At 63.4% G+C, this 100,761-nt stretch carries 85 protein-coding genes and 2 tRNA genes; 53 read left to right on the top strand and 34 right to left on the bottom strand.

Annotation, left to right across the window (positions count from 1 at the left end):
• Positions 1-142 precede the first annotated feature (142 nt).
• The 4 genes from AC2VNO_RS10305 to AC2VNO_RS10290 are packed head-to-tail and all read left to right on the top strand — an operon-like array spanning position 143 to position 6,363.
• On the top strand, positions 143-1,384 hold the full coding sequence (locus AC2VNO_RS10305) for a TolC family protein (protein ID WP_486934042.1): 1,242 nt from the start codon (positions 143-145) through the stop codon (positions 1,382-1,384).
• On the top strand, positions 1,381-2,838 hold the full coding sequence (locus tag AC2VNO_RS10300) for an efflux RND transporter periplasmic adaptor subunit (protein WP_486934041.1): 1,458 nt from the start codon (positions 1,381-1,383) through the stop codon (positions 2,836-2,838). Before AC2VNO_RS10305 ends, AC2VNO_RS10300 begins: the two co-directional genes overlap by 4 nt.
• Positions 2,839-2,849: 11 nt before the next feature.
• A complete protein-coding gene (locus tag AC2VNO_RS10295) occupies positions 2,850-5,996 on the top strand; it encodes an efflux RND transporter permease subunit (protein WP_486934040.1) in 3,147 nt (1,048 codons plus the stop codon).
• Position 5,997: 1 nt separating this feature from the next.
• On the top strand, positions 5,998-6,363 hold the full coding sequence (locus AC2VNO_RS10290; RefSeq protein WP_086511137.1) for a copper-binding protein: 366 nt from the start codon (positions 5,998-6,000) through the stop codon (positions 6,361-6,363).
• A 58-nt stretch (positions 6,364-6,421) separates the two neighbouring features.
• On the opposite strand, the gene AC2VNO_RS10285 is transcribed toward AC2VNO_RS10290, so the two are convergent.
• Genes AC2VNO_RS10285 through AC2VNO_RS10270 form a run of 4 tightly spaced genes read right to left on the bottom strand, consistent with a single transcriptional unit; the run spans position 6,422 to position 9,966 of the window.
• Positions 6,422-7,054, bottom strand: a complete 633-nt coding sequence (locus AC2VNO_RS10285) for a response regulator transcription factor (protein WP_086511136.1) — start codon at positions 7,052-7,054, stop codon at positions 6,422-6,424.
• Positions 7,051-8,631 carry a PAS domain-containing sensor histidine kinase gene (locus tag AC2VNO_RS10280; RefSeq protein WP_234277633.1) on the bottom strand — a complete coding sequence of 527 codons (1,581 nt, stop codon included), beginning with the start codon at positions 8,629-8,631 and terminating at the stop codon, positions 7,051-7,053. The genes AC2VNO_RS10285 and AC2VNO_RS10280 overlap by 4 nt, the downstream gene beginning before the upstream one ends.
• Positions 8,631-9,290 carry a 2OG-Fe(II) oxygenase gene (locus tag AC2VNO_RS10275; protein ID WP_486934039.1) on the bottom strand — a complete coding sequence of 220 codons (660 nt, stop codon included), beginning with the start codon at positions 9,288-9,290 and terminating at the stop codon, positions 8,631-8,633. Before AC2VNO_RS10275 ends, AC2VNO_RS10280 begins: the two co-directional genes overlap by 1 nt.
• Before the next feature lie 31 nt (positions 9,291-9,321).
• Positions 9,322-9,966: a CoA pyrophosphatase gene (locus tag AC2VNO_RS10270; RefSeq protein WP_486934038.1), complete on the bottom strand. Its 645-nt coding sequence runs from the start codon at positions 9,964-9,966 to the stop codon at positions 9,322-9,324.
• A gap of 70 nt (positions 9,967-10,036) precedes the next feature.
• On the opposite strand from AC2VNO_RS10270, the gene AC2VNO_RS10265 reads away from it, so the two are divergent.
• The 11 genes from AC2VNO_RS10265 (at position 10,037) to xylB (ending at position 21,289) form a co-directional block, all read left to right on the top strand.
• Entirely contained in the window at positions 10,037-10,594 is a 558-nt protein-coding gene (locus tag AC2VNO_RS10265) for an NUDIX hydrolase (protein WP_228575711.1), read from the top strand.
• A gap of 56 nt (positions 10,595-10,650) precedes the next feature.
• Positions 10,651-11,610 carry a sugar-binding transcriptional regulator gene (locus AC2VNO_RS10260; protein WP_486934037.1) on the top strand — a complete coding sequence of 320 codons (960 nt, stop codon included), beginning with the start codon at positions 10,651-10,653 and terminating at the stop codon, positions 11,608-11,610.
• A 174-nt stretch (positions 11,611-11,784) separates the two neighbouring features.
• Complete coding sequence (locus AC2VNO_RS10255; protein ID WP_486934036.1) at positions 11,785-13,089, top strand: ABC transporter substrate-binding protein; 1,305 nt, start codon at positions 11,785-11,787, stop codon at positions 13,087-13,089.
• Between the two features lie 69 nt (positions 13,090-13,158).
• Positions 13,159-14,049, top strand: coding sequence for a carbohydrate ABC transporter permease (locus AC2VNO_RS10250; protein ID WP_486934035.1), 891 nt, complete (start codon positions 13,159-13,161; stop codon positions 14,047-14,049).
• A gap of 15 nt (positions 14,050-14,064) precedes the next feature.
• Complete coding sequence (locus AC2VNO_RS10245; RefSeq protein ID WP_486934034.1) at positions 14,065-14,967, top strand: carbohydrate ABC transporter permease; 903 nt, start codon at positions 14,065-14,067, stop codon at positions 14,965-14,967.
• Positions 14,968-14,978: 11 nt separating this feature from the next.
• Positions 14,979-16,121, top strand: a complete 1,143-nt coding sequence (locus tag AC2VNO_RS10240) for an ABC transporter ATP-binding protein (protein WP_486934033.1) — start codon at positions 14,979-14,981, stop codon at positions 16,119-16,121.
• Between the two features lie 11 nt (positions 16,122-16,132).
• Entirely contained in the window at positions 16,133-16,858 is a 726-nt protein-coding gene (locus AC2VNO_RS10235) for an HAD family hydrolase (RefSeq protein WP_486934032.1), read from the top strand.
• A complete protein-coding gene (locus AC2VNO_RS10230; protein ID WP_486934031.1) occupies positions 16,855-17,631 on the top strand; it encodes an L-iditol 2-dehydrogenase in 777 nt (258 codons plus the stop codon). The genes AC2VNO_RS10235 and AC2VNO_RS10230 overlap by 4 nt, the downstream gene beginning before the upstream one ends.
• Before the next feature lie 4 nt (positions 17,632-17,635).
• On the top strand, positions 17,636-18,259 hold the full coding sequence (locus AC2VNO_RS10225; RefSeq protein ID WP_486934030.1) for a nucleoside triphosphate hydrolase: 624 nt from the start codon (positions 17,636-17,638) through the stop codon (positions 18,257-18,259).
• A 56-nt stretch (positions 18,260-18,315) separates the two neighbouring features.
• Positions 18,316-19,791 carry a mannitol dehydrogenase family protein gene (locus AC2VNO_RS10220; RefSeq protein ID WP_486934029.1) on the top strand — a complete coding sequence of 492 codons (1,476 nt, stop codon included), beginning with the start codon at positions 18,316-18,318 and terminating at the stop codon, positions 19,789-19,791.
• A gap of 10 nt (positions 19,792-19,801) precedes the next feature.
• On the top strand, positions 19,802-21,289 hold the full coding sequence (xylB, locus tag AC2VNO_RS10215; RefSeq protein ID WP_486934028.1) for a xylulokinase: 1,488 nt from the start codon (positions 19,802-19,804) through the stop codon (positions 21,287-21,289).
• 22 nt (positions 21,290-21,311) lie between these two features.
• Here xylB and AC2VNO_RS10210 read toward each other — a convergent pair whose 3' ends face one another.
• A complete protein-coding gene (locus tag AC2VNO_RS10210; protein ID WP_486934027.1) occupies positions 21,312-21,623 on the bottom strand; it encodes an NGG1p interacting factor NIF3 in 312 nt (103 codons plus the stop codon).
• A gap of 239 nt (positions 21,624-21,862) precedes the next feature.
• Here AC2VNO_RS10210 and AC2VNO_RS10205 point away from each other — a divergent pair, with 239 nt between their 5' ends.
• The 3 genes from AC2VNO_RS10205 to AC2VNO_RS10195 all read left to right on the top strand — a co-directional run bounded on the left by AC2VNO_RS10205 (position 21,863) and on the right by AC2VNO_RS10195 (position 24,422).
• Positions 21,863-22,372: a fasciclin domain-containing protein gene (locus tag AC2VNO_RS10205; RefSeq protein WP_486934026.1), complete on the top strand. Its 510-nt coding sequence runs from the start codon at positions 21,863-21,865 to the stop codon at positions 22,370-22,372.
• A 125-nt stretch (positions 22,373-22,497) separates the two neighbouring features.
• Positions 22,498-23,337, top strand: coding sequence for a fructosamine kinase family protein (locus AC2VNO_RS10200; protein ID WP_486934025.1), 840 nt, complete (start codon positions 22,498-22,500; stop codon positions 23,335-23,337).
• Positions 23,338-23,441: 104 nt separating this feature from the next.
• A complete protein-coding gene (locus tag AC2VNO_RS10195) occupies positions 23,442-24,422 on the top strand; it encodes a lipid A deacylase LpxR family protein (RefSeq protein ID WP_486934024.1) in 981 nt (326 codons plus the stop codon).
• A gap of 55 nt (positions 24,423-24,477) precedes the next feature.
• Here AC2VNO_RS10195 and cynS read toward each other — a convergent pair whose 3' ends face one another.
• The 4 genes from cynS to AC2VNO_RS10175 are packed head-to-tail and all read right to left on the bottom strand — an operon-like array spanning position 24,478 to position 28,109.
• The gene (cynS, locus tag AC2VNO_RS10190; protein WP_486934023.1) at positions 24,478-24,918 is read right to left on the bottom strand and encodes a cyanase; all 441 of its coding nucleotides are present in this window, start codon (positions 24,916-24,918) and stop codon (positions 24,478-24,480) included.
• Positions 24,911-25,858, bottom strand: coding sequence for an ABC transporter ATP-binding protein (locus AC2VNO_RS10185; protein WP_486934022.1), 948 nt, complete (start codon positions 25,856-25,858; stop codon positions 24,911-24,913). The genes cynS and AC2VNO_RS10185 overlap by 8 nt, the downstream gene beginning before the upstream one ends.
• Positions 25,859-25,864: 6 nt before the next feature.
• Positions 25,865-26,725 carry a nitrate ABC transporter permease gene (gene ntrB, locus AC2VNO_RS10180; protein ID WP_486934021.1) on the bottom strand — a complete coding sequence of 287 codons (861 nt, stop codon included), beginning with the start codon at positions 26,723-26,725 and terminating at the stop codon, positions 25,865-25,867.
• Position 26,726: 1 nt separating this feature from the next.
• The gene (locus tag AC2VNO_RS10175; RefSeq protein ID WP_486934020.1) at positions 26,727-28,109 is read right to left on the bottom strand and encodes a CmpA/NrtA family ABC transporter substrate-binding protein; all 1,383 of its coding nucleotides are present in this window, start codon (positions 28,107-28,109) and stop codon (positions 26,727-26,729) included.
• A 290-nt stretch (positions 28,110-28,399) separates the two neighbouring features.
• On the opposite strand from AC2VNO_RS10175, the gene AC2VNO_RS10170 reads away from it, so the two are divergent.
• Entirely contained in the window at positions 28,400-30,307 is a 1,908-nt protein-coding gene (locus AC2VNO_RS10170) for a sigma 54-interacting transcriptional regulator (protein ID WP_486934019.1), read from the top strand.
• Between the two features lie 75 nt (positions 30,308-30,382).
• Positions 30,383-30,823 carry a hypothetical protein gene (locus tag AC2VNO_RS10165; RefSeq protein WP_486934018.1) on the top strand — a complete coding sequence of 147 codons (441 nt, stop codon included), beginning with the start codon at positions 30,383-30,385 and terminating at the stop codon, positions 30,821-30,823.
• Here the strand turns inward: AC2VNO_RS10165 and AC2VNO_RS10160 are convergent.
• The gene (locus AC2VNO_RS10160) at positions 30,820-31,758 is read right to left on the bottom strand and encodes an alpha/beta fold hydrolase (RefSeq protein WP_486934017.1); all 939 of its coding nucleotides are present in this window, start codon (positions 31,756-31,758) and stop codon (positions 30,820-30,822) included. The two genes, AC2VNO_RS10165 and AC2VNO_RS10160, sit on opposite strands and share 4 nt — an antisense overlap.
• A 212-nt stretch (positions 31,759-31,970) precedes the next feature.
• Here AC2VNO_RS10160 and AC2VNO_RS10155 point away from each other — a divergent pair, with 212 nt between their 5' ends.
• Complete coding sequence (locus AC2VNO_RS10155; protein ID WP_486934016.1) at positions 31,971-33,215, top strand: efflux RND transporter periplasmic adaptor subunit; 1,245 nt, start codon at positions 31,971-31,973, stop codon at positions 33,213-33,215.
• The gene (locus AC2VNO_RS10150; RefSeq protein WP_486934015.1) at positions 33,215-36,358 is read left to right on the top strand and encodes an efflux RND transporter permease subunit; all 3,144 of its coding nucleotides are present in this window, start codon (positions 33,215-33,217) and stop codon (positions 36,356-36,358) included. The genes AC2VNO_RS10155 and AC2VNO_RS10150 overlap by 1 nt, the downstream gene beginning before the upstream one ends.
• Before the next feature lie 21 nt (positions 36,359-36,379).
• Here the strand turns inward: AC2VNO_RS10150 and AC2VNO_RS10145 are convergent, their stop codons facing one another.
• The gene (locus AC2VNO_RS10145) at positions 36,380-37,006 is read right to left on the bottom strand and encodes a TetR family transcriptional regulator (RefSeq protein ID WP_228579510.1); all 627 of its coding nucleotides are present in this window, start codon (positions 37,004-37,006) and stop codon (positions 36,380-36,382) included.
• Positions 37,007-37,178: 172 nt separating this feature from the next.
• Here AC2VNO_RS10145 and AC2VNO_RS10140 point away from each other — a divergent pair, with 172 nt between their 5' ends.
• Positions 37,179-38,210 carry a succinylglutamate desuccinylase/aspartoacylase family protein gene (locus tag AC2VNO_RS10140; RefSeq protein ID WP_486934014.1) on the top strand — a complete coding sequence of 344 codons (1,032 nt, stop codon included), beginning with the start codon at positions 37,179-37,181 and terminating at the stop codon, positions 38,208-38,210.
• 6 nt (positions 38,211-38,216) lie between these two features.
• Here AC2VNO_RS10140 and dusA read toward each other — a convergent pair whose 3' ends face one another.
• From dusA to AC2VNO_RS10120, 4 genes are all read right to left on the bottom strand, one after another.
• Complete coding sequence (dusA, locus tag AC2VNO_RS10135; protein WP_486934013.1) at positions 38,217-39,230, bottom strand: tRNA dihydrouridine(20/20a) synthase DusA; 1,014 nt, start codon at positions 39,228-39,230, stop codon at positions 38,217-38,219.
• Between the two features lie 692 nt (positions 39,231-39,922).
• Positions 39,923-40,120, bottom strand: coding sequence for a hypothetical protein (locus AC2VNO_RS10130; protein ID WP_486934012.1), 198 nt, complete (start codon positions 40,118-40,120; stop codon positions 39,923-39,925).
• A gap of 339 nt (positions 40,121-40,459) precedes the next feature.
• Entirely contained in the window at positions 40,460-41,740 is a 1,281-nt protein-coding gene (locus AC2VNO_RS10125) for a Y-family DNA polymerase (protein WP_486934046.1), read from the bottom strand.
• Between the two features lie 2 nt (positions 41,741-41,742).
• Entirely contained in the window at positions 41,743-42,183 is a 441-nt protein-coding gene (locus AC2VNO_RS10120; protein WP_486934011.1) for a LexA family protein, read from the bottom strand.
• Positions 42,184-43,679: 1,496 nt separating this feature from the next.
• Here AC2VNO_RS10120 and AC2VNO_RS10115 point away from each other — a divergent pair.
• From AC2VNO_RS10115 to AC2VNO_RS10105, 3 genes are all read left to right on the top strand, one after another.
• Positions 43,680-44,291, top strand: coding sequence for a hypothetical protein (locus AC2VNO_RS10115; RefSeq protein WP_486934010.1), 612 nt, complete (start codon positions 43,680-43,682; stop codon positions 44,289-44,291).
• 114 nt (positions 44,292-44,405) lie between these two features.
• Complete coding sequence (locus tag AC2VNO_RS10110; RefSeq protein WP_486934009.1) at positions 44,406-45,005, top strand: hypothetical protein; 600 nt, start codon at positions 44,406-44,408, stop codon at positions 45,003-45,005.
• An 88-nt stretch (positions 45,006-45,093) separates the two neighbouring features.
• Positions 45,094-45,675, top strand: coding sequence for a hypothetical protein (locus AC2VNO_RS10105; protein WP_486934008.1), 582 nt, complete (start codon positions 45,094-45,096; stop codon positions 45,673-45,675).
• Positions 45,676-45,689: 14 nt separating this feature from the next.
• On the opposite strand, the gene AC2VNO_RS10100 is transcribed toward AC2VNO_RS10105, so the two are convergent.
• Positions 45,690-46,286 (bottom strand): helix-turn-helix domain-containing protein, encoded by a 597-nt coding sequence (locus tag AC2VNO_RS10100; RefSeq protein ID WP_486934007.1) that lies wholly within the window; start codon positions 46,284-46,286, stop codon positions 45,690-45,692.
• A 245-nt stretch (positions 46,287-46,531) separates the two neighbouring features.
• On the opposite strand from AC2VNO_RS10100, the gene gltX reads away from it, so the two are divergent.
• From gltX to AC2VNO_RS10085, 3 genes are all read left to right on the top strand, one after another.
• Complete coding sequence (gene gltX, locus AC2VNO_RS10095; RefSeq protein ID WP_486934006.1) at positions 46,532-48,013, top strand: glutamate--tRNA ligase; 1,482 nt, start codon at positions 46,532-46,534, stop codon at positions 48,011-48,013.
• Between the two features lie 66 nt (positions 48,014-48,079).
• Positions 48,080-48,155 (top strand) — tRNA-Ala (locus tag AC2VNO_RS10090).
• 32 nt (positions 48,156-48,187) lie between these two features.
• Positions 48,188-48,263, top strand: a tRNA-Glu gene (locus tag AC2VNO_RS10085).
• A gap of 493 nt (positions 48,264-48,756) precedes the next feature.
• Here the strand turns inward: AC2VNO_RS10085 and AC2VNO_RS10080 are convergent.
• A complete protein-coding gene (locus tag AC2VNO_RS10080; RefSeq protein ID WP_486934005.1) occupies positions 48,757-49,644 on the bottom strand; it encodes an NAD(P)-dependent oxidoreductase in 888 nt (295 codons plus the stop codon).
• A 113-nt stretch (positions 49,645-49,757) separates the two neighbouring features.
• Complete coding sequence (gltA, locus tag AC2VNO_RS10075) at positions 49,758-51,041, bottom strand: citrate synthase (RefSeq protein WP_228579488.1); 1,284 nt, start codon at positions 51,039-51,041, stop codon at positions 49,758-49,760.
• A 461-nt stretch (positions 51,042-51,502) separates the two neighbouring features.
• On the opposite strand from gltA, the gene sdhC reads away from it, so the two are divergent.
• From sdhC to sucD, 9 genes are all read left to right on the top strand, one after another.
• A complete protein-coding gene (gene sdhC, locus AC2VNO_RS10070) occupies positions 51,503-51,880 on the top strand; it encodes a succinate dehydrogenase, cytochrome b556 subunit (protein WP_228579487.1) in 378 nt (125 codons plus the stop codon).
• A complete protein-coding gene (sdhD, locus tag AC2VNO_RS10065; protein ID WP_228579485.1) occupies positions 51,874-52,221 on the top strand; it encodes a succinate dehydrogenase, hydrophobic membrane anchor protein in 348 nt (115 codons plus the stop codon). Before sdhC ends, sdhD begins: the two co-directional genes overlap by 7 nt.
• 3 nt (positions 52,222-52,224) lie before the next feature.
• Positions 52,225-53,997, top strand: a complete 1,773-nt coding sequence (gene sdhA / locus AC2VNO_RS10060; RefSeq protein ID WP_228579483.1) for a succinate dehydrogenase flavoprotein subunit — start codon at positions 52,225-52,227, stop codon at positions 53,995-53,997.
• 14 nt (positions 53,998-54,011) lie between these two features.
• On the top strand, positions 54,012-54,716 hold the full coding sequence (locus AC2VNO_RS10055; protein WP_228579482.1) for a succinate dehydrogenase iron-sulfur subunit: 705 nt from the start codon (positions 54,012-54,014) through the stop codon (positions 54,714-54,716).
• Between the two features lie 253 nt (positions 54,717-54,969).
• Positions 54,970-57,801, top strand: a complete 2,832-nt coding sequence (locus AC2VNO_RS10050; protein ID WP_486934004.1) for a 2-oxoglutarate dehydrogenase E1 component — start codon at positions 54,970-54,972, stop codon at positions 57,799-57,801.
• A gap of 42 nt (positions 57,802-57,843) precedes the next feature.
• Positions 57,844-59,418, top strand: coding sequence for a 2-oxoglutarate dehydrogenase complex dihydrolipoyllysine-residue succinyltransferase (odhB, locus tag AC2VNO_RS10045; RefSeq protein ID WP_486934003.1), 1,575 nt, complete (start codon positions 57,844-57,846; stop codon positions 59,416-59,418).
• 51 nt (positions 59,419-59,469) lie between these two features.
• Positions 59,470-60,906, top strand: a complete 1,437-nt coding sequence (lpdA, locus tag AC2VNO_RS10040; protein WP_486934002.1) for a dihydrolipoyl dehydrogenase — start codon at positions 59,470-59,472, stop codon at positions 60,904-60,906.
• A gap of 163 nt (positions 60,907-61,069) precedes the next feature.
• On the top strand, positions 61,070-62,236 hold the full coding sequence (gene sucC, locus AC2VNO_RS10035; RefSeq protein ID WP_486934001.1) for an ADP-forming succinate--CoA ligase subunit beta: 1,167 nt from the start codon (positions 61,070-61,072) through the stop codon (positions 62,234-62,236).
• The gene (gene sucD, locus AC2VNO_RS10030) at positions 62,236-63,108 is read left to right on the top strand and encodes a succinate--CoA ligase subunit alpha (RefSeq protein ID WP_228579472.1); all 873 of its coding nucleotides are present in this window, start codon (positions 62,236-62,238) and stop codon (positions 63,106-63,108) included. Before sucC ends, sucD begins: the two co-directional genes overlap by 1 nt.
• 77 nt (positions 63,109-63,185) lie before the next feature.
• Here sucD and AC2VNO_RS10025 read toward each other — a convergent pair whose 3' ends face one another.
• Positions 63,186-65,030: a calcium-binding protein gene (locus tag AC2VNO_RS10025; protein WP_486934000.1), complete on the bottom strand. Its 1,845-nt coding sequence runs from the start codon at positions 65,028-65,030 to the stop codon at positions 63,186-63,188.
• Between the two features lie 402 nt (positions 65,031-65,432).
• Between AC2VNO_RS10025 and AC2VNO_RS10020 the strand changes: the two genes are divergently transcribed.
• The 5 genes from AC2VNO_RS10020 to AC2VNO_RS10000 all read left to right on the top strand — a co-directional run bounded on the left by AC2VNO_RS10020 (position 65,433) and on the right by AC2VNO_RS10000 (position 71,323).
• Positions 65,433-67,187 (top strand): type I secretion system permease/ATPase, encoded by a 1,755-nt coding sequence (locus tag AC2VNO_RS10020; protein ID WP_486933999.1) that lies wholly within the window; start codon positions 65,433-65,435, stop codon positions 67,185-67,187.
• On the top strand, positions 67,184-68,506 hold the full coding sequence (locus AC2VNO_RS10015) for an HlyD family type I secretion periplasmic adaptor subunit (protein ID WP_486933998.1): 1,323 nt from the start codon (positions 67,184-67,186) through the stop codon (positions 68,504-68,506). The genes AC2VNO_RS10020 and AC2VNO_RS10015 overlap by 4 nt, the downstream gene beginning before the upstream one ends.
• A gap of 72 nt (positions 68,507-68,578) precedes the next feature.
• Entirely contained in the window at positions 68,579-69,445 is an 867-nt protein-coding gene (locus AC2VNO_RS10010) for an urea carboxylase-associated family protein (protein ID WP_486933997.1), read from the top strand.
• A gap of 187 nt (positions 69,446-69,632) precedes the next feature.
• Positions 69,633-70,049: a CopG family transcriptional regulator gene (locus AC2VNO_RS10005; RefSeq protein WP_486933996.1), complete on the top strand. Its 417-nt coding sequence runs from the start codon at positions 69,633-69,635 to the stop codon at positions 70,047-70,049.
• 23 nt (positions 70,050-70,072) lie between these two features.
• Positions 70,073-71,323 carry an extracellular catalytic domain type 1 short-chain-length polyhydroxyalkanoate depolymerase gene (locus tag AC2VNO_RS10000; RefSeq protein ID WP_486933995.1) on the top strand — a complete coding sequence of 417 codons (1,251 nt, stop codon included), beginning with the start codon at positions 70,073-70,075 and terminating at the stop codon, positions 71,321-71,323.
• Positions 71,324-71,330: 7 nt separating this feature from the next.
• On the opposite strand, the gene siaD is transcribed toward AC2VNO_RS10000, so the two are convergent.
• The 5 genes from siaD to AC2VNO_RS09975 form a co-directional block, all read right to left on the bottom strand.
• Positions 71,331-72,107, bottom strand: a complete 777-nt coding sequence (gene siaD / locus AC2VNO_RS09995; protein WP_486933994.1) for a biofilm regulation diguanylate cyclase SiaD — start codon at positions 72,105-72,107, stop codon at positions 71,331-71,333.
• Positions 72,104-72,493 carry a biofilm regulation phosphoprotein SiaC gene (gene siaC, locus AC2VNO_RS09990; protein ID WP_486933993.1) on the bottom strand — a complete coding sequence of 130 codons (390 nt, stop codon included), beginning with the start codon at positions 72,491-72,493 and terminating at the stop codon, positions 72,104-72,106. Before siaC ends, siaD begins: the two co-directional genes overlap by 4 nt.
• 18 nt (positions 72,494-72,511) lie before the next feature.
• A complete protein-coding gene (gene siaB, locus AC2VNO_RS09985; RefSeq protein ID WP_486933992.1) occupies positions 72,512-73,042 on the bottom strand; it encodes a biofilm regulation protein kinase SiaB in 531 nt (176 codons plus the stop codon).
• A complete protein-coding gene (siaA, locus tag AC2VNO_RS09980) occupies positions 73,042-75,126 on the bottom strand; it encodes a biofilm regulation protein phosphatase SiaA (RefSeq protein ID WP_486933991.1) in 2,085 nt (694 codons plus the stop codon). Before siaA ends, siaB begins: the two co-directional genes overlap by 1 nt.
• 189 nt (positions 75,127-75,315) lie before the next feature.
• Positions 75,316-77,256: an exoribonuclease II gene (locus tag AC2VNO_RS09975; RefSeq protein WP_486934045.1), complete on the bottom strand. Its 1,941-nt coding sequence runs from the start codon at positions 77,254-77,256 to the stop codon at positions 75,316-75,318.
• Between the two features lie 200 nt (positions 77,257-77,456).
• Here AC2VNO_RS09975 and AC2VNO_RS09970 point away from each other — a divergent pair, with 200 nt between their 5' ends.
• From AC2VNO_RS09970 to AC2VNO_RS09945, 6 genes are all read left to right on the top strand, one after another.
• Positions 77,457-78,179 carry a response regulator gene (locus AC2VNO_RS09970; RefSeq protein ID WP_486933990.1) on the top strand — a complete coding sequence of 241 codons (723 nt, stop codon included), beginning with the start codon at positions 77,457-77,459 and terminating at the stop codon, positions 78,177-78,179.
• 83 nt (positions 78,180-78,262) lie between these two features.
• A complete protein-coding gene (locus AC2VNO_RS09965; RefSeq protein ID WP_486934044.1) occupies positions 78,263-79,666 on the top strand; it encodes an ATP-binding protein in 1,404 nt (467 codons plus the stop codon).
• A gap of 112 nt (positions 79,667-79,778) precedes the next feature.
• Positions 79,779-81,038, top strand: coding sequence for an ABC transporter substrate-binding protein (locus AC2VNO_RS09960; RefSeq protein ID WP_486933989.1), 1,260 nt, complete (start codon positions 79,779-79,781; stop codon positions 81,036-81,038).
• A gap of 104 nt (positions 81,039-81,142) precedes the next feature.
• Positions 81,143-82,057 (top strand): carbohydrate ABC transporter permease, encoded by a 915-nt coding sequence (locus tag AC2VNO_RS09955; protein ID WP_486934043.1) that lies wholly within the window; start codon positions 81,143-81,145, stop codon positions 82,055-82,057.
• Entirely contained in the window at positions 82,050-82,928 is an 879-nt protein-coding gene (locus tag AC2VNO_RS09950; RefSeq protein ID WP_486933988.1) for a carbohydrate ABC transporter permease, read from the top strand. The genes AC2VNO_RS09955 and AC2VNO_RS09950 overlap by 8 nt, the downstream gene beginning before the upstream one ends.
• A 26-nt stretch (positions 82,929-82,954) precedes the next feature.
• Entirely contained in the window at positions 82,955-84,076 is a 1,122-nt protein-coding gene (locus AC2VNO_RS09945; protein WP_486933987.1) for an ABC transporter ATP-binding protein, read from the top strand.
• A gap of 54 nt (positions 84,077-84,130) precedes the next feature.
• Here AC2VNO_RS09945 and AC2VNO_RS09940 read toward each other — a convergent pair whose 3' ends face one another.
• From AC2VNO_RS09940 to AC2VNO_RS09915, 6 genes are all read right to left on the bottom strand, one after another.
• On the bottom strand, positions 84,131-84,571 hold the full coding sequence (locus tag AC2VNO_RS09940; RefSeq protein WP_228579454.1) for a universal stress protein: 441 nt from the start codon (positions 84,569-84,571) through the stop codon (positions 84,131-84,133).
• 102 nt (positions 84,572-84,673) lie between these two features.
• Complete coding sequence (locus AC2VNO_RS09935; RefSeq protein ID WP_486933986.1) at positions 84,674-85,717, bottom strand: YcjF family protein; 1,044 nt, start codon at positions 85,715-85,717, stop codon at positions 84,674-84,676.
• On the bottom strand, positions 85,714-87,105 hold the full coding sequence (locus AC2VNO_RS09930; RefSeq protein ID WP_486933985.1) for a YcjX family GTP-binding protein: 1,392 nt from the start codon (positions 87,103-87,105) through the stop codon (positions 85,714-85,716). The genes AC2VNO_RS09935 and AC2VNO_RS09930 overlap by 4 nt, the downstream gene beginning before the upstream one ends.
• A gap of 26 nt (positions 87,106-87,131) precedes the next feature.
• Positions 87,132-88,310 carry an MFS transporter gene (locus AC2VNO_RS09925; protein ID WP_486933984.1) on the bottom strand — a complete coding sequence of 393 codons (1,179 nt, stop codon included), beginning with the start codon at positions 88,308-88,310 and terminating at the stop codon, positions 87,132-87,134.
• Between the two features lie 19 nt (positions 88,311-88,329).
• The gene (locus AC2VNO_RS09920) at positions 88,330-89,352 is read right to left on the bottom strand and encodes a GlxA family transcriptional regulator (RefSeq protein WP_486933983.1); all 1,023 of its coding nucleotides are present in this window, start codon (positions 89,350-89,352) and stop codon (positions 88,330-88,332) included.
• A 97-nt stretch (positions 89,353-89,449) separates the two neighbouring features.
• A complete protein-coding gene (locus tag AC2VNO_RS09915; protein WP_486933982.1) occupies positions 89,450-89,641 on the bottom strand; it encodes a hypothetical protein in 192 nt (63 codons plus the stop codon).
• 82 nt (positions 89,642-89,723) lie between these two features.
• On the opposite strand from AC2VNO_RS09915, the gene AC2VNO_RS09910 reads away from it, so the two are divergent.
• Positions 89,724-90,278 carry a DUF924 family protein gene (locus tag AC2VNO_RS09910; protein WP_486933981.1) on the top strand — a complete coding sequence of 185 codons (555 nt, stop codon included), beginning with the start codon at positions 89,724-89,726 and terminating at the stop codon, positions 90,276-90,278.
• Positions 90,279-90,364: 86 nt separating this feature from the next.
• Positions 90,365-90,607, top strand: a complete 243-nt coding sequence (locus AC2VNO_RS09905) for a GlsB/YeaQ/YmgE family stress response membrane protein (protein WP_228579444.1) — start codon at positions 90,365-90,367, stop codon at positions 90,605-90,607.
• An 80-nt stretch (positions 90,608-90,687) separates the two neighbouring features.
• Here AC2VNO_RS09905 and AC2VNO_RS09900 read toward each other — a convergent pair whose 3' ends face one another.
• A complete protein-coding gene (locus AC2VNO_RS09900) occupies positions 90,688-91,368 on the bottom strand; it encodes a hypothetical protein (RefSeq protein WP_486933980.1) in 681 nt (226 codons plus the stop codon).
• 258 nt (positions 91,369-91,626) lie between these two features.
• On the opposite strand from AC2VNO_RS09900, the gene katE reads away from it, so the two are divergent.
• Entirely contained in the window at positions 91,627-93,777 is a 2,151-nt protein-coding gene (katE, locus tag AC2VNO_RS09895) for a catalase HPII (protein ID WP_486933979.1), read from the top strand.
• A gap of 65 nt (positions 93,778-93,842) precedes the next feature.
• On the opposite strand, the gene AC2VNO_RS09890 is transcribed toward katE, so the two are convergent.
• From AC2VNO_RS09890 to AC2VNO_RS09880, 3 genes are all read right to left on the bottom strand, one after another.
• On the bottom strand, positions 93,843-95,108 hold the full coding sequence (locus AC2VNO_RS09890) for a methyl-accepting chemotaxis protein (protein WP_486933978.1): 1,266 nt from the start codon (positions 95,106-95,108) through the stop codon (positions 93,843-93,845).
• Between the two features lie 208 nt (positions 95,109-95,316).
• Positions 95,317-96,609, bottom strand: coding sequence for a 4-aminobutyrate--2-oxoglutarate transaminase (gabT, locus tag AC2VNO_RS09885; protein WP_228578292.1), 1,293 nt, complete (start codon positions 96,607-96,609; stop codon positions 95,317-95,319).
• Between the two features lie 33 nt (positions 96,610-96,642).
• The gene (locus tag AC2VNO_RS09880) at positions 96,643-98,088 is read right to left on the bottom strand and encodes an NAD-dependent succinate-semialdehyde dehydrogenase (protein ID WP_486933977.1); all 1,446 of its coding nucleotides are present in this window, start codon (positions 98,086-98,088) and stop codon (positions 96,643-96,645) included.
• A 193-nt stretch (positions 98,089-98,281) separates the two neighbouring features.
• Here AC2VNO_RS09880 and AC2VNO_RS09875 point away from each other — a divergent pair, with 193 nt between their 5' ends.
• Entirely contained in the window at positions 98,282-100,747 is a 2,466-nt protein-coding gene (locus AC2VNO_RS09875; RefSeq protein ID WP_486933976.1) for a DUF1266 domain-containing protein, read from the top strand.
• The last annotated feature ends 14 nt before the right edge of the window (positions 100,748-100,761 follow it).

Below are 100,761 nucleotides of genomic sequence, written 5' to 3'. Positions count from 1 at the left end.
TATTCCAAACCTTGTAGTTAAGACTGGCCGGCTCGAGCTGGCCAGTTTGGTAAGTAATGTCAGGCGGTTTAATAGATGCTTGATAAAAATATAACGGGGTGCCGTTTTTTAGCAGCACTCTGGCGAGCGTGGAGGGTGGCTCATGGCATTTCGATTACCAACGATGCTCGCAGTGTTGCTGAGCACAGCATTTCTATTACCTCTCTCGGCACTTTCAGAGCAAGTGTTATCGCTCAGTGAAGCGGAACGACTTGCTCTAATCGACGACCCAGCCACGCTGCGTTATCGAGAGCTGGCGGAGGCTCGCCGCGAGGCCGCCATCTCAGTCAGACAGCTCCCTGACCCCATGCTGATCATGGAGGTCATGGATGTTGCAAGAGATGGTATTTCCATCGATGACGATTCCATGACCCAGCTCCGTGTGGGCGTGCGCCAGACCTTCCCTCGAGGTGACAGCCGTCGGTTGGCCAGCGAGCGGGAATCGGCCATGGCCCAGGCGGAAGCGGCGCGAAGCAGCAATGCAGAACTGGCTGCAGTGCGCGCCGTACGGCGCTCTTACCTGGTGCTTGCCGAGCAGCGCGCCATCCTCGGCGTGCTGGAGCAGAGCCAGCCTTTGTTCGAGGACCTGCGTGAAATCACTGAGCGCGAGTTCGCTTCCGGCTTTGCCGACCAGCAGGATCTGCTGCGCGCCGAGCTGGAGCTGAGCCGATTGCATGACCGCTTGTTGAATGTCCAGGCGCAGGAGGCAGTAGCACAGGCTCAGCTAGCGCGCTGGGTGGGTAATGAAGCCCTCTCGCGCCCCTTGTCTCTCGACCTTCCCGAGCTGGCCGAGCCCGCGGGAACCTTGCTGGCGCATCCACTGCTGGATGCCGAGCAGGCCGTTATCGATGCCGGCAACCATGGCGTGGAACTGGCTCGTCAAGGATACAAACCGCAGTGGTCGGTCGAGCTGACCTACGGTACGCCGACGCAACGGGGCATGGGCATGCCGGATCGCATGTCGGCGATGGTCATGGTCGACCTGCCGCTTTTCACTCGTCAGCGCCAGGATCGCGACCTATCGGCCAGCGTGCATCGACGTGAAGCCGCCCAGTATGCCTGGGATGAACAGGCCCGCGAGTTGCAGCGCCAACTGGGAGAGAGCCAAGCCAGATGGCAGCTGATGAGCGAGCGTGAACGCCGTTATCAGCAGCTTCTGCTGCCCCAGGCCAGGGAGAACGCCGAAGCCGCCGAGCATGGGTATCGCAACCGTACGACGGATTTCAATTCGCTCGTGCGCGCCCGCCTGACCGAACTGGAAACACGCATCGAGGCCGTGCGTATCGGGTCGCAGCGTCGCCTTGAGCAGGTGGACCTGCTCTATCTACTGGGAGAAAACGCATGAAGGCGTTCGCTGTCATCGTCCTGCTGGCTGCGGGGGCTGCCGCAGGCGCCGCTGCCGTGACCTACTGGCCGGGTTCCCACGCACACGTTGCCGCGGTGGACACGACCAACGGTGAGAGAGAGATTCTCTATTACCGCCACCCACATAACCCCTCCGTGACCTCTCCCGAGCCGCGCAAGGATGAGATGGGCATGGACTTCATTCCGATCTATGCGGGTGGCGGCGACGCGACGCCCGGCACAGTCAGTATCAGCCCTGTCGTGCAGCAGAATATGAATGTGCGTATCGGCTCGGTGGCTCGTGGTGATCTGGCGCGCCTGGTCGAGACAGTCGGCTTCGTCGACTATGACGAATCGAGACTCAGCCACGTTCACCTGCGTACTCAGGGCTGGATCGAGGAACTCAGCGTAAGAACCACCGGCGAGCGGGTAGAGGAGGGGCAGCTCTTGTTCCGCCTTTATTCGCCGGAACTGGTCAATGCCCAGGAAGAGCTGCTGCATGTCGTGCGTCGTGGCGGCAGTCCTGCTCCTGCGCGCGAGCGCCTCCGGGCGCTGGGGGTCAGTGCCGCCGAGATTGCCGAGATCGAGCGGGCCGGTCAGCCGCGCCGACTGATCTCCGTACGGGCGGGGCAGAGTGGGGTAGTGGAGTCGCTGAACGTGCGTGAAGGCATGTATGTCACACCGGGCACCGAGGTGATGACCATTGCCGACCTCTCGCAGGTATGGGTGATTGCCGACCTGTTCGAGCATCAGGTGGATGCCGTGGCTCGAGGTGACGCCGCCCATGTGAAGCTGCCCTTCCGCCCGGGCGAGCGTCTCGAGAGCAAGATCGACTATATCTATCCGAGCCTGAACAGTCAGACGCGAACCGTTCAGGTTCGCCTGGCCTTTGACAATCCCGGTGAGCGACTCAAGCCGGGAATGTATGCCGATGTCCAACTGACCACTCGACCGCTGCAGGGCGTCCTGTACCTGCCGGCCGAGGCCGTGATCCGTACCGGCAGGCAGGACCGCGTCATCCTGGCGCTGGGTGAAGGGCGTTTCCAGGCGCGTGAAGTTCAGGTAGGGCGTCGTGCCAACGGCAACCTGGAGATCATCGAAGGCCTCAAGGAAGGAGAGCGCGTGGTTCTCTCCGGCCACTTCCTGCTCGACTCCGAAGCGGCAGCCAGTGCCGAGCTGGCGCGCATGACCGAAGCCGAGCAGGAGAGTTCGGATGGCGATGTCTGGGCCGATGGGCGCCTGATTTCCATCGACCGCGATGCCCGCGTGCTTAACGTCGACCACGCGCCGATTCCCCTGCTGGGCTGGCCGGCAATGGTCATGGACTTCACCGTGGCCGATGATCTCGAACTCGATGGGCTGCACGACGATATGCCGATGCGCTTCCGCATGCGCGAGCGCGAGGAGTTCGTCTACGAAATCACCGCCATCGAGCCGCTGGCTCACGACCACTGAGGAGTCGTTTCATGATCGAAAGGATCATCACGTGGTCGTTGCATAATCGCCTGCTGGTGCTCTTGGTGACGGCTATTTTCGTCGTCTGGGGGCTCTTCACAGCCAGGCAAATGCCGCTGGATGCCATCCCCGACCTCTCCGACGTCCAGGTGATCGTGCACACCAGCTATCCCGGCCAGGCACCTCAGGTGGTAGAGGATCAGGTCACCTACCCGCTGTCGACGGCCATGCTGGCCGTACCCCAGGCGCGCGACGTGCGCGGGTTCTCCATGTTCGGCGACTCCTACGTCTACGTGCTGTTCGAGGATGGCACCGATCCCTACTGGGCACGCTCCCGCGTGCTCGAGTACCTGAGCCAGGTGGCGCCGCGGCTGCCAGCCGGCGCCACGCCGGCGCTGGGGCCGGACGCCACCGGTGTGGGCTGGGTCTACCAGTACGCCCTGGTGGACCGCAGCGGCGAGCTCGACCTGGCCGGCCTGCGCTCGCTGCAGGACTGGTTCCTGAAGTTCGAGCTGCAGTCCGTGACGGGCGTGTCCGAGGTCGCCACGGTGGGCGGCATGGTCAAGCAGTACCAGGTGGTGCTTGACCCGAATCGTGCGCGTGCCTATGGGCTGACCCTGTCCGGCATCCGCTCGGCCATCGAAGGCGCCAACCGGGAGGCGGGCGGTTCGGTTATCGAGATGGGTGAAGCGGAATACATGGTTCGCTCCCGTGGTTATCTGACCGGCATCGAGGAGCTTCGCCTGGTGCCGGTTGGCCTTGGCGGTGACGGCACTCCAGTGCTGCTCGAGGATGTGGCCGAGATCCGCATCGGCCCCGCTGCCCGCCGCGGCATCGCTGAGCTGGATGGCGAGGGCGAGGCTGTGGGAGCCCTGGTGGTCATGCGTCATGGCGAGAATGCTCTTGCCACCATCGAGCGCGTCAAGGCGCGCCTCGACGAGTTGCGCGCGAGCCTGCCCGAAGGGGTGGAGATCGTGGAAACCTACGATCGCTCGGTGCTGATCCAGGAGTCTGTCGACAACCTAACGATCAAGTTGTTACAGGAATTCTTGATCATTGCTCTGGTTTGCGTGGTGTTCCTGCTCCACTTCCGCTCGGCGCTGGTTGCGATCGTGGCACTACCGATCGGCATTCTGGCGGCACTCATGATCATGCAGGCCAAGGGCATCAACGCCAATATCATGTCGCTGGGCGGCATTGCCGTGACCATCGGCGCCATGGTGGACGCCGCCATCGTCATGGTGGAAAACCTGCACAAGCGGCTCGAGAAGGCGCCCCCGGGCGAGGATCGCTGGCATACCGTGGCCGAGGCGGCCAAGGAGACCGGCCGGCCGATCTTCTTCGCGCTGTTGATCATCGTGGTCAGCTTTCTGCCGCTCTTCACTCTCCAAGGGCAAGAAGGCCGCATGTTCCAGCCCTTGGCCTTTACCGGTGCCTATGCCATGGCAGCGGCGGCCGGGCTGGGTATCACCCTGGTCCCGGTGCTCATGGGCTATCTGGTGCGCGGGCGTATACGCCCTGAGTCTGCCCATCCGCTGAGCCGCATGTTGATCGCCATCTACCGCCCCGGGCTCGATGCCCTGCTGCGCTATCCCTGGGCCACCATTGCCGCAGCAGTGCTGATTGCCGCCAGCGTGGCCTATCCGGCGACCAAGCTGGGCAGTGAATTCATGCCCCAGCTGGATGAAGGCGATCTCATGTACATGCCCTCGCTGGAGCCCGGTGTCTCCATCGGCAAGGTGCGTGAATTCATGCAGCAGACCAATCGTCTGATCATGTCGGTACCGGAGGTGGATCGTGTCTTCGGCAAGGCGGGGCGTGCCGATACGGCCACCGACCCGGCCCCCATCGGCATGCTGGAGACCGTCATTCGCTTCAAGCCACGCGACCAGTGGCGCGATGGCATGACCAAGGCCGATATCATTCGCGAACTCGATGAGGCAGTCAGTTTCCCGGGGGTGGCCAATGTCTGGGTGCCGCCGATCAAGACGCGCATCGACATGCTCTCGACCGGCATCCGCTCGCCGGTGGGCATCAAGGTGGCTGGATCCGACCTGGCAGAGATCGAGCGTGTTGGGCGGGAGATCGAACGCGTGCTCCAAGATGTGCCGGGTACAGCGTCGGCGTATGCCGATCGCACCGCCGCCGGGCGTTACGTCGAAGTGGATATCGACCGGCGAGCCGCCGCGCGCCATGGCGTCAATGTCAGCGACCTTCAGGCCATCATTCAAACCGCCGTCGGGGGGATGAATGTAAGCGAAACCGTCGAGGGGCTGGAGCGCTACCCCATCAACCTGCGCTATCCCCAGGACTGGCGCGACTCGCTGGAGAGCCTGCGGGATCTACCGGTGATCACCTCGGCGGGGGCCTACCTTCCCCTGCAGGCGCTGGCACAGGTGGACATCGTGGACGGTCCGGCCATGATTCGTACCGAGAACGCACGTCTCAACGGCTGGGTGGTGGTCGACATCCGCGGGCGCGATATCGGCTCCTATGTGGCCGAGGCGCGGCAACGGGTGATGGAACAGGTCACGTTGCCTGCCGGGTATTCGGTGACCTGGTCGGGTCAGTACGAGTATATGGAGCGGGCCAAGGAACGACTGCAGTGGGTCGTCCCAGTGACCATCGTATTGATCTTCCTGCTGCTCTACCTTTGCTTTCGCAACGCCGCCGAGACTTTCATGCTGATGGGGTCGCTGCCGTTCGCTGCCGTCGGGGGGGTGTGGCTGCTCTACTGGTTTGCCTATGACATCTCGGTGGCCGTGGCGGCAGGTTTCATCCTGCTGATCGGGCTGTCGGCAGAGTTCGCCGTGGTCATGCTGATGTATGTCAAAGGGGCGGTCGAGCAACGCCAGCCCCGCAGCCGTGGCGAGCTGCGCGAGGCAATTATCGAGGGCGCTGTGATGCGGGTTAGGCCCAAGGCGATGACCTCGTTGACGGTGGTGCTGGGACTGAGTCCGCTGTTGCTGGATTCCGGCCCCGGCTCCGAGGCCATGCAGCGCATCGCCACGCCCATGGTAGGCGGCATGATCTCCGCTCCCCTGGTTTCACTGCTGCTCATTCCCGTCCTCTACTGGCTATGGCAGCGGCGACACTTTCCCGAGTCTGTCTCGTCAGAGGCTGCGCTCAGCAACTCCAAAACCGAAGGAAACCTTTGATATGAAAAACAGTATGCTTCAGTTGGTGGTCGTGATGGGACTCATTATGGCAGCTCCGGCAGTGGCGAGCAGTGATCATGGACATGGCAAGCACGCGGCTCATGGTGCCCAGACTGGTCATGAACATCAGGAAATGCGCACGGCGGAAGGTGTCGGGATCGTACGGTCGATAGCGCAGGATGGCAGCAGTGTGCTGGTAGCACATGAACCTATCGCCGAGCTTCGCTGGCCAGCCATGACCATGGAGCTGGCGCTGGCAGATCCGGCGCTGGCCGAGCTGGTGAATACGGAAGACCAGATCATCTTCGTACTGCGTCAAACCGGCGAGACCGACTACGAAATCGTCTCTCTCGAGACCATCGACTGAGATTGGGTGCGCTTCCTGCAAGAAGCCGGACGGCCGCTCTCTTCGGAGGCGGCCGTTCTTACTTCGGCAAGGGCTCCACCAGCCCCAGCGCCACGCAGAAGCGCACCAGCTCGGCCAGGTTGCCGGCACCCAGCGCCTTCATGCCTCGCAGGCGGTAGATCTCCACCGTCTTGGCGCTGACGTCGAGGCGCTCGGCGATCTCACGGCTGGTCAGGCCCTCGGCCACCAGCACCAGGATTTGGCGCTCCTTGGGGCGCAGGGCGTCGTAGCGCGCGCGCAGGGTGTCGATGCGCTCGCTCACGGCGCGCTGGCGCCGATACTCGGCGAGCGCCTGCTGCACGGCGTCGATCAGCTGCTGCTGGTTGAAGGGTTTCTCGATGAAGTCGAAGGCGCCGGCCTTGAGGGCGGCCACCGCCATGGGCACGTCGCCGTGGCCGGTCATGAAGATCACCGGGGCGCTGTCGCCACGCTCCAGCAGGCGCTGCTGTACCTGCAGGCCGGAGAGACCGGGCATGCGTACGTCGAGCAGTACCGCATCGAAGCTTGCCGGGTCGGCGGCGAGAAACGCCTCGCCGTCGGCAAAGGCGCGCGTGGCCAGGCCTACGGAGTCGAGCAGCCAGGCCAGCGAGTCGCGCAGTGCCTCGTCGTCGTCGACCACGGCGATACGGGGGGCACGAGTAGGCTCGGTCACGGCTGGCTCCGGGGCGGCTTGCTGCGGTGGATGGGGCTTGGTTCGGCCAGCAGTGTACCGGTAAAGGTGGCGCCCTCGGAACCGTCGGTCAGTGCCAGGCTGCCGCCCATGGCTTCCATCAGCGAGCGGCTGATGGCAAGGCCCATGCCGAGGCCCTCCGGACGGCTGGAGTGGAACGGTGCGAAGATGGCCTGAGCGTCGTCGTCGGTAACGCCGGGACCCTGGTCGCGGACGCTGAAGGTCACCTCACGCCGGCCGCTGCGTCGTGCGCGGATCTCGACCCGCACGGCGGCAGGCCGTTCGCGGCTCGCTTCCAGCGCGTTGAGCAGCAGATTGACCAGCACCTGCTCCAGGGCGATGGGGTCGGCCATCACGCGAGGCAGCGTTTCCGGCAGGTCATGGGTCAGGCTCACTCCGGCCTGCTGGTACTGCCACTCGCACAGCCGGCAGGCGGCATCCACCACCTCGAACAGCACCACCGGGCGCGGGCGGGTCTGTCCCTTGCGCACGAAGGTGCGAATGTGGCGCAGCCGCTGCGCCAGTCGCTGCACCTGGGTGTCGATCCGCTCGAGGGGCAGCGCGAGGTCGCTGGCCGGGCGATTCGGATCGGCATGCAGTTGCAGCAGCGCGCCGCTGACGTAATTGGCAATGGCCCCCAGCGGCTGGTTCAGCTCATGGGCGATGTTGGAGGCGAGCTCTCCGGTGGTGGCCAGCCGGTTGGCGTGGGCGATCTGTTCCTGATGGCGTCGCGCCTGGGCCTCGGCGGCCTTGCGCAGGCCGATGTCGCGATTGAGCAGCGAGAGGTGGTCGGGCTCGGCGCCGGGGCCGCGGTGGGCCAGCACCACGCTGAGCACCGGCACCGGCCCCTTGGGGCCCGGCATCTCCAGCTCGCCGCTCCAGGAGCCGTAGCGGGCCACGGCGGGCAGCACGATCTCTCGCAGGATGGCAAGCGAGCTCGGGGTATAGGCTCGCTCGAGCCGGGCATCGAGCCCTTCGCGCGGCAAGCCCAGCAAGCGTCGCGCCGCCTCGTTGGAGTAGAACAGCCGCTCTTCGCCGTCGCAGAACAGCACGTAGTCGGTGGTCGATTCCACCACCCGGGCCAGGCGCTCGCGATTGGCCTCGGCGCGAATGCGCCGGCCCACGTCGCGGGAGACGCAGAGCACGTCGATCAGCTCGCCGGTGGCCGGGTCGCGGCGGGTGCGGCTGGTGGTCTCGAACCAGACGTAGTGTCCGTCCTTGGCGCGGAAGCGGTAGGTCTGCTGATAGAAGCCGTCGTGGTAGTAGACCCGCGGCGACTTGTTGAGCAGATCGGCGAGGTCGGATGGGTGGAACAGGTCGTAGGCCGAGACGCCGATCAGCTCCTCGGGCTCGTAGCCGAGCAGGTCGCGGGCGGCCTGCGAGGCGTAGAGGAAGGTGCCGTCGCGGGCGTGGCGCGAGATCAGGTCGGTGGTGCTCTCCGCCAGCCAGCGATAGTGGCGCTTCTCCTCGTCGAGCTCGGCGACTCTCGCTTCGAGAGCGGCCTTGCGCGCCTCGAGTTCGGCCAGCCGGGCGCGCAGCGCCTCGCGTTCGTCGGCCATCAGCGCGCCGGGTCCACCAGGCCGCCCAGCGAGGCGTTGCGCCGGAACCAGCCGGCGATGCTGGCTCGCGGCAGGCGGGTGGGCAGCACCTCGTGGGGCACGGTCTCGGCGAGAAAGCAGGCGAAGTTGCCGGCTTCCGGGCGTACACGGGCTACTTCGCGCTCGCTGTCGTCATCGGAGAAGATGACCATCTCGCCACCACCGTCCGCCGGCCAGTCGGGGTTGAGATAGCCTACCGTGGAGACCACACGGTTGGCGCGTCCGCGGAAGCTGTCCAGATGCTTCTTGTAGAAGGCGCCGGGCGGGTAGTGGGCGAAGTGCGCCTCGTATTCGAACAGGCCCAGAAACAGTGCCTGGTTCAGTTCGCGCTGCAGTTCGCCCATGGCCTCGAGGTAGCGGCGCTGGGCGAGGCTCTCACGGTCCAGCCAGTGAATGGCGTCGCCGCGGATGTCGTGGCGCAGCTGATGTTCGTCGCCGCGGCCGATACCTGCGGCAGCCAGCGCGTTGCGCTCGGCCATCTGGGCGAGCTCACGGTGCAGGTCGTAGCACAGCTCGGCGTCGAGAAAATTCTCACCGATGAACCAGCCCTGCTCGACCAGGGCGTCGATCAGGGTAGGCAAGGTGCTGGCAGCGAAGGCCGGTCGGTTGAGCAGCGACATAGGCGAGGCGAAATCTCCTGGGTGGCGAGCGTCAGGGCCGGCGAGTCTCGGTTTGCGAGCTGCGCAGCAGGCGCTCGGGAAAATAGCATAGCTGCCCATGGGGCGGTTCATCGAGGAGGCTGATGGGGCGCTCGAAGCCTTCTGCCAGCAGCTCAACCAGCATCATCGCCGAGAGCCCCCAGATCACCTGGCCCTTGGTGTGGTAGCTGGGTACGTAATAGGGGCGGCCGTTCACCGGGATGACGTCGGTATGGTGGCGACGATCCTGCAGAAACAGCTCCAGCGGTACTTCGAAGATGGCGTCGAGCTCGCCGGGGTCGGGCACCAACGGCAAGTCTGGCGGAATCAGTCCCACATAGGGCGTAACCAGGATGCCGTGCAGTGAGATCACGTCCGACAGACGCCCTAGCATCTCGACCCGCTCCGGCGGCAGGGCGATCTCCTCATGGGACTCGCGCAGGGCGGTGTAGAGCAAATCGCGATCGGTCTTCTCTCGTTTGCCGCCGGGGAATGCCACCTGACCGCTGTGGGTATTGAGATGCCCCGCACGACGAGTGAACAGCAGCGTCGGCTCGGGACGGTCGACGATGGGCATCAGCACCGCGGCACGGGGCATGTCGAGGCGAAGGTGGCGAGGATCGTGCGCTTGCAGGCGCTTGCGAAGTTTCTCTAACATGGGGCTTCCATCGGATTTGGTTCCTTCTACCCGGGGGCCTTCGCCGACGTCAAGCCTGCCAGGGAGATCCATGAACTTCTGCAGCCACTGTGGCCAAACCGTACGTTTCGCGATTCCGGCAGGGGACGATCGGCCCAGATACCTGTGCGATGCCTGCGGCTCGATCCACTATCAGAACCCTCGCATCGTCGCCGGCACCCTGCCGGTAAGCGGCTCGCGTGTCCTGCTGTGCCGCCGGGCCATCTCACCGCGCAAAGGCTTCTGGACCCTGCCGGCGGGCTTCATGGAGAATGCCGAAACCACTGTCGAAGCGGCCGCTCGGGAAACCCGTGAAGAGGCGTGTGCCGAGGTACGCATCGCAGGGCTCTACACCCTGATCAACCTACCGCACATCAATCAGGTCTACATGATCTTTCTTGCGGACCTCCTGGACAGTTTCTCCGCCGGCCCCGAGAGCCTCGAAGTGGCGTTGTTCGAGGAGCACGAGATTCCCTGGGACGAGCTGGCCTTTCCCACCATCGAACGTACCCTGCGTCATTTCTACACCGACCGCGGCGCCGGCCACTATCCGCTGCATATCAGCGACATCACCGCCGAGGATCGTGAACGCTACTTTGGTTCGGCCTGATTTGAAGTAGCAAGTGGGGGATCGGCCTGATAGGCAACCGAGAAGGAGCGGGTAACGTGGACAAGTTCGAGCTGAAACTGGACCAGGCGGCGCGTGCGGCCTGGCTCTCCTACGTGGGCGGGCGAACCCAGGACGAGATTGCCAGCCAGCTCGGGGTATCGCGGCCCGGCGTGCAGCGGCTGCTGGCCCTGGCGCGCCAGGAGGGGCTGGTCAAGGTGCACATCGACCATCCGCTGGCCAACTGCATGGTCATGTCGGACGCCATTCTCAAGCGCTTCGGACTCGAGTTCTGCGACGTGGTGCCGGCCGACCCTGAAACCCCCGAGAGCAGCGCCCATTACCTGGCGGTGGCCGGGGCAGAGCGCCTGGCAAGGCTGATCGAGCGCGCTGAGCCGCTGACCCTGTCGCTGGGAACGGGGCGCTCGATACGTGCCACGGTGGAGGCGCTCAGCCGCATCGAACGCCCTCAGCATCGCTTCGTCTCGCTGGTGGGCAACGTTGCCCGCGACGGTTCCGCCAACCGCTACGATGGGGTAATGGTGCTGGCCGACAAGACCGGTGGCGAGCGTTTCCTGCTGCCTGCGCCGGTAGTGGCCGGCTCGGTGGAGGAGAAGGAGGCGATGCTCGGCCAGCGTCTGTTCCAGGCCATCGTCGAGGTTGCCAAGGATGCCGAAGCGGCCTATATCGGGGTGGGGCGCATCGACCGCCAGGCCACCCTGTATCAAGACCACTTCATCAGCGAGGCCGAGCTCGATGAGCTGCTTGCGCGCAATACCGTGGGTGAGCTGCTCGGCTGGCCGCTCGATCGCAACGGCGCCGTCATCGAATGTTCGATCACCCACCGCGTCACCAGCCTGCCGCTGGAGATGTTTCGCCACCAGACGCTGGTGGCACTGGCCGGAGGCCGCGACAAGGGACCGGCAATCCTTGCCGCACTGCGTGGCGGCTGGCTCAAAGGACTCGTCACCGACGAGAGTGCCGCACGCTATATCCTCGAAAGCGAAGCGCTGACATGACCCGACCCGATCTGATTTGACCTAGCCTAGCCTAAAGTCTAAGGCGCTTGGCTTTGCCTTTTTGTTGTTCGTGTCCGATCATTTGATCGCCTGATGATTAAATGATCAAAAAACGACTCCCGGCACCCAACAACAACGCCCCTTGCGGCACGCCCAGCACACAGGAGCCTGAAAATGAAGCTCGCTTACGCCTTTCCCCTTGCCGGCCTGACGCTCGCCGTCGCTAGCGCCGCCCAGGCCCAGACCATCACCGTGGCCACGGTCAACAACAACGACATGGTGATCATGCAGAGCCTGACCGAGGCCTTCGAGGAGGCTCATCCGGGCATACAGGTCAACTGGGTGGTGCTCGAGGAGAACGTGCTGCGCCAGCGCCTGACCACCGACATCGCCACCGACGGCGGCCAGTTCGACGTCATGACCATCGGCACCTACGAGGCGCCGATCTGGGCCGAGCGCGGCTGGCTCGCCGCCCTCGACGACCTGCCCGAGGCCTACCGGGAGGAGGACCTGCTGCGGCCGGTGCGCGACGGCCTCTCCCATAATGGCTCCCTGTACGCGCTGCCGTTCTACGCCGAGAGCTCGATGCTCTACTACCGCACCGACCTGTTCGAAGAGGCCGGCATCGAGATGCCCGAGCAGCCGAGCTGGGAAGAGGTGCGCGACTGGGCGGCCGAGCTGCACGACCCCGGCAACCAGCTGGCCGGTATCTGCCTGCGCGGCAAGCCGGGTTGGGGCGAGAACATGGCCTTCGTCTCCACCCTGGTGAACACCTTCGGCGGGCGCTGGTTCGACGAGGAGTGGAATCCCGAGCTCGACTCGCCGGCCTGGCAGGAGGCCATCGGCTTCTACGTCGATCTGCTCGGCAACTACGGCCCGCCAGGGGCCAGCTCCAACGGCTTCAACGAGAACCTGGCGCTGTTCTCGCGCGGCAACTGTGCCATGTGGGTCGACGCCACCTCGGCGGCGGGCAAACTCTACAATCCGGATGAGTCGCAGGTGGCCGATCGCCTCGGCTTCGCCCCGGCACCGGTGGCCGAGACGCCCAAGGGCGCACACTGGCTGTGGTCCTGGGCGCTGGCCATTCCCGCCTCCTCCGAGAAGCAGGAGGCCGCCCAGGCTTTCCTGACATGGGCCACGTCGCAGGAGTACATCGAACTGGTCGGCGAAACCCAGGGCTGGACCAGCGTGCCGCCGGGCACCCGTGAATCCACCTACGCCAACGAGAACTACCAGCGCGAGGCACCTTTCGCCAGCTTCGTGCTCGACGCCATCAACAGCGCCGACCCCACCGACTCGACGCTGGAGCCGAGCCCCTATATCGGCGTGCAGTTCGTGGGCATCCCGGAATTCCAGTCGATCGGTACCCAGGTGGGCCAGACCGTCGCCGCGGCATTGACCGGCGATACCGGCGTGGAGCAGGCGCTGCAAAACGCTCAGCGCGCCACCCAGCGCACCATGCAGCGCGCCGGTTACTGATCCGCTGCACTCGCCTAGCCGTCGGGGCAGTGCCCGGCGGCCAACCTCCCGACGTTTCATGGTGATGCTATGAGCAAGACACGCGCCTCCGGGCGTACCGTCGGCGGTCTGCGCTCGCTGTCGCTGCAGGCCCCCGCGGTCACGCTGCTGCTGCTGTGGATGCTGGTTCCGCTGGGCATGACCGTATGGTTCTCGCTGCAGCGCTACAACCTGCTGATGCCCGGCATGGACGGCTTTGCCGGTCTGGAGAACTACGAGTTTCTGTTCACCGATCCGGCGCTGTGGCGTGCCATGGGCAACACCCTGCTGCTGGTGGGCTCGGTACTGACGATCACCGTGGTCGGCGGGGTCCTGCTCGCAGTGCTGTTTCAGCAGGAGTTTCCCGGGCGTGGCATCGCCCGGGTGCTGGCCATTTCGCCGTTCTTCGTCATGCCCACGGTCAGCGCCCTGGTATGGAAGAACATGATGATGCATCCCGGCAACGGGGTGCTGGCGTGGCTAGCCGGAGTGTTCGGCCTGCCGGCGGTGGACTGGTTTTCGGCACTGCCGCTCACCTCGATCATCATCATCGTGGCCTGGCAGTGGCTGCCGTTCGCGCTGCTGATATTGCTCACCGCCATGCAGTCGCTCGATGAAGACCAGGTCGAGGCGGCGCGCATGGATGGGGCCGGCCCGATCGCGGTGTTCTTCTATATCACCCTGCCGCACCTCAAGCGTGCCATCAGCGTGGTGATCATGATCCAGATGATCTTCCTGCTGACGATCTTCGCCGAGATCTACGTCACCACCTCGGGTGGGCCGGGGCTCGCCACCACCAATCTGGCGTTCCTTATCTACATGCAGGCGCTGCTCGACTTCGACGTCGGTCTGGCCTCCGCGGGTGGGGTGGTCGCCATCATCCTGGCCAATATCGTCGCCATCTTCCTGGTCCGGCTGGTGGCCAGGAACCTGGAAAGCTGAGGCGAGGAGCCGCTCATGACCACACTCAAGACCAAGGTGCTACCGGCCGAGGGCCACCTGGCCGCCACGCCCGACAGCGAAGTTCGCCATACGCCGCTGATGCCCAGCGCCGGGATGCGGCGGGTATGGCTCACGCTGCTGGGCTGGGGCATTGCGCTGATCATCTTCTTCCCCATCCTGTGGATGGTGCTGACCGGTTTCAAGACCGAGGCCGAGGCGATCGCCGACCCCAGCCTGTTCTTCACTCCGACGCTTGAGAGCTACGCCGCCGTGCAGGCCCGGGCCGACTACTTCAAGTTCGCGCTGAACAGCGTGGTAGTGGCCTTCGGCTCGACCCTGCTGGCGCTCGCCATCGCCATTCCCGCGGCCTACGCGATGGCCTTCCTGCCCACACGGCGCACCAAGGCCACGCTGCTGTGGATGCTCTCCACCAAGATGCTGCCGCCTGTGGGCGTATTGGTGCCGATCTACCTGATCTTTCGCGATTTCGGCCTGCTCGACACCCGTACCGGGCTGATCATCGTCTACACCTTGATGAATCTGCCGATCGTGGTGTGGATGCTCTACACCTTCTTCAAGGATCTTCCACGGGACATCCTCGAGGCGGGACGCATGGATGGGGCGAGCACGTTCCAGGAGGTGCTGTACCTGCTGCTGCCGCTGACCCTTCCCGGTATCGCCTCGACCGGGCTGCTGTCGGTGATCCTGAGCTGGAACGAGGCGTTCTGGAGTCTCAACCTGACCTCGTCCAACGCCGCACCGCTCACCGCCTACATCGCATCGTTCTCGAGTCCCGAGGGGCTGTTCTGGGCCAAGCTATCGGCCGCTTCCACCATGGCCATCGCACCGATCCTGATCTTCGGCTGGTTGACTCAAAAGCAGATGGTACGCGGTCTCACCTTCGGCGCCGTCAAGTAACGAGGTTTCCCATGGCAACGCTACAACTGCACGACATCGTCAAGCGCTTCGAGGCTACAGAGGTGATCAAGGGCGTCGACCTCGAGGTCAACGATCGCGAATTCGTGGTCTTCGTCGGCCCCTCCGGCTGCGGCAAGTCGACCCTCTTGCGCATGATCGCCGGGCTCGAGAGCGCCACCTCGGGCGACATCCTGATCGACGGCCAGCGCATGAACGAGGTCGGTCCCGCCGAGCGCGGCCTGGCGATGGTGTTCCAGAGCTACGCGCTCTACCCGCACATGACCGTCGAGGACAACATGGGTTTCAGCCTCAAGCTCGCCGGGGTGCCCAAGGAGGAGCGTCGGCGCAAGGTGCGCGAGGCGGCGGCGATCCTGCAGCTCGAGCCGCTGCTCGAGCGCAAGCCCAAGGCGCTCTCGGGAGGACAGCGTCAGCGGGTAGCCATCGGCCGTGCCATCGTGCGCAACCCCAGCATCTTCCTGTTCGACGAGCCGCTCTCCAACCTCGACGCGGCGCTGCGGGTACAGATGCGCATCGAGCTGGCACGCCTGCATGAAGAGCTCGATGCCACCATGATCTACGTCACCCACGACCAGATCGAGGCCATGACCATGGCCGACAAGATCGTCGTGCTGCAGGGGGGCGTGGTCGAGCAGGTGGGCTCGCCCATGGAGCTCTACCATCACCCGCGCAATCGCTTCGTGGCCGGCTTCATCGGCTCGCCGAAGATGAACTTCCTGGAGGTGGAGCTCGTCAATGCCACCCCGGCGGGCGTCGAGGTGCGTCTACCCGATGGCGCTAGCCGCGAGATACCGGTAGATGGCAGCAAGCTGGACGATGGCTCGCTGACGCTGGGCATCCGTCCCGAGCATCTGCTGCTCGACCCGCAGGGACCGCTCTCGGGGCGCATCGAGGTGATCGAGCGCCTGGGCGGGGTGACTTCGCTCTACGTGCGCATGCAGGACACGCTGGTCACCGTAAGCGCTGACGGCAACGTCGACAGCCGTGTCGGCGACACCTTGCGCTTCGGCTTCGAACGGAGCTGCGCTCACCTGTTCGATACTGCAGGGCTGGCGCTGCCCAGTCTCACCCGACATCCCCTGGCCGGGCTCAGCCGTCAGGACCACCGGGCCCCGGTTGCGGCGGGCGGCCTATGAGCGGGGCAGGCATGGAAACGCTGATCTTCGACTGCGACGGTGTGCTGGTGGACAGCGAGGTGATTGCCGAGGCGACGCTGGCGCAACAGCTCAGCCAACTGCTGCCGGACATCCCCGAGGACGTCGCCCTGCGCCAGGCGCTGGGCATGACCACGGGGGCGATCCTCGAGCGGCTGGAGCGGCAGAGTGCACACCGACTGCCCGACGATGCCCTGGAGCGTATCGACAGCGCCATCGAGGCGCGCCTGGGCGAGGAACTGCGCGCTGTGGAGGGCGTGGCCGCCACCCTGGCCGCTATCGAGATGCCGCTGGCCATCGTCTCAAACAGCCGCCGTCGGCGCGTGCTGGCCTCGCTGGCCGTCACCGGGCTCGATGCCCGGCTCGGCGAGGTGCCGCTGTTCACCGCCGACGAAGTCGAACGGCCCAAGCCGGCCCCCGACCTCTACCTGTTGGCGGCACGGCGAATGGGCCGGGCGCCGGGCGACTGCCTGGTGGTGGAGGATAGCGTTTCCGGCGTGACGGCGGCCCACGCCGCCGGCATGACGGTGATCGGTTTCACCGGTGCCAGCCACATCGAGGCGGGTCATGCCGAACGGCTGCGCCGGGCCGGCGCCTGGCAGGTGCTGCCGGCCATGCACGGCCTGGAGGCCCTGGTCGGTCAGTGGCGTGAGGAGCGCAAAAGGCATCGTCGTGCCGCGAACAGCGTCGGTGCGTTCAACGAGGAGACTCCGAAATGAAGCTGCAGCACAGAGTGGCGGTGATAACGGGGGGCGCGCGCGGCATCGGCCTGGCCATCGTCAAGCGCTACCTTGCCGAAGGCGCGCGGGTGGCGATCGCCGACATCGACGGCGGTGCCATCGACGAAGCGCTGGCCGAACTCGAGGCCGACGGGCGTGCCATGGGCGTGCGCCTCGACGTCTGCGATTGCGACTCCATCGCCGCCATGGTGGCAGCGGTCACCGAACGCTTCGGCGGCATCGATATCCTGGTCAACAATGCCGCAGTGTTCGACATGGCCCCGGTGCTGGAGGTGAGCGAGGCGAGCTTCGAGCGCCAGTTCGCCGTCAACACCAAGGGACTGTTCTTCACCCTGCAGGCGGTGGCCCGTCATATGGTCACCCGCGGCGAGGGTGGGGCGATCATCAATATGGCATCCCAGGCGGGGCGTCGCGGCGAGGCACTGGTGAGTACTTACTGTGCCACCAAGGCGGCGGTGATCAGCCTGACCCAGTCCTGCGCGCTCGATCTGATCAAGTACGGCATTCGTGTCAACGGCATCGCTCCAGGCGTGGTCGACACTCCCATGTGGAGCGAGGTCGATGCGCTATTCGCCCGCTTCGAGAACCGCCCGCTGGGCGAGAAGAAGCGCCTGGTCGGCGAGGCGGTCCCCTTCGGGCGCATGGGCAAACCGGAGGACCACGCCGGAGCGGCGGTCTTTCTGGCCAGCGACGATAGTGAGTATGTGGTCGCTCAGACAATCAATGTGGACGGCGGTAACTGGATGAGCTGAAAAAATGAACCCCAATATTCATGACATGGCGGTGCGTTTATTGGAGGCCGCGGAGAACCGGCAGCGCTTCATCGTCGCTCTGGCGGGACCGCCGGGGGCGGGCAAGTCGTTCCTCTCCGAGTGGCTATGCCGTGAGCTCAACGAGCGGGCGCCCGGCATCGCCGCGGTGGTGCCGATGGACGGTTACCACCTCGACAACGCCATTCTCGAGCCGCTGGGTCAGCTGCCGATCAAGGGCGCACCGGAAACCTTCGACCCCGAGGGCCTCAGGCACGACCTGGAGCGTATTCGCCGCGCCGACAGGAGCGTGGCGGTGCCGGTATTCGACCGGCCGCTGGACCTGGCCCGGGCCGGTGGGCGATTGATCACCCAGGCGCATCGTATCGTCATCGTCGAGGGCAACTACCTGCTGCTCGACCGCGACCCCTGGCGCGACCTGCGCCCGCTGTTCGACATGACGCTGTTCCTCGAGGTGGCCGACGAAGTGCTCGAAGCGCGCCTGATCCAGCGCTGGCTGGGCATGGGACAGAACCATGAGGGCGCCATCGACAAGGCGCGCCACAAGGACATGCTCAACGCCCGCCTGATCAAGCACGAATCCATCGCCCCGGACCTCTACTGGCGCTAGCCCGTAAGGCGCCGCTCACTTTCCCGTTCATTGCCGCTTGCGGCAAGGAGTGCCCTATGCCTGCTCTCAGCAACGCCTCGCTCTCGCAACTCGACCCGCGTGTCGCCGTGCCGCGCTACGACCGCCGGGAGGTGGCGCCGGGAATCGTGCACATCGGTGTCGGCGGGTTTCATCGTGCGCATCAGGCCATGTACCTCGATGCGCTGATGAACCGCGGCGAGGCGCTCGACTGGGGGATCGTCGGCGTCGGTGTGATGCCGGGCGACCGGCGAATGCAGGAAGCGCTCGCGGCGCAGGACCACCTCTATACCCTGGTGGTGAAGCACCCCGGCGGCGAGCGCGAACCCCGGGTGATCGGGGCCATGATCGACTACCTCTACGCCCCCGACGACCCTGAGGCGGTGATCGAGTGCATGGCCGATCCCACCATTCGCATCGTCTCTCTGACCGTCACCGAAGGCGGCTACAACTTCCACCCGGTGAGCGGAGAGTTCGATCTCGGCAACCCGGACGTGCGCCACGACCTCGATCATCCCGCAGCGCCGCGTACCACCTTCGGCCTGGTGGTGGAGGCGCTGGCTCGCCGCCATGCACGAGGTCTGGCGCCGTTCACGCTGATGTCCTGCGACAACATCCAGGGCAACGGCGAAGTGGCGCGGCGTACGTTCGTTGCCTTCGCCCGGGCCCGCGACCCGGTGCTGGCCGAATGGATCGAAGCCGAGGTGCCGTTCCCCAATGCCATGGTCGACCGCATCACGCCGGTGACCCAGCCGGTCGACATCGAGGAGCTGGCCGGCGAGTTCGGCGTCGAGGATGCCTGGCCGGTGGTGTGTGAGCCCTTTACGCAATGGGTACTGGAGGATCATTTCGCCTGCGGCCGGCCGGCGTTCGAGCGGGTCGGCGTGCAGCTGGTGGCGGACGTGGAGCCTTATGAGCTGATGAAGCTGCGCCTGCTCAATGCCAGCCACCAGGCGCTGTGTTACTTCGGCACTCTCGCCGGTTACCGCTATGCCCACGAGGTGTGCCGCGATCCGCTGTTCGTCGACTTCCTGCTCGGCTACATGCGCCATGAGGGCAGCCCCACCCTGGCCCCAGTGCCCGGGGTGGATCTCGAGCGGTACTGCCTGACCCTGATCGAGCGCTTCGCCAACCCAGAGATCAAGGACACCCTGGCGCGGCTGTGCGCCGAGAGTTCCGACCGTATCCCCAAGTGGCTGGTGCCGGTGATTCGCGAGCAGCTGGCGAAAGGAGGCGAACTCCATCGCAGCGCGGCGGTGGTGGCGAGCTGGGCGCGCTACGCCGAGGGCGTGGACGAGCAGGGCGAGCCCATCACGGTGGTCGACCGTCACAAACACGAGCTGGTGGCCCTGGCCGCCGAGAACCGCACACGACCGACGGCCTTCATCGAGAACCGCGAGCTGTTCGGCGACCTGTGCGATCACCCACGTTTTCGCCAAGCCTATCTCGAGACGCTGGCGAGCCTGCACGAGGGCGGCGCTCGCGCTACTCTGGAAAGCCTGAGCGGGGAGTGAGGAGCGGCAAATGTATATCGGGGTGGATTGCGGCACCCAGAGCACCAAGGTGGCGGTGGTCGACGTCGACGGCGAGGCGTTGCTCGCCGAGGCGAGTCGTCCTCATCACCTGACGGAGGGGGAGAACGGTCGCCGCGAGCAGCAGCCACAGGAGTGGTGCGACGCCTTCCGCGGGGCCTTCGAGGAGGCCGTGGGGCGTGCCGGCATCGAGCGTCGTGCGATCCGCGCCATCGGCGTTTCCGGCCAGCAGCACGGCATGGTGGCGCTCGACGCTGCGGGTCGACCGGTACATCCCGCCAAGCTGTGGTGCGATACCGAAACGGCCGTGCACAACGCCGCACTGGTGGAGCGCCTGGGCGGTGCGACGGGTTGCCTCGAGCGGCTCGGACTGGTGCTACAGACCGGCTATACCGCCTCCAAGATCGCCTGGCTGCGTGAAGCACGCCCCGACGCCTACCGCCGAATCGACACCGTGCTGCTGCCCCACGACTACCTCAACTTCTGGCTGACCGGCGAGAAGGTGGCGGAGGCGGGCGATGCCTCGGGTACCGGCTACTTCGACACGCGAAGCCGGCGGTGGCGTCACGACGTATTCACCGAGATCGCCCCGGAGCTCGACCCCGAGAGCGTGCTGCCGCGCCTGATCGACTCTCGCGAACCCGCCGGTACGCTGCGCCCCGAGCTCGCTAGCGAGCTGGGACTGTCGCCCGACGTGGTCGTGGCCAGCGGCGGGGGCGACAACATGCTCGGCGCCATCGGTACCGGCAACATCGCCCCCGGTATCGTCACACTGAGTCTCGGCACCTCGGGCACGGTATGCGCCTATTCGCCCGAAGCGGTGCGCGCCGAGAGCGACATGGTGGCCAACTTCTGCGCCAGCCACGGCGGCTGGCTGCCGCTGATCTGTACCATGAACGTGACGTCGGCCAGCACCCTGGTGCGCGAGCTGTTCGACCTCGACCTGGCCGCCTTCGGCGAGCGCCTGGCCGCGGCCCCCATCGGGGCGGAGGGGGTGACGGTTCTGCCGTTCTTCAACGGCGAGCGGGTGCCGTCGCTGCCGCACGCCACGGCCAGCTTCCTGGGGCTCGACAGTCGCAACCTGACCCAGGCCAACCTGTGCCGGGCAGTGGTGGAGAGCGCCACCTTCGGTCTGCGCTACGGTCTCGAGTTGCTCGGCCCGCTGGCTGCCGGCGCCAGCCAGATCCGCCTGATCGGCGGCGGCGCGAGGAGCCCGCTGTGGCGCCAGATGGTGGCCGACGTGACCGCGACTCCGGTGATCTGTCCCCAGGTGACCGATGCCGCGGCATTGGGAGCGGCGCTGCAGGCGGCCTGGTGCGAGCGGCACGATCTACCGCTGAGCGAACTGTGCCAGCGCCTGGTTCACCTCGACGATGCCTCGCTGGCCGAGCCGAAGGCAGCCAGTGTGCGTGCCTACGAGACGGCCTACGCCCGCTACCGCGAGGCGCTGGCCCTCCATCATGGCGTCTCGGTGGGCTGATGCCCGAGCTCGGTCTGGGCGACTAGAAGATTTCCAGTTTCCACACGTCGAAGGCCGGCTCCTCGTAAGGGTGCGCGGCGCGCAAGGCGTCGACGGCATCGCGAATGAGGTGGTCTTCGCAGACAAGTTCCACCTTCACTTCCGCTACCTTTTCCAGGTCGCCGACCTGGCCGATGTGCGGGCTGGCGCCGTCGAGCGGACGAAACTGGCCGGTGCCACGGGTCTCGAAACAACACGCCTCGTAGTCGCCGATGCGCCCGGCGCCGGTGACGAAGACGGCCTCCTTTACGGCTTCGGCATCTTCCAGCGGAACGAAGAAGGCAAGCTTGTACATCGTTTTCTCCCTGTCGATCCCGTCTGGCTGAAAGCGCGCTGTGCCAGGCAGGAAGTGGCTTCCGTTTCTATGCCTTCCCCCTTTTTGCCACAGCTGGTCGGCAGCGTCAGCCCTTGATACTTCGGCAGGCTGTGCAGTGAAAAAATACTTGTTCAAGGTGTGTACAGTAATCTACCCTGTGTACAGGGTTCGCTGACTTGGCGCTTACCCTCTGCGTTCACACTGAGGAAATTACCCTGATGAAAACGATTCACGTGGTAGCCGCGAAGTGGATGGGAGCTGGTTTGATGGGCCTTACACTGATGGCTGGGGTCGTCCAGGCCGGCAGTCATGGCGACAAACAGGATATCGTCGATACTGCCGTGGCAGCCGGCCAGTTCGAGACATTGGCTGCTGCACTGGAAGCCGCTGGGCTGGTGGAGACCCTCAAGGGTGATGGCCCGTTCACCGTCTTTGCTCCCACAGACGAGGCATTCGCCGCGCTGCCCGAGGGCACCGTGGAAAGCTTGCTGGAACCGGAAAACCGCGAGCAGTTGCAGGCCGTACTCACCTATCACGTAGTCGCTGGTAACGTCATGGCTGAAGATGCGATGGGACTGGACAGCGCCACTACCGTACAAGGCCAGGACGTTACCATCACCACCATGGATGGCAGCGTGATGATCAACGACGCCACCGTGATCCAGGCCGATATCGAGGCGAGCAACGGCGTCATTCACGTCATCGACAGCGTGCTCCTGCCCGAGTGATCACAGCCAGCCCTTGCTGTGTCCACTTGCCACCCTCCGGGGTGGCTTTTTTATGGCGATAGTCGCTAGGGCACGGGCATGTCATGGTGGCGGTAATGACATGGCCGAATGCCCAAGGAGGGAACATGGATCGCGCGCTCACGGCTCTGCTCGAATCTCACGGCCTTTCACCACAGGGGGCGCTGCGGGGCTTGGGTGGCGGGGACATAGCGGCCGTCTATTGGCTGGACACCTCCAAGGGAGCGGTGGTCGCCAAGCAGGACGATGCGCAGCGCCTGGCCGGCGAGGCGGATGGGTTGCGGGCGCTACGTGAGGCGGGCACTTCACTGCGGGTGCCCGCGGTGCTGGCACTGGGTCATGGCTGGCTGGTGATGGAGGCGCTGGAGAGCGGCTCGCGCTCGCAGCACTCGGCAGCTGCGCTGGGTGAGGGGCTTCGCCAACTTCACTCGGTCGGTGCCGATGAACACGGCTGGCCGCGCGACAACGCCTGTGGCCGTACCCCTCAACCCAATGCCCCTATCTCGGACGGGCGTGCGTTCCAGCGCGAGCGGCGCCTGCTGCCGCTGGCTCGCGCCTGTCATCAGCGTGGGCTGCTGGACGATCAGCTGCGTCGGCGCATCGAAGCCGTGGCGCAAACTCTCGAAGCGTGGCTCCCGAACGTTCCGGCAAGTCTCGTACACGGCGACTTGTGGAGCGGCAATGTGCTGCATACCCCGCAAGGGCCTGCGGTCATCGACCCCGCGGTATACCGCCATTACCCCGAGGTGGATCTGGCCATGCTGACGCTGTTCGGTTCGCCTGGCGATGCCTTCTTCGAAGCTTATTGGGATGGTACCGCTCCTGCCGACTGGCCACGGCGGGAGGCGCTGTTTCAGCTCTATCCGCTGCTCAACCATCTGCTGCTGTTCGGTGGTAGCTATCGGGGTGGAGTGGAGCGCACGCTAGACGTCGTCGAGCAAGGGTAACGAGGATCGTTTCATTCAAGGGTACGTTTGAATCCTCTTGCCCGGGACCGCAAGCAGTACATACAATCATGAATGTTACTCGCTTACTCAAGGAAGAGAACCTCATGAAAAGAGGCATCTGCGGTTTCATTGGAAGGATTGCCATTGGTTGTCTGCTGGCGTCGCCGGTTTTCGCAAGTTCGGGTGTCGTGACGCTGCAGGTGGATAACGACGGCATGGTCAGCAGCGATGACGACCATTACACCTCGGGCGTAGAGCTGCTCTGGACCCAGCCGGTCACTCCTCAGCATTGGAGCCAGCGCATCGCAGGCGGCTGGTTCGGCTCGGTGGATGCTCTCAGCTATCACCTGAGCTACCGCATGTATACGCCGGAGGAGGTGGAGCGTCGCGACCTGATCGAGGACGATCGTCCCTACGCCGGCCTGATACTGGGCGGCCTGGCGCTGTATGGACGAGAGCCGCTGCGTGGCGCCTGGCACCGCGAGGATGCGCTTCAACTCGATATTGGTGTGGTCGGGCCGATTACCTCCGCCGACAGCGTGCAACGTGAGGTGCATCGTTTCACCAATAGCCAGCGGCCCCGCGGCTGGTCCCATCAGTTGGGCAATGAGCCCATTCTCAACGTGGGGTATCGCCGCCACTGGTGGCACAACCTGTCGCTGGGGTGGCTCGAGATGCAGCACGGCCCCGGCTTGTCGGCGGCGCTCGGTAATCTGCTGGTTCAGGCCGGCGGTGGTTACGGCCTGCGTCTCGGTCGCGGACTCGACAACAGCATGGGTTGGCCCTCTCTGAGCATTGAGCGCGGGGGCTACCGACAGGTTTCGACATCGCCGGGCAGCGGCTGGAATCTCTTCGCCGCACTCCAGGGACGCTACGTGGCGCATAACCTGCTGTTGGACGGCAATACCGTCCGCGACAGTCACTCAGTCGATCGTCGCGAGCTGGTCGGCGATGCGGTTGTCGGCGTGGCGCTCACCTGGGAGCGCTGGGAGATGAGCCTGGCTCACATCTGGCGCAGCAAGGAGTTCGAGGAGCAGGATGGGGGCACCGTGCACGGTGCGCTGTCGCTGAGCTATCGGCTTTGAGCGGCGCTCTTGTCCCTTGGCCGCCCCGGTTTCCGGGGCGGCCAGGTGAGTTTGCTTACCAGGCCTTGTAGGGTAGGAACTTGCCGTTGAGGGTGAGCAGCACCCGGTCCCCCTTGGGGTCCTCGATCTTGTCCATTTCCATGGTGAAGTCGATGGCGCTCATGATGCCGTCGCCGAATTTCTCCTGCACCACATCCTTCAGCGTCTCGCCGTAAACGCCCACCACCTCGTAGAGCCGGTAGATGAAGGGATCCTGAGGGATCGCCTCGTCCCAGGCCTTGGTGGGGAAGGCCTGCAGCGCTTCGGCCACGTCGCTTTCCACTTCCAGCACGTCGCACAGCTTGTGGGCCACGTCATGGCTGGCGCTGTTCATGCCGTAGCAGGCCGAGGCGGTCCACACCGGCGACAAGCCTACGGCGCTGGCGATTTCGTCCCAGCTCATCTTCTTGCGGGCCTTGGCGGCGAGCAGGGTGTGGCGCATCTCGAGTTTATCCATGATGGCTCTCCTTGGGAGTGACAGTGACCAGCTTGGGTGGGGCAGATGCCTGGGCATCGGCCTTGCGGAACGTTACCGAGGCGCTTGCCTCGGCAACGGGGTTGACCGAGCGGGGGTAATGCAAGCCGCGCGAATCCTGAGGAGCGGTTCGCAGTTCACTGGCGCGGTTGACCAGGAAATCGACCAGGTAATTGCGCAGGGTGTAGAAATGCGGATGCTTGACGATCTCGCCACGCGAGCGCGGCCGCGGCAGGTCGATCTCCACGGCTTCGGCGATGCGCGCCTCGGGGCCGTTGGTCATCAGGAAGATGCGGTCGGCCAGCAGGATCGCCTCGTCCACATCGTGAGTGATCATGAATACCGTCTGACGGTCCTGGCTCCAGATCTTCAGCAATTCGTCCTGAATCACTCCTCGTGTCAGTGCATCGAGTGCACCGAAGGGCTCGTCGAGCAGCAGCAGTTCCGGCTTGGTGGCGAATGCCCGGGCGATGCTGACTCGCTGGCGCATACCGCCCGAGAGCTGCGCCGGCTTGCGCATGACGACTTCCTTCAGACCGACCATTTCCAGATATCGCAGGCTGTGATCGGTAACCTGGCTCTCTTTCCACTCCTTCCAGCGAGCGCGTACGCCAAAGCGCACGTTATCCAGTGCCGTGAGCCACGGCAGCAGGCTGTAGTTCTGGAACACCACGCCGCGCTTCAGGCTGGGGCCTCCGATCTCGCGCCCATCCATGATCATGGCGCCTTCGCTAAGGCTGTCCAAGCCGGCGAGGGCGTTCATGATGGTCGACTTTCCGCAGCCGGAGTGACCGATGATGCAAACGAACTCGCCCTTCTGAAGCTGGAAACTGACGTTCTCGAAGACCGTGAGGTCGGGACTGCCCTTGATGCCGGGAAAGCGCTTGGCAGCTTGCTGAACTTCCACGAAGGCATGAGTCATGGCGCTTTACTCCTGGTAGGTGACCAGCCGGGCGATCGACGAGAGCGCAAGGTCGAGCAGCATGCCCACCACGCCGATCACCAGAATGGCGAAGATCACACTGGTCAGATCGAGGTTGTTCCATTCGTTCCACACGTAGTAGCCGATGCCGGTGCCGCCCACGAGCATCTCGGCGGCGACGATGACCAGCCAGGCAATGCCGATAGAGATACGCATGCCGGTGAGAATGGTGGGGGCAGCGGCAGGCAGAATTACCTTGAAGGCGGTCTTCAGTGGCGAAAGCTCATGGGTACGGGCCACGTTGACCCAGTCGTCACGTACCCCGGCCACGCCGAAGGCGGTGTTGAGCAGCATCGGCCAGATCGAACAGATGAAGATCACGAATATCGCCGAGGCTTCGGCATCGCGAATGATGAACAGGGCCAGCGGCATCCACGCCAGCGGTGAGATCGGGCGCAGGACCTGAATGTAGGGGTTCAAGGCACGGTACATCAGTGGCGACATGCCGATCAGAAAGCCCACGGGAATGGCGATGGCCGCGGCCATCAAGTAGCCCGTCAGCACGCGATAGAGCGAGTAGCCAAGCTGGATACCGATTCCCTTGTCGTTGGGGCCGGCATCGTAGAAGGGGTTGGAAAGTTCGACCCAGGCGCGTTCGAAAATTGCCGAGGGTGGCGGTACTCGCGCCGTTTCGTCGGCGCCGCCCATCAGGAGTTCGTACTCGCTGAGTTCCGCTCCCGCCCCACCGAGTATGGGGGCACGATTGAGGCCTTCCCACAGCCCCAGACCGACGATGAGCAGCAGCACGGCCAGCAGCGTGGCGCGGGTGTTGAGGTTCAGTTTCCATTCAGTGGTGGTGCGATCCATGTCAGCTCCTCCTCAGTGCGAAGCTTTCGACATAGGCTTCAGGCTGTGTGTAGTCGAAGGTCTTGCCCATGATCTGGAACTGGCGAGCGTTCTCCTCCGGTGCGTCGTAGCCCAGTTCGCGCATCACCTCACGGGCATCGGTGGCGAGATAGACGTCGCGGGCGATCTGTTGGTAATCCACATCGCCGTCGATATACCCCCAGCGCTTCATCTGGGTGAGGATCCAGATCGCCATCGAATGCCAGGGGAAAGGGTCGAAGTCGATACGGTCGGGCACGTTCTGCACGTTGCCCAAGCCGTCGGCAAAACGCCCGGTCAGTACCTGCTCGATCACCGTCACCGGCTGGTTGAGATAGGCGGCAGGAGCAATGGCTTCGGCTATCTCGGAGCGGTTGGCCGGATCGGAGGAGTATTGAGTGGCATCGATGATGGCCCGCAGCAGCGCACCATAGGTATTGGGATTCTCTCGGGCGAAGCGCGCGCTGGTAGCGAAGGCGCAGCACGGATGACCTTCCCAGATCTCCTTGGTAAGCAGATGAATGAAGCCGATCCGCTCGTAGACCGCGCGCTGGTTGAAGGGGTCGGGGGAGAGGAAGCCGTCGATATTGCCGGCGCGCAGGTTGGCGACCATTTCGGGGGGCGGGATCACCCGGATCTGGATGTCACGGTCCGGATCGAGCCCGTGTTCGGCCACGTAGTAGCGCAGCAGGAAATTGTGCATTGAGTATTCGAAGGGCACGCCGAAGGTGAAGCCGCGCCACTGCTCGGGGTCACGCTTGTCCTGGTGGTCGTTGCGCAACACGATGGCCTGGCCGTTGATGTTCTCTATGGCAGGGGCGATGAAGTGACGCGTGCTGGAACCTGCACCCAACGTCATGGCCAGGGGCATCGGGGTGAGCATATGGGCTGCATCGAAGCGGTCGTTCAGGGAGTTGTCGCGAATCAGCGCCCAGCCGGCAGCCTTGATAACGTTGACGTCGAGCCCGTAGCGCTCATAGAAACCCATCGGATGGGCCATGATGATCGGCGTGGCACAGGTGATGGGGATGAAGCCGATGTCGAGCTGAGGCTTTTCCAAAGGCCCCATGCTCTCCTGGGCGGCGGCCTTGATCGCACTGAGTGGAAGAATGCTCGACAAGGCAGCGGCCATCGTGCCGCCACCCACCAGCTTCATGAATTGGCGCCGATGCATGTCGCTGTGGCCGAAGATCCCGCGTACCAGGGCACTTTCGACGACGCGATCCATCATCGCTTCGCTGTCGCGCGGGGCGTCTTCACCGCCAACGCGAGTGGTGGAGCATTCGCCGCAGCCACAATCGCGGCCATGGACCAGCGACTGGCGGTGATCGAACGGGTTTCCCAGACTGTTGTGATCGTTATTCATATGGTTTCCCCTCGAAGGCGCAGGTGAAGGATTGCCTGCACTCGCCTGGTGCATGGGGACAAGGCGTGCCGGCAGTCGCCTTGACTAAAGCGAGCCGTGTGCCATTTCTTGTGAAATACGTATTAGTCCTTTTCACTCAATGATTTGGGACTACAGCTTCGATGCCGGCCAGCGGTTCGACGGAAGGACGAAATCTCGTCAAAGACGATATCTCGTTGCCGCTGAAACGAAATTTCGTCACTGGTACGTGACTTGTATGGGATGAGAAGACTTTCTGTCGGAGCCTAGCGATGTCTCTCTCCCGTTTGGCGGACGTATCCGCCTTCGAACACGCCCCCATTGCCCTGCTCTTGGCCGACCCACGCGCCGACAGGCTGCTGGCAGCCAATGACGAGGCTTGTCGCCTGCTGGGCGCAAACTACGAGCGACTGGCTGCACGGCCTTTCAGCCATTGCCTGGGACCTTCGTTACCGCTCTGGGTTGCGTTCAGTGACGAAGCCATGGAGCGCTCGCCGGCCTGGTCCGACGACCTGCTGTTGCTCGATACGCGGCGCGTGCCTCACCGGGTGGAAGTGTATGGCCAGGCGCTGGATGACCAACGCCTGCTGTTCGGCGTGATCGAACTCGACAAGGCCGAACAGCGGCGGGCGCGGGCCGATTTGTGGCGCCGACATAGGCGCGGGCATGTGGGCTGGGAGCGGGTCGAGCAGGTTTTCGAGCGTATCGAGCGGCAGAATCAGCTGATTCTGGGGGCTGCAGGGGAGGGAATCTACGGCCTCGATGCCGAAGGCAGAACCACTTTCGTCAATCCTGCCGCTGAGCGTATCCTGGGCTGGAGCAGTGAAGACATAGTCGGCCACGACGCCCACCAGATGTTTCACCACACTCACGCCGACGGCAGCCATTTCCCGGTTCAACAGTGTCCCATCCACGCCTCGTTCAGTGACGGCCAGGTGCATCGCGTCGACAACGAGGTGTTCTGGCACAAGAACGGCGAGGCGATCCCGGTCGAATACACCAGCACCCCCATCTTCGAGACCGGGCGGCTGGTGGGCGCCGTGGTGCTGTTTCGCGACATTCGCGAACGTAAACTCGCCGAGCAGCAGCTGCGCGATGCCTTGGCCGAGGTGGAGTCGCTCAAGCTGCGCCTGGAACTCGAGAACCAGTATCTCCAGGAAGAGATCACCGCCGAGATCAATCATCGTGAGATCGTGGGCGAGAGTCCGGCAGTGGCGCATCTGGTGCGACAGATCGCACTGGTGGCGCCAACCGATGCCAACGTGCTGGTTACCGGCGAATCCGGCACCGGCAAGGAGCTGATCGCCCGGGCGATTCACGCGGGCAGTGGGCGCAGCGACCGGCCGCTGATTCGGGTCAACTGTGCAGCGATCCCCCGCGACCTGTTCGAGAGTGAGTTCTTCGGCCATGTGAAAGGGGCTTTCACCGGGGCAGTGAGCGACCGGCCAGGGCGCTTCGAGCTGGCCGACGGGGGTACGCTGTTTCTCGACGAGGTAGGCGAGATTCCACTGGAGCTGCAGAGCAAGCTGCTGCGAGTGCTCCAGGATCAGCAGTTCGAGCGCGTCGGCGACGACCGTACTCGGGAGGTGAACGTTCGCGTCATCGCGGCGACCAATCGTGAGCTGAGCGAAATGATCGCGGCTGGCCAGTTCCGCGAGGACCTCTATTTCCGTCTCAACGTCTTCCCCATCACGTCGGTGCCCCTGCGTGAACGTATCGGCGACGTGCCGCTGCTGGCCAGCCATTTCCTGCGCCGGGCCTGCCAGAAATTCAACAAGCCCGGCATGCGCATACCACCGGGTCAGATGGAAGCACTCAAGCATTACACCTGGCCGGGTAACATTCGGGAGCTGGAAAACGTCATCGAGCGCCAGGTCATCGTTGCCCAGCGTCGTGATCTTACCTTCGACGAGCTGTTCAAGCTGGCGGAGCAGAGGCCTCTTGAGTCGGCAGGCTGGACCGCTCCGACGTTGCATCAGGCCTCGGGTAAGCCGCCGGAGCCGTTAACCGAACACGAAATGACCCAGCATCAGCGAACCAATGCCGTGGCGGCGCTGCGCGCCTGCGGCGGCAAGGTGTCGGGAGCGGGAGGTGCGGCGGAGTTGCTGGGCCTGCGACCGACGACCCTACGTTCGCGGCTCAAAGCGTGGGGTATCGAGTCACGCGATTACCGTACCTAGCCCTGTGCGGCAGCGCGCTTATACTGAAGGCCTTGGTGGGGGGTAGGCAGAGGTAGGCGCATGGGGAGCACGGCTATGCATGATACGAACAAGTGGCGCGGCCGTCAGGTGGCGCTGTTGCTGGGTTGGCTAGCATTCGGCGTGCCTGCTTGGGCCACGCCAGGTGAAATCCGACATTCGAGCAGTGCAATTGCCTTTCAGCCCGTACTGCATCCCGTTGACTGGCATCGCCAGCACTGGCACCAGCATCGTCGGGTCGATCCTTCGTTCAGCGTCGAACTCCCCTGGATACTATTCGACCCTCGCTTTCGCTGGGGGCATGCCCCTGGGCCTGGGGAGCCGGCACAGCCCGGTGCCGTGAGGCCGCGGGAGCGCGGCGAAATGTGGCGAGACGACGTCATGGGGCCGGGGGGAGGCGAGAGGATCGAGGTGCATCCCGAAGGGCGTATTCTGCGTAGCCGGCCGCGCTCGGATCGATCGGCGTCGTCCCAGCGCGATGCCGACCGAATCGACTAGTCGGTGCCCTTGAGAGGTTTGTCCCGCCTCGCCCAAGCAAGAAGCCGCTGCCACCAGCGTTCTACATGGCGCCAGGGCTGGAGGGGCGGAGACCTGCGGTGGGGGCGGGCGATGAATTCAGCGATGGGTGCTACCTGGCTATCGCGGTCGAGCATCGGGGCGTGTCCGCAGCCGGGTACTTCCAGCGTCACCAGGCCGGGCTGTGCTTCGGCCATTCGCAGCACGCTTGCGGCATCCAGCAAAGGCGATTCAGCCCCCCGGATCACCATCAGCGGGCATTGGATCGCTCGCCAGTCTGCCCAGGTGTCGCGGGGCGTGTCGTGAACGAACTGCTCGGCGATGCGTGGATCGTAATGGTAGGTCCAGCTGCCGTCGGGTAGTCGGCGTGCGCTGCCCAGCGCCAGCCGCCGCCATGCCGCCTCGCTCTCGATCCCGAAGCCGGCATAGTGTTCGGTCAGTTCCGCCTGAAGCTGGGCGAAGGTGGTGAAACGATGCGGCCTGCCGAAATAGAGTGCCAGCTGCGTCAGGCCTTGAGGGTTCAATTCGGGTCCGACGTCGTTGAGCACCAGACGCTCGATGCGATGCGCGCTCTCGGCGTCGGCGGCCAGCAGCATCCCCAACAGGCCCCCCATTGAGGTGCCGACCCACGGCACTGTCTCCAGCTCGAAGTGATCCAGCACGGCCAGGGCAACTTTCTTGTAGCTGCGATAGAGGTAATCTTGAGGCGGAATCGGCGACCAGCTCGAAAGCCCGCGTCCCGGCGTGTCTGGGGCCAGCACACGCCACTCGGGTCCGAGCGCACGGGCGAAGCTTTCGAAGTCGCCACCGTGGCGTGCCAGGCCATGCCAGGCGACCACGGTTCTCGGTGCGTCGGGGTGCCAGATACGCACGGCTATCTCCAGGCCACCCAGCGGAACCAGTTCCAGTGCATCCATGTATGTCTCCGTCAACGTCTATGCTGCTATGCAGCATAGACTGTTTTTACTGCATCCGCTCGACTCATGGAAGGCACGGGAAACAGGCGCAAGGCTAGTATACATACATCGTTGTAGCTATAATCCGTCGCAAGCTAATCACCTGCCATGCGACCCCCTGCCCTTGGGCGAGTTGCCCCATGACGTACCACGACATTCAGCGGAGACCCAATATGCATCTGTCACTTCCGGGAGCGCGCCTTCCCGTGAAATGGATTCTGGCTGTCGGCCTCATGGTCTCTCTGCTGGCGGGCTGCGAGCAGAATGGAAACGGCGGGGCCCCCGCTGGGGCCGGTGGCCGTCCGCCGCCCACGGTGTATGTCATGAACGTCGAGCCGCGCTCGGTCGACGTGGTGGAGGAGTACGCTGCTCGCGTACGTGGCTCTCGTGAAGTGGAAGTGCGCGCCCGTGTGCAGGGTATCTTGCAGGAGCGCCTGTACACCGAAGGCCAGGTCGTCGAGGCGGGGCAGCCCCTGTTTCGCATCGACCGTGACTCCTATGACATCGAACTCAAGCGGGCCCAGGCCGAGCTGGCCAATGCTCAGGCCGAGCTGAACCAGGCGCAGCGCGAATGGCGGCGTATCTCGACCCTTTTCCAGCAGAATGCCGTCAGTGAACGTGAGCGAGACTCGGCGCTCTCCGGTCGAGAGTTGGCCGAAGCGCGCTACGCCCTGGCAGAGGCCGGCGTGGCCAATGCCGAACTCAATCTCGACTATACCGAAGTGCGAGCGCCGCTGGGCGGCATGACCGGATTGGAGAGTTTTCCCGAGGGCAGCCTTATCGAACGCGGCACATTGCTGACCACCGTGACCCAGCAGGACCCGATACACGTGCGCTTCTCCCTGCCCGAGGGCGACGCCTCCCTGCAGCGTACGGCGCGGCGTGCCATGGCCACCAACGGTGAAGCGGTGCAGCGCGAGGCGTTGCTGACGCTGCCCGACGGTAGCGAATACGACGAGGTGGGTATCGTCGACTTCACCGACAGCACCATCGACCCGCGTACCGGCAGCGTTTCCGCGCGCGCCGTGTTCCCCAACCCCGGCGGCGACGTGGTGCCGGGCCAGTTCGTACGCATCCAGCTCCTGGTGCAGACCCTGGAGGACGTGTTCCTGATTCCTCAGGAAGCGGTCGGTCAGGGCCAGGCAGGCGCGCGGGTCTTCGTGGTGGTCGATGACGTCGCCGAGGCGCGCACGGTGGAGCTCGGGCCCATTGTCGATGGCGAACAGGTGGTGCTCTCCGGACTCGAGGCCGGGGATCGCCTGGTGGTCAATGGACAAGTGGCGCTGCAGGATGGCATGCCGGTGAGCGTCAATGAGGTCGAGAGCCACGAGGAGGCGCTGCAGGAAGCCGAAGACGAAGCCGCTGCCGCCGAGGCGGAAGCCGAAGCCGAAGCTGCCCAGTCCGGCGAGGAGGCGTAATGCTCAGGTTCTTCATCGACCGGCCGATCTTTGCCTCGGTCATCTCCTTGGTCATCATGCTGGCGGGGCTGGCGGCACTGCGGGCGCTGCCGGTAGAGCAGTATCCCGATGTGGTGCCGCCTCAGGTCGTGGTGCAGGCCGCCTATCCCGGTGCCAGCGCCGAAGTGCTGGCCGAGGCGGTGGCAGCCCCGCTGGAGCAGGAGATCAACGGCGTCGACAACATGCTCTACATGGAGTCGAGCGCCACCGACGCCGGGAGCCTACAGATCACCGTCTCCTTCGAGATGGGAACCGACCCCGACCAGGCGGCGATCAACGTCAACAATCGGGTACAGGCGGCTACTGCCCGCCTGCCTCAGCAGGTGCGCAACCAGGGGGTAAGGGTCGAGGCGCGCTCCACCAATATTCTGATGGTGCCGGTGATGTACTCGCCGGACGGCAGCCAGGACCCGCTGTTCATCTCCAACTATGCGCTGCTGAACGTACTCGACGAGCTGGTGCGGATTCCGGGGGTGGGCGACGCCTCGCTGTTCGGCGCCCAGGACTACTCGATGCGCATCTGGCTGTCGCCGGATAAGCTGGCGCAATACGACCTGACACCGTCCGAGGTGGCCGCGGCCATTCGCGAACAGAATGCCCAGTTTGCCGCCGGCCGACTGGGTGCGGAGCCGGCACCCGACGATCAGGCATTCACTTTCACCGTCACCACCCGCGGCCAGCTGTCCGATCCCGAGGAGTTCGAGCGCATCATCCTGCGGGCCGACGAGCAGGGCGGCACACTGCGCCTTGGCGACGTGGCACGTGCCGAACTGGGCGCACAGAACTATGCCTTCACCGCTACCTACAACGGCCAGGCGGCGGTGCCCATGGGGGTCTATCTGCAGCCCGGGGCCAACGCCCTGGAAACTGCCGATGCGGTGCGCGCAGCTCTCGATGAGGTGGCCGCACGCTTCCCCGAGGGGGTGGCCTACACCGTCCCCTACGACACCACCGAATTCGTCGAGATTTCCATTCGCGAGGTGTTCGTTACCCTGCTGATAGCGGTGGGCTTGGTGGTACTGGTCACCTTTATGTTCCTGCAGCACCTGCGGGCTACCCTGATCCCGGTGGTCGCCATTCCGGTGTCGCTGATCGGTACCTTTGCCGGCATGCTGGCGCTGGGGTTCTCGGTCAACCTTCTGACCCTGTTCGGCCTGGTACTGGCCATCGGCATCGTGGTGGACAACGCCATCATCGTGCTGGAGAACGTCGATCGACTGATCAACGAGGAGGGCATGAAGGCGCGCGATGCCGCCGTCGAAACCATGAAACAGGTAGCCGGTGCGGTGGTCTCGTCGACCCTGGTATTGGTGGCGGTTTTTGCCCCGGTGACCTTCCTCGGCGGCCTTACCGGCGAACTCTATCGTCAGTTCGCCGTGACCATCGCGATTTCGGTGGTGGTGTCCGGTGTGGTGGCACTGACCCTCACGCCGGCCATGTGCGCCATGCTGCTCGACAAGCAGTCCCACTCCGTGGCCAAGCCGTTCCAGTGGTTCAACGCCGGCTTCGACAAGCTGACTGCGGGCTTCAGCTGGATGGTGGGCAAGCTGCTGCGTCACGCGGTGCTCGGCGTGCTGCTGTTCGTCGGCGTGCTGGCCTTGACCATGTTCTCGCTGAACCGTTTGCCGCCGGGGCTGGTTCCGCAGGAGGATCAGGGTGTGGCGCTGGTGGTGTACCAGCTGCCGGCAGTCTCGGCGCTGGGCCGTACGGAAGCGGTGCGCGATCGGGTATCGGCGATGCTCACCGACATGGACGAAGTCGATGAATTCACGAGCTTCGCCGGTTTCGACATCATTGCCGGCTCGCTGCGCAGCAACACCGGGGTGGGCTTCGCCAATCTGGCGGACTGGGACGACCGGCGCGGCCCGGGGCAGGACGCGCAGTCGCTCACCGGGCGTATCATGGGCATGGGCGCGGGCATCCCGGAAGCCAACGTATTCGCCTTCACCCCGCCGCCGATCATGGGGCTGTCGCTGACGGGTGGCGTCGAGGGCTATCTTCAGGTGCGAGGCGATTCGACGCCCCAGGAGATCCAGGCGATGGCCGGCGAACTGGCCGCCGCCGCCAACGCTCGGCCCGAGCTTGCCAACGCGCGTACCACCCTGGATACCGGCATCCCTCGCTACAGCGCAGAGGTGGACCGCGAGAAGGCGCGGGCCATGGGGGTGCCGATCAATCAGATATTCGAGACCATGCAGAGCACCTTCGGCGCGCTCTACGTGAACGACTTCACCCTGGAAGGGCGTAACTGGCAGGTGAACCTGCAGTCGGAGGGCGAGTTCCGCAGCCGGCCCGAGGATCTCAACAAGGTCTTCGTGCGCTCGGAGTATGGCGAGATGCTGCCGCTGAGTTCGCTGGTCACTCTGGAGCGTACGCCGGGGCCGGACATCATCAACCGCTTCAACGTCTACGCGGCGGCCAAGTTCATGGCCGATGCCGCGCCGGGCTATACCACCGGCCAGGCCAAGGTGGCCATGGACGAGGTTGCGGCCCAGGTACTGACCCAGGGCAATACGCAGCTCGGTTGGGTCGGCGAGGCCTTTCAGCTCGATGCTGCGGCTGGTGCCGGCGGGCTGGCCTTTGGTCTTGGCATGGTGATGGTGCTGCTGATCCTGGCCGCCCAGTATGAGCGCCTGACCCTGCCGCTGGCCGTGGTGACGGCAGTACCCTTCGGCGTGCTGGGCGCAGCGTTGGCCGCGATGCTGCGCGGCTTCCCCAACGACATCTATTTCCAGGTGGGACTGCTGGTGCTGATCGGCCTGGCGGCGAAGAACGCCATTCTGATCGTCGAATTTGCGGCCCAGAACCGGCGTGCAGGCATGAGCTCCTACGATGCGGCACTCGCCGCGGCCCAGCAGCGTTTCCGCGCCATTCTGATGACCGCCCTGACCTTCATCATCGGCAGCTTGCCGCTGGTGTTCGCCACCGGCGCGGGGGCGGCCAGCCGCCAGGAAATCGGTACGGTAGTGGTAGGTGGCATGCTGCTGGCCAGCTCGCTGGCACTGATTTTCGTGCCGCTGGCCTACAAGCTGCTGGAGGATCTGGCCACCTGGGGCCGCGAGCGCAGGCAGCGCGGCGAAGAGAGCAAGGCAAGCCGGGCGTAATGCCCGGCGTTGCCGATAGGGTCAGCGCCCGTTCGGCGCACGTGCAAGCAGCTCGAGCTGAGTATCGAGCAGTGCCGCACCGCGTTCATGTAATGAGAACTGCTCATGGTTGCGCAGCCAGTCGTGGAATAGTCCGCCAAGCATTGCCTGGAGCAGCCTGGCGGCTATTTCCGGCGAAAGGTCCTGACGCAGGTGGCCCATCGCGGCGGCTTTGCTGAAGTAGCCCTTCAGCGCTCCGCATGCTTCCTCTGCCATCTCGTTCTGCATCGCCAGCGGGTCGATCTCAGCGAAGGTTTCGCAGTGGTGGATCAGGATGGCATGCACGCGGCGATAGCGCGGCTGTTCGAGGCGCAGAAAGCCGCGCAGGCAAGCCTGACGGATGGCTTCCAGCGGCTTTTCGGCAAGGCTCGGGTCGCCGATCTCCTCGACCAGTTCCTCGAATGGCATACGCACCCGTTGCAACATGGCGCGGAACAGGTCGGCCTTGTTCTTGAAGTGCCAGTAGACCGCACCGCGAGTCATACCCGCTTCGCGAGCGATCTGCTCCAGTGACGTGCGTGCTACGCCACGTTCGAGAAAGACGCCCTCGGCAGCATCGAGCAGGGCTTCGCGGGTGGCAGCGGCTTCCGCCTTGGTACGTCGCGCCATGATGGGTCGTTTCTCCTCGGGCCTGCCGTTTGCTCCATTCTAACGCAGCGTGCTTCGTCTTACATTCAACTCTGTATGGTATTTCCCGGCCGACAGCGTCGTCCCTACCGGCTCGTATTCCACGGTGGGGAAGGGTATAACGGTTCGAACACTGTTCGTAATGGGAAATATCATGCCCCGCGCCTCTTTCGAGCTTGCCGGCGTCACGATTCAGGCTGGCAGCCGTCTTCAAGTCGACGTGCCGGTGGCGAGGCTCTATACCCATGCGCCGCTGCATATTCCCGTGGAGGTTGTACACGGTCGCCGCCAGGGGCCCGTGCTGCTGGTATGTGGCGGCATACACGGCGACGAGATCAACAGCGTGGAGATCGTGCGCCGCCTGATGCGCTCGAAGCAGATCCAGGGCCTGCACGGCACTCTGATCGCCGTACCCGTGGTCAACGTATTCGGTTTCATGCAGCACAGCCGCTACCTGCCCGACCGGCGTGACCTCAATCGCTGTTTTCCCGGCAGCGAGACGGGCTCGCTGGGGGCGCGGGTGGCATCACTCTTTCGCGAGCAGATCGTCGATCACGCCACCCACATCATCGACCTGCACACCGGCGCCATTCACCGTACCAACCTGCCGCAGATCCGCGCCCAGCTCAGCCCGGGCAGCGAGACCGAGCGAATGGCCAACGCCTTCGGCGCGCCCGTCATCCTCAACGCCGAGCTGCGTGAAGGCAGCTTGCGCCATTACGCACAGACGCGGGGCATACCGGTGCTCACCTACGAGGCCGGCGAGGCGCTGCGCTTCGACGAGTGGGCGATCTCTCCGGGCGTACGCGGTGTGCTCAGGGTCATGCGCCGGCTTGGCATGCTGGCGGGGGAGCATCGCCGCCGGCCCCCACCGGCAGCGGAGCTGGCCAACGGCTCGAGCTGGGCACGAGCCCCCATCGACGGCATTCTCCGGCCCAAGGTGCGCCTCGGCGCTCGGGTGGCCAAGGGCGATGTGCTGGGCAAGGTGGCGGATCCGCTGGGCAATGCCGAAGCCAGTGTCAGGGCCATGGCCGACGGCATCGTGATCGGCATGAGCCGGCTACCGTTGGCCAACGAAGGCGAGGCGCTGTTTCATATTGCCCGCTTCGATGCCATCGAAGAGGCAGAGAACGCCATAGAGAACTTCCATTCGAGCCTCGAGCCGCTCCCTGACCCGCTCTACTGATCCGGTTCAGGCCGTTTCGGCAGGCTCCCGTTCCGGCACCAGGCTCAGCGCATCGTCGAACACTCGCAGGCAGGCGCCATCCAGGTGGCCGTTCTCGGAAAGATGACGGCGGAAACGACGCCCCCCCGGCTGGCCTTGGAACAGCCCCAGCAGGTGGCGGGTGATATGGTTGAGCTTCGCCCCTTCCTCGAGCCGGCGGGCGATGTAGGGGCGGAACGCACGAGCGGCGGCATGTCGGCTCACGGCCGGCCCCGTTTCACCGTACAGCGCCTGGTCCACCCCGGCCAGCAGCCAGGGGTTCTGATACGCCTCGCGGCCGACCATCACGCTGTCCACGTGCTTCAGCTGCTCGCGGCACTCATCCAGCGTCTTGATTCCGCCATTGATACCGATGTGCAGCTCCGGCCGGCTGGCCTTCAAGCGATGCACGCGGGGATAGTTCAGCGGTGGGATATCGCGGTTCTCCTTGGGCGAGAGCCCCTGCAGCCACGCCTTGCGCGCATGCACGATGAACACCTCGCAGCCGGCATCCGCCACCTGGGCGATGAAGCGTTCCAGATCGGCATCCTCGTCCTGGTCGTCGATCCCGATACGGCACTTGACCGTGACCGGGATCTTCACCGCCTCGCGCATGGTGCGCACCGCTGCGGCGACCTTCTCGGGATGACCCATCAGGCAGGCGCCGATCAGGTTGTTCTGCACCCGGTCACTGGGGCAGCCGACATTGAGGTTTACTTCGTCGTAGCCCCACGCCTCGGCAATGGCCGCGCACTCTGCCAGCTCGCCCGGGTCGCTACCGCCCAGCTGCAATGCCAGCGGATGCTCCACCTCGTTGTAACCGAGGAAGCGTTCACGAGGGCTGCCGTGCAGGATGGCACCGGTCGTCACCATCTCGGTATAGAGCAGCGCCTGGCGGGTCAGGGTGCGAGCGAAAGCGCGGTAGTCGCGGGTCGTCCAGTCCATCATCGGCGCGACGGAGAACGTCCTATCCAGCGCAGGGCGCGTCGTGCCAGTATCCATGCGGGTTTCAGCAGTTGCCTTGTCAGTCATAACTGTTCATATTTACAGTATTGGGCATGGGTTTTTCACGATGCCTTGTCACAATTTTTGCACTCCGCGCCGTTGGAATTTGTCACATTGGGGGAGCGAGCGTTGGCGACGATAGTCAAGCGGCCGCGAAAGGGCGGCAGTTTCTCATACCTGGCTAGGATCCGCATCGCTCGTCGTGGACAACCAGACCACTCCGAGTCGCGGACGTTCCCCAAGAAGGCAACAGCCGAGGAGTGGGCGAAGCTTGAGATGGAGCTGATATAGCCATGGTGCATCACCTTGGATACCAGAGCTGACCACTTCGCCCTGTCTCTTGTAGGATATTTCTTACAAAGAAAGGCGCTAAATTCTTATCTCATTTCATAACCTGCGTTAAACCACAATGGGAATAGAACTACTACAGTAGTTATACAGCGGGCGACGGAGAGCCCTGAAGGGAAGGCAGAGCAAGGGATTTGCTCGGTACCAAGGACGCTCGAGCAGGATGCTTGAGAAGGTGGAAAGGAAGCGAAGATTCAGCCCGGCCTCATGGCCGGGTTTCGCGTTAGTGGGCTCTGCATAAGCCTCTGGCTGCGCTGCCACTTGCCTTCGCTCCGAGCGGCGGGTCACTGATCGGCGTCGGAAGGAGCCAGCCTGTTCTTGCTGCTGCGGTGCGGCCAGTATTACTTCTTCTTCCTCATGAAAGGGAATATCTTGCCCATGGCGTCGGCGAGCACTTGGTCGAGCGGTTTGTGCTCCAGGCTGATAGCGGCTCTCGCTGCGGTATAGGTGCCTTTGTATTCCTTAGCTATTTCGCTGTCCGTCATGTTGTCTGGCAACCGCTCTGTTTCCCGGATTGCGTCGATGACTGCCTTGTCCATGTTGCCCTCCACTGAAGCCAATCACTATCGAGCATAGTGCAGAACAGCCTTGGCTGCGGCGCATCCCCACGCATGGATTCAGGCGGCGGCGTGTCGCCTCGTCTAAGCCGGCTTAGGCGTTCCGCTTACACTGCCTGTCGGCGATCTCTTACAGCTCATGGTGTCTTAGGTTAATACACAGCTCCCCCTATGGCTGTCATAGTAACTCCATCGGGCAAGGAGGCCCTTCAGGGAAGACCGAGTCAGGGAGACTCATGACCAAGGACGCTCAGGCAGGACGCTTGAGGTGGTGGAAAGGAAGCGAAGATCCAGCCCGGCCTCACGGCCGGGCTTTCGCGTTTATAGAGCTTGCGCTTTGAGCAGTTCGTCCCAGCGGGTCGAGTAGCGGTTGGTGAGGTGGGCGCAGCGCAGGTGCCACGCCGCCCCTGGGCTGGGGGTGCCGAGCTTGATAGTGCCGCGCCCCATTCTGCCGTTGAGTTGGTCCATCACGTTCATCAGCCGCTGGCTGCGTTGGCGTTCGGCATCGCTCTGGGGCGTGTCGAGCAGCGAGAGCTGCTGTCGTTCGGCGTCGATCAGGTCCAGCAGCATCACCCCCCCTTTCTGATAGAGATAGCCCTTGCGGTAGATACGCTGCAGGGCCTGGCCGGCGGCGCTGAGGATCTCGCGGCTGTCGTCGGTGGGGCGGGGCAGCTCGATCACTAGGCTCGGTGAGTACTGGGGCAGGTCGTTTCTGAATGGGTTGGTCTTGAGGAAAACCAGCACGGCGCGAGCGAGGCTGCTCTGGCGGCGCAGTCTCTCGGCGCTGCGCTGTCCGTGCTGACGTATCGCTTCGCGGATCTCGCCCAGATCGTCGGTGAGCCTGCCGAAGCTGCGACTGGTCATGATGCGCTGGCGGGCTTCGTCGACGTCGTTCATTTCGATGCAGGGAATGCCCCGCAGCTCCAGGACGGTGCGTTCAAGGGTGACACCGAACAGGCGGCGAATACGCTTCGGGTCGGCCTGGGCGAGGTCCCAGGCGCTCTTGAGGCCCAGCGCCGCCAGCCGCTCGACCAGCCGCCGCCCCACGCCCCAAATGTCACCCAGCTCGATCCTCTTCAGAAGCCCCTGGGTTTCCAGGCTGCCGGGGGGCAGTACGCACACGCCGCCGTAGGCGGGCATCTTCTTCGCCGCACGGTTGGCCAGCTTTGCCAGTGTGCGGGTGGCGGCAACGCCCACACAGACGGGGATGCCGGTGTACTGGCGCACCTTGTGATAAAGCTGGCGCGCATGCGCGAGCAACTGGGCGTGCTCGAAGCCATCGAAGCGCACGAACATCTCGTCGATGGAGTAGGGCTCTACGGCTGGGGCGAACTCCTCGAGAACGGCCTGCACCCTTTGGCTCATGTCGCCGTAGAGCTCGTAGTTCGACGACAGCAGGTGAATATCGCCCTGGTGCACCAGGGGTTCAAGCTCGAATGCAGGCGCTCCCATGGAGATGCCGATTGCCTTGAGCTCGTTGGAAAGGGCGATGACGCAGCCGTCATTGTTCGACATTACGCCCACCGGAAGGCCGCGCAGCCGGGGTTGAAAGACGCGCTCGCAGCTCACGTAGAAGGTATTGCAGTCCACCAGGCCGATCATGCTCATACGGCGTACTCGTGGATGACCGCGCGCACCACGCCCCAAACCTGGCATTCGAGGTCGAGGAGCGGAATAGGAGCGTAGCGCGGGTTGCCGGAACAGAGACACGGCACCCCGTCCCGCAGTTCGTAGCGTTTGACCGTAATCTCGCCCTCGACCATGGCGACGATGATATGGCCGGGGCGGGGGTCGACGGAGCGATCGACGATGAGGGTATCCTTCTCACGAATGCCCAGCTTGACCATGCTGTCGCCCGTGACTGCAAGGAAGAACGTGGAGGAGGGGTGCTTGATGAACCGCTCGTTGAGGTCCAGGGTGCGGCCCTCGTAGTCCTGAGCCGGGCTGGGAAAGCCGGCGAGCCCGGCGCGGCCCAGGGCGAGGGGAAAGGGAAGGGCCAGCGGTGCCGGGGCAGGGCGTGCTGGAATGAGACTCTCTGGTGGCATGGGCGGCTCCTTACAAAAACTGTCATTATATACAGTATCTCGGGAGTACCTGGCTCAGGCAACAGGCAATTGCTAATGAAAGTTAAGTTTGTGGGGGTTCTGGGGAAAAAATAGCTACGATATTTTTGGAAAGATCATTTTAAATGCCTCTTAATGTTGTCGCATGAACATGGCTGTTTAGCATCACTTTCTTCTGAAATATGGTGCTTGGAATGGCTTGAATCATGGCTAATCGTTGCTGAATTGTCGGCAATCTCTTACGCAATTCCTTAGCTCAGGTTAAGGCTAAGCGTAGCGGTAAGCTGTCAGAGTGTGCCTCTCGGGCAGGGAAAGCCCGGCAAGGAAGATCGAGACATGGAAGGCTCATGTGGCCATGGATGCTCGAGCAGGAAGCTTGAGGAAGAAGAAGGGATGCGCAGAAACAGCCCGGCCTTTTGGCCGGGTTTTGCGTTTGGTTTCGGCGGGGGCGTGCCGCTACATTGGGAAACCTTTTGTTGCCTAAGTTTGCTTGAAAGCCGCTTATGCTTGGCTAGGCTGAAAAGTGTACGAAGGGCAGGAAGCCCGGCAAGGGAACAGGGAAGGCCTAACGCGACAGGATGTCATGTGGCCAGGGAGTTCCTCAAGCACCATCTGCTAGAGAAGCAGCATGACAGCCCCCGCACTGCTTGGTGTGGGGGCTGCTTCTTTTCCTTTTGCTTTCAATTGCTTGGAGTTTTCCGTCAGAGGAACCCCGAGTGACGTATTACGTCATCTATCGTCAATCTCGTACAGGCAGAGCCGCCGATGTTCGCTATTGGCGGTGGTCAAAGCCTGCGAGACTATACTCGATGAGCCAAGGACGACTCCGCAGGGAAGAAGGCGCCAGGATGGCTGCTTAACCAAGGACGCACGGGCAGGATGCCTGTGGCAGTGAGCCAGGAGCACTAAACCCGGCCCCGGTCGGGTTCTTCTGGTATCTGACTCTGATTGACGCGGACTTTGCGTTCACCGAGGGCGATGAATTCTAACCATTAGCCTTCAGGTCTTGGTGCTACTAGCCTGACGACTATCTCGCAAGGAGGCGGGGATCAGGGAGCGCCGGGCGGGAAGCCTGCTGACGCCAAGGATGCATGACAGGCAGGTCATGGTGAGCTGAAAGGAAGCAATGATTGGAGCCCGGCATGCGCCGGGTTTTCTTTTGGTTTGTCGTCGCTTGGTGGCTCCGGACGCTGAGCATGGCTTGGCTGTGGGCTGACGCTCTTGGTAAGCGAATGAAAAAATAGCATGCAAAACGTTAACCTGAGTTAATTCGTTTCTTCGGCCTTGGTGGCACTGTGTACAGCGCTCGAGCTGGGGCTCGGCGCCTGCTTGCCGGCGCGAGGGGCTGTCGGCAGCGCAGGCGGCCCGCCTGGCCCCATCGGCTGCCTCAGCACTGAATAAGTATGACAATAGCATGAAGGAGTTCGATCAAGACAAGCGACGTTGTTCACTTGGGAAAGTGACGCAGGAGAAGAAGAATGATCAAGCTAACTTGGAAGGCAGGATCAAAATTCCTTGACGAGAAGGGTCCCGGTATCGCAGTCGTGCTGTTTATGACGTTCATGTCATGGATGTTGTTCTGGCCACATGGCTTGAGTGTCAACATGGCTGTGGGCAATGAGCCGGAAACAATAAGATATGAAAAAATAAAGGCATCATACTCCCAAAACGCAGCTGAACTCATGCGGCTGGATGAGAGTATCTTTTCCCGTACGCTAAGCATCCTCGATAAACAAAAATACTATTGTTTGTTGACCGATTTTTTCGACGCGGAAAGCGAACAGGGGCTCCGCACAGAGGAGGTGTTGCGCTATGAATCCTTGTGTGAGGTCTTCACCGATGCAGCGGGTATGGTCGACACTTATGTCGATCGGCTGAATGGCTGGGCAGGGTTCTACCCTGAGCTGCACGAATTCACGCTGCATGCCATGGGTAGACAGCAGCTGATCGGGCCTTTTCTGACACAGGCAGAGTGTGTCGAAATTACCGATCGCCTACTCCGGCTGGGTGAGCATGCATCGAATTGCGAACCCTATGGCCGCTACTCGAACGAGCATTATAACGCTGCTTTGGTAGCCGACCGAAACTGACAGACTCAGCTGTCGCACCATGGATTCGGTGTGTTTCGGCTGCCGGCCTGACAGCCGGTGGCCCACTCGCCCGAGGCCCCTGGCTTCTCTGGCCTGCTGCGCAAGGAGGGGATAATGAATAAATCACGAGGAAGTGGGTCGCGGAAAGTCTACAATGGTAAGGCGTTTTATTTTGTCTTGTTTCTGGCTTTTCTGGGCTGGCTTCTGCTTACGCTGAAGTTTCAGCTTGTTACCATTGAAAAGGCCAAGGGAATAACAAGAGATAATGAGGGGGCGGGGTGGGATTATTTTAACTACGCCGCCGAGCAATACTCGTTGAACGAATATTTCATTCAACAGACTTCCGGTTTTTTGGAGCTGTTTGAGAAATATTGTGAGCCGGAGGATTCTGGGCAGGCCGATATCGAAAATGCAGCCGCGCTAAAAGCAAGGCGTGAAGCGGTATGTCGTGTGCTCTCTGAAGCGGGCGAAATGGTGGCGTCTCATTATCACCGGTTTGGAGAAGGCGGCGCTAACCGAAACGTTCTGTTTCGCTTCAACCTCGTTGGCAGTGAGATGGAAAGTGAGAAGGAGATATCGCTGGGTCCGTTCTTTTCACGCGCCGAGTGTTCGGTGATTGCCGCGAGGCTAGTTCAACATGGTGAACAGGTGACCGCCTGTTTGCCATATGAACCTTGGCAGCATGAACTCTTCTTTGCCACTCTTGTCGATTGACTTTGCCCAAGCCCAGGGCGCCGAGAGCAGGACTTGTCAGCTTGTCGGGTGTTAGGCTAGGGGAGCAATGTTAGGTCAGGAGATAGGCATGAAGGCATGGCGTCGATCCTGCGCGGGGCTGTTGGCTGCGCTGTGGCTGTCGGGTTGTGGTGGGGATGGCAATGGCGTACCAGTCGAGGAGGAGGCTGAACTCGAGCAGCCGAGCGAGGTTGCCATGGAGCCTGCGGAAGACCCGGTCGAGGTGGAGCCGCTGACGGTGGAAATCAGAGTATCTGCCACACTGCGTAGCGACCGCCGGCTGATGGTCGAAGGGGAGACCAACCTACCTGATGACACACACCTGTTGGTGGTGGTGGAGCGCGAACTGAGCGGCGTACGCTGGCAGTCGCGTACGGAAGTTTCGGCGGGGCGCTTTGCCGTCGGGCCGTTCGGGCCGGGTAGCGGCCTGCCGGATGGCGGCTATACCATCACCGCCAACCTGGTGGAATCCAGTGTTCAACCGCCCAGCGTGCGTGAGCGAATCGGCGATCAGGGCGAACACCTGGAAGGAGACCTGGTTCGGGGTACGCGGCATGGCCTGGGGCAGGTGGCGAGCTATTCGCGACGCTACCTGATCGGCAGCGAACCTCGCCGGGCAGCCGATCAGGTAGAGGTGCTTGAAGTGGAATGACCGAGTGGCGCCGCTCAGGCGCTCTCCATTCTCCAGCGCGCCAATAACCTTCCCACCACCCTTTCGCTGGCATCCAGAGGAGCCGGCAAAGCCGAGGGCTCATGGCCGTTACGGCATAGCAGCTCGCCGCTTTCACCGTGCTCTAGCTGACCGATATACAGCCCACCTGCACCCTCGATCAGGTAGCGCCCGGGCTGGTCGCAACTCTCCGTCGGGCCAAAGGCTGCCAGATCGCCACTTTCTAGATAGTCGAAGCGCTCACCCGGGGCGGGGGTGACCAGATAACACTCGCCTTGCCATTCCACACCAGCAAAATCTTCTTTGAACAGCGTGAAGCGGTTTGCGTTGGGTGCCTGCCATGGTGCCGGGGGTTTGCAGCGAAGAAAAAGAGGGGATGGTGCGGTTTGCGTTTCACCTTCGAGCAGCTGACCTAGCGAGCAACCCAGGGCGTCGGCCAGTGCGACCAGTCGCTCGTGCCCGATCTGCTTGATTGCACCCGACTCCCAGTAGGAGATCGTGACATCCGAAACGCCGACCTTCCTTGCCAGTGCGGCTTTGTTGAGATTAGCCTGCACTCTTAAGCTCTTGATTCTATTGCCCAGTGAATCCATTTCATCAACCTGACGACGGTGGGTGAACTAAAGGGAAATGATAGTCAATGATCTGTGTTAACTGTGCAAATTTAACACTTCAACGCTTAGCACACTATAAGGAAGAAGCTTTAGAGGCGTAATCCTCGGGCTTTTTTCATCCAAGATGCTTGTGAGGAGGCGTGTCGGAGGGCTGGTGCGGCTGCCCGAGCCGATCCAGGTGCGTATAATGCCGCGATACGCTTCTCCTAATGGATAAGGACGACATGACTGTACGTACTCGCATTGCGCCGTCACCGACCGGCGATCCCCACGTAGGTACCGCCTACATTGCGCTGTTCAATCTCTGCTTTGCGAGGCAGCACGGTGGACAGTTCATTCTGCGTATCGAAGATACCGATCGCGTACGCTCCACCCTCGAGTCGGAGCAAATGATCCTCGATTCGCTGCGCTGGTTGGGGCTGGAGTGGGATGAGGGGCCGGATGTTGGAGGGCCGCATGGTCCCTATCGCCAGAGCGAGCGGGGCGATATCTATGCCGAGTATGCTTGCCAACTGATCGAAACCGGCCATGCCTTCAAATGCTACCGCACCAGCGAAGAGCTGGATGAGCTTAGAGAGGCACGCAAGGCGTCCGGCATGCATCTGGCGCTCAAGCCCAGTGATCTGGCGCTGCCGCAGGACGAGGTGGCGCGGCGGGAGCGTGAAGGTTGGCCGTACGTGGTGCGCATGAAGGTGCCCAGCAGCGGAACCTGTGTCATCGACGACATGCTGCGTGGGGCTATCGAGGTCGATTGGGCTCAGGTCGATGCGCAGGTGTTGTTGAAGTCGGATGGCATGCCCACGTACCACCTGGCCAACGTAGTGGACGACCATCTCATGGGTATTACCCATGTGTTACGAGGTGAGGAGTGGATCAACTCCGCGCCCAAGCATCAGCTGCTGTATGAGTATTTCGGTTGGGAAATGCCCGTGCTGTGCCATATGCCGCTGCTGCGCAACCCCGACAAGTCGAAGCTTTCCAAGCGCAAGAACCCCACCTCCATCAATTACTACAAGCGCATGGGCTTCCTGCCTCAGGCGGTGATCAACTACCTGGGCCGTATGGGGTGGTCGATGCCGGATGAGCGCGAAAAGTTCAGCCTTGACGAGATGATGGCTCAATTCGACATCCAGCGGGTATCACTGGGCGGGCCGGTTTTCGACCTGGAAAAGCTGACTTGGCTCAACGGGCTCTATATCCGCGAGGACCTCGACGACCAAGCCTTCCTCAAGGCGTTGATGCAGTGGGCGTTCAATGAGGAATACGTGGGACAGATTCTGCCTCAGGTGCGCACCAGGGTAGAGACCCTTTCCCAAGTGGCCCCGCTGGCCGGTCATTTTTTCAGCGGTGTGCCCGATGTGCGTGAGCAGGACTTCGAGGGGGTAAAGCTGGAGCGTGAAGAGCTGGTCAGGCTGCTCCAGTTCCTGGTCTGGCGCTTCGAGGCGGTGTCGGCCTGGAACAAGGAGGCGCTGCTCGACGAGGTCAAGGCGCTGACCGGACACTTCGAACTCAAAATGAAGGACTTCCTGGCGCCTGTGTTCATCGCCATTACCGGTTCCGCGGCCAGCACCTCGGTCATGGATGCCATGGCGATTCTCGGCTCCGATGTGACACGTGCGCGGCTGCGTCATGCCATCGAAGTGCTTGGTGGAGTTTCCAAGAAACAGGCCAAGCGCTTCGAGAAGGAGTACCGCGAGCTCAGCTGATAGATGTAAGCCTTGACAGAAGGCGGGGTGAATCAGTACCATACGCCCCGTCTTCACGGTGCATCTGGGGCCTTAGCTCAGCTGGGAGAGCGCGACACTGGCAGTGTCGAGGTCAGCGGTTCGATCCCGCTAGGCTCCACCAATAACGATGTGCCAATTCGTGAAAGACATTGCGTCCCATTCGTCTAGTGGTCCAGGACACCGCCCTTTCACGGCGGGAACAGGGGTTCGAACCCCCTATGGGACGCCACTTCTCTTGTAATTTCTCTCCGCATCGATCCCATTCCGACGTGGTCGGCTGCTTGCGCGCGCGTGGCGCTCAATGGCTTTTCAGGCGCGTTCGTCTGCGTGGAAAACCCATTGAAGCTGCCGTTTTTTCAGCATTTCCGGCTTGACTTGTCCACTTGCTCAGTGTTCGGCGGCAGTGCCTGTGCGTAAATAGCAAAAATGACTTCTTGTTAGTGTGCAGCCGCAAAAAACCATATATATCAACAAGTTAAAATTGATCAAAAAATAGCCAATCTAACAGCAACCCCCTTCTCATGCCGATTTGATGGTGTTTTCTTGCTGTTGTGAACAGGGTTATCCACAGAATGTGTGGAAAACGTTCTGACCCTTCTGAAGGACGAATTTGCTCCGTGTAAAGTGGTTACTGTCAAGAGCGTGTTATGTGATTTCTCGTGCTTTTCGCCTGGAAGTGTCGCGGGGTGGCGACGCATCCAGGCGGGGAAGTGGCCGGCTGCTCAGTCTTCTTTGGTTCGCAGCCGGCGCAGCAATGAGGAGGTGTCCCAGCGTCTGCCGCCCATTGCCTGCACGTCACCGTAGAACTGATCGACAAGCGCAGTGACGGGCAGGCGGGCATTCAGGCGTCTTGCCTGCTCGAGACAGATCCCCAGGTCCTTGCGCATCCAGTCGACCGCAAAGCCATGTTCGTATTCGTCGGCGATCATGGTCTTGTGGCGATTCTCCATCTGCCAGGAGCCGGCGGCGCCCTTGGAGATCACATCGATCACTTGCTGTTGATCGAGCCCGGCCTGCTCGGCGAAATGCAGGCCCTCGGCCAGGCCCTGCACCAGCCCGGCGATGCAGATCTGATTGACCATCTTGGTCAGCTGTCCGCTGCCGGCCGGCCCCATCAGGCTGATGGCGCGCGCATAGTGGTCAAGCACGGGACGAGCGCGTTCGTAGTCCGCCTGCTGACCGCCGCACATGATCGTCAGTACGCCGTTCTCGGCACCCTGTTGGCCGCCCGACACCGGGGCGTCGATGAAGCCGATGTCGCGCTCGCGGCAGGTCGTGTCGAGCTGTGCGGCGAGGTCCGCCGAGGCGGTGGTGTGATCGACCAGCAGACTGCCTGCGGACATGCCGGAAAGGGCGCCACTCTCACCGATGGTGACTTGCCGGACGTCATCATCGTTGCCCACGCAGATCAGCACGAGATCGGCCCCCTTGGCGGCTTCTGCAGGGGTGGGGTGATGGCTGCCGCCAAATGTCTCGGCCCAGGCCTGGGCCTTGGCTTGCGTGCGGTTGTAGACGCTCACCTCGAGCCCGGCTCGGGCCAGATGGCCGGCCATGGGGTAGCCCATTACGCCCAGGCCGATGAAGGCGACTTTGGAGATCTGCTGGTGCATTGCGTTTCCCTCTCTCTTTTTAGCGGTTTTGACCAAAGCGATAGGCCAGCACGCAGAAAGCCGCCCGAAGGCGGCTTTCGTGTGCGTGGCGGCAATTGCCGCCTCCTGCCGACTTACTTGGCAGGATAGTCGCGCTGCGGGTGGCCAGTGTATAGCTGCCGAGGACGACCGATCTTGTAGTCGTTGGAAAGCATCTCGTGCCAGTGGGAGATCCAGCCAATGGTGCGTGACACGGCGAAGATCACCGTGAACATATTGGTCGGAATGCCCATGGCCTTGAGGATGATGCCGGAGTAGAAGTCGACGTTGGGGTAGAGCTTGCGCTCCACGAAGTATTCGTCTTCCAGGGCGATCTGTTCCAGGCGCTTGGCGATCTTGAGCTGCGGGTCGTCGATGCCGAGTTCGGCCAGCACCTCGTCGCAGGTTTCCTTCATCACCTTGGCGCGCGGATCGAAGTTGCGATAGACGCGGTGACCGAAGCCCATCAGCTTGAACGGGTCGTCCTTGTCCTTGGCCTTGTCGATGAAGCGCTGAATGTTCTCTTCGGAGTCGTCGCCGATCTCGTCGAGCATCTTCAGTACCGCTTCGTTGGCGCCGCCATGGGCCGGGCCCCACAGAGCGGCGATGCCGGCACTGATGCAGGCGAACGGGTTGGCGCCGGTAGAGCCTGCCAGACGCACCGTGGAGGTGGAGGCATTCTGCTCATGGTCGGCATGCAGCATGAAGATGCGGTCCATGGCCTTGGCGTAGACCGGGTTGACCTTGTAATCCTCGCAGGGGTTGCTGAACAACATGTAGAGGAAGTTCTCTGCATAGCTCAGGTCGTTGCGCGGATAATTGAACGGCTGGCCGACGTTGTACTTGTAGGACATCGCCGCAATGGTCGGCATCTTGGCGATCAGGCGGATCGCGCTGATTTCGCGGTCTTCCTCGACGGTGATGTCCATGTGGTCATGGTAGAAGGCCGCCAGGCCACCGACCACACCGCACAGGATCGACATCGGGTGGGCGTCGCGACGGAAGCCCTTGAAGAAGTTGTTGATCTGGTCGTGCACCATGGTGTGGTTGCGGACCCGCGACTCGAAGTCGGCATATTGCTCGTCAGTGGGCAGCTCACCGAACAGCAGGGTGTAGCACAGCTCGACGAAGTTGGATTCCTTGGCCAGCTGGTCGATCGGATAGCCGCGGTGCAGCAGCACGCCCTTGGCGCCATCGATATAGGTGATGGCCGACTGGCACGAGGAGGTAGCCATGAAGCCGGGGTCGTAGGTAAACAGGCCGTCGGCACCCAGACCGCGAACATCGACCACGTCAGGGCCCAGGGTACCTGAGTAGACTGGCAGCTCGATCGTCTTTTCCAGGCCGTCTACCGTCAGTGTCGCTTTCCTGTCAGCCATTCTGGCCTCCTCTCGAAGTCGAATAGTACGTTAACTCTTTATTTCGCAAACTCTGTTGAAGCGCTGGCCTGCGAAAAAGGTTCGCCCACTATAGAAGCGTTCCCGGGATTGTCAATTAGGCCAAAGTGTCCGCATACTTGTACAGTATTTCCATCAATGCATCGTTTTGTGTATAAGAAATGGTGCCATGCATCACTGGGCGGCCCGCCGAAGGCCGGTTGCGGCGCGATGTGCATGTGCCTGCCGCTCATCAGCATGGCGATGGGCTTGAACCATGGTCGAGTCATGACCGTGGGCATTTGTCACTAGGGGTTCATGTCCCTATAATCCACACCGCGCGACTGGCAGGTACTCGTTGTCATTGTCCGTCCGGCAGCGGCGAGCCCCCTACCTCAAACCACCGCCCGCTCGAGCCTGGTCCCATCGGTCGAAGAGCGAGCCAAGAGAGTGTGTATAGAGCCGTGAATAGCAAACGACCCGTCAACCTAGATCTCACCACGATACATTTCCCACTTCCCGCCTTGACGTCGATCGCCCACCGCATCACCGGCGTAATCCTGTTCGTTGGCCTCATTTTCGCTTTCTGGGCCCTCGACAAGTCGCTGTCGTCACCGGAAGGTTTCCTCGCCGTGCGCGATACGATGGCCAACAACATCCTGGCCAAGCTGGTTGCCTGGGGTCTGCTGTCTGCCCTGGCCTTCCATTTCGTGGCGGGCATCAAGCACATGCTGATGGACGCCGGCTATGCCGTGACGCTGGAAGGCGGCACCAAGAAGGCACAGGCCACCGTGGTCATCAGTGCCGTTCTGATCATTCTGGCGGGAGTCTGGGTATGGTAACCAACATCACCAATCTGGGCCGTAGCGGCCTCTCCGACTGGCTGATCCAGCGAGTTTCGGCTGTCATTCTGGCACTCTATACCGTTTTCATCGTCGCGTACCTGCTGTTCAACCCCGGGCTCGACTACGTCACCTGGAGCAACCTGTTTGCTCAGACCTGGATGCGGATCTTCTCGCTGCTGGCCTTCATCTCGCTCGCTGCTCACGCCTGGATCGGCCTGTGGACCGTGACCACCGATTATCTGAAGTCCACGCCCGTGCGCCTCGGCGCCCAGGTCGTCATCATCCTGGCCGTTTTCGTGTTCCTGGTCTGGGGCATCCAAGTTCTGTGGGGAGCCTGATCCATGTCTAACATGCGTACCTTGTCCTATGACGCCATCATCATCGGTGGTGGTGGTTCCGGCCTGCGCGCCGCGCTCGAGCTGGCCAAGTCCGGCAAGAAGACCGCCGTGCTGTCCAAGGTCTTCCCGACCCGTTCGCACACCGTTTCCGCCCAGGGCGGCATTACCTGCGCCATCGCTTCGGCCGACCCCAACGACGACTGGCGCTGGCACATGTACGACACCGTCAAGGGCGGTGACTACATCACCGATCAGGACGCTGCCGAGTACATGTGCTCCGAAGGTCCCAAGGCGGTCTTCGAACTGGAACACATGGGCTTGCCGTTCTCGCGCTTCGATAATGGCCGCATCTATCAGCGTCCGTTCGGCGGGCAGTCCAAGAACTTCGGCGAAGGTGGTCAGGCGGCGCGTACCTGTGCTGCGGCCGACCGCACCGGTCACGCCCTGCTGCACACGCTCTATCAGAACAACCTGAAGAACAACACCACCTTCCTCAACGAGTGGTTCGCGGTCGATCTGGTCAAGAACGCCAACGGTGACGTGGTGGGCTGCATTGCCATGTGCATCGAGACCGGCGAAGTGGTGCACGTCAAGTCCAAGGCCACCGTGATGGCCACCGGCGGTGCGGGCCGTATCTACGCTTCCACCACCAACGCCCTGATCAACACCGGCGACGGTATCGGCATGGCGCTGCGCGCGGGCTTCCCGATGCAGGACATGGAGATGTGGCAGTTCCATCCCACCGGTATCTACGGTGCCGGCGTGCTGGTCACCGAAGGCTGCCGCGGCGAAGGCGGCTACCTGGTCAACAAGGACGGCGAGCGTTTCATGGAGCGCTACGCGCCCAACGCCAAGGACCTTGCTGGCCGTGACGTGGTTGCGCGCTCCATGGTCATGGAGATCCTCGAGGGCCGCGGCTGCGGCGAGAAGGGCGATCACGTATTCCTCAAGCTCGACCACCTGGGCGAAGAGGTGCTCAACAAGCGCCTGCCCGGTATCAGCGAGCTGTCCAAGATCTTCGCCCACGCCGATCCGGTCAAGGCGCCGATCCCGGTGGTGCCGACCTGTCACTACATGATGGGCGGGATTCCGACCAACGTGCACGGTCAAGCGATCATGCAGGACGCCGATGGCAACGATCACATCGTGGGCGGCTTGTTTGCCTGTGGCGAGGCAGCTTGCGTCTCGGTGCACGGTGCCAACCGTCTGGGCGGCAACTCGCTACTCGATCTGGTGGTGTTCGGCCGTGCGGCGGGCATGTTCATCGAGAGCGCGCTCAACGAGGGTATCGACTACCTCGACGCTTCCGAGTCCGACATCGAAGCGGCCATGAAGCGCATGACCCGCTGGAATGAGTCCGGCAGCGGCGAGTCGGTTTCCGACCTCAAGACCGAGCTGCAGAGCATCATGCAGAATGCCTTCGGGGTATTCCGTCAGGAAGACCACATGCAGGAAGGCGTCAAGAAGCTGGCCGATCTGCGCGGCCGCATCGGCGAGGCGCACCTGGTCGACAAGTCCGGCGCGTTCAATACCGCCCGAGTCGAGGCGCTCGAGCTCGACAACCTGATGGAAGTCGCCGAAGCCACCGCCATTGCGGCCCTGGAGCGCAAGGAAAGCCGTGGCGCCCATTCGCGTTACGACTATCCTGACCGCGACGACACCAATTGGCTGAAGCACTCCATGTACTTCCCGACCGAAAAACGGGTCGGCAAGCGCGATGTCAACTTCAAGCCGAAGACCGTCGACACCTTCGAGCCGAAAATCCGCACCTACTGAGGGGGAGTCACGAGATGCTTCAGGTATCCATTTACCGCTACAACCCGGAAACCGACTCCGCGCCCTACATGCAGGAGTACCAGCTCGACACCCAGGGCCGTGACCTGATGGTCCTGAACGTGATGGAAATGCTCAAGGCCCAGGATACCACCCTGGCCTTCCGTCGCAGCTGTCGCGAGGGTGTGTGCGGTTCCGACGGCATGAACATGAACGGCAAGAACGGCCTGGCCTGCATCACGTCGCTGTCCGACGTGGTCAAGGACAACAAGCTGGTGCTGCGGCCGCTGCCCGGCCTGCCGGTGGTGCGTGATCTGGTCGTCGACATGGGGTTGTTCTACAAGCAGTACGAGCGCATTCAGCCGTACCTGCAGAACGACACCGCAGCGCCGGCCATCGAGCGCCTGCAGTCGCCGGAGGATCGCGACAAGCTCGACGGTCTCTACGAGTGCATCCTGTGCGCTTGCTGCTCGACCTCCTGCCCCTCGTTCTGGTGGAACCCGGACAAGTTCGTCGGTCCGGCCGGTTTGCTGCAGTCCTACCGCTTCCTGGCCGATTCGCGCGATACCGCCACCCGCGAGCGTCTGGCGGAGCTCGAGGATCCGTTCAGCGTATTCCGCTGCCGCGGGATCATGAACTGCGTCGCGGTATGTCCCAAGGGGCTCAACCCCACACGGGCAATTGGCAAGATCCGCGACATGCTGCTTGCGAATGCCACTTAAATCGTGGCGCGTGGCTTGCTATCATAGCGGCCGCAGCCAGACCGCGACCTCGTGTCGCGGTCTGGCTGGTAGACAGCAGTAGCAGAGCCGGTGCCACAGGTACCGGCTCTTGAGCATGAATTTCAAGGTTTCCGGCCTCACGGCTGGATCCGCCGGGAAGAGAAGATGCCCTACCGGCAGGGCACCAGCCAAGCCGTCGCGGCTGGCCCGCGACGGCGCCGATAACACCCCATCAGTGTAGGGTGACCGAGAGATGCAACAAGGCATAATGGAGTTGATGTGGAACAGCTCCCATGTGAGCGGCAGCAACGTTCACTATGTGGAAGCGCTCTACGAGCAATACCTCGCCGACCCAGGTTCCGTGCCCGACGAGTGGCGAACCTACTTCGATCAGCTGCCTAGCGTCGAGGGCAGCGCCAGCCATGATGTCCCCTTGAGTCCCGTGCGGGATCAGTTCCAGCAGCTGGCCCGAGCGCGTCGGACCGGCCTTGCGGCTGCCGTCGACAGTGGCGAGAACAAGAAGCAGGTCAAGGTGTTGCAGTTGATAAACGCCTACCGCTTCCGGGGTCATCAGCAGGCCGATATCGATCCGCTCAAGCTGCGTAACCAGGCCCCCATTCCCGACCTCGATCTCTCCTTCCACCAGCTTTCGCCCGCCGATCTGGATACTGAGTTCCAGACCGGCTCTTTCTTTCTGGGGATGGACAAGGCGCCGCTGCGCGAGATCGTCAATGCGCTGGAGCAGACCTACTGTCGCTCCATCGGCTGCGAGATCATGCACATCGTCGATACCGAAGAGAAGCGCTGGCTACAGCAGCGCTTCGAGTCGGTTCGCTCGGCGCCCAAGTTCAGTGACGATGTACGCAAGCATCTGCTGGAGAGAATGACCGCTGCGGAAGGCCTGGAGAACTACCTGGCTTCCAAGTACCCCGGTACCAAACGCTTCGGCCTCGAGGGTGGGGAGGCGTTCATCCCCATGATGGATGAGCTGATCCAGCGCGGTGGTGGCTACGGCGTCAAGGAAATGGTCATCGGCATGGCCCACCGCGGTCGTCTCAACCTGCTGGTCAACATCCTCGGCAAGAATCCCTCCGAGCTGATCGACGAGTTCGATGGCAAGAAGCTGATCGAGCGTGGCTCGGGCGACGTCAAGTACCACCAGGGCTTCAGCTCCAACGTGATGACGCCGGGTGGCGAGGTTCACCTGGCCTTGGCCTTCAATCCCTCCCACCTCGAGATCGTCTCTCCTGTGGTCGAGGGCTCCGTGCGGGCGCGCCAGGACCGTCGTGACGACCTGGAAGGCACCAAGGTCCTGCCGATCAACATCCATGGTGACGCGGCCTTCGCCGGTCAGGGCGTGGTCATGGAGACGTTCCAGATGTCCCAGACCCGTGCCTACAAGACCGGTGGGACGATTCATATCGTCATCAACAACCAGGTCGGTTTCACCACGTCGCACCCGCAGGACACGCGCTCTACCGAGTACTGCACCGACATCGCCAAGATGGTTCAGGCACCGATCTTCCACGTCAACGGCGACGATCCGGATGCCGTGCTGCATGCGACACAGGTCGCCCTCGATTATCGCCAGCAGTTCCGCAAGGACGTGGTGATCGATCTGGTCTGCTATCGTCGTCGTGGCCACAACGAGGCCGACGAGCCGTCCGGCACCCAGCCGCTGATGTATCGCAAGATCAAGGACCATCCTTCCGCGCGTACACTCTACGCGCAGCGTCTGGTCGAGCAGGGCGTCCTCAGCGAGGACGAGGCTCAGGCGATGACCGAGACCTATCGCGAGGATCTGATGGCCGGCAACCACGTGGCCAACGCCCTGGTCCAGGAGCCCAACACCACGTTGTTCGTCGACTGGAAGCCTTATCTCGGCCATGAGTGGAGCGGCTACGCCGAGACCGGCGTCGAGATGAAGCGCCTGCAGCGGCTGGCCTCACGCATGTGCGAGATTCCCGACGGCGTCGAAGTGCAGCGTCAGGTCGCCAAGATCTACGAGGACCGCCGTAAGATGCATGCCGGTGGGCTGGCACTGAACTGGGGCTTTGCCGAGACCCTGGCCTACGCCACGCTGCTCGATGAAGGTCACCCGGTGCGCATCACCGGTCAGGACGTGGGGCGCGGCACCTTCTCTCACCGCCATGCGGTGGTGCACAACCAGAAGGATGGCAGCACCTACGTGCCGCTACAGCATCTGGCCGATGGTCAGCCGCGTTTCACCATCCACGACTCCTTCCTCTCCGAAGAAGCGGTGCTGGCGTTCGAATACGGCTATGCCACTACCGCTCCCAACGATCTGGTGATCTGGGAAGCGCAGTTCGGCGACTTCTTCAACGGTGCGCAGGTCGTGGTCGACCAGTTCATCTCCTCCGGTGAGACCAAGTGGGGCAGGCTGTGCGGCCTGACCATGCTCTTGCCTCACGGCTACGAAGGGCAGGGGCCGGAGCACTCTTCCGCACGTCTGGAGCGCTTCCTGCAGCTGTGCGCCGAGCACAACATGCAGGTGTGCGTGCCCACCACGCCGGGTCAGATCTTCCACCTGCTGCGCCGCCAGGTAATCCGCCCGCTGCGAAAGCCGCTGGTAGTGATGACCCCGAAGAGCCTGCTGCGTCACAAGGAGGCGATCTCCAGCCTCGAGGATCTGGCCAACGGCCATTTCCACATGGTGCTGCCGGACCAGGGCGAGCTCGATGCCCAGCGCGTCCAGCGCGTCATCATGTGTGCCGGCAAGGTCTACTACGACCTGGCGGCCTGGCGCGCCGAGAACGAGCGTGACGATACCGCCATCGTGCGCATCGAACAGCTCTACCCCTTCCCCAAGGAGGAGCTCTTCGAGGCGCTCAAGGACTACGTCAACCTCGAGACCGTGGTGTGGTGTCAGGAGGAGCCGCTCAACCAGGGCGCCTGGTATCCAAGCCAGCATCACATGCGGGCGGTGGCCGACATGCTCAAGCCGGGCCTGGGTGGAGAGCTCAAGTTCGCCGGCCGTCCGGCATCGGCAGCACCCGCGGCGGGCTATATGTCCGTGCATACCGAACAGCAGCGCCAGCTGGTGGAAGACGCCTTCAACGTCTAAGCAACACCACCGGGACGAGAGAGAACATACAAGGGAAACGACATGGCTACCGAGATCAAAGCGCCCACCTTTCCGGAATCCGTTGCCGAAGGCAGCGTGGCGGCCTGGCACAAGAAGCCGGGTGATAGCGTCGAGCGCGATGAGCTGATCGTCGAGATCGAAACCGACAAGGTGGTGCTCGAAGTGGTGGCGCCGGAAGCAGGCACACTCTCCGAGGTGCTGGTGGAAGAGGGCGACACCGTACAGTCCGAGCAGGTGCTTGGCCGGATTGGTGCAGGCAGCGCCAAGAGCGGTGAGAAGAAGAGCGAGAAGGCCGACGCCAAGGCCGATGATGCCAAGGCCGATGACGCCAAGGCCGAACCGAAGAGCGAAGCCAAGGCGGCCCCGGCTGGCGACGGCAAGTCTCATGAGGTGAAGGCGCCGACCTTCCCCGAGTCGATTCAGGAAGGCACCGTGGCCGCCTGGCACAAGAAGGTCGGTGAGGCGGTCAAGCGCGACGACGTGTTAGCCGACATCGAAACCGACAAGGTGGTGCTCGAGGTCGTGGCACCAGCCGATGGTGTGCTGGCCGAGATCAAGGCGGAAGAGGGCAGCCAGGTCGAGTCCGAGGCGGTGCTGGCCATCTTCACCGAAGGCGGCAGTGGTGCGGCGACGGCGGCAGACGAGACGCCGGCGGCTTCTGCCGACGACGGATCCGGTGACGAGAAGATCGGCGACAAGATCCTGGCGCCGGCAGCGCGCAAGATGGTTGCCGAGCATGACCTGGACGTCAGCAAGATCGACGGTACCGGCAAGGGGGGGCGCATCCTCAAGGAGGACGTGCAGCGCGCCGTACAGGCCGGCACGGCCAAGAAGAGCGCGGCGCCTGCCGCAGCACCCAAGCAGGCCGCTTCCGCGGTGCCGGCCTTCGAGGGCGAGCGTCCCGAGAAGCGCGTGCCGATGAGCCGCCTGCGCCAGACCATCGCCAAGCGCCTGGTCCAGGCTCAGCAGACCGCCGCCATGCTTACCACCTACAATGAGGTGGACATGGGTGCGGTAATGGATCTGCGCTCGCAGTACAAGGACACCTTCCTAAAAGCCCACGACGTCAAGCTCGGTTTCATGGGCTTCTTCGTCAAGGCGGCCTCCGAGGCGCTCAAGCGCTTCCCCGACGTCAATGCTTCCATCGACGGCACCGATATCGTCTATCACGGCTATCAGGACATCGGCGTGGCGGTTTCCACCGACCGTGGTCTGGTGGTACCGGTGCTGCGTGACACCGACAGCATGAAGATCGCCGACGTCGAAAAGGGCATTGTCGACTTCGGCAAGCGGGCACGTGACGGCAAGCTCGGTATCGACGAGATGCAGGGTGGCACCTTCACCATCACCAACGGTGGTATCTTCGGCTCGCTGATGTCGACGCCGATCATCAACCCGCCGCAGACCGCCATCCTGGGCATGCACAAGATCCAGGAACGTCCGATGGCCGTCAAAGGCAAGGTCGAGATCCGCCCGATGATGTACCTGGCCCTGTCATACGACCACCGTATGATCGATGGCAAGGATGCGGTGCAGTTCCTTGTCACCATCAAGGAGCTGCTCGAGGATCCGGCTCGTCTGCTGCTGGATGTCTGACGGCGCCAGAATCAACGGACTCAAACGCGAACCGATCAACAGGAAGAACACATGGCCGACAAATTTGATGTGATCGTCATCGGTGCGGGCCCCGGGGGCTACGTGGCCGCCATCCGTGCCGCCCAGATGGGGCTGAAGACCGCCTGCGTCGAGAAATGGGTCAACAAGGAAGGCAAGACCGTGCATGGCGGTACCTGCCTCAACGTGGGCTGCATTCCCTCCAAGGCGCTGCTCGAGACATCCCACAAGTTCGTCGAAGCGCGCGACCACTTCGCAGAGATCGGCATCGATCTGGAAGCGCCCAAGCCCAACGTGCCCAAGATGCTGGAGTTCAAGAACTCCGTCATCGCCAAGAACGTCGGCGGCATCAGCGCGCTGTTCAAGGCCAACGGTGTAACGGCAATCGACGGTACCGGCAAGGTGACCGGCGCCAAGCAGGTCGAGGTCACCGGCCACGACGGCGAGAAGACCACCTATGAAGCCGACAACATCGTCATCGCCGCAGGCTCGGTGCCGGTGGAGATTCCGCCGACTCCGCTGCATGAGGACGTCGTCGTCACGTCCACCGGTGCGCTTGAGTTCACCGAAGTGCCCAAGCGCCTGGGCGTGATCGGGGCCGGCGTCATCGGTCTCGAGCTGGGCAGCGTGTGGAGCCGTCTGGGCGCCGAGGTGACCGTGCTCGAGGCCATGGACACCTTCCTGCCGATGGTGGATACCGCCATCGCCAAGGAGACCCAGAAGCTGCTCAAGAAGCAGGGTCTGGACATCAAGCTTGGCGCCCGCGTCACCGGCTCCGAGGTCAAGGGCAACGAGGTCGTGGTCAAGTACAGCGACAGCGCCGGCGACCAGGAGCTGACCTTCGACAAGCTGATCGTCTGCGTCGGCCGTCGTCCCTACACCCAGGGTGTGGTCGACGAGAACGTTGGGGTGGGCCTGGATGAGCGCGGTTTCATCCACGTCGACGATCAGTGCCGTACCAGCGTGCCGGGCATCTACGCCATCGGCGACTGCGTACGTGGCCCGATGCTGGCCCACAAGGCTTCGGAAGAGGGGGTAATGGTTGCCGACATCATCGCCGGTCACAAGGCCGAGATGAATTACGACGCCATTCCCAGCGTGATCTATACCTCGCCGGAAGTGGCCTGGGTCGGTTTGAACGAGCAGGAGGCCAAGGCCAAGGGTATCGAAATCAAGACCGGCTCCTTCCCGTTCTCTGCCAACGGTCGCGCGCTGGCCAACAACGCTCCGGAAGGCATGGTCAAGATCATTACCGATGCCGAAACCGATCGCATTCTTGGCATGCATATCGTCAGCCAGCACGCCGGTGAGCTGATCGCCCAGGGCGTCATCGCTCTAGAGTTCGGTTCCAGCGCCGAAGACCTGGCTCTCACCTGCTATGCCCACCCGAGCACCGCCGAGGCGATCCACGAGGCGGCGCTGGCGGTGGACGGCCATGCCATTCACATGGCCAATCGCAAGAAGCGCTAGTAAGCCAGCTCACGCAGTAGACGTAACAACGAGCGCCATCCAGGGGATGGCGCGTCGTGCCCGGCAATGTATCGGGTGCGAACGGGGGTGACCCGACTCGCATCGCCACAGGCGGTGTGTCGCGGTTGCCGTTCGAGTCACATGCAACCAATGGCATGAATCGATGAACCTTCACGAGTATCAAGGCAAGCAGCTGTTTGCTGATTATGGTCTGCCGGTTTCCAAGGGCTTCGCAGTCGATACCCCCGAGGAAGCGGCTGAAGCCTGCAAGAAGATCGGTGGCGACATGTGGGTCGTCAAGGCTCAGGTCCACGCCGGTGGCCGCGGCAAGGCCGGCGGTGTCAAGCTGATCAAGAGCCCGGAAGAAGCCAAGGCGTTTGCCGAGCAGTGGCTGGGCAAGAATCTGGTGACCTTCCAGACCGACGAGAAGGGTCAGCCGGTCGCCAAGATTCTGGTCGAGACCTGCACCGACATCGCCGAAGAGCTGTATCTGGGGGCGGTGGTCGACCGCACCACGCGTCGTGTCGTGTTCATGGCCTCCACCGAGGGTGGCGTCGAGATCGAGAAGGTCGCCGAGGAAACCCCCGAGAAGATCCTCAAGGTCGAGATCGACCCGCTGGTCGGTGCGCAGCCGTACCAGGCGCGTGAGCTGGCCTTCGCCCTGGGTCTGAAAGGCGACCAGGTGAAGCAGTTCACCAAGATCTTCCTGGGCCTGTCGCGTCTGTTCCACGAGAAGGATCTGGCGCTGCTCGAGATCAACCCGCTGGTGATCACCGACCAAGGCAACCTGCACTGCCTCGATGCCAAGCTCGGCCTGGACAGCAATGCGCTGTATCGCCACCCGGACCTGCAGGCGATGCGCGACCCGTCCCAGGAAGACGAGCGTGAAGCCGAAGCGGCCGCATGGGAACTCAACTACGTAGCCCTGGAAGGTAACATCGGCTGCATGGTTAACGGCGCCGGTCTGGCCATGGGCACCATGGACATCGTCAACCTCAACGGCGGCAAGCCGGCCAACTTCCTCGACGTGGGTGGCGGTGCAACCAAGGAGCGCGTGGCGGAAGCCTTCAAGCTGATCCTCTCCGACGATAACGTCAAGGCCGTACTGGTCAACATCTTCGGCGGTATCGTGCGCTGCGACATGATCGCCGAGGGCATCATCGGGGCGGTCGAACAGGTCGGCGTCAACGTGCCGGTGGTGGTACGTCTCGAAGGTAACAACGCCGAGCTGGGCGCCGAGAAACTGGCTTCCAGCGGTCTGAACATCATCGCTGCTACCAGTCTGACCGATGCGGCTCAGCAGGTCGTCAAGGCAGCGGAGGGCAAGTAATGAGCATCCTGATCGACAAGAACACCAAGGTCATCTGCCAGGGCTTCACCGGCGGCCAGGGGACCTTCCATTCCGAGCAGGCGATCGCCTACGGCACCAAGATGGTCGGCGGCGTGACCCCGGGCAAGGGCGGCCAGGAGCACCTGGGCCTGCCGGTGTTCAATACCGTCAAGGAAGCGGTCGAGAAGACCGGTGCCGAGGCCAGCGTGATCTACGTTCCGGCGGCCTTCTGCAAGGACTCGATCCTCGAAGCCGCCAATGCCGGCATCAAGCTGATCGTGTGCATCACCGAAGGCATCCCGACCCTGGACATGCTCGACGTCAAGGTCAAGTGCGACGAGCTGGGCGTACGCCTGATCGGCCCGAACTGTCCGGGCGTGATCACGCCGGGCGAGTGCAAGATCGGCATCATGCCGGGTCATATCCACAAGCCGGGCCGTGTCGGTATCGTGTCGCGCTCCGGCACCCTGACCTATGAAGCCGTCAAGCAGACCACCGACCACGGCTTCGGCCAGTCGACCTGCGTGGGCATCGGCGGCGACCCGATCCCGGGCTCCAACTTCATCGACATCCTCGAGATGTTCGAGAAGGACCCCAAGACCGAAGCGATCGTAATGATCGGCGAGATCGGCGGGACCGCGGAAGAAGAAGCGGCTGCCTACATCAAGGCCAACGTGACCAAGCCGGTGGTTTCCTACATCGCCGGCGTCACCGCGCCTCCGGGCAAGCGCATGGGCCACGCCGGTGCGATCATCTCCGGTGGCAAGGGTACCGCTGACGAGAAGTTCGCTGCGCTGGAAGACGCTGGCGTGCGTACCGTTCGCTCCCTGGCCGAGATCGGCGATGCGCTGAAGGACGTGACCGGCTGGTAAGCCTGGCTTCATCAGCGGTTGGCCACACGGGGCGCCTCATCGAGGCGCCCCTTTTTTCTCTCATCGTCCGCTAGCCGTCAGGCCAGTGCCTCGTCGAAGCGTGGGGCATCCATACCCAGCAGCTGAAGCTCGAAATCGTCGGCTTCCATGGCCTGCGGCAGTTGTTTGTCGTTGCCCTGGGCCCGGTAGGCGAAGCGCCAGGCCTCGCCCGGCGCCAGCTCGCGCGAGTCGCCGACCCGATAGGTTTCGCCCTCACGGCTGAATTCGCCGTTCCATAGCGTGTCCAGCTCGTCGTCCAGCTCGAAACGGAGATCGGGCAGCGCCAGCGTCTCCTGGGTTACGTTCTCGACGAAGATTTCAGCGCTATGGCCCCCCTGCCATTGTCTGAGCGTATTGCCGGTCACGACCAGCTCGGCCGTATCGTCGATCAACGGCGGCAGCAGGCCATCGTCACTCGCCAGCACTTCCCGTTCGTCGGGAACGGGCATCGGCTCGGCGTCGAACAGGCTGCGTGAGGCCAAGTGCAGCGTGGTGCCTTCACCGAACACGGCATACTGCATGTCGATGAGGGTATCGTCGGTGCCCTTGTCGTCGCGGATGCGTACCGCGTCGTCGGCGAAGTCGATGCGGTAAGCGTCGAAGTCGCTCGTATAGCGGGCGGTGTTGGTACCGCCGCCGCCGATCAGGACGTCTGCGCCATCGTTCCAGTCGTCGCCAGGGCCGCTTTGCAGGATGTCGTTGCCGGCGCCGCCGATCAAGGTATCGTCACCCAGGCCGCCGTTGAGGTAGACCCCATCGTCGCTGCCGCGAATCACGTCGTCGCGGCGGGAACCGATGACATAGTCGAAACGGACCTGGTTGGCGTCCGGGTCGGTGGGGGCGCCGAATGCTTCTCCCTCCTCGTTGACCCAAAGGGTCGGTGACAGACCGTCGCTTTCCGGGTCGCGCAGCGAGCGTTCGACCCGCACCTGATTGCCGTGGTCGCGTCCACCGTGGAAGTTGACGTCGCGATCGGTACGGGCGATCTCGACGTCGTTGTCGACGGAGGAGCGCCAGGAGGCGAACACCAGGCCATGCCGCATGCCGCTGTCCTCCAGGCCGGTGAAGGTGCCGTCGTAGCTTTCGCGCAGCTCGAAGGCATAGCCGTTGCCACCGCTGCCTTTGTTGAGAGCGCCTTCGGCGGAGATGTCGGTAACGTCGGCATCCACTGAGCGCGAGACATGAAAGGCGGTGGATGGGCCATTCTTGACGTCGATATCGTGGAGCTGCGAGCCGGTGGTGCCATCGAGATATACGCCTTTGAAGCCCGTCAGCTCGCTCTCGGTATTCTGGAAGCTTGCATCGTCGGGAGTGCCGATATCGAAATCGATGCCGAACCCCGACAGGGCAACGTCATCGACGCTGGCCACTCTTTCCACCTGAGTCTTGCCCGCTTCGAAATCGAAATGTACCCCACGGTCCAGGCTGACTCGTCCCTCTTCCACTGCCGTGACCTTGGCCATGCTGGTGCGCAGCTCCGCATGCTCCTGCTTGCGCCACGCGCTGTCGCCTATTTCATCGAGAAAGGCGCTGTCATTGTCCTGCCACAGGCGCAGGGTATCGCCCACTTCCAGCTCCGCGTCGATGGCGATGCTCGTCTCACCCTGCCGTGCGGCGGCATCGAGGGTGCCAAGATCAAGGCTGTCGGCGGTGCCGTCCAGCTTGATGGCATGGCCCTGATCCAGGGCGCTGCGGGTGAAAGTCAGGCGGGTGGCGTCGGAGCCGGCTCCGGTGAGGGTGAGGTCGGAACGGTCGATGGTCAGAGGGCCGTCGAGCCTGTAATCACCCGTCGAGAGCTCGATGGTGGCACCGCTCGGCGCGTCATCGATCAGGGTCTGCAGGGCCGCTGCCGTCGTGGAAGGGCCAGCCGTTAACACGGACATGTCGTCTCTCCTCGTGAACGTTGTATCGAGACTCGGCTTCGAGGCTCGGTTGGCGAGGCTTGCGATGTGACGGGCGGCGAGATGCTAAACGCTGAGCGGCGAGAAAAACAGGCGGTCGCCACGTCGAACGGGTGGAAATCGGACAGCCGTGCCGGCTTTGTAACGCTTAATTTCGCCTAGGAAAATTCATCGAGGCACGATGGTTGAGGCGGATGGCTTTGGTGATGAAGAGAGGCGCTGACAGGGGAGAGCAACATAACAAGACCCATCGTAACGAAAACCATCATTCCGTAGTCATCGCTTCGTTGCGGCTCTGTTAGGCTGCCCCGCTTCAAGCCTTCATACCGCCGCTCGCGTGCCACGAGTGCGAGCAGGAGTATCTCTGCGGGAGGGATGCAAGCCATGGCCTCCGAGACCGTCGACGATCTCGCGAGAGCGCTGCGCCAGTGCCGGCCGACTCTGCTGTGGGTGCTCGGCTTCAGCCTTTTCGTCAATGCCCTGATGCTGGTGCCGGCGCTCTACATGCTGCAGGTATACGACCGGGTCATTACCACCGGCAGCCGCGAGACGCTGCTGCTGCTTACCCTGGTCGTTCTATTCCTGATGGCGGTCATGGGCTTTCTCGATGTGGTGCGGTCACGCCTGCTGGTGCGTATCGGCAACCGTCTCGATGCTCGGCTGGGGGAACGCTTGCATCGAGCCGTGTTCGACCGGCAACTCGCAGGCGAGGGACGTACCTCGGTGCAACCGCTGGATGACCTGCGCACGCTGCGCCAGTTCGTTTCCGGCAATGCGCTCTTCGCCTTCTTCGATGCCCCCTGGGTCCCGCTCTATCTGGCCCTGCTGTTTCTCTTCGACCCCTGGCTCGGCGTTTTCGCCAGCCTGGCAGGGCTGGTGCTGCTCGGCCTGACACTGACCAATGAAAAACTGACCCGGGGGCTCATGCGGGACGCGGGAGAACGCTATCGCGAGGCGCGCGAGCAGGTCGCGGACAGCCTGAACGGTGCCGAAGTCGCCCGCTCGCTGGGCATGCTGCCGACGCTGCGGCAGCGCTGGCTGGCCAGACATCGAGCCGCCCTCGTCTTGCAGTCTCGCGCGAGCGACCGGGCCAGCGGCCTGACCCAACTCGCCAGGACCCTGCGCCTGACTTTCCAGTCGCTGATCCTCGGCCTGGGGGCGCTGCTGGTACTCGAAGGGCGTATCACGCCGGGTGTCATGATTGCGGCTTCTATCGTTCTGGCCCGCGCCCTGGCGCCCATCGACGGCATGATCGGCGGCTGGCGGGGGTTGGTGAGCGCCCGCGACGCCTATCGGCGGTTGGCGACTCTGCTTGGGGAGATGCCCGTCGAACGGCAGCGCCTGGCGCTGCCCGCCCCTCGAGGGGAGGTGGCGGCCGAGTCGGCCACGCTGCTGGCGCCGGGGTCAGACCGGGCCGTGCTCGAAGACATCGCCTTTCGCGCCGAGCCCGGCGAACACGTCGGCATCGTCGGGCCGAGCGCGGCCGGCAAGAGCAGTCTGGCCCGTCTGCTGGCCGGCGCCCAGACGCCGGAGCGGGGGACGATACGCCTCGATGGAGCCAGCTTCGAGCAGTGGGATCGCGCCGCCTTGGGCCCCTTCCTGGGCTACCTGCCCCAGGAGATCGAGCTTTTCGACGGCACGGTCAGCGAGAACATCGCCCGCTTCGGCGAGCCGTGCCCTGAGCAGGTGGTCGAGGCAGCGCGCAAGGCTGGCGTGCACGACATGATCCTGCGTCTGCCGGCGGGCTATGAGACCCGACTCGGCCGTTCCGGCGTCATGCTGTCGCGTGGGCAGCGTCAACGGGTGGCCCTGGCCCGGGCGCTGTATGGCGCCCCGGTGCTGGTGGTGCTCGACGAGCCCAATGCCAATCTCGACGATGCCGGTGAGCGGGCGCTGATGGCGGCGCTGGAACGCCTCAAGCGGGATGGTGTCACCCTGTTCGTGATCACCCATCGGCGCAGCGTACTGGCAAGCGTCGATACGCTGCTGGTACTTGACGAGGGTCGCCTGCGTCTGCGTGGAGCCCGTGATGAAGTGTTGGCCCGGCTGGAAGCCGCCGCGAGCAGGCGCGACGCCTCGGCACGACCGTCGAGTCGGCCCTCGCCGACCCGTCGAACGGCGCGCGAGGCGGGGACATGATCTATCCGCAGGAACCGACGCCGCCTGCCGCGACCACGTCGGCACCGCCCGTCGATCCTCGCCCCTGGCAGCGCATCGGCCTGCTGGTGCTGCTGATTGCCTTCGGCGGCTTCGGTGGCTGGGCGGTGGCAGCCAATCTGGCGGTGGGGGTCGTGGCATCGGGCAAGGTGGCGGCGGCTTCGTCCACGCGCTCGGTGCAGCACTACGAAGGCGGCATCGTCAGCGAGATCCGGGTGGCCGATGGCGATCGCGTCGAGGCGGGCGAGGTCCTGGTGGTGCTCGACGACACCCGGGCGCGTTCGCAGCTTCAGCTGGCGCGTAACCAGTACCTGCTCAACCGTGCCAGTGAAGTGCGGCTGTCGGCCGAGCTGGCCGGGAGCGAGACGCTAACCTTTCCTGCCGAGCTGCGCGACAGCCAGTCGCGTCGTGTGCGCGAAGCGCTGGCGGTGCAGCAGGGGCTGTTCTTCGCCCGAGGGCAGATGCTCGACGGCACCTTGGCTACCCTCGCACAGCAGGCCTATCAGTATCGTGAGCAGCGCGAGGGCTTGGAAACGCTGATCGAGGTCAGCCGGCAACGAATTGCCTCGCTGGATGAAGAAGCGGACGATCTGCGCAGCCTGTTCGAGCGTGGCCACGGTGACCGACAGCGTCTGCGTGAGCTGGAGCGTGACCTCCTCGAGCTGGAAGGGGAGACGGCTCAGCAGGAGTCGAATGCCGCGAGCATCGACGCGCAGATCAGCGAGAACCGTCTGCAGCGGCAGATACTGCGTCAGGAGTTCCAGCAGGAGACCGGCGAGCGGCTGCGGGACGTGCAGGCGCAGATCGCCGACGCGGAGGAGCGCATCACCGCGCTCGAGGACGAGGTGCGGCGTACCGCCGTGCGAGCGCCGGTGGCGGGCAGCGTCGTCGACCTGCGCCTGCACAGCAGCGGTGCGGTGATCGATCCGGGCGATGCGGTACTGGACATCGTGCCGGCAGACGAAGGGTTCGTGGTCGAGGCACGCATTCCGGTCAACGAGATCGACAGCCTGCATCCCGGGCAGACGGCGCGCATCCGCTTCACTGCCTTCGACCAGCGCTCGAGCCATGCCGTGGAAGGTGAACTCGTTCATCTCTCCGCCGATAGCCTGGTGGACGAGACCACGGGCAGCGACTACTACCTGGCACGCATTGCCGTGGACGATACGCGGCTGCCCGAGGAGATGCGACTGGTGGCGGGCATGCCGGCCGAGGTGATGATCCATACCGGCGAGCGTACCTTTGCCAGCTACCTGCTCGAGCCTTTCAGCGACGTCCTGGCCCGGGCCATGCGCGGCTAGCCGTTCGGCTGCGTTGACGTGAGGTGGCGCGCTATCGGCTAGGCTGAGGGCGAACGAGCTTGGAGAACGACGATGAACAAGGTACCCGCCGCCTATCAGGCGACGCGAGGATCCGTCCTCGATGTCGACACAACGTTCTATTCGCGGCTGACCGATCCCGCAGCGAGGACGCACGTCGACTCGCTGGTGGTGCCGATACGCGAGGGGCGAGCCTGGAAGGTCCCTGCTGGCCATGTGGTGCGCCTTTCTACCCTGGAAGGTCCCCAGGTAGGCGATCTCAATCTATGGAGCCTGCACAATCCCCGCGAGCGCTTCTGGGCCTCGCGTACCCGGCAGCTGCAGCGCGCTCATGTCTCCACCTTCGATCGGCTCTGGTCGACGTTGCCCTATCTGCGCCCCATGGCGACCATCGTCGACGACACCCTGGCCGGCTATGGCGTGGACGAGCAGGGCGGGCGGATACATGACTTGCTTGGAACCCGCTGCGATCCCTACGTCAATCGTCTGCTCACCGGTGAAGACTTCGATCATCACTGCCACTCCAACCTGGTGCGCGCCGTGCTGCCGCATGGCCTCACCGAGTTCGACGTGCATGACGTGCTCAATGTGTTCCAGTGCACCGGGCTCAACGAGGACGACCAGTACTTCATGAAGGCGTGCCCGGCGCGGGAAGGCGACTATCTTGAGTTTTTCGCCGAGATCGACCTGCTGTGCGCGCTGTCATGCTGCCCCGGCGGTGACCTTTCGGTGGATCTATGGGGCCCGAACGCACGGGATCCGTTGGCGACCTGCCATCCCATCGGAGTGGAAGTGTTTCGTCTCGATGAGGCCCTGCTCGAGGGCTGGCAGCCGCCGGAATACGCGCCCTATCAGGGCGGCCATGGCCTGCGTGGGGCTGCCATCGACTGGACGCTTGAAAAACGCCGTCGCGGATTCTAGGCCACGTAGTCCCGTTCACGTAGTCCCTATCTCGATGACGACCCGCCGGCCAGGCGGGTTTTCTTTTGCCTGCGCGTTGACATCCCCGTGGATGAGCCTACTATACCATCCATGTGGATGGTGTGTGGATTCCATCAGGATGTATTCAGCCGGAGACGGCTTGTGAAAGAGCAACGAGGCATAACGTATGAGCGTGCATGAGCTGCGCCGCAAGAGCGGTGACACCAGTGAGAAGATCACCATCAACCTGGGGGTTGTCGACCTGGGTCAAATCGATCTGCTGGTGCAGGAAGGGTTCTATTCCAATCGCACCGATCTGATTCGCACGGCAATTCGCAATCAATTGGCGAGCCACGCCGAGGTCGTCAGGGAAACGGTGACTCGGAAGGCCTTCGTGCTGGGGCTCGAGCATTACAGCCGCACGGATCTGGAAGCCCTTCAGTCGGCGGGGGAGACGCTGCAGATTCAGGTTCTGGGGATGGCCAGCATTGCCGATGACGTCACGCCGGAGCTTGCCCGAGCCACCATCGAATCGGTGGTCGTGTTGGGCGCTCTACATGCCAGTGCGGCGGTCAAGGCTGCCCTGGCGGATAGAATTCACTGAATCACACGATAGGGATGTTGACGATGATCGATGCGACGATGACGCGACGAATGGAAGAGGCGACACGGCTCACCCGCGATGGGAAGCTGCACGAGGCCATGGCCGTTCTTCAGGGCGCCACGCCAGGTGAGCCTCACTTTGCCGGCGATACCTTCGAGGGGAGCTGTCAGGTCATTGACGAAGAGGAGTCGGCAGCACGACCGGCATCTGCCGAGTCGGTGTTTCGCCAAGCCCGTAAGACGACCGCCTGGCCAAATCCGGGTGGAGACGTCGGGCGGTCTAGCGCATGGCACGCCACGTGGCGCCAGCTGCGTGAGTCCATGGCTCAGCCCGAGCAGGCACGCCCCTGCGAGTCGGCGGAGCCCGGCGCCTTTTCCGCAGGGAGTTATACCAATGCAGCCGGCACCCGCGATTACAAACTGTACTTGCCCAGCGGCTATCACGGCCAGGCACTGCCGCTGGTGGTCATGCTACATGGCTGTACCCAGAACCCGGATGACTTCGCTACCGGTACCCGGATGAACCGGCTGGCCGAAGAGCAGCTGTTTTGCGTGCTCTATCCGGCCCAGCCGATGACCGCCAACAGTTCGAAGTGCTGGAACTGGTTCAAACCCGAAGACCAGCAGCGCGAGGGCGGGGAGCCGGCGATTCTTGCCGGGATGACCCGTCAGATAATCGAGGCGTACGGGCTCGATGCGAGTCGGGTCTATGTCGCAGGATTATCGGCCGGTGGTGCCATGGCAACGACACTGGCAATGACCTATCCCGACCTCTATGCGGCGGTAGGCGTGCATTCCGGACTCCCCCACGGCGTAGCCCGGAGTATTCCCGATGCCTTGGGGGTGATGCAGGGTGGTACGGGCCCCCTCGGTGGCGGTGGCTCGAAGCAAGGCAGTGCGTGGGCGTCCCAGGTGCCGGCCATCATCTTCCATGGCGACCGTGACACGACCGTGCATCCCAGCAATGCGGATCGTGTTGTCGCGCAGTATGCGGCCGGGAAGGGGGCAAACGGAGCTGAGGGTGGAGTCGAGACGACGGTGGCGCGGGGGCAGGAACCCAATGGCCATGCCTATACGTGCACCCGCCATCACGATGCGGAGGGGCATCCACGCCTCGAGCAGTGGGTAATCCATACTGCCGGCCATGCCTGGGCGGGTGGCGATCCTCGCGGTTCGCACACGGATCCCAAGGGGCCCGATGCGACCAAGGAGATGCTGCGTTTCTTTCAATCCCAGGCCCGACCCGCGGCCCACGCAGGGCGCAGTACGCCCTGAGGGTGGGTCAGGCCGCGACGCAGCTGCGGTCGCGGCCGTTGCGCTTGGCCTCGAGCAGGGCGTGGTCAGCGCGCAGCAGCGTCTGTTCCAGCAGGTCCTCGCCTTCCCGGTACTCGCTCAACCCGGCGCTGGCGGTGATGTAGAGGGTAGCGTCATTGACGGCAATAGGCATGCTGGCTAGGCTCTGTCGAAGTCTGTCGACGATGGCCTGGGCGTCCACTAGTTGGGTGTTGGCCAGCAGTAGCAGGAACTCCTCACCGCCCCAGCGTGCACAGAGGTCGTAGTCGCGCAGCTCCTGACGAATCGCCTCGGCGATTGCCACCAGCACCTTGTCGCCCACTTCATGGCCATGGAGGTCGTTGATCGACTTGAAGTGATCGATGTCGAGCATGGCCAGGGTATAGCGTCGCTGCGCGGCCATCGATGGCAAGCGTTCGTCGAGCAACCGCCGGTTGGGCAGGCCAGTAAGCTGGTCGTGGGTCGAATCGAGCTTCAGCGCCAGGTTGTGATCGCGGACCAGGCGCTGATAGCCGTCGGAAATGCGCGAGAGCTTTTCCTGGCGCCGCAGTGCTTTGAGGTACTGGCGCCTGGCGATCAGTTCGTCCTCACGCATATAGCGCTGATACTGATCCGATATGGCCACCATGCGTTCCAGACGCTGCATCTCTACCAAATGGTGTTCATACAGCTGCCTCAGCGCGGCCTCCAGCGGGTGTCCCGTATGGGCGGGGTCCGCAAGCAGCGATTCGACCTGACTGAGTAGGTGGGCGGCTGCGCGGTTCATGGCGTGGCCTGGGTCGGTGAGATACTGAAGGGAAACGAGCAGTCTTCGCGAAACTCTTCCGCCAGGTCGGCGATCCGCTCGTTGCGCGGATCGTAGTGCCAGGTGACGCTTATGTCGCGTCCCTCGCCATGAGCTTCCTCGAGCAGATCGAAGATGTCCATCATCGCCTTGACCGAGCTGGTGTTGAGATAGACCAGCGACAGGTCCAGCGTCAGAGGGCGTGACTCGCTGGCAAGGAAGCGCTGGACCCAGCCGATGACTTGGTCGAAGAGTTCAAAGGAGTTCTCCGGGTAGGAGTCGCCTTGCATGCTGAGAAGACCGGCCTGCCAGTCACTGGATATGGTGGGAGTCGACTGGCTGCCCGGAATGCTGAGGTCGATGATCATGTGGTTCTCTCGGCAGGGTCAGATGACGGCGGTGAGACTGAAGAAGCCGCGGCCATCGGGCAGTGGTTTCAGCGAGGCCTGCATCGGTTCGCTCGACTTGCGCGCAATGTCGAGCAGCCCCAGGCCAGCTCCGGAGCTGCCGCTCTCACGCGGCATGCGCAGCTGTTGCTTGTAGGCCTTCTTCAGCTCTTGCTTGTCGAGTGAGGCCAGCGCTTCGATGGCCAGCACCAGGCGTTCACCGTCTTCGTATTCGACGAGATTGCCGGCGGAAACCAGATAGTGCCCAGCTTCGTCCTTGGCTACCGCCACAGTGGCCGATGCCGTGACTTCATCGTAGCCGTGACGTGTGGCGTAGTGGCGAATGTTCTGTGTCATCTCGATGTAGGCGGAAAACACATCCATGGCGGAGGAGGGGGCGGTCTGCTCCGAGTTGAGATAGTTGCGCAGGGCGTTACCGATTTCCTCGATCAAACTGCGGGAAATCGGTCCGTTGAAACACAGCATGATGCGCTGGTCGAGGTAGCTCTCGCGCAGGCTTAACAGGTCCATCACGTTTCCTCGGGCGATGTGTCAGCTGCCATGAGCGGAAGCCGGGCAGAGAGGGGGGCAAGGGGCACTCCGGATCGCGTCCGGTCGAGCTCGGTGAAACGGAAGCTCAGCAGAGTGACATCGTCGCGCTGCGGCAGGTCACCCTGATAGGCCAGCAGTTCGCGTTCGAAGGCGGCAACCTGTTCATCGAGCGGGCGTTGTGCATGGCGCTTGAGCAGTGACTCGAAGCGGGAATTGCCGAAACCGAACCCGTGGCTGCCGCCGGCCTGGTCGAAGAAGCCATCGGTACACAGGGTGTAGGTCCAGCCGGGCTGCAGGGTGGCCGTCTGGTTGTCGTACTCGATGGGGCGCTTGTGCCCCAGCGCTCGTTTGCCGCCGGTCAGGTGCGTCATGTCGCTACCATTGGTGGCGTACAGGTCGATCTTGGCGCCGGCGAACGTGATAGTTCGCGCCTCGAGGTCTACCCAGGCCAGGCCGACATCCATGTTCGTAGCGACGGAGGCGGGCAGCGCGTCGGTGCGCAGCACGTCACGACTCTGGCGATCGGTTTCGTTGAGCAATGCGGCCGGATCTTCAGGCCCTGACTTGAGAATGGCATGGTCGAGAATGGCTCTGGCCAGCATGGTCATCAGCGAGCCAGGCACGCCATGGCCGGCGCAGTCCACCACGCCGAACAGATAGCCGCCCTGGCCGGGACGGAAGAGATAGAAATCTCCGCCCACCGTGTCGCGTGGCTTCCACAGGACGCCGTGATGATGTTCGAGATGCAGCCCGAGCTGCCGGTCGGGAAGGATGGCGCGCTGAATGAAGCTGGCATAGTCGATGGAGTCGTTGAGCTTTTGCTGAGTAGCGGCCATTTCTGCATTGGCCAGCTCCAGCGCCTGTGTGCGTTCTCGCACCTTGTCTTCGAGTTCGCGCGTGTGGCGCTGTACCTGATTGGCCATGTGCGAAAACGCTTTGGACAGCTCGCCGATCTCATCCCGGCGCGACGTCGGCAGGGGCGAATCGTAGTGGCCGGCGGCAATGGCCTGGGCCGACAGCTTGAAACGGTGCAGCGGCGCCAGGATCAGGCGCTCGGTGGCCAGGGCTATGATGGCCAGGAGAGTGCCGATGATCAGCAACGCAGCCAGAATCACCGGCCATAGCCAGCGGCGGTCGAGGATCTGCGCTACACCGAGATCGAGTGCGCTGATCAGATACCAGTCTAGCTCTGGGATATAGCCGACCGAGAGCAGACGTTCACGTCCTTCCAGGGTGGCCCATAGCGTCTGGATGTCGTCAGGCTTGCCGTTGGCCGCCTGCATGGCGGCCGCGAGTGCATCGCGCTGTTCGTCGCTGCCGAGCAGGGCATGAATATTTCGCTCGCCGTCGGCTTCCCCCGCCCCGGAACCGAATGCAATGCGCTCCAGTGAAGGGTGAGCCTGCAGGGCGCCTTGACGGTCGACGATCATCGGCGTCAGGCCCTCGGCTTCGTCGCGCATGAAGGCATTGAGGAAGTCGCCGAGTTCGAAGCCGGTCCCGGCCAGGCCCAGCAGCGTATCGCCATCGCGTACCAGCACGTTGAGCCATACCTTGGTCACCTCTAGCTCATGGTCGACGTTGACATTGAGATTGTAGGGCTCGCGACTCTGGCGGACCTGAAAATACCAAGCGTCGTTGGGCTGGGCCGCATCCAGGCGATAGCGCGGTGAAGGGGTGGCGTTCGCATCGTCGGCGCTGACGTAATAGTAGTCGCCGCTGGCGTCGGCAATGATGAAGTACGAGCCATCGGCGAAGTCCTGGCGGAAGCCTTCGGCTTCCTGAAAGGTGCGTGCTCGCAGCTGCGGGTCACTCTCATTGGCCAGCCACTGCTTGAGTGCCAGGTTGTCGGCGAAGCGCTGAGCCAGGGCCAATTCGCGCGAAATGGGCGCGTGAATCTTCTGCATGTGCAGAAGGGTATAGTTCTCGGCATAGGCGTTGGCGAAGTGACGCCGTACGTCGTCCACTGCTTTCCAACCCAGCAGGGCGGCGGGGATCAACGCGAGAAGACAGGCGAGTAGCAAGGTCGCGATCGACTTGCCACGCAAACCCCATCGTGCGGCCATGGTATGAAGCCCCGCTTCGGCGAGGCCGGGTGAAGGGCTTTTCCCCGGCACTATTTTTCTCACGTAAAAGTGCCACAACCGGGGAATGTAAAGCGAGTGAAAAAGCGCTGCAGCAGAGTGCCAATTCTTGCTTTAGATCATGCTTGTCGACAAGACGGGTGGCATCGTTCGAGGCCACCCGTCTTCACTTCATACGGCAGGGCGTGCCACCAGCGAACGGGTCTCCTCGCGCGCCTCGATCAGCTCCACGCGTATCACGTCGCCGAGTTTGTAACGCTCTTCGCCCTCGACCTGGATACGGCCCTCCTTGTCGTCGATGACCACCTTGTCGCGGTCGCTGTGCAGCATCGGAGCCGGTACGAAGGCGGTCGCGCCGTTGGCGGTGAGGCGTACGCGCATGCCGCCGCGGCTGATACCGAAGATCTCCGCTTCGAAGGCTTCCTGGGCCTTGGCGGCGGGGGTCAGATAGCGCACGTAGAGCCAGTCCTTGACATCGCGCTCGGCCATGCGGTTGAGCTTGCGGCGTTCGGTCAGCTGCTCTGTCAGCGCCTGGGTCGCTTCCGCCGGGGCCTGTTCGCCCTTGAGTACGCGTTTGATCAGCCGGTGATTGACCATGTCGCCGTACTTGCGGATCGGTGACGTCCAGGTGGCGTAGGCGGAAAGACCCAGGCCGAAATGCGGGCCGGGGCGGGCGGACATGCTGGTGAAGCCCTGGAAGCGGCGCAGGCGCGCATCGAGCCAGGCGTCGTCGCGGCTCTCCAGCGCGCGCTTGAGCTCCTTGTAGCGCGGCAGCTCGGAGAGTGCCTCGAGTTCGACCTCCACCTGCTGGGCGGTAAGAAACTCATGTGCGGCCTCGGCCTTTTCCGGGTCGAAGGCGCGGTGCACGTTGAAGATGCCGTGTCCGACGTGTTCGGCGAGGTAATCGGCACAGCAGGCGTTTGCCGCGATCATCGACTCCTCGATCATGCGGTTGGCGATACGTCGCTCCTCGACGCGTACGTCGAGGACGTTGCCTGCCGGGTCGAGCACGAAGGCGTAGTCGGGACGATCCTTGAATACCAGCGCATGCTCGGCGCGCCAGGCACTGCGTGCTTCTGTCATGTCGTGAAGGGCGCGAAGCTGGGCCGCGATCTCCTCGGCCGGGGCCCAATCGCCCTGACCTTCCAGCCAATCGGAGATACGGTCATAGACCAGCCTGGCCTTGGAACGCATGGTGGCGGAAAAGAAGCGGTAGTCGCCGAGGCTGCCATCGGCCTCCACATTCAGCGTACAGGCCAGCACCGGACGCTCTTCGCCTTCGCGCAGCGAGCACAGATCATCGGCCAGCTGCTCCGGCAGCATGGTGACGTTCTGGCCCGGCAGGTAGACGGTGAAGGCACGCGTGCGCGCTTCCAGGTCGGCGGCATGGCCCTCTTCGACATAGGCGGTGGGGTCGGCAATGGCTACCGTCAGCCGCCAGCCGCCTTCCTCCCGCGGTTCGATTCGCAGCGCGTCGTCCATGTCGCGGGTTTTTTCGCCATCGATGGTAAAGAAGGGCTCGGCGGTAAGGTCTTCGCGCTCGAGGCCTTCATCGCGCAGGGGCCAGTCGCTGCCGGCCTCGGGGCACTCCTGCTCCAGGGCGTGGCGGGCCAGGGTGACGCGCCACGGCACGGCGGGATCGTCGGCTTTGGCGACCAGCTCATCGATCTGGGCGAAGAAAGCCCGATCTTCAGGCTTGAGCGGGTGGCGTACCAGACGCGCCACGACCCAGTCGGCGTCGCCGATGCTCGCTTCGTCGAGGCTGTTCTTGATGCGGGACTTCAGCACGTTCTTGATCGAAGGGTGGTCGGGCACCACCGCCAGCCGACCTTCGCGCTTTTGCACCCGGGCGATGAAGCGATTCAGGCCCGCCTCGAGGAGCGCATCCGGCTCGACGGAAGTCTTGTCGCCATTTTCGTGAATCACGGCCTGGACGCGATCGCCGTGCATCACCAGCTTCATCGCCGGCGGTGGCACGAAGTAGGATTGGCCGTCATCGGTCTCGAGGAAGCCAAAGCCCTTGTCGGTGGCCTTGATCACGCCTTCGGCACGGGGCGTGGTCTGACGAATCTGTTGCTTGAGCTGGGCGAGCAGCGGGTTATTCTGCAGCATGATCACGAACGTGTGGCGGGATAGGAGGGCCACTATACGGATTCCGGGGGCCGGCGCCAAACGCTGGCGTGCCGCTCACGGAAAATTGTGCGACGTTGGTCTAGGGCCTCTTGCCGCCTCGCCCCAGCTTGCCCATCATCGAGCCCATAACGACAATACCCCGGACGCTGCCGAGACAGCGCCTCAGCCATCGGACGACGATGACCACAACGCCCGCCACACTGATCGTGGTCGACGACGACCCCGAGATCCGCGAACTGCTGGTCGACTATCTGGGACGTCACGGCTACCGCGCCCTGGCCGCCGAGGATGCCGATGCCTTGCATCGTCTGTTGACGAGTGAAAGCCCCGACCTGCTGATCGTCGATATCATGCTGCCCGGCGACGATGGCTTCACCATCTGCCGCGACATCCGCCGTACCAGCGAGGTGCCGATCATCATGCTCACCGCCAGCGCCGACGAAACCGATCGCATTCTCGGCCTGGAGCTGGGTGCAGACGACTACCTGGGCAAGCCGTTCAATCCACGTGAATTGCTGGCGCGTATCAAGGCGGTGCTGCGCCGCTCCCGCGGCGGTTCGCCCGCGGACCCGGCCCGCGCCCGGCTGGTGGCCTTCGGTGGCTGGCGGCTCGATCGCATGACTCGCGAATTGATCGATGAGCGAGAACGGCGCACGCCGCTTTCCGGCGCCGACTTCCAGCTGCTGCAGGTTTTCCTCGAACGCCCTGAACAGGTGCTGTCGCGGGAGGCGCTGTACGAGTTGACCCGCGGTCGTACCGCCCCACCGCTGGATCGTTCCATCGATGTGCACGTCTGTCGGCTGCGTCAGCGGCTGGGGGAGGACGCGCATTATCATCAGATGATTCGTACCGTCCGCGGCGCGGGTTACGTCTTCACCGCCCGGGTCGAAGCGCTGACGTGAGCGACGAGGGCTACCGGCGTCGCTGGCAGCGACGCCTGGCGCGCTTTCTGCCGCGTACCCTGCGCGGACGCTTCGTGCTGATCATGCTCGTCGGCGTGTTGTCCGCCCAGCTGGCCAGCTATGTCGTATGGACCTCCCAGGTGCGCTCCAGCCAACTCGAGCAGCTCGACGAGCTGTCGCGCAACGTTGCCTACAGCGTGGCGTCGACCATGCGCTTCTTTCGTTCGCTGCCCTTCGAATACCGCCATATCGTTCTCGATCAGCTGCGCAACATGGGCGGTACGCGCTTTTTCGTCAGCGTCAACGAACGCCGCATTCCGGTCGAGGACATCGGCTCGGGGCCGGAAAAGACGCTGGTGGTAAACAACTTCCGTGAGATCCTCACCGCCGAGCTGAATATCGACGATGTGCTGGTGGAGTTCTCCCGTGCCGAGACGCTGCGCGTTTACAACAATGAGGTGCTGCTTCACGACCTGCCGCCGCGCTGGGGCCAGCACAGCCTGCTGATGGAACCGCTGTCGCCGCCGATCCTGGTGGTGCAGATGGAGCTCGGTGCCGACACCTGGCTCTACGTGGCCACCCTGCTGCCGGTACCCGACCTGTTCAACGAGCACGGCTGGTTATCCGGCGAGCGGCTGCTGGCGAGCCTGATGGTCCTGCTCACGGTGATCGGCTTGTCGCTGCTCGGCATTCGCAGCGTTACCCGGCCACTGGCACGGCTGTCGCGGGCGGCGCGCCAGCTCGGCAATGATCTCGATGCACCGCCGCTGCGTGAGAGCGGGCCGCGCGAGGTGGCGGCCACGGCGGTGGCGTTCAACCGCATGCAGGAGCGCATTCGCGAACAGGTCGACGAACGTGAGCGCCTGTTTTCGGCCATTTCCCACGACCTCAAGACACCCATCACTCGGCTGCGCCTGCGCGCCGAGATGCTCGACGATCCGGTGCAGCGCGAGCGTTTCTGTGCCTCGCTGGATGAGCTCGATCTGCTGGTCAAGGGGGCGCTGGCATCGGTGAAGGGCTTCGACCTGCACGAGGCGGTAGAGGAGGTGTACCCGCGAGCCGTGCTCGAAGAGCTGGCCGGTGAGCTGGCGTTGCAGGATGGAGAGGTTAGCGTTTGGGGAGATGCCGAAACGCTCTGGATAAAGCCGCTGGCCTTCAAGCGCTGCCTGGCGAATCTGCTGGAGAATGCCGTCTTCTACGGCCGGCTTGCCGAGGTGACGCTGATCGACTCGCCGCGGCGGCTGTCGGTCGTCATCCGCGACCATGGCCCCGGTATCCCCGAGGCCCAGCGCGAGCGGGTCTTTGCCCCCTTCGTGCGCCTGGAACCCTCACGCAGCCGTAACACGGGAGGCAGCGGCCTCGGGTTGGGCATCGCTCGGCATATCGCCCGTGCCATGGGCGGCGACATAACGCTTGCCAACCATCCCCAGGGCGGGCTCGAAGTCACCCTGATGCTGCCGCGATCGCGAGATGTTACGCCGTTGTAATAGTGTCGCAATGCTTTGCAGGACTAGGTAACCCCATGCCTGGCTGCCCTCGGTTAACGTTACTGATACTCCGGTTACGGCCGGTCTCAATAACAACAGCAGGAGCATGCCAATGACCTCGTTCGACAAGTCGACTCTCGCCCTGGCCATGGCCGCGGCAGCTTCGCTGACGTTCTCCAGTGCCCATGCCGCCGAGGTGGAAGTGTTGCACTGGTGGACCTCCGGCGGTGAAGCACGCGCCGCCAATGTGCTCAAGGATCTGATGGAAGCCGAAGGCTACGGTTGGGAGGACTTCGCCGTGGCCGGTGGTGGCGGTGAAACCGCCATGACGGTGCTCAAGTCCCGTGCCATGTCGGGCAACCCGCCGTCGGCGGCACAGATCAAGGGCCCGGAGATCCAGGAGTGGGGCGAGCTTGGCCTGCTAGGGGAGCTCGACGAGGTGGCCGAGTCCGAAGGCTGGGATGAACTGTTGCCGCCGACGGTGGCAGAGATCATGCGTCACGATGGCCACTACGTGGCGGTGCCGGTCAACGTGCATCGGGTCAACTGGCTGTGGGCCAATCCCGAGGTGCTCGAGCAGGCCGGTGTGGAAATGCCCACCACCCTCGACGAGCTGTTCGCGGCCGGCGCGGCGATTCGCGAGGCAGGCTTCATCCCCCTGGCCCACGGCGGCCAGGCCTGGCAGGACGCTACCGCGTTCGAGAGCGTGCTGCTGGCCACCGGCGGCATCGAGTTCTACCGGCAGGCGCTGGTCGAACTCGATGAAGACGCCCTGGGCAGCGAGCAGATGGTCGAGGCGCTGGAAACCTTCAAGCGTTTGCGCGAGCTGATGGATGACGACATGTCCGGCCGCGACTGGAACGTCGCAACCTCCATGGTCATCAACGGCGATGCCGGCATGCAACTGATGGGCGATTGGGCCAAGGGAGAATTCACCGCCGCCGGGCTCACCGCCGGCGAGGACTACCTGTGCGCCGCGGCGCCGGGCACTCAGGACGCCTTTACCTTCAATATCGACAGCCTGGCTATGTTCCGCGTCGAGGGCGAGGAGCGAGAAGCCCAGCATGCCCTGGCGCGGCTAGTGCTGGAGCCGACTTTCCAGGAGGCCTTCAATCAGGCCAAGGGCTCCATTCCGGCTCGCCCCGATCTCGACATGGGCGAGTTCGACCAGTGCGCTCAGCGCTCCATGGATGACTTCCAGCGTACCGCTGACGAAGGCGGCCTGGTACCCAGCATGGCCCACGGCATGGCGGTGCGTGCCGACGTGCAGGGCGCCATCTTCGACGTGGTGACCAACTACTTCAATTCGCGTGACATGGCCGCCGAAGAGGCCGCCCGGCGCATGGTGAATGCCGCCCAGGCCGCTCTCTAGGCCTGCCCTGCCTCTAGATGGGGCCGGGCCGCCAATATCCAGCCCCGGCCCCCGGTGGCACGCCGCTCACGTTCGAGGTTAACGTTATGACCCTGTCGCGTTCCATGGCGAAGCCGGCATTAGGCGCCGGCGCCAGGCGCAGCCATGCCGGTGTGCTGCAGGCCTGGCTGCCCAAACTGGTACTGGCACCGTCGGTCGCCATTTCGCTGCTCTTCGTTTACGGCTTCATGCTGTGGACCTTCATTCTTTCGCTGACCAACTCTCGCATGCTGCCCAGCTACGAGTTCGTCGGCTTCGCCCAATACGCACGCTTGATGGCCAACGACCGCTGGTGGGTGGCGTCGACCAATCTGGTGGTGTTCGGCGGCCTTTTCGTGGCGATCTGCCTGGCCCTGGGGCTCGTGCTCGCCATTCTGCTGGACCAGCGCATCCGTCAGGAGGGCGCGCTGCGCACCATTTATCTCTATCCCATGGCGCTGTCGTTCATCGTCACCGGCGTGGTGTGGAAGTGGCTGCTCAATCCAGGCCTGGGCATACAGGCCATGGTGCGTAGCTGGGGCTTCGAAAACTTCCGCTTCGACTGGCTGGTGAACCCCGACATGGCGGTCTACACCCTGGTGATCGCCGCGGTGTGGCAGGCTTCCGGTTTCGTCATGGCGCTGTTTCTCGCCGGCTTGCGCGGCATCGACGACAGCATTCTCAAGGCCGCTCAGCTCGACGGTGCCAGCCTGCCGCGTATCTACTGGCGGGTGGTCATCCCGTGCCTGCGTCCGGTGGTGTTCAGCGCGGTGATGATCCTCTCTCACATCGCCATCAAGAGCTTCGACCTGGTGGTGGCGCTCACCGGCGGCGGGCCGGGATACGCCTCGGATCTGCCGGCCACCTTCATGTACGCCCACGCTTTCACTCGGGCGCAGATCGGGCTGGGTTCGGCCAGCGCCATGCTGATGCTGGGCGGCGTGCTGGCGATTCTGATTCCCTATCTCTACTCCGAGCTGAGGAACCGCCGCCATGGATAACGTCATTCGTCACCGTACCCTGGGGGCTCGGCTGGGTCGCGTCACCCTGTATGCCGTACTGTTACTGGCCGCGCTGTTCTACTTGCTGCCGCTCGCGGTGATGCTGATCACCTCGGTCAAGCCGCTGGCCGAAATCACCCCCGGTACGCTGCTCTCACTGCCCCGGGAACCTACGCTCGCCCCCTGGTCCAAGGCCTGGGGCGAGGCCTGCACCGGCATGCGCTGCGAGGGGGTGGGAGTCTACTTTCTCAACTCCATCGCCATCGTGGTGCCGGCGGTGCTGATATCCACGGTGATTGGCGCGCTCAATGGCTATGCCCTGACCAAGTGGCGCTTCAAGGGCTCGGAGCTGCTCTTCGCGTTGATGCTGTTCGGCTGCTTCATTCCGTTCCAGGTGGTGCTGCTGCCCATGGCGCAGACGCTGGGCTGGCTGGGGTTGTCGAGCTCCCGTGCAGGTCTGATCCTGGTCCACGTCATCTTCGGTATCGCCTTTACCACGCTGTTCTTTCGCAATTTCTACGTGGCGGTGCCCACCGAGCTGGTGTCGGCGGCCAAGCTCGACGGTGCCGGATTCTTCCGCATCTTCTGGCGCATCCTGCTGCCCGTATCGGCCCCGATCATCGTGGTATCGGTGATCTGGCAGTTCACCCAGATCTGGAACGATTTCCTGTTCGGCGTGGCTTTTTCGGCCCATAACACCCAGCCGGTCACGGTGGCACTCAACAACCTGGTCAATACCTCGACCGGGGCGCGTGAGTACAACGTCGACATGGCGGCGGCGATGATCGCCGCGCTGCCCACGCTGATCGTCTACGTACTGGCAGGTAAATATTTCGTCCGCGGTCTCACGGCCGGCTCGGTCAAGGGCTGAGCAACGCACAACATGAGGTTTTCGACATGGCAGCGCTTGAAATCAACAACGTATGCAAGGATTTCGGCAGCGAGCAGGTGCTCAAGGACGTCAGCCTGGCAATCGACTCCGGGGAGTTTCTGATCCTGGTGGGTCCCTCCGGCTGCGGCAAGTCGACGCTGATGAATGCCATCGCCGGGCTCGAGCCGGTCACCTCCGGCGAGATCCGCATTGCCGGCGAGGACGTCACCTGGCAGACCCCGGCGGAGCGCGACATCGCCATGGTGTTCCAGTCCTACGCGCTCTACCCGAGCATGACGGTGCGCCAGAACATCAGCTTCGGCCTGGAGATGCGCAAGGTGCCCAAGGCCGAGCGTGAGGCAGCGGTGGAACGCGTCGCGGACCTGCTGCAGATCTCTCATCTGCTCGAGCGCAAGCCCTCGCAGCTCTCCGGCGGCCAGCGCCAGCGCGTCGCCATGGGCCGCGCCCTGGCCCGCGAGCCCAAGGTATATCTCTTCGACGAGCCGCTCTCCAATCTGGACGCCAAGCTGCGCGTGGACATGCGCACCGAAATCAAGAAACTTCACCAGCGCCTGGGGACCACCATCGTCTACGTCACCCACGATCAGATCGAGGCGATGACGCTGGCCGACTGCATTGCGGTCATGCGCGATGGCCGGATTCTTCAGTTAGGCTCCCCCGACGAGGTTTACAACGATCCCGTGGATCTGTTCGTCGCCGGCTTCATGGGGTCGCCCTCAATGAATTTTCTTGCCGCCACGCTGGAGGCGCAGGCGGGGGAATACCGGCTGCGTGTGGACACGCCGGGGGAGGAGAGCCTGCGGCTCCCCTGGCCGCGTGAGCGCGAAACACCGGTCATGGCCGAGCGGATCGGGCAGACGGTGATTCTTGGGCTGCGACCGGAACATTTCGCCGAGGATGACGCCCGGCTCGGCGAGTTTGCCGAAGGCGTGGCGTTCACGCCGCGTATCGGCGTGGTGGAGCCCACCGGAGCCGACATACTGCTGCAGCTGAAGCTGGGCGAGGGTGAGGTCACGGCGCGGGTCGGCCCCAAGTGTCGGGCGAAGGCGGGCGAGCGTCTGGCACTGCGCATCGACATGGGCCGTGCAGTGCTGTTCGACAGCGAGACGGAAAGGCGCCTGGCCTGAGGCGATGATGCCAGGCCCCCGGCCCGTAGGCCGGCGGCCTCGTGCGGGGCCGGCTCAGCGCACGGTGATTACCGTGCATTCGGCGACGTGACTGACCTTGTGCGACACGCTGCCCACCACCAGCCCGCGCAGGTCGCTCAGGCCACGGCTGCCCATGACGATGGCTTCGACACCGCGACGGCGCGCTTCGCTGACGATGGTGCGTGCGGGGTCGCCCTGGCCGATCACCGTCTCGACCTGGGTCACGCCCTTGGCGCGCGCCGCTTCGGCTGCCTTGTCGACGACCTGCTTGCCGATATCTTCGCGCTCCTGGCGGGAGGCCTCGATGGCGATGGCGCCGATTCCCCAGACCAGGGTCGTCTCGTGGGAGAGCTCCTCGGGAATATGCAGCACATGCAGAGTGGCATCGGCTTGAGTGGCCAGCTGACAAGCAACGTCGAGCGCTTTCTTGGCGCCTTCGGATCCGTCGACGGGTACCAGGATGGACTTGAACATGGTGCTTTCCTTCTGCGCGAATTGAGTCATGGCGTACTAAGAGCGTAACGCCTGTTGGCGCAAGTGTCATGACCGGGATCAAGTCAGGCCCCGATAGGCCCGCTACTCCGGTTTTTCCAGACGCCGCAGCTGCTGCCAGAGCTCGCTGCGCAAGTCGGCCATACGCGGCGCTTCGCCCTCGGCGAACACCAGCGGACGGGTCAGGCGCTGGGTGCGCAGCCCGAGACGGGCGGTGAGCAGGCCCACCCCCATGCCCTGGCCAGCGCGCGCCGAGAGGCGTCCGGCCAGATTCAGCGAGAGCAGTTCCACGCCGGCATCGCTGGCCATCTCGGTGGCCCCGGCAAACGCCATGTTGTAGAGCACGTTGCGCAGCAGGCGCAGGCGGCTGGCGTAACCCAGTTCCAGGCCATACAGGCGGCAGATACGGTCGATCATGGCCAGGCTGCGCCATGCCACAAGGAACATGTCGACCAGTGTCAGCGGACTCACCGCCACCATCACCGCCGTTTCTCCGGCCATGCGCGATATCATGCGTCGGGCTTGACGGTCGCGGGGGGCCAACAGGTGATGAGCCAGGAGCTGCTGGATTTCGGCGCCGCCGTGATGCGGCTCCCGGGCGGCCACGAATGCCTGCCAATGGGGGTGATCGTCGTCCAGGCGCAGCTGCCGCTTGAGTACCTTCGCCAAGTCCAGCGCTTCAGCAGCATCCACGTCAGGTAGCCGGGCCAGCTGGGTGCGTAGGGCGTCATGTCGCTTCAGCCGGCGCAGCCGCCAGGCTTCACGCAGCAGCGCTCCGGCACCCAGAGCGACGGCACTCAGCCCCAGCAGGTGCCAGGCGCCGCTGAGCCAGTCACCGCCGAGCAGGGCGGCGGGCAATCGCAGGGCCAGCTCGACGCTCCCCAGGACGATCCCCCCACCGAGCAGCGCGAGCAACCCCCAGCGACGTTTGCGTGGACGGCCAAGGCTAGCCTCCAGGTCGCGTTCAGGCCGGCTTGTCGAGGGGGCTTCCACCGCCCGGCTGGGTAGCTGACTGTCGAAGTCCAGGCGGGGGCGCGGCGACTCGCCGGGTGCCATCGGCTCGTCGAGGGTGAAGCGACGGGCCGGCTGCGGGTCGTCGCCCTGCGGTTCGTCACGGCGATCGCTCATTTCAGCTTGTCTCCGATCAGCCAGTCCAGTGCGGCATCGAGCCGAATGTGGGGTAAGGCGCCGCCTTCACGAGGAGCGGGGCGGAAGGCGCGGAAATCGAACCCTTGGCGGGACCAGAATTCGGCCTCGGGCAACTTTGCCGGAACCTCGCCGGGAAACACCAGCACCTCTTCGCCTTCGAGGGTGGTGCCGCGCAGCGCCGGGGTACGTACGTTCTGATGGCTCACTTCATGTGCTTCAGTCGCGCGTATTGCGGCCAGCGATAGTGCCTTCACCGGCACGTTGGCATAGCGCAGGTCCTGCAGCGGTTCGGCAAGCAGCGCCTCGAGCAGGGCGCTGAGCTTTGCATGCTGCTCGGGCGTGACGTGGTCGGCCTTGGTGGCGGCAATCGCCAGGCGGTCGATGCGCGGCGCGAACATCCGTGAGAGCAGGCTGCGTTTGCCATAGTCGAAGCTCTGCATCAGCGTGGCCAGCGCCTGGGAGAGGTCCTCGAAGCGCTCCGGCCCGGCATTCAGCGCACCGAGCACGTCCACCAACACGATCTGACGGTCGAAGCGGCGAAAGTGGTCGCGATAAAAAGGCCGCACGATATGCTGCTGATAGTGGCGAAAGCGGGCGGCCAGGGTGGCATAGACGCTCTCCGGCGGCAGTTTGGCCAGCGCTGAATCGTCAGCATCGGCCAGTGCCGGTAAGGGAAAGAACTGCAGCACCGGTGCACCGTCGAGATCACCGGGCAGCAGGAAGCGGCCCGGCTGCAAATTGGCAAAGCCTGCTTCTCGGGCCGCCTGCAAGCTCCTGGCATAAAGCGCGGCGACATCGGCAAGTTCGGCTTCATTGGCTTCAGCGGCAGGGTCGAGTCTGGCAGCGAGTCGCTCCCACTCTGCGAGCAGAGCACGGCGCTGTTGCCCGGCACCGTCCAACATGGCGCGACTCCAGCTCAGGTAGTCATGCCCCAGCAGCGGCAAGTCGAGCAACCATTCACCGGGGTAGTCGAACAGGTCGAGGTTGAGTTCGGCGGTTTCGCTGCGCAGCAAGCCGCGCCGTGCCGGGCGGTAGCGGATCGACAGGCGCAGTTCGCTGATGCCGCGTGTCGGCTCGGGCCAGGCCGGGGGTTGGCCGTCGAGTGCCGCCATGGCCTGGTCGTAGGGAAAGCGCGGTACGCCGAGATCGGGCTGACTGACCCGGCGAGCGCCCAGCAGGCGTCCCTCGCGAGCCGCAGGCATCAGGTCCAGGCGTGCCTCCAGCCCGGCATGGCGCAGCTGGTTGACCAGCGATGTGAGAAAGGCGGTCTTGCCCGACCGCGAGAGCCCGGTGACCGCCAGGCGCAGCTGACGGTCGCGGCCGCGTTCGATCAGGTTGGTCAGCTCCCGAGTGAGCGACTGGCGCATTGGCGAGAAATTCCTTCACAGCAGTGTCAGCCGCTAATGTGAGGGTCTTGGCGGCGTCTGGCAAGGCGCTGCCAGGCCAGCAGTGCGATCGGTACCAGCGACAGCGGCACCAATACGGCATTGAGCAGCGTCCAGCCGAGCAGGTTCACCAGTGGGCCTGCCAGCAAGGCAGTGATCGCCACGGTGGAGAACACCAGGAACTCGTTGGCGGCCTGGGTGCGAGCCTTTTCCACCGGCCGATACGCCTCGGTGAGCAGCCCGGTGGCCGGCAGGAAGGTGAAGTTCCAGCCCAGCCCGAGCAGGATCAGCGCGAAATGAAAACCCGCCACGCCGGCCTCGATCTGGGCGGCCAGGCCGCTGGCTGCCAGCAACACGCAGCCTGCGACGATCATGCGGGGGGCGCCGAAGCGCGCCGTGAGGTGTCCGGTAGCGAACGAGGGCAGGAACATCGCCAGCACGTGCCACTGGATCGTGGTGGCGACATGGTCGAAGTGATGGCCGGCCCCGGCCATTGCCAGCGGGGTGGCGGTCATCGCCAGGTTCATCACGCCGTAGCCGATCAGTGCGGAGAGCACAGCCACTACGAATACCGGCTGACGTACGATCTCGCCGAGCGCCCGCGGCTGGCCGTCGCCATGGGTCTTCTCGGGCGGGGGCAGCCGAGTTATCAGCAATACCAGCAAGGCCACCAGGTAGAGCGCTCCCAGCCCGATGAAGCTACCAAGGAAGGGCGTGACGGCCGCTTCGCGACTGATGCGAGCCAGCCAGGGGCCGAAGAAGGCGGCCAGCACGCCGCCACCCATCACCAGACCGATGGCTCTGTCGCGCAGTGCCAGGGGAGCGGCTTCCACGGCGGCAAAACGGTAGAGCTGGCCGAAGCCGATGCCGATGCCGATCAGCCAGGTGCCCAGCATGAAGAGCATGAAGGCCTCGGCCACCAGGGCCTGGGCGGCCACCACCACGCCCACGAGTCCGAGCGAATTGCCCAGCAGGAAGCCGCGCTTACGCCCCAGCCGGGCCATGATCAGCGAGGCGGGAATGGTGGCGCACATCAACCCCAGCCATTGGGTGGCGACCGGTGCGGTGGACCATGCCGGGTCGGGGGCGAGACGTGCGCCGATCAGCGGTGAGATCGCGATCAACAGAATGTTGCCGCTTACCAGCAGGGCCTGGCACAGCGACAGCAGCATGACATTGAAGGGCATGATGGCCTCCTGGAGGCGTTTATCTACCGTTCGAGGCAGAATGCGCGGTAGCTGAAGAGACGATGGCTTGAGCTGTTGGGCCGAAGCGCTGGTAATACAGCGTGGGGGAAATGCCATAGTGCCGTTGGAACAATCGTCGCAGCTGCTCGGCACCACCGAGCTGCCACTGGCGTGCGAGACGCTCCAGCGGCGGCGGACGTTCGCTGACCACCAGGGCCAGGCGGGCCTGTTCCAGGCGCAATCGGGTCAGGTAGGTGCCCGGGGTGGTGGCGAGCTGCTGGCGGAACAGGCGCGACAGGTGGCGCGGTGTGACACCTATCGATTCGGCCAGCTCTTCCAGGCGATGGGGAGCGCTGGGGTCGGCATGGAGCCGATCGAGTAGCCGGCGCAGCGCTCCGCTGGCGCGGTGCTGGGTGGCCAGTATTTCACTGAACTGCGACTGTCCGCCGGGACGGCGCAGGAACAGTACCAGCTCGCGGGCGACCTGCCCGGCCAGGGCGCTGCCGTGGTCGGCTTCGAGCAACGACAGGGCCAGGTCGATGCCGGCGGTGACGCCGGCACTGGTGAAGCGGCCGCCAGACTCGACATACAAAGCATCGGGTACGACCTCGATCGAGGGGTATTCGTTGGCCAACTGGGCGCAGTACCGCCAGTGTGTGGTGGCCTGGTAGCCATCCAGCAGCCCGGATTCGGCGAGCAGGAAGGCGCCGGTGCAGATCGAGCCCAGCCGGCGAACCTGCCGTGCCTGCCTGCGTAGGACATCGAGCAGCTCCGGACGCTGACGCTGGGCGGCGACACCGCGCCCACCGGCAACGATCAGCGTATCCAGTGCGCCAAGCGTCGAGAGGTCGCGCCAAGCGGTGTCGGCCAGCAAGGGAAGCCCGCTGTTGGTCGCCACGCTGCCCGGCGCATCGGCAGCCAAGTGCAGGCGATAGAGGACACGGCCGCTCAGGTCATTGGCCGAGGCGAAGACCTGCCACGGACCGGTGACATCGAGCAGCTGACAATCGGGGTAGGCGAGGAGAGCGATGGAGCGCGACATGGCGATCTCTCACGACGAGACGTTTACGAGTCTCCATCGGCTCGGGCATGTCTGCAATGACGAATATCCCACCGATAAGGACATCCCGGTTTTCCTTTCACTGGCCCGACAGGCCCTGGACCCACAGCGGGGTGGTGGCAACGAGAAAGCCGAGCCCGGCCAGAGCATAGCCCGGCCAGCGTTTCTGCTGGCGCTTCTCCCGGCGCTGGGCCAGGGTCAGGCCGAGAAGGCAGATCACCAGACCGATGAGATTGAAGACGAAGGTGAACATGCCGAGCATGGGCGTCATGGTGTCTCCCGTGATAAGCGGAGGGTGAAAAAAGCGTGCCTCAAGTCCATGATATCAGGACCGTTGATCAGGAGGACACGACATGAGCGAGGGCTTGCCCGACCGCGACGCGGTGATCGGGTTCTGGTTCGAGGAGCTCGAGCCAGCCCAGTGGTTTCGTAAGGATGCCGGGCTCGACGGCATGATTCGCGAGCGCTTTGGCGCGCTGCATGCCGCAGCAGCGGAGGGCGAGCTATGGTCCTGGCGCGACACGCCACAGGGCCGACTGGCCGAAATTCTGGTTCTCGATCAGTTCTCGCGCAATCTCTATCGCGACGAACCCAGAGCATTCGCCCAGGATGCCATGGCGTTGGTTCTGGCCCAGGAGGCCGTTGCCCAGGGGGCGGACGAGGCGCTCGCGGTCTCCTGGCGCAGTTTCCTCTATATGCCTTACATGCACAGCGAATCGCTCAAGGTGCACGACGAAGCGCTGCGGCTGTTCGACCAGCCGGGGCTGGAAGACAACCTGCGCTTCGAGCACCTGCATCGGGACATTCTGCTGCGTTTTGGGCGCTATCCTCATCGCAACGCCATACTCGGGCGTGAGTCCAGCGCAGAGGAACTCACCTTTCTCGAACAGCCGGGTTCGTCATTCTGAGCTACTCTTTGCTGGTAAGCTGCGCATGGGCACCAGCCTATTCCCCTCAAGGGGCATGAAACGATCAAAGGGAGAGGAGAGACGACATGGGACTTATTGCCTGGCTGATCATCGGTGGGTTGGCGGGCTGGATCGCTGGCAACATCATGCGGGGTGGTGGATTCGGCATCTTGGCCAATATCGGCGTAGGTATCGTGGGAGCCGTGATCGGTGGCTTCCTGTTCAGTCTGCTAGGGCTGCAGGCTGGAGGCTTCGTCGGCTCGCTGGTCACGGCGACAGTGGGCGCGGTAGTGCTGCTGTGGATCATTTCCAAGGTACGCCAAGCGTAGCCAGGAAGGGTAAGAAGCTTCGGCCCGGGCTGTCGCCCGGGCCGATTCATGTGCGCCGTAGGTTCGCGAGCAGATGAAGGCTAGAAGGTATAGCTCACACCGATGACGGCCACCGGGTAGACCGGCCATTTCTTGGCCTCGTCCTCGAGTCGACGCTCCTCCTGGCGAAGCTCCTGGCGCAAGAGTCCCGCTCCTGGCAGGTCCGTGTCCTCGTAGCCGATCGACGTTCTCAGCGATACGTCCGGATCGGTGGGAATCACGCCGACTTCGGCGAACACGCCGAAGCCGCTGCGATGCGACTGTCGCCAGCCCACCCCGGCATAGGGCTGCACGCCGTCGGCGAGGGTCATGGTGCCATTCAGAGTGCCGATCTCGTCGGCCGAAAAGCTCTGGCCGTCGATGTTGAGGTCATGGCGCGGGCGGCCCACGATGTCGGCATCGATATCCGACAGCATGAGACCGGCGCTGAGGAAGAAACCGCCGGCAAAGGGGTAATAGTCCAGCGTCAGCTTGCTGGCCGCCAGGTTGACGTCGCCGTCGTAGTCGACGTCGCTGGTGCTGTAGTCGGTGTTCCACTCCAGCCCGCCGGTGTAGCGCGCCGAGACCCCTAGACGATCGGTGAAGCGCCACGCCACGTCGGCGCCCACGCCGGTGGTCCCGGCAACGGCTCCCAGGGTCAGACGGGTCTCCTGGGCATGCGTGTGCGCCGTGCCAAGCAGGCACAGGGTGGCGACCAGGCCGGTGGCGGTCATCCTTTTCATCAGCTCGTTCCTCGTTTTTTCTTGATTTGCGGTGCAGCGCCGCTTCGTCTCGTCGCTTGCATTATCGGCAGGCAAGCGTGTGGGCTTAAGCCGATAAATGTTTTCTTTTGTTCCGATAGCCTTGGCTGATTGGCGACTCCGGCAGGCGAAGCTACCTTGAATGTCGATGCTAGAAGATCTGCGCAGAGCCAATAGGCCATGGCAGAGCATCGCTTGATGCAGATATGGACGGACCGACACGCCTAAAGGAGCTCGAGCATGGCGAAGAACCCCCACACCACCTCGAATAGTGGCAAGCCCAACGACACGGACTTCAAGACGACCGAACACAGCAAGTCCGAAGCCCTGGAAAAGTATCGTAGCGATGCCACGGGGCACGACCTGCGGACCAATCATGGTGCGCGTATTGCCGACAACCATAATTCGCTGAAGGTGGGCGAACGGGGACCGACGCTGCTCGAGGACTTCATCTTCCGCGAGAAGCTCAACCATTTCGACAACGAGCGCATTCCGGAGCGCATCGTGCATGCGCGCGGCGCCGCGGCGCACGGATACTTCCAGCCTTACGAGAACGCCGCTCAGTACTCCAAGGCAGGGCTGTTTCAAGATGCGGCCAAGAAGACGCCGGTGTTCGTGCGCTTCTCCACGGTTCAGGGCGCGCGCGGTTCCAACGACACGGTACGCGACGTGCGCGGCTTCGCCACCAAGTTCTATACCGACGAGGGCAACTGGGACCTGGTGGCCAACAACATGCCGGTGTTCTTCATCCAGGATGCGATCAAGTTTCCCGACTTCGTTCATGCGGTGAAACCAGAGCCGCATAATGAAATCCCCCAGGGACAATCGGCTCATGACACCTTCTGGGACTTCGTCTCGCTGATGCCGGAGTCGACTCACATGGTGCTGTGGACCATGTCCGACCGCGCCTTCCCGCGCCACTATCGCAACATGGAAGGCTTCGGCGTGCACACCTTCCGCCTGATCGATAGGCTGGGTACGTCGCGCTTCGTCAAGTTCCACTGGAAGCCCCTGGCTGGCACCTGCTCGCTGATCTGGGACGAAGCGCAAAAGCTGTGGGGCCGCGATCCCGATTTCAATCGCCGCATGATGTGGGAGGATATCGAGAACGGCGACTTTCTCGAATATGAGTTCGGCATTCAGGTCATCGAGGAAGAGGACGAGCACAAGTTCGACTTCGATCTGCTCGATCCCACCAAGCTCATTCCCGAGGAGCTGGTGCCGGTAATCCCCATCGGCAAAATGGTGCTCAACCGCAATCCGGATAACTTTTTCGCCGAGACCGAGCAGGTGGCCTTCAATCCCGCCCATATCGTGCCGGGGATTGATTTCAGCAACGACCCGCTGCTACAGGGTCGACTGTTTTCCTATCTTGATACCCAGATGCTGCGCCTGGGTGGGCCCAACTTCAACGAGCTCCCCATCAACCAGCCGGTCTGTCCGGTGCACAACAATCAGCGCGACTCCATGCACCGCCAGACCATCAACAAGGGTCAGGCTTCCTATGAGCCCAACTCGATCGATGACGGCTGGCCCACTGAGACCCCGGCGGGGCCTGAAAACGGCGGCTTCGAGTCCTATTACGAGCGCATCGACGCACACAAGGTACGTGCCCGCAGCCCTTCGTTCGGCGACCACTACTCCCAGGCCACGCTGTTCTGGAACAGCCAGACCGAGGTGGAGAAGGAGCACATCATCGCGGCCTATACCTTCGAACTGTCCAAGGTTCAGCGGCCCTGGATTCGCGAGCGGGTGATCAAGGAGATACTCCCCAACATCGACCTTGAGCTGGCGCGCCGAGTAGGTGAGGAGCACGGCATCGAGGCGCCTACCGAGAAACCTGCAGTACCCGAGCAGCTGGGCAAGAGCAGCCAGCTCGAGTCGCCCGCCTTGAGCCTGATGGCCCGCCTGCCAGGCAACATCCAGTTCCGCAAGGTGGCGATCCTGGCCGCTGACGGTGTCGATGCCGATCAGGTCGAGACGCTCAAGAAGAAGCTCGAGGCGGAAGGAGCCGAGGGCTTGGTCATCGCTCCTAGCATGGCGCCGGTAAAGGCTGCCGGTGGCAAGAGCGTCACGCCCGATGCCATGCTCAACGGCATGCCTTCGGTGGCGGTGGATGCGGTTATCGTGCCCGGTGGCAGCGATAGCGTTGACGCGCTCGCCCAGTCGGGGCTTGGACGCTATTACGTGCAGGAAGCCTACAAACACCTCAAGGCCATTGCCGCCGTGGGTGACGGCAAGGTGTTACTGGACGCGGCGGGAGTTCCCACCGGCGAAGAGGGCGTGCTGACAGGCGCGGCGGTGGACGATGTATTCACCGCGTTGCGTGATGCCATGGGACAGCATCGGGTGTGGTCGCGCGATGCCAAGGCGAACGATATGCCGGCGTGAACTTCGTAACGCCAAGACGAGCGTCCCGCTGAATCTCCCCTGGCGGGACGCTCTCCTGGCGGGCATCAGGTGTTCAGGCGTTCGACGGCACTCGATACCTGTTTGGCACCTTCCAGCATTTCATGAACCACTCGGGTGACCTCGGACAGCTTCTGCTGGGTTGAACTGCTTTGCGATGATGCCAGCGAAATCTTGTTCGTGGCGGCCAGGGTCAGCTCGGCGTTTTGGCTCAGCACCCGAGTAATATCGGCAGCGGCTCCTCCCGCCTGCTGAGCTAGTTTGCGTACTTCGCTGGCAACCACGGCGAAACCCTTGCCATGTTCGCCCGCGCGTGCGGCTTCGATGGCGGCATTGAGCGAAAGCAGGTTGGTCTGCTCGGCTACCCGTGAAATCGCTGCGGTAATCCGGTTGATATCGTTGGCTTGGGCATTGAGCTGGTTGAGTATTTCCTCGAGGCTGACGATCTCCTGGTTGGCCCGCTCGGAGTCGTCGACCGCTTCACCCAGGCGCTCCAGGCCGCTGACGGCAATCTGCTCGGTTTGCGTTGCCACGCTGCTTGCCGATTCGACGGCCTCGCGCGCAGCCTCAGCTTGGCGAATGCGCGGTGTGATGTCGGTGGCGAATTTCACCACTTTGAAGACGTTACCATCGATATCGAAAACGGGGTTATACGTCGCTTCGATCCAGATCGATTCGCCTGATGAAGTAAAGCGTTCGAATTGCCCGGCATTGAACTGCCCGGCGCTCAGCTTGGACCAGAAATCCGGGTTCTGCCGATAGAAGAGATCATCACAGAAGATTCGGTGGTGCTGTCCTATGACCTGGGCGGCAGTGTAGCCCAACGCCTTGAGGAAGTTGCTGTTGGCCCTCAGGATCTCGCCTTGCGGCGTGAACTCTATGACCGCCATGGAGGCATCGAGGGCACTGAGCACGGCTTCCTTGGAGAGTGCTTCCTGCTGTTTGGCGGTAACGTCCAGGGCGATCTTGATGACGCCCGTGACCTTGCCGCTGCGATCGCGCACCGGACAATAGGTCGCTTCGAGCCAGACCGTATCGCCGGACTTGGCGATACGCTGAAAAGTCCCCGCTTGCTGGATGCCTTGGGCAAGCTCATCCCAGAAGCGCGAATAGCTCCCGCTCTTTAGAAGGGACTCCGAACAGAATATTCGATGGGACTGTTTCTTTATCTCGTCGAGGGAGTAGCCCATGCATGAAAGAAAGAGCGCATTGGCATCCACCACTTCCCCTTCAGGAGTGAACTCCACATAGGCCATGCTTTGCTTGATGGCTGCCATCTTGGCAGAGCGGGAAGTCGGGGGCAGCCAGTTCATCGAAAATTACCTCAGCTCAGGGTGGGCTTACTCGCTTATCGGCCCGCTGAAGCAAAACTTTACTTTTTTTTACTTGACTTAAACAGTAGTTTGAAATAAAGGGGGCTGAACCTGGCCAGCGATGCGCTGGCCAGGTTCGTGTTGCTGCGGGTAGGGCGGGGTCTTGCGGGTAGGGCTGGTAACGGTCAGCACTTAGCAAGGATAAGGATCAAGCGGTAGCCTTGCTGCCGACCAGCTCCTTGAGAGCGGCTTCGACAATTTCCAGGCCCTCTTCGAGTATCTCGTCCTCGATGGTGACCGGCATCAGGAAGCGGATGGTGTTGCCGTACAGTCCGCAGGAGAGCAGTATCAGCCCCTTTTCACGAGCCTTCTTGCACAGCGCGGCGGCCAGATCGGCATTCGGCGTGTGCTTGGCCTTGTCAGACACTAGGTCGATGGCTGCCATTGAGCCCATGGTGCGGCCATTGTCGACGCAGTCGAAATCGCTCTGCCACTGGGAGAAGCGCTTGGCCAGCTTGTCCCCTAGCGCCTGACTCTTCTCGAGAATGTTCTCCTCCTCGAAGACGTCAAGCACGGCCAGGGTGGCGGCGCAGGAGAGCGGGTTGCCGGTGTAGGTGCCGCCCAGGGAGTTGCCCCCGGAAGCATCCATCACCCGGTCGGTGCCGACCACGGCGGAAATCGGCATGCCGGCGGCCATGCTCTTGGCCATGGTGATGATGTCCGGCTCGACGCCGCTGTGCTCGATGGCGAACATCTTGCCGGTCCGACCGAAGCCCGACTGCACTTCGTCGACGATCATCAGCATGCCGTGCTCGTCGCAGATCTCGCGAATGGCCTTGAGGAAGCTGGCCGGTGCCGGGTAGAAACCGCCCTCGCCGAGCACCGGCTCGAGCACGATGGCGGCGGTATCGCGGGGGTTGGCGTCAGTCTTGAGGGTCATCCTGAGGCCGCGCAGCGCCTCGTCTTCGCTGACGCCGTGATAGGGCACGGGGTAGGGGGCGCGGAAGACGTTGCCTGGCATGGTGCCGAAGTCGGTGGCGTAGGGCGCGACCTTGCCGTTCATGGCCATGGTCATGAACGTGCGGCCGTGGTAGCCGCCGTCGAAGCAGATCACGTTGTTCTTGCCGGTGGCGGCACGGGCAATCTTCACCGCATTTTCCAGCGCTTCGGCACCGGAATTGGCCAGCATCACCTTGGCGTGGCCGCGAACGGGAGTGATCTGGCTCAGGCGCTCGGCTACCTTCACATAGCCGTCATAGGGCATCACGGTCTGGCAGGTATGCATGACGCGGTCGAGCTGCGCCTTGACGGCTTCCACCACCTTGGGGTGGCGATGGCCGATATTGAGCACGCCGATGCCGCCGGCGAAATCGATGATGCGGTTGCCGTCGGCGTCCCAGATCAGTGCGTTCTCGGCGCGATCGGCGAACTGGGTGGCGGGGCTGGCGGCGCCGTTGGCGACATAGCGCTGCTTGAGTTCGTTGAGCTGTGCGTTGTTCATTTGTCTACCTCCTTGGAAAGACACTGCTGGCGATCACAAGCCGCCGACACAAACGTATTTTAGTTCAGTGAATTCATCCAGGCCGTGGTGTGAGCCCTCACGGCCCAGCCCCGACTCCTTGACGCCACCGAAGGGCGCAAGCTCAGTGGAGAGAATTCCCTCGTTGACGGCCACCATGCCATATTCGAGCCCCTCCATCACATGCCAGATCCGGCGGTAGTCGCGAGCGTAGAAATAGGCCGCCAAGCCGAATTCGGTAGCATTGGCCATGGCGACGGCCTGCTCATCGGTTTCGAAGCGAAATACCGGCGCCAGCGGGCCGAAGGTTTCCTCGCGTGCCACACGCATCTCCTCGGTGACGTCGGCCACCACCGTCGGTTGGAAGAAGGTGCCGCCCAAGGCATGGGGCTTGCCACCGCACACCAGCCGGCCGCCTTTCTCCAGGGCATCGGCGATGTGGGACTGCACTTTGTCTACCGCCGCCTGATTGATCAGCGGGCCCTGGACCACGCCATCCTCGAGGCCGTCGCCTACCTTGAGCTGGGCCACGCGGGTGGCGAGTTTTTCGACGAAGGCGTCGTAGATGCCGTCCTGAACCAGCAGGCGGTTGGTGCAGACGCAGGTCTGGCCCGAATTGCGATATTTCGATGCCACTGCGCCCTCCACGGCAGCGTCCAGATCGGCGTCGTCGAAAACGATGAAGGGCGCGTTGCCACCGAGCTCCATGGACGCTTTCTTTACCGTTCCGGCACACTGGGCGAGCAGACGTTTGCCCACTGCAGTGGAGCCGGTGAAGGAGACCTTGCGTACTCTTGGGTCGGTGGTCAGCACTTCTCCGATCTCGGCGGGACGGCTTGCGGTGATCACGTTGAGCACCCCGGCAGGGAAGCCGACATCCTCGGCGAGCTTGGCCAGGGCGAGCGCGGTCAGCGGCGTGGCCTCGGCAGGCTTGATCACCACCGGGCAGCCGGCTGCCAGGGCGGGCGCGCACTTGCGGGTGATCATCGCCAGTGGGAAATTCCACGGCGTGATCGCCGCCACCACGCCTATCGGTTCGCGAAATACCAGGATGCGCTTGTCGACGCCGTGGCTCGGCAGGGTCTCGCCGGCCATGCGCTTGGCCTGTTCGGCATAGAACTCCACGAAAGAGGCGCCATAAGCCACTTCGCCGCGGGATTCCGCCAGCGGCTTGCCTTGCTCGAGTGTCATCAGACGGGCCAGCGACTCCTGGTGGGCCATGATGGCATCGAACCAGGCGCGCAGCAGGGCAGAGCGATGCTTCACGGTTTGGCGCCGCCAGGCCGGCCAGGCCGCTTGCGCTGCCGCTACGGCTTCCCGAGCATCGTCTGCAGTGAGGTCAGGCACGCTGGCTAGTGTCTCGCCGTTGGCGGGGTTGGTCACGGTGAAACGCCGTTCGGCGTCGCGCCACTGACCATTGATATACGCCTTGTCGCTGAAGATGTCGTCAGGGAGGGACATGGAGGCTCCGGTGTTGATTATCTTGTTTCGTGAGTGTGCATTATTTAAAACGCCCAGCCAAGAGCCGAAGAGGGGCGAGACACGCTTTTTTCCTCTGCCAGGTCATCGGCGCGCGCGACGCTTTCCGCTACACTAAGCGCCGGTTCGGGTGGCCTTAGCCACCCCTTATGCAGTTAGAACGTCGAGGTGAGACTTGGTCGATCCCCTTTCCGCCTGGTGGGCTCAGCAGCTGGTCCTGTGTGACTGGGCTTTCGAGCCCGAGCCCGACATGATCGAGGCCCACGTGGCCAGTGCCAGGCTGCATGCGCTCGGCGTTACCGATCGCGGTGAGCTGGGCTGGCGGCTGATCGAAGCCTTTGGTACGGAGACGGCCGATCCTGCTCGTCTATTGTCGTCTCTCGAGCTGATCGCTCTGGCTGGGTCGGCCAACTGGCTCAGCCAGCCGCGCCTGCGCAGCTGGCTGGTGCGGCTGGCCGAGGAGATCACCAGCCGCCACGCCAATCTCGATGCCTGGCTCGAGGCGCTGCGGCACGCCAAGAGTAGTGAGGGCTGGGTACGTGGCGACGATGGCTTTTGTGACGCCTGTGAAGCCTTGGCGGCGCTCGAGCGCGATGGCGAAGGCGTTACCTGGGGGGCCGTGTCCGAATGGGTCGCCCACCAGCGTAATGACGCTAGCCAGACGCTTTGGCCCAATGCACCGGATGAAGGGGTATGGCGCCTGAGGGCGGCCTTTTCACCGATACTGGATGTCCCCCCCGGTGAGATGGATTGGCCCGACGTCATCGAATGGATGGGCCGCTTCTGGCAGCTGCAGGGGCGCGACGACCTGATTCAGAGCCTGCTGTGGTTGGCCGGTTACGGCCATCGGCAGGGCTGGGATCTCGATGCGGCTCGCCTGTTGGCGGCTTCCAGCGCGGAGCGGCAGGATTGGCTGGCCGGACTCGAGGCGACCGAGGGAGACTACGGCCGTGTGCTGCTGGCTTTCGTGGAGCGCGGTGAGCCGCTGGAGTGGGCGGCCTGGGACTGGCTGCGATTGGTCGATCTGGCTTGGGCCGGCGCCTGCGCCGGATGGCTTGAGGTCGCCGAGGCCCAGGCATTGGCCACCCATGCCGCCGATCTGATCACGCGCCGCTATAGTGATTGGACGGCGCTGGCACGTGCCTATCAGCGGGGCTGCAGCCTGTTCGAAGGGCGTGACCGGTTGAGTGACATGCAGCGCGACTGGGAGCTGTTGCTGAATGCTCCGGTCAGCCCTTGGCGGGTGCCGTTGCCGCAGCTGCTCGATGAAGAAGAGCGCGAGGCCTCGCGGAAATCGATCAAGGCCTGGCGGCAATCGGCCAGGCACTGGGTGCTGGCGATCGCTTCGGTTCGTGAGCCCGAGTACGGCATGCGCCAAGGAGTCGCCATCGGGGTCTCCAAGGAGAGGCGCGACGAGGCGTTACGCTATCTCGAAGAGACTCTCGGCCTGCATCCCGATGAGGGCGTGGAAGCCTTGACGCGTTACTGGCTGCCCGCGCAGGCGCATCACCTCAATCAGCTGGCTGCCGATGCCGCCCATGGCGCCCTGCCTGGCACCGAGACCCCGTTTGGCCGCCCCGCATCCTCAGACCGCGCTGCGCTCGAGGCGCTGAAGAAGGGCAGTCGCCACGCGGCGACCATCCACATGGCCGAGAAGTACGCCTTCTATCTTCAGATGGCCATGGACAGCGAGGCGTTCGACTCCCAGGCGCTGGCGGCTCTTGCCGATGCCCTGCGTGGCACCCTGTGTCGGTTCTATCCGGACGCTCGGCGCCTGCTGGAGGCCTGGGCACAGTGGGAGGCACTGCTCCCCGAGGGAGAGCATCCGCCGCTGGTCAACGAGATACGCTGGCACCTCGAGGACCCTGGCAGCCCGTTCCACTGGCTGGACTGGCGTTCGTCTCAGTGGCAGGAGCCAGGGCCGCGCCCGAGTCTTTCCCGTTTTACGGCAATGGCGCTGGTAGGGCCGCTCAACAATGCCGCCTGGAGCGAGCCGCATGTCGAGAGCGAGCGCGAGGCGGTGTCGATCCGCGAGTGGATCGACGGCCATTACGGCCTGCATGGGCAGCGTGAGCTGAGCGAGTTCCTCGATTTTCTGCTCGAGGCGGGCGATCGTCAGGAGTATCTGATCAATTACGCACCCTATACCTTGAATTCGCAGCGGCTGGCATCGGAGATTGCGATGCTGGACAGCGGCGACTGCAGCGAAGAAGACCGCACCCACCTGCTGCGCCTGCAGCGGGTACGCGACGATACCGATGGCTGCAACGATCTGGACATGACCGCGTGGGACGTGGCTCAGGCGGTGGACCTGGCCATTGCCGGGCGTCAGCTGGGTTGGCTCGACGGTGAAGCCTTCAGCAGCGTGCTCGAGCGTGCCCATGCGCTGGCAGCCACCCATTACGGCAGTTGGGAAGCCTATGCCACTGGTCTCTACACCGGTTTCTCGTTCTTCATGGGCGAAACACCCGAGCGTGAAGCCTTTCTGGCCAGCTTTCGTCAGGCTCTCGTCGCCTGGCTTTCCGGCGCGCCGCCCCTGGCGGGTCCTTGGGCGAGCCTGGACTTTCCGGGTGCGAGAGCCAGGCACTGGGCACCCATGCATATCGATACGTTACCCGGTGATGTCAAAACGCTACATTAGTACTCGCCCTCGTC

The sequence above is a fragment of the Halomonas sp. TH-94 genome (genome assembly GCF_057473365.1).
Note: the sequence above shows the minus strand (reverse complement) of the source record. Positions and strands in the feature narration are given on the sequence as shown.

Coding starts and splice junctions, on each gene's coding strand:
- AC2VNO_RS09965 (WP_486934044.1), top strand. CDS start 78,263: ATGCTCGTCGGCGTGTTGTCCGCCCAGCTGGCCAGCTATGTCGTATGG.
- AC2VNO_RS10150 (WP_486934015.1), top strand. CDS start 33,215: ATGCTCAGGTTCTTCATCGACCGGCCGATCTTTGCCTCGGTCATCTCC.
- AC2VNO_RS10005 (WP_486933996.1), top strand. CDS start 69,633: ATGAGCGTGCATGAGCTGCGCCGCAAGAGCGGTGACACCAGTGAGAAG.
- xylB (WP_486934028.1), top strand. CDS start 19,802: ATGTATATCGGGGTGGATTGCGGCACCCAGAGCACCAAGGTGGCGGTG.
- AC2VNO_RS10255 (WP_486934036.1), top strand. CDS start 11,785: ATGAAGCTCGCTTACGCCTTTCCCCTTGCCGGCCTGACGCTCGCCGTC.
- AC2VNO_RS10105 (WP_486934008.1), top strand. CDS start 45,094: ATGAAGGCATGGCGTCGATCCTGCGCGGGGCTGTTGGCTGCGCTGTGG.
- AC2VNO_RS09925 (WP_486933984.1), bottom strand. CDS start 88,310: ATGCCCTTCAATGTCATGCTGCTGTCGCTGTGCCAGGCCCTGCTGGTA.
- AC2VNO_RS09960 (WP_486933989.1), top strand. CDS start 79,779: ATGACCTCGTTCGACAAGTCGACTCTCGCCCTGGCCATGGCCGCGGCA.
- AC2VNO_RS10020 (WP_486933999.1), top strand. CDS start 65,433: ATGGCCTCCGAGACCGTCGACGATCTCGCGAGAGCGCTGCGCCAGTGC.
- AC2VNO_RS09935 (WP_486933986.1), bottom strand. CDS start 85,717: ATGAGCGATCGCCGTGACGAACCGCAGGGCGACGACCCGCAGCCGGCC.
- siaB (WP_486933992.1), bottom strand. CDS start 73,042: ATGGACCTGTTAAGCCTGCGCGAGAGCTACCTCGACCAGCGCATCATG.
- AC2VNO_RS09975 (WP_486934045.1), bottom strand. CDS start 77,256: ATGCTGCAGAATAACCCGCTGCTCGCCCAGCTCAAGCAACAGATTCGT.
- AC2VNO_RS10025 (WP_486934000.1), bottom strand. CDS start 65,030: ATGTCCGTGTTAACGGCTGGCCCTTCCACGACGGCAGCGGCCCTGCAG.
- AC2VNO_RS10015 (WP_486933998.1), top strand. CDS start 67,184: ATGATCTATCCGCAGGAACCGACGCCGCCTGCCGCGACCACGTCGGCA.
- AC2VNO_RS10300 (WP_486934041.1), top strand. CDS start 1,381: ATGAAGGCGTTCGCTGTCATCGTCCTGCTGGCTGCGGGGGCTGCCGCA.
- siaC (WP_486933993.1), bottom strand. CDS start 72,493: ATGATCATCGACCTCAGCATTCCGGGCAGCCAGTCGACTCCCACCATA.
- AC2VNO_RS10120 (WP_486934011.1), bottom strand. CDS start 42,183: ATGCCACCAGAGAGTCTCATTCCAGCACGCCCTGCCCCGGCACCGCTG.
- AC2VNO_RS10265 (WP_228575711.1), top strand. CDS start 10,037: ATGAACTTCTGCAGCCACTGTGGCCAAACCGTACGTTTCGCGATTCCG.
- AC2VNO_RS10305 (WP_486934042.1), top strand. CDS start 143: ATGGCATTTCGATTACCAACGATGCTCGCAGTGTTGCTGAGCACAGCA.
- AC2VNO_RS10295 (WP_486934040.1), top strand. CDS start 2,850: ATGATCGAAAGGATCATCACGTGGTCGTTGCATAATCGCCTGCTGGTG.
- AC2VNO_RS10245 (WP_486934034.1), top strand. CDS start 14,065: ATGACCACACTCAAGACCAAGGTGCTACCGGCCGAGGGCCACCTGGCC.
- AC2VNO_RS10230 (WP_486934031.1), top strand. CDS start 16,855: ATGAAGCTGCAGCACAGAGTGGCGGTGATAACGGGGGGCGCGCGCGGC.
- AC2VNO_RS10195 (WP_486934024.1), top strand. CDS start 23,442: ATGAAAAGAGGCATCTGCGGTTTCATTGGAAGGATTGCCATTGGTTGT.
- gabT (WP_228578292.1), bottom strand. CDS start 96,609: ATGAACAACGCACAGCTCAACGAACTCAAGCAGCGCTATGTCGCCAAC.
- AC2VNO_RS10115 (WP_486934010.1), top strand. CDS start 43,680: ATGATCAAGCTAACTTGGAAGGCAGGATCAAAATTCCTTGACGAGAAG.
- AC2VNO_RS10000 (WP_486933995.1), top strand. CDS start 70,073: ATGATCGATGCGACGATGACGCGACGAATGGAAGAGGCGACACGGCTC.
- AC2VNO_RS10130 (WP_486934012.1), bottom strand. CDS start 40,120: ATGGACAAGGCAGTCATCGACGCAATCCGGGAAACAGAGCGGTTGCCA.
- AC2VNO_RS09905 (WP_228579444.1), top strand. CDS start 90,365: ATGGGACTTATTGCCTGGCTGATCATCGGTGGGTTGGCGGGCTGGATC.
- siaA (WP_486933991.1), bottom strand. CDS start 75,126: ATGGCCGCACGATGGGGTTTGCGTGGCAAGTCGATCGCGACCTTGCTA.
- AC2VNO_RS09890 (WP_486933978.1), bottom strand. CDS start 95,108: ATGAACTGGCTGCCCCCGACTTCCCGCTCTGCCAAGATGGCAGCCATC.
- AC2VNO_RS09910 (WP_486933981.1), top strand. CDS start 89,724: ATGAGCGAGGGCTTGCCCGACCGCGACGCGGTGATCGGGTTCTGGTTC.
- AC2VNO_RS10140 (WP_486934014.1), top strand. CDS start 37,179: ATGCCCCGCGCCTCTTTCGAGCTTGCCGGCGTCACGATTCAGGCTGGC.
- gltX (WP_486934006.1), top strand. CDS start 46,532: ATGACTGTACGTACTCGCATTGCGCCGTCACCGACCGGCGATCCCCAC.
- sucC (WP_486934001.1), top strand. CDS start 61,070: ATGAACCTTCACGAGTATCAAGGCAAGCAGCTGTTTGCTGATTATGGT.
- odhB (WP_486934003.1), top strand. CDS start 57,844: ATGGCTACCGAGATCAAAGCGCCCACCTTTCCGGAATCCGTTGCCGAA.
- AC2VNO_RS10080 (WP_486934005.1), bottom strand. CDS start 49,644: ATGCACCAGCAGATCTCCAAAGTCGCCTTCATCGGCCTGGGCGTAATG.
- AC2VNO_RS10220 (WP_486934029.1), top strand. CDS start 18,316: ATGCCTGCTCTCAGCAACGCCTCGCTCTCGCAACTCGACCCGCGTGTC.
- cynS (WP_486934023.1), bottom strand. CDS start 24,918: ATGGATAAACTCGAGATGCGCCACACCCTGCTCGCCGCCAAGGCCCGC.
- AC2VNO_RS09970 (WP_486933990.1), top strand. CDS start 77,457: ATGACCACAACGCCCGCCACACTGATCGTGGTCGACGACGACCCCGAG.
- ntrB (WP_486934021.1), bottom strand. CDS start 26,725: ATGGATCGCACCACCACTGAATGGAAACTGAACCTCAACACCCGCGCC.
- AC2VNO_RS10270 (WP_486934038.1), bottom strand. CDS start 9,966: ATGTTAGAGAAACTTCGCAAGCGCCTGCAAGCGCACGATCCTCGCCAC.
- AC2VNO_RS09920 (WP_486933983.1), bottom strand. CDS start 89,352: ATGTCGCGCTCCATCGCTCTCCTCGCCTACCCCGATTGTCAGCTGCTC.
- AC2VNO_RS10185 (WP_486934022.1), bottom strand. CDS start 25,858: ATGACTCATGCCTTCGTGGAAGTTCAGCAAGCTGCCAAGCGCTTTCCC.
- AC2VNO_RS10280 (WP_234277633.1), bottom strand. CDS start 8,631: ATGGCCGACGAACGCGAGGCGCTGCGCGCCCGGCTGGCCGAACTCGAG.
- AC2VNO_RS10155 (WP_486934016.1), top strand. CDS start 31,971: ATGCATCTGTCACTTCCGGGAGCGCGCCTTCCCGTGAAATGGATTCTG.
- AC2VNO_RS10145 (WP_228579510.1), bottom strand. CDS start 37,006: ATGGCGCGACGTACCAAGGCGGAAGCCGCTGCCACCCGCGAAGCCCTG.
- AC2VNO_RS10170 (WP_486934019.1), top strand. CDS start 28,400: ATGTCTCTCTCCCGTTTGGCGGACGTATCCGCCTTCGAACACGCCCCC.
- AC2VNO_RS10110 (WP_486934009.1), top strand. CDS start 44,406: ATGAATAAATCACGAGGAAGTGGGTCGCGGAAAGTCTACAATGGTAAG.
- AC2VNO_RS10160 (WP_486934017.1), bottom strand. CDS start 31,758: ATGGATGCACTGGAACTGGTTCCGCTGGGTGGCCTGGAGATAGCCGTG.
- AC2VNO_RS10055 (WP_228579482.1), top strand. CDS start 54,012: ATGCTTCAGGTATCCATTTACCGCTACAACCCGGAAACCGACTCCGCG.
- lpdA (WP_486934002.1), top strand. CDS start 59,470: ATGGCCGACAAATTTGATGTGATCGTCATCGGTGCGGGCCCCGGGGGC.
- AC2VNO_RS10210 (WP_486934027.1), bottom strand. CDS start 21,623: ATGTACAAGCTTGCCTTCTTCGTTCCGCTGGAAGATGCCGAAGCCGTA.
- AC2VNO_RS09955 (WP_486934043.1), top strand. CDS start 81,143: ATGGCGAAGCCGGCATTAGGCGCCGGCGCCAGGCGCAGCCATGCCGGT.
- sdhA (WP_228579483.1), top strand. CDS start 52,225: ATGTCTAACATGCGTACCTTGTCCTATGACGCCATCATCATCGGTGGT.
- AC2VNO_RS09945 (WP_486933987.1), top strand. CDS start 82,955: ATGGCAGCGCTTGAAATCAACAACGTATGCAAGGATTTCGGCAGCGAG.
- AC2VNO_RS10235 (WP_486934032.1), top strand. CDS start 16,133: ATGGAAACGCTGATCTTCGACTGCGACGGTGTGCTGGTGGACAGCGAG.
- AC2VNO_RS10205 (WP_486934026.1), top strand. CDS start 21,863: ATGAAAACGATTCACGTGGTAGCCGCGAAGTGGATGGGAGCTGGTTTG.
- sdhD (WP_228579485.1), top strand. CDS start 51,874: ATGGTAACCAACATCACCAATCTGGGCCGTAGCGGCCTCTCCGACTGG.
- AC2VNO_RS10050 (WP_486934004.1), top strand. CDS start 54,970: ATGCAACAAGGCATAATGGAGTTGATGTGGAACAGCTCCCATGTGAGC.
- gltA (WP_228579488.1), bottom strand. CDS start 51,041: ATGGCTGACAGGAAAGCGACACTGACGGTAGACGGCCTGGAAAAGACG.
- dusA (WP_486934013.1), bottom strand. CDS start 39,230: ATGGATACTGGCACGACGCGCCCTGCGCTGGATAGGACGTTCTCCGTC.
- AC2VNO_RS10175 (WP_486934020.1), bottom strand. CDS start 28,109: ATGAATAACGATCACAACAGTCTGGGAAACCCGTTCGATCACCGCCAG.
- AC2VNO_RS09950 (WP_486933988.1), top strand. CDS start 82,050: ATGGATAACGTCATTCGTCACCGTACCCTGGGGGCTCGGCTGGGTCGC.
- AC2VNO_RS10275 (WP_486934039.1), bottom strand. CDS start 9,290: ATGTCGCTGCTCAACCGACCGGCCTTCGCTGCCAGCACCTTGCCTACC.
- siaD (WP_486933994.1), bottom strand. CDS start 72,107: ATGAACCGCGCAGCCGCCCACCTACTCAGTCAGGTCGAATCGCTGCTT.
- AC2VNO_RS10250 (WP_486934035.1), top strand. CDS start 13,159: ATGAGCAAGACACGCGCCTCCGGGCGTACCGTCGGCGGTCTGCGCTCG.
- AC2VNO_RS10010 (WP_486933997.1), top strand. CDS start 68,579: ATGAACAAGGTACCCGCCGCCTATCAGGCGACGCGAGGATCCGTCCTC.
- AC2VNO_RS10290 (WP_086511137.1), top strand. CDS start 5,998: ATGAAAAACAGTATGCTTCAGTTGGTGGTCGTGATGGGACTCATTATG.
- sucD (WP_228579472.1), top strand. CDS start 62,236: ATGAGCATCCTGATCGACAAGAACACCAAGGTCATCTGCCAGGGCTTC.
- AC2VNO_RS10240 (WP_486934033.1), top strand. CDS start 14,979: ATGGCAACGCTACAACTGCACGACATCGTCAAGCGCTTCGAGGCTACA.
- AC2VNO_RS09900 (WP_486933980.1), bottom strand. CDS start 91,368: ATGAAAAGGATGACCGCCACCGGCCTGGTCGCCACCCTGTGCCTGCTT.
- katE (WP_486933979.1), top strand. CDS start 91,627: ATGGCGAAGAACCCCCACACCACCTCGAATAGTGGCAAGCCCAACGAC.
- AC2VNO_RS09940 (WP_228579454.1), bottom strand. CDS start 84,571: ATGTTCAAGTCCATCCTGGTACCCGTCGACGGATCCGAAGGCGCCAAG.
- AC2VNO_RS10165 (WP_486934018.1), top strand. CDS start 30,383: ATGCATGATACGAACAAGTGGCGCGGCCGTCAGGTGGCGCTGTTGCTG.
- AC2VNO_RS09880 (WP_486933977.1), bottom strand. CDS start 98,088: ATGTCCCTCCCTGACGACATCTTCAGCGACAAGGCGTATATCAATGGT.
- AC2VNO_RS09915 (WP_486933982.1), bottom strand. CDS start 89,641: ATGACGCCCATGCTCGGCATGTTCACCTTCGTCTTCAATCTCATCGGT.
- AC2VNO_RS10200 (WP_486934025.1), top strand. CDS start 22,498: ATGGATCGCGCGCTCACGGCTCTGCTCGAATCTCACGGCCTTTCACCA.
- AC2VNO_RS09930 (WP_486933985.1), bottom strand. CDS start 87,105: ATGCGCCAGTCGCTCACTCGGGAGCTGACCAACCTGATCGAACGCGGC.
- AC2VNO_RS10225 (WP_486934030.1), top strand. CDS start 17,636: ATGAACCCCAATATTCATGACATGGCGGTGCGTTTATTGGAGGCCGCG.
- AC2VNO_RS10125 (WP_486934046.1), bottom strand. CDS start 41,740: ATGATCGGCCTGGTGGACTGCAATACCTTCTACGTGAGCTGCGAGCGC.
- AC2VNO_RS10100 (WP_486934007.1), bottom strand. CDS start 46,286: ATGGATTCACTGGGCAATAGAATCAAGAGCTTAAGAGTGCAGGCTAAT.